The organism is Microbacterium jepli, assembly GCF_047237905.1.
In the GTDB taxonomy this organism is placed as follows: Bacteria; Actinomycetota; Actinomycetes; order Actinomycetales; family Microbacteriaceae; genus Microbacterium.
The window spans coordinates 2,333,106-2,446,276 of sequence record NZ_JBDFLW010000005.1; the positions used below are offsets into that span (position 1 = coordinate 2,333,106).

112 protein-coding genes (2 of these 112 cut by a window edge) are annotated in these 113,171 nt (G+C 71.0%); 29 read left to right on the plus strand and 83 right to left on the minus strand.

Annotation, left to right across the window (positions count from 1 at the left end):
* From pheT to infC, 10 genes are all read right to left on the minus strand, one after another.
* Positions 1-213, minus strand: partial view of a phenylalanine--tRNA ligase subunit beta gene (gene pheT, locus ABC304_RS15290; protein WP_412931935.1) — the 5' end (the start) only. 2,298 nt of this gene lie to the left of the window's left edge; the window shows 213 of its 2,511 coding nt (coding positions 1-213); its start codon is at positions 211-213; its stop codon lies beyond the left edge, outside the window.
* On the minus strand, positions 213-1,262 hold the full coding sequence (pheS, locus tag ABC304_RS15295) for a phenylalanine--tRNA ligase subunit alpha (protein WP_412931936.1): 1,050 nt from the start codon (positions 1,260-1,262) through the stop codon (positions 213-215). Before pheS ends, pheT begins: the two co-directional genes overlap by 1 nt.
* A gap of 44 nt (positions 1,263-1,306) precedes the next feature.
* Positions 1,307-2,209 (minus strand): amino acid ABC transporter permease, encoded by a 903-nt coding sequence (locus ABC304_RS15300; RefSeq protein ID WP_412931937.1) that lies wholly within the window; start codon positions 2,207-2,209, stop codon positions 1,307-1,309.
* Positions 2,206-2,853, minus strand: a complete 648-nt coding sequence (locus ABC304_RS15305; RefSeq protein ID WP_412931939.1) for an amino acid ABC transporter permease — start codon at positions 2,851-2,853, stop codon at positions 2,206-2,208. Before ABC304_RS15305 ends, ABC304_RS15300 begins: the two co-directional genes overlap by 4 nt.
* Positions 2,854-2,963: 110 nt before the next feature.
* Entirely contained in the window at positions 2,964-3,869 is a 906-nt protein-coding gene (locus tag ABC304_RS15310) for a glutamate ABC transporter substrate-binding protein (protein ID WP_412931942.1), read from the minus strand.
* Between the two features lie 74 nt (positions 3,870-3,943).
* Complete coding sequence (locus ABC304_RS15315) at positions 3,944-4,726, minus strand: amino acid ABC transporter ATP-binding protein (RefSeq protein WP_412931945.1); 783 nt, start codon at positions 4,724-4,726, stop codon at positions 3,944-3,946.
* A gap of 85 nt (positions 4,727-4,811) precedes the next feature.
* Positions 4,812-5,612 carry a TrmH family RNA methyltransferase gene (locus tag ABC304_RS15320; protein WP_412931946.1) on the minus strand — a complete coding sequence of 267 codons (801 nt, stop codon included), beginning with the start codon at positions 5,610-5,612 and terminating at the stop codon, positions 4,812-4,814.
* Between the two features lie 89 nt (positions 5,613-5,701).
* Positions 5,702-6,082 carry a 50S ribosomal protein L20 gene (gene rplT, locus ABC304_RS15325; protein ID WP_412931948.1) on the minus strand — a complete coding sequence of 127 codons (381 nt, stop codon included), beginning with the start codon at positions 6,080-6,082 and terminating at the stop codon, positions 5,702-5,704.
* 32 nt (positions 6,083-6,114) lie between these two features.
* Entirely contained in the window at positions 6,115-6,309 is a 195-nt protein-coding gene (gene rpmI, locus ABC304_RS15330; RefSeq protein WP_412931951.1) for a 50S ribosomal protein L35, read from the minus strand.
* 71 nt (positions 6,310-6,380) lie between these two features.
* The gene (gene infC / locus ABC304_RS15335; protein ID WP_412931952.1) at positions 6,381-7,058 is read right to left on the minus strand and encodes a translation initiation factor IF-3; all 678 of its coding nucleotides are present in this window, start codon (positions 7,056-7,058) and stop codon (positions 6,381-6,383) included.
* Positions 7,059-7,294: 236 nt separating this feature from the next.
* Between infC and ABC304_RS15340 the strand changes: the two genes are divergently transcribed.
* On the plus strand, positions 7,295-7,711 hold the full coding sequence (locus tag ABC304_RS15340; protein WP_412931955.1) for a DUF1844 domain-containing protein: 417 nt from the start codon (positions 7,295-7,297) through the stop codon (positions 7,709-7,711).
* Positions 7,712-7,774: 63 nt separating this feature from the next.
* Here the strand turns inward: ABC304_RS15340 and ABC304_RS15345 are convergent, their stop codons facing one another.
* Genes ABC304_RS15345 through ABC304_RS15370 form a run of 6 tightly spaced genes read right to left on the minus strand, consistent with a single transcriptional unit; the run spans position 7,775 to position 12,106 of the window.
* A complete protein-coding gene (locus ABC304_RS15345; RefSeq protein ID WP_412931957.1) occupies positions 7,775-8,581 on the minus strand; it encodes an SseB family protein in 807 nt (268 codons plus the stop codon).
* The gene (priA, locus tag ABC304_RS15350; protein ID WP_412931960.1) at positions 8,565-9,311 is read right to left on the minus strand and encodes a bifunctional 1-(5-phosphoribosyl)-5-((5-phosphoribosylamino)methylideneamino)imidazole-4-carboxamide isomerase/phosphoribosylanthranilate isomerase PriA; all 747 of its coding nucleotides are present in this window, start codon (positions 9,309-9,311) and stop codon (positions 8,565-8,567) included. The genes ABC304_RS15345 and priA overlap by 17 nt, the downstream gene beginning before the upstream one ends.
* A gap of 58 nt (positions 9,312-9,369) precedes the next feature.
* Positions 9,370-10,020 carry an imidazole glycerol phosphate synthase subunit HisH gene (gene hisH, locus ABC304_RS15355; RefSeq protein WP_412931962.1) on the minus strand — a complete coding sequence of 217 codons (651 nt, stop codon included), beginning with the start codon at positions 10,018-10,020 and terminating at the stop codon, positions 9,370-9,372.
* Positions 10,017-10,631: an imidazoleglycerol-phosphate dehydratase HisB gene (gene hisB / locus ABC304_RS15360; RefSeq protein WP_412931964.1), complete on the minus strand. Its 615-nt coding sequence runs from the start codon at positions 10,629-10,631 to the stop codon at positions 10,017-10,019. The genes hisH and hisB overlap by 4 nt, the downstream gene beginning before the upstream one ends.
* Entirely contained in the window at positions 10,628-11,722 is a 1,095-nt protein-coding gene (locus ABC304_RS15365) for a histidinol-phosphate transaminase (RefSeq protein ID WP_412931967.1), read from the minus strand. Before ABC304_RS15365 ends, hisB begins: the two co-directional genes overlap by 4 nt.
* Before the next feature lie 21 nt (positions 11,723-11,743).
* A complete protein-coding gene (locus tag ABC304_RS15370) occupies positions 11,744-12,106 on the minus strand; it encodes a LysM peptidoglycan-binding domain-containing protein (RefSeq protein WP_412931970.1) in 363 nt (120 codons plus the stop codon).
* Positions 12,107-12,363: 257 nt separating this feature from the next.
* On the opposite strand from ABC304_RS15370, the gene lexA reads away from it, so the two are divergent.
* Together lexA and ABC304_RS15380 are read left to right on the plus strand one after the other, a co-directional pair.
* Entirely contained in the window at positions 12,364-13,056 is a 693-nt protein-coding gene (gene lexA / locus ABC304_RS15375; RefSeq protein WP_412931973.1) for a transcriptional repressor LexA, read from the plus strand.
* 55 nt (positions 13,057-13,111) lie between these two features.
* A complete protein-coding gene (locus ABC304_RS15380) occupies positions 13,112-15,073 on the plus strand; it encodes a prolyl oligopeptidase family serine peptidase (protein WP_412931976.1) in 1,962 nt (653 codons plus the stop codon).
* Between the two features lie 95 nt (positions 15,074-15,168).
* Here the strand turns inward: ABC304_RS15380 and hflX are convergent, their stop codons facing one another.
* Entirely contained in the window at positions 15,169-16,686 is a 1,518-nt protein-coding gene (gene hflX / locus ABC304_RS15385; protein WP_412931979.1) for a GTPase HflX, read from the minus strand.
* Between the two features lie 80 nt (positions 16,687-16,766).
* Here hflX and ABC304_RS15390 point away from each other — a divergent pair, with 80 nt between their 5' ends.
* On the plus strand, positions 16,767-17,405 hold the full coding sequence (locus ABC304_RS15390) for a class I SAM-dependent methyltransferase (RefSeq protein ID WP_412931982.1): 639 nt from the start codon (positions 16,767-16,769) through the stop codon (positions 17,403-17,405).
* A 35-nt stretch (positions 17,406-17,440) separates the two neighbouring features.
* On the opposite strand, the gene dapF is transcribed toward ABC304_RS15390, so the two are convergent.
* The 17 genes from dapF to ABC304_RS15475 form a co-directional block, all read right to left on the minus strand.
* Complete coding sequence (gene dapF, locus ABC304_RS15395) at positions 17,441-18,304, minus strand: diaminopimelate epimerase (protein ID WP_412931986.1); 864 nt, start codon at positions 18,302-18,304, stop codon at positions 17,441-17,443.
* A 60-nt stretch (positions 18,305-18,364) separates the two neighbouring features.
* Positions 18,365-18,784 (minus strand): GNAT family acetyltransferase, encoded by a 420-nt coding sequence (locus ABC304_RS15400; RefSeq protein WP_412931988.1) that lies wholly within the window; start codon positions 18,782-18,784, stop codon positions 18,365-18,367.
* On the minus strand, positions 18,781-19,725 hold the full coding sequence (gene miaA, locus ABC304_RS15405; protein WP_412931991.1) for a tRNA (adenosine(37)-N6)-dimethylallyltransferase MiaA: 945 nt from the start codon (positions 19,723-19,725) through the stop codon (positions 18,781-18,783). The genes ABC304_RS15400 and miaA overlap by 4 nt, the downstream gene beginning before the upstream one ends.
* Complete coding sequence (gene miaB / locus ABC304_RS15410) at positions 19,722-21,269, minus strand: tRNA (N6-isopentenyl adenosine(37)-C2)-methylthiotransferase MiaB (RefSeq protein WP_412931993.1); 1,548 nt, start codon at positions 21,267-21,269, stop codon at positions 19,722-19,724. The genes miaA and miaB overlap by 4 nt, the downstream gene beginning before the upstream one ends.
* A 91-nt stretch (positions 21,270-21,360) precedes the next feature.
* Positions 21,361-22,074, minus strand: coding sequence for a regulatory protein RecX (locus ABC304_RS15415; protein WP_412931995.1), 714 nt, complete (start codon positions 22,072-22,074; stop codon positions 21,361-21,363).
* A complete protein-coding gene (gene recA, locus ABC304_RS15420; RefSeq protein ID WP_412931997.1) occupies positions 22,074-23,123 on the minus strand; it encodes a recombinase RecA in 1,050 nt (349 codons plus the stop codon). The genes ABC304_RS15415 and recA overlap by 1 nt, the downstream gene beginning before the upstream one ends.
* Before the next feature lie 249 nt (positions 23,124-23,372).
* On the minus strand, positions 23,373-23,597 hold the full coding sequence (locus tag ABC304_RS15425) for a DUF3046 domain-containing protein (protein ID WP_412931999.1): 225 nt from the start codon (positions 23,595-23,597) through the stop codon (positions 23,373-23,375).
* Between the two features lie 65 nt (positions 23,598-23,662).
* A complete protein-coding gene (locus ABC304_RS15430) occupies positions 23,663-23,971 on the minus strand; it encodes a helix-turn-helix domain-containing protein (RefSeq protein ID WP_127095159.1) in 309 nt (102 codons plus the stop codon).
* A gap of 152 nt (positions 23,972-24,123) precedes the next feature.
* Complete coding sequence (locus ABC304_RS15435; RefSeq protein ID WP_412932001.1) at positions 24,124-24,585, minus strand: CinA family protein; 462 nt, start codon at positions 24,583-24,585, stop codon at positions 24,124-24,126.
* Entirely contained in the window at positions 24,582-25,148 is a 567-nt protein-coding gene (gene pgsA, locus ABC304_RS15440) for a CDP-diacylglycerol--glycerol-3-phosphate 3-phosphatidyltransferase (RefSeq protein WP_412932004.1), read from the minus strand. The genes ABC304_RS15435 and pgsA overlap by 4 nt, the downstream gene beginning before the upstream one ends.
* Complete coding sequence (locus ABC304_RS15445) at positions 25,148-27,838, minus strand: FtsK/SpoIIIE family DNA translocase (protein ID WP_412932007.1); 2,691 nt, start codon at positions 27,836-27,838, stop codon at positions 25,148-25,150. The genes pgsA and ABC304_RS15445 overlap by 1 nt, the downstream gene beginning before the upstream one ends.
* 75 nt (positions 27,839-27,913) lie before the next feature.
* Complete coding sequence (locus tag ABC304_RS15450) at positions 27,914-28,408, minus strand: GNAT family N-acetyltransferase (protein WP_412932011.1); 495 nt, start codon at positions 28,406-28,408, stop codon at positions 27,914-27,916.
* Between the two features lie 44 nt (positions 28,409-28,452).
* Positions 28,453-30,129: a ribonuclease J gene (locus ABC304_RS15455; RefSeq protein ID WP_412932013.1), complete on the minus strand. Its 1,677-nt coding sequence runs from the start codon at positions 30,127-30,129 to the stop codon at positions 28,453-28,455.
* Between the two features lie 55 nt (positions 30,130-30,184).
* On the minus strand, positions 30,185-31,162 hold the full coding sequence (gene dapA, locus ABC304_RS15460) for a 4-hydroxy-tetrahydrodipicolinate synthase (RefSeq protein ID WP_412932015.1): 978 nt from the start codon (positions 31,160-31,162) through the stop codon (positions 30,185-30,187).
* A 181-nt stretch (positions 31,163-31,343) separates the two neighbouring features.
* Complete coding sequence (locus ABC304_RS15465; RefSeq protein WP_412932017.1) at positions 31,344-32,105, minus strand: SDR family NAD(P)-dependent oxidoreductase; 762 nt, start codon at positions 32,103-32,105, stop codon at positions 31,344-31,346.
* On the minus strand, positions 32,105-32,599 hold the full coding sequence (locus tag ABC304_RS15470) for a dihydrofolate reductase (protein ID WP_412932019.1): 495 nt from the start codon (positions 32,597-32,599) through the stop codon (positions 32,105-32,107). The genes ABC304_RS15465 and ABC304_RS15470 overlap by 1 nt, the downstream gene beginning before the upstream one ends.
* A complete protein-coding gene (locus tag ABC304_RS15475; protein WP_412932022.1) occupies positions 32,596-33,399 on the minus strand; it encodes a thymidylate synthase in 804 nt (267 codons plus the stop codon). The genes ABC304_RS15470 and ABC304_RS15475 overlap by 4 nt, the downstream gene beginning before the upstream one ends.
* Before the next feature lie 122 nt (positions 33,400-33,521).
* On the opposite strand from ABC304_RS15475, the gene ABC304_RS15480 reads away from it, so the two are divergent.
* The 4 genes from ABC304_RS15480 (at position 33,522) to ABC304_RS15495 (ending at position 35,986) form a co-directional block, all read left to right on the plus strand.
* Entirely contained in the window at positions 33,522-33,959 is a 438-nt protein-coding gene (locus ABC304_RS15480; protein ID WP_412932024.1) for a TlpA family protein disulfide reductase, read from the plus strand.
* Positions 33,952-34,521 carry a DUF4395 domain-containing protein gene (locus ABC304_RS15485; protein WP_412932027.1) on the plus strand — a complete coding sequence of 190 codons (570 nt, stop codon included), beginning with the start codon at positions 33,952-33,954 and terminating at the stop codon, positions 34,519-34,521. Before ABC304_RS15480 ends, ABC304_RS15485 begins: the two co-directional genes overlap by 8 nt.
* Positions 34,522-34,659: 138 nt before the next feature.
* Complete coding sequence (locus ABC304_RS15490) at positions 34,660-35,085, plus strand: OsmC family protein (protein WP_412932030.1); 426 nt, start codon at positions 34,660-34,662, stop codon at positions 35,083-35,085.
* Complete coding sequence (locus ABC304_RS15495; RefSeq protein ID WP_412932033.1) at positions 35,078-35,986, plus strand: TIGR01777 family oxidoreductase; 909 nt, start codon at positions 35,078-35,080, stop codon at positions 35,984-35,986. Before ABC304_RS15490 ends, ABC304_RS15495 begins: the two co-directional genes overlap by 8 nt.
* 36 nt (positions 35,987-36,022) lie before the next feature.
* Here the strand turns inward: ABC304_RS15495 and ABC304_RS15500 are convergent, their stop codons facing one another.
* The 5 genes from ABC304_RS15500 to ABC304_RS15520 all read right to left on the minus strand — a co-directional run bounded on the left by ABC304_RS15500 (position 36,023) and on the right by ABC304_RS15520 (position 41,672).
* Positions 36,023-36,475, minus strand: coding sequence for a hypothetical protein (locus tag ABC304_RS15500; protein ID WP_412932036.1), 453 nt, complete (start codon positions 36,473-36,475; stop codon positions 36,023-36,025).
* Entirely contained in the window at positions 36,472-37,290 is an 819-nt protein-coding gene (locus ABC304_RS15505) for a 4-hydroxy-tetrahydrodipicolinate reductase (protein WP_412932038.1), read from the minus strand. The genes ABC304_RS15500 and ABC304_RS15505 overlap by 4 nt, the downstream gene beginning before the upstream one ends.
* A gap of 39 nt (positions 37,291-37,329) precedes the next feature.
* Positions 37,330-37,932: a histidine phosphatase family protein gene (locus tag ABC304_RS15510; RefSeq protein ID WP_127095144.1), complete on the minus strand. Its 603-nt coding sequence runs from the start codon at positions 37,930-37,932 to the stop codon at positions 37,330-37,332.
* Between the two features lie 170 nt (positions 37,933-38,102).
* The gene (locus tag ABC304_RS15515; protein WP_412932041.1) at positions 38,103-39,158 is read right to left on the minus strand and encodes an aldo/keto reductase; all 1,056 of its coding nucleotides are present in this window, start codon (positions 39,156-39,158) and stop codon (positions 38,103-38,105) included.
* Between the two features lie 234 nt (positions 39,159-39,392).
* Positions 39,393-41,672 carry a polyribonucleotide nucleotidyltransferase gene (locus ABC304_RS15520; RefSeq protein WP_412932043.1) on the minus strand — a complete coding sequence of 760 codons (2,280 nt, stop codon included), beginning with the start codon at positions 41,670-41,672 and terminating at the stop codon, positions 39,393-39,395.
* A 284-nt stretch (positions 41,673-41,956) separates the two neighbouring features.
* Here ABC304_RS15520 and ABC304_RS15525 point away from each other — a divergent pair, with 284 nt between their 5' ends.
* Positions 41,957-42,142, plus strand: coding sequence for a DUF5302 domain-containing protein (locus ABC304_RS15525; protein WP_412932046.1), 186 nt, complete (start codon positions 41,957-41,959; stop codon positions 42,140-42,142).
* Between the two features lie 72 nt (positions 42,143-42,214).
* On the opposite strand, the gene ABC304_RS15530 is transcribed toward ABC304_RS15525, so the two are convergent.
* Entirely contained in the window at positions 42,215-43,666 is a 1,452-nt protein-coding gene (locus ABC304_RS15530) for a cation:dicarboxylate symporter family transporter (protein ID WP_412932049.1), read from the minus strand.
* Positions 43,667-43,860: 194 nt separating this feature from the next.
* On the opposite strand from ABC304_RS15530, the gene ABC304_RS15535 reads away from it, so the two are divergent.
* The 3 genes from ABC304_RS15535 to ABC304_RS15545 all read left to right on the plus strand — a co-directional run bounded on the left by ABC304_RS15535 (position 43,861) and on the right by ABC304_RS15545 (position 46,077).
* A complete protein-coding gene (locus tag ABC304_RS15535; RefSeq protein WP_412932051.1) occupies positions 43,861-45,138 on the plus strand; it encodes a sensor histidine kinase in 1,278 nt (425 codons plus the stop codon).
* Entirely contained in the window at positions 45,135-45,818 is a 684-nt protein-coding gene (locus tag ABC304_RS15540; protein WP_412932054.1) for a response regulator, read from the plus strand. The genes ABC304_RS15535 and ABC304_RS15540 overlap by 4 nt, the downstream gene beginning before the upstream one ends.
* Positions 45,819-45,915: 97 nt before the next feature.
* Positions 45,916-46,077 carry a hypothetical protein gene (locus ABC304_RS15545; RefSeq protein ID WP_412932057.1) on the plus strand — a complete coding sequence of 54 codons (162 nt, stop codon included), beginning with the start codon at positions 45,916-45,918 and terminating at the stop codon, positions 46,075-46,077.
* Between the two features lie 36 nt (positions 46,078-46,113).
* Here ABC304_RS15545 and ABC304_RS15550 read toward each other — a convergent pair whose 3' ends face one another.
* Positions 46,114-48,108: a glycosyltransferase gene (locus ABC304_RS15550; RefSeq protein ID WP_412932060.1), complete on the minus strand. Its 1,995-nt coding sequence runs from the start codon at positions 48,106-48,108 to the stop codon at positions 46,114-46,116.
* A 137-nt stretch (positions 48,109-48,245) separates the two neighbouring features.
* Between ABC304_RS15550 and ABC304_RS15555 the strand changes: the two genes are divergently transcribed.
* Positions 48,246-49,688 (plus strand): DNA/RNA non-specific endonuclease, encoded by a 1,443-nt coding sequence (locus ABC304_RS15555; RefSeq protein ID WP_412932971.1) that lies wholly within the window; start codon positions 48,246-48,248, stop codon positions 49,686-49,688.
* Between the two features lie 19 nt (positions 49,689-49,707).
* Here the strand turns inward: ABC304_RS15555 and ABC304_RS15560 are convergent, their stop codons facing one another.
* From ABC304_RS15560 to efeU, 5 genes are all read right to left on the minus strand, one after another.
* Positions 49,708-50,355: an FMN reductase gene (locus ABC304_RS15560; RefSeq protein ID WP_412932061.1), complete on the minus strand. Its 648-nt coding sequence runs from the start codon at positions 50,353-50,355 to the stop codon at positions 49,708-49,710.
* Between the two features lies 1 nt (position 50,356).
* Positions 50,357-51,562, minus strand: a complete 1,206-nt coding sequence (locus ABC304_RS15565) for an LLM class flavin-dependent oxidoreductase (protein ID WP_412932972.1) — start codon at positions 51,560-51,562, stop codon at positions 50,357-50,359.
* A 225-nt stretch (positions 51,563-51,787) separates the two neighbouring features.
* The gene (gene efeB / locus ABC304_RS15570; RefSeq protein ID WP_412932063.1) at positions 51,788-53,080 is read right to left on the minus strand and encodes an iron uptake transporter deferrochelatase/peroxidase subunit; all 1,293 of its coding nucleotides are present in this window, start codon (positions 53,078-53,080) and stop codon (positions 51,788-51,790) included.
* A gap of 1 nt (position 53,081) precedes the next feature.
* Entirely contained in the window at positions 53,082-54,335 is a 1,254-nt protein-coding gene (gene efeO / locus ABC304_RS15575) for an iron uptake system protein EfeO (RefSeq protein ID WP_412932064.1), read from the minus strand.
* Positions 54,332-55,363 carry an iron uptake transporter permease EfeU gene (gene efeU, locus ABC304_RS15580; protein WP_412932066.1) on the minus strand — a complete coding sequence of 344 codons (1,032 nt, stop codon included), beginning with the start codon at positions 55,361-55,363 and terminating at the stop codon, positions 54,332-54,334. The genes efeO and efeU overlap by 4 nt, the downstream gene beginning before the upstream one ends.
* Before the next feature lie 176 nt (positions 55,364-55,539).
* Here efeU and ABC304_RS15585 point away from each other — a divergent pair, with 176 nt between their 5' ends.
* Positions 55,540-56,559, plus strand: coding sequence for an isopenicillin N synthase family dioxygenase (locus tag ABC304_RS15585; RefSeq protein ID WP_412932068.1), 1,020 nt, complete (start codon positions 55,540-55,542; stop codon positions 56,557-56,559).
* Positions 56,560-56,626: 67 nt separating this feature from the next.
* On the plus strand, positions 56,627-57,568 hold the full coding sequence (locus ABC304_RS15590) for a linear amide C-N hydrolase (RefSeq protein WP_412932070.1): 942 nt from the start codon (positions 56,627-56,629) through the stop codon (positions 57,566-57,568).
* Between the two features lie 105 nt (positions 57,569-57,673).
* Here ABC304_RS15590 and rpsO read toward each other — a convergent pair whose 3' ends face one another.
* Complete coding sequence (gene rpsO, locus ABC304_RS15595) at positions 57,674-57,943, minus strand: 30S ribosomal protein S15 (RefSeq protein WP_127095130.1); 270 nt, start codon at positions 57,941-57,943, stop codon at positions 57,674-57,676.
* Between the two features lie 180 nt (positions 57,944-58,123).
* Here rpsO and ABC304_RS15600 point away from each other — a divergent pair, with 180 nt between their 5' ends.
* A complete protein-coding gene (locus tag ABC304_RS15600; protein WP_412932072.1) occupies positions 58,124-59,434 on the plus strand; it encodes an MFS transporter in 1,311 nt (436 codons plus the stop codon).
* 120 nt (positions 59,435-59,554) lie between these two features.
* Positions 59,555-60,547, plus strand: a complete 993-nt coding sequence (locus ABC304_RS15605; protein WP_412932074.1) for a DMT family transporter — start codon at positions 59,555-59,557, stop codon at positions 60,545-60,547.
* On the opposite strand, the gene ABC304_RS15610 is transcribed toward ABC304_RS15605, so the two are convergent.
* From ABC304_RS15610 to hisD (ABC304_RS15625), 4 genes are all read right to left on the minus strand, one after another.
* Positions 60,513-61,073, minus strand: coding sequence for a YceI family protein (locus tag ABC304_RS15610; RefSeq protein WP_412932077.1), 561 nt, complete (start codon positions 61,071-61,073; stop codon positions 60,513-60,515). The genes ABC304_RS15605 and ABC304_RS15610 overlap by 35 nt on opposite strands.
* Before the next feature lie 151 nt (positions 61,074-61,224).
* Positions 61,225-61,593 carry an FKBP-type peptidyl-prolyl cis-trans isomerase gene (locus tag ABC304_RS15615; RefSeq protein ID WP_412932080.1) on the minus strand — a complete coding sequence of 123 codons (369 nt, stop codon included), beginning with the start codon at positions 61,591-61,593 and terminating at the stop codon, positions 61,225-61,227.
* A 239-nt stretch (positions 61,594-61,832) separates the two neighbouring features.
* Positions 61,833-63,002, minus strand: a complete 1,170-nt coding sequence (locus ABC304_RS15620) for a PrsW family intramembrane metalloprotease (protein ID WP_412932082.1) — start codon at positions 63,000-63,002, stop codon at positions 61,833-61,835.
* Between the two features lie 90 nt (positions 63,003-63,092).
* On the minus strand, positions 63,093-64,409 hold the full coding sequence (gene hisD, locus ABC304_RS15625) for a histidinol dehydrogenase (protein WP_412932084.1): 1,317 nt from the start codon (positions 64,407-64,409) through the stop codon (positions 63,093-63,095).
* A gap of 78 nt (positions 64,410-64,487) precedes the next feature.
* Here hisD (ABC304_RS15625) and ABC304_RS15630 point away from each other — a divergent pair, with 78 nt between their 5' ends.
* Positions 64,488-65,438, plus strand: coding sequence for a LysR family transcriptional regulator (locus ABC304_RS15630; RefSeq protein WP_412932086.1), 951 nt, complete (start codon positions 64,488-64,490; stop codon positions 65,436-65,438).
* Here ABC304_RS15630 and ABC304_RS15635 read toward each other — a convergent pair.
* The 4 genes from ABC304_RS15635 to ABC304_RS15650 all read right to left on the minus strand — a co-directional run bounded on the left by ABC304_RS15635 (position 65,429) and on the right by ABC304_RS15650 (position 69,543).
* Positions 65,429-66,217: a nitrilase-related carbon-nitrogen hydrolase gene (locus tag ABC304_RS15635; protein ID WP_412932087.1), complete on the minus strand. Its 789-nt coding sequence runs from the start codon at positions 66,215-66,217 to the stop codon at positions 65,429-65,431. The genes ABC304_RS15630 and ABC304_RS15635 overlap by 10 nt on opposite strands.
* A 29-nt stretch (positions 66,218-66,246) precedes the next feature.
* Entirely contained in the window at positions 66,247-67,413 is a 1,167-nt protein-coding gene (locus ABC304_RS15640; RefSeq protein WP_412932089.1) for a hypothetical protein, read from the minus strand.
* A gap of 27 nt (positions 67,414-67,440) precedes the next feature.
* Positions 67,441-68,421 (minus strand): nuclear transport factor 2 family protein, encoded by a 981-nt coding sequence (locus ABC304_RS15645; protein ID WP_412932091.1) that lies wholly within the window; start codon positions 68,419-68,421, stop codon positions 67,441-67,443.
* Positions 68,422-68,541: 120 nt separating this feature from the next.
* Positions 68,542-69,543, minus strand: a complete 1,002-nt coding sequence (locus ABC304_RS15650; RefSeq protein ID WP_412932093.1) for a LacI family DNA-binding transcriptional regulator — start codon at positions 69,541-69,543, stop codon at positions 68,542-68,544.
* Between the two features lie 105 nt (positions 69,544-69,648).
* Here ABC304_RS15650 and hisD (ABC304_RS15655) point away from each other — a divergent pair, with 105 nt between their 5' ends.
* Genes hisD (ABC304_RS15655) through ABC304_RS15665 form a run of 3 tightly spaced genes read left to right on the plus strand, consistent with a single transcriptional unit; the run spans position 69,649 to position 72,478 of the window.
* Positions 69,649-70,980 carry a histidinol dehydrogenase gene (hisD, locus tag ABC304_RS15655; RefSeq protein WP_412932095.1) on the plus strand — a complete coding sequence of 444 codons (1,332 nt, stop codon included), beginning with the start codon at positions 69,649-69,651 and terminating at the stop codon, positions 70,978-70,980.
* Positions 70,977-71,735, plus strand: a complete 759-nt coding sequence (locus ABC304_RS15660) for an SDR family NAD(P)-dependent oxidoreductase (RefSeq protein ID WP_412932097.1) — start codon at positions 70,977-70,979, stop codon at positions 71,733-71,735. Before hisD (ABC304_RS15655) ends, ABC304_RS15660 begins: the two co-directional genes overlap by 4 nt.
* On the plus strand, positions 71,732-72,478 hold the full coding sequence (locus tag ABC304_RS15665; protein WP_412932098.1) for an HpcH/HpaI aldolase family protein: 747 nt from the start codon (positions 71,732-71,734) through the stop codon (positions 72,476-72,478). The genes ABC304_RS15660 and ABC304_RS15665 overlap by 4 nt, the downstream gene beginning before the upstream one ends.
* Before the next feature lie 75 nt (positions 72,479-72,553).
* Here the strand turns inward: ABC304_RS15665 and ABC304_RS15670 are convergent, their stop codons facing one another.
* The 4 genes from ABC304_RS15670 to ABC304_RS15685 form a co-directional block, all read right to left on the minus strand.
* Positions 72,554-73,240: an alpha/beta fold hydrolase gene (locus ABC304_RS15670; RefSeq protein WP_412932099.1), complete on the minus strand. Its 687-nt coding sequence runs from the start codon at positions 73,238-73,240 to the stop codon at positions 72,554-72,556.
* Position 73,241: 1 nt separating this feature from the next.
* Positions 73,242-74,141, minus strand: coding sequence for a carbohydrate ABC transporter permease (locus ABC304_RS15675; protein ID WP_412932100.1), 900 nt, complete (start codon positions 74,139-74,141; stop codon positions 73,242-73,244).
* Complete coding sequence (locus tag ABC304_RS15680) at positions 74,138-75,010, minus strand: carbohydrate ABC transporter permease (protein WP_412932101.1); 873 nt, start codon at positions 75,008-75,010, stop codon at positions 74,138-74,140. The genes ABC304_RS15675 and ABC304_RS15680 overlap by 4 nt, the downstream gene beginning before the upstream one ends.
* Positions 75,011-75,102: 92 nt before the next feature.
* On the minus strand, positions 75,103-76,410 hold the full coding sequence (locus tag ABC304_RS15685) for an ABC transporter substrate-binding protein (RefSeq protein WP_412932102.1): 1,308 nt from the start codon (positions 76,408-76,410) through the stop codon (positions 75,103-75,105).
* A 193-nt stretch (positions 76,411-76,603) separates the two neighbouring features.
* On the opposite strand from ABC304_RS15685, the gene ABC304_RS15690 reads away from it, so the two are divergent.
* Positions 76,604-77,470: a fumarylacetoacetate hydrolase family protein gene (locus ABC304_RS15690; RefSeq protein WP_412932103.1), complete on the plus strand. Its 867-nt coding sequence runs from the start codon at positions 76,604-76,606 to the stop codon at positions 77,468-77,470.
* A 65-nt stretch (positions 77,471-77,535) separates the two neighbouring features.
* Here the strand turns inward: ABC304_RS15690 and ABC304_RS15695 are convergent, their stop codons facing one another.
* From ABC304_RS15695 to ABC304_RS15715, 5 genes are all read right to left on the minus strand, one after another.
* Complete coding sequence (locus ABC304_RS15695; RefSeq protein WP_412932105.1) at positions 77,536-77,982, minus strand: DUF4190 domain-containing protein; 447 nt, start codon at positions 77,980-77,982, stop codon at positions 77,536-77,538.
* Positions 77,983-78,092: 110 nt separating this feature from the next.
* Positions 78,093-79,565: an aspartate ammonia-lyase gene (locus ABC304_RS15700; protein ID WP_412932106.1), complete on the minus strand. Its 1,473-nt coding sequence runs from the start codon at positions 79,563-79,565 to the stop codon at positions 78,093-78,095.
* 142 nt (positions 79,566-79,707) lie between these two features.
* On the minus strand, positions 79,708-80,616 hold the full coding sequence (locus ABC304_RS15705) for a phosphodiesterase (RefSeq protein WP_412932108.1): 909 nt from the start codon (positions 80,614-80,616) through the stop codon (positions 79,708-79,710).
* A 145-nt stretch (positions 80,617-80,761) separates the two neighbouring features.
* Entirely contained in the window at positions 80,762-81,094 is a 333-nt protein-coding gene (locus ABC304_RS15710; RefSeq protein WP_412932109.1) for a peptidase, read from the minus strand.
* Entirely contained in the window at positions 81,091-82,338 is a 1,248-nt protein-coding gene (locus ABC304_RS15715; protein ID WP_412932112.1) for an inorganic phosphate transporter, read from the minus strand. The genes ABC304_RS15710 and ABC304_RS15715 overlap by 4 nt, the downstream gene beginning before the upstream one ends.
* Before the next feature lie 285 nt (positions 82,339-82,623).
* On the opposite strand from ABC304_RS15715, the gene ABC304_RS15720 reads away from it, so the two are divergent.
* The 3 genes from ABC304_RS15720 to ABC304_RS15730 all read left to right on the plus strand — a co-directional run bounded on the left by ABC304_RS15720 (position 82,624) and on the right by ABC304_RS15730 (position 87,519).
* Positions 82,624-84,228 carry a molybdopterin-dependent oxidoreductase gene (locus tag ABC304_RS15720; RefSeq protein WP_412932113.1) on the plus strand — a complete coding sequence of 535 codons (1,605 nt, stop codon included), beginning with the start codon at positions 82,624-82,626 and terminating at the stop codon, positions 84,226-84,228.
* A 53-nt stretch (positions 84,229-84,281) separates the two neighbouring features.
* On the plus strand, positions 84,282-86,390 hold the full coding sequence (locus tag ABC304_RS15725; protein WP_412932115.1) for a S9 family peptidase: 2,109 nt from the start codon (positions 84,282-84,284) through the stop codon (positions 86,388-86,390).
* 334 nt (positions 86,391-86,724) lie between these two features.
* Positions 86,725-87,519: a hypothetical protein gene (locus ABC304_RS15730; protein WP_412932116.1), complete on the plus strand. Its 795-nt coding sequence runs from the start codon at positions 86,725-86,727 to the stop codon at positions 87,517-87,519.
* Positions 87,520-87,757: 238 nt separating this feature from the next.
* Here the strand turns inward: ABC304_RS15730 and ABC304_RS15735 are convergent, their stop codons facing one another.
* The 13 genes from ABC304_RS15735 to ABC304_RS15795 all read right to left on the minus strand — a co-directional run bounded on the left by ABC304_RS15735 (position 87,758) and on the right by ABC304_RS15795 (position 101,627).
* The gene (locus ABC304_RS15735; RefSeq protein WP_412932118.1) at positions 87,758-88,786 is read right to left on the minus strand and encodes a 6-phosphofructokinase; all 1,029 of its coding nucleotides are present in this window, start codon (positions 88,784-88,786) and stop codon (positions 87,758-87,760) included.
* Positions 88,787-88,939: 153 nt separating this feature from the next.
* On the minus strand, positions 88,940-91,102 hold the full coding sequence (locus ABC304_RS15740) for a DEAD/DEAH box helicase (RefSeq protein WP_412932120.1): 2,163 nt from the start codon (positions 91,100-91,102) through the stop codon (positions 88,940-88,942).
* 200 nt (positions 91,103-91,302) lie between these two features.
* Entirely contained in the window at positions 91,303-91,968 is a 666-nt protein-coding gene (locus tag ABC304_RS15745; RefSeq protein ID WP_412932122.1) for a hypothetical protein, read from the minus strand.
* A 99-nt stretch (positions 91,969-92,067) separates the two neighbouring features.
* The gene (locus tag ABC304_RS15750; protein WP_412932124.1) at positions 92,068-94,470 is read right to left on the minus strand and encodes a heavy metal translocating P-type ATPase; all 2,403 of its coding nucleotides are present in this window, start codon (positions 94,468-94,470) and stop codon (positions 92,068-92,070) included.
* Entirely contained in the window at positions 94,467-94,679 is a 213-nt protein-coding gene (locus tag ABC304_RS15755; RefSeq protein ID WP_412932126.1) for a heavy-metal-associated domain-containing protein, read from the minus strand. The genes ABC304_RS15750 and ABC304_RS15755 overlap by 4 nt, the downstream gene beginning before the upstream one ends.
* Before the next feature lie 69 nt (positions 94,680-94,748).
* Entirely contained in the window at positions 94,749-95,609 is an 861-nt protein-coding gene (locus ABC304_RS15760; RefSeq protein ID WP_412932127.1) for an aldehyde dehydrogenase family protein, read from the minus strand.
* Positions 95,606-97,108: an aldehyde dehydrogenase family protein gene (locus tag ABC304_RS15765; protein WP_412932129.1), complete on the minus strand. Its 1,503-nt coding sequence runs from the start codon at positions 97,106-97,108 to the stop codon at positions 95,606-95,608. The genes ABC304_RS15760 and ABC304_RS15765 overlap by 4 nt, the downstream gene beginning before the upstream one ends.
* 34 nt (positions 97,109-97,142) lie before the next feature.
* On the minus strand, positions 97,143-98,150 hold the full coding sequence (gene deoC / locus ABC304_RS15770; protein WP_412932131.1) for a deoxyribose-phosphate aldolase: 1,008 nt from the start codon (positions 98,148-98,150) through the stop codon (positions 97,143-97,145).
* 73 nt (positions 98,151-98,223) lie between these two features.
* Entirely contained in the window at positions 98,224-99,183 is a 960-nt protein-coding gene (locus tag ABC304_RS15775; protein ID WP_412932133.1) for a bifunctional riboflavin kinase/FAD synthetase, read from the minus strand.
* Positions 99,180-99,629 (minus strand): hypothetical protein, encoded by a 450-nt coding sequence (locus ABC304_RS15780; RefSeq protein WP_412932135.1) that lies wholly within the window; start codon positions 99,627-99,629, stop codon positions 99,180-99,182. Before ABC304_RS15780 ends, ABC304_RS15775 begins: the two co-directional genes overlap by 4 nt.
* Positions 99,630-99,676: 47 nt before the next feature.
* A complete protein-coding gene (locus ABC304_RS15785) occupies positions 99,677-100,045 on the minus strand; it encodes a hypothetical protein (RefSeq protein WP_412932137.1) in 369 nt (122 codons plus the stop codon).
* A complete protein-coding gene (truB, locus tag ABC304_RS15790) occupies positions 100,042-100,941 on the minus strand; it encodes a tRNA pseudouridine(55) synthase TruB (protein WP_412932140.1) in 900 nt (299 codons plus the stop codon). The genes ABC304_RS15785 and truB overlap by 4 nt, the downstream gene beginning before the upstream one ends.
* Positions 100,941-101,627: a nucleoside/nucleotide kinase family protein gene (locus tag ABC304_RS15795; RefSeq protein ID WP_412932142.1), complete on the minus strand. Its 687-nt coding sequence runs from the start codon at positions 101,625-101,627 to the stop codon at positions 100,941-100,943. The genes truB and ABC304_RS15795 overlap by 1 nt, the downstream gene beginning before the upstream one ends.
* 72 nt (positions 101,628-101,699) lie before the next feature.
* Here ABC304_RS15795 and ABC304_RS15800 point away from each other — a divergent pair, with 72 nt between their 5' ends.
* Positions 101,700-102,566 carry an HhH-GPD family protein gene (locus tag ABC304_RS15800; protein ID WP_412932145.1) on the plus strand — a complete coding sequence of 289 codons (867 nt, stop codon included), beginning with the start codon at positions 101,700-101,702 and terminating at the stop codon, positions 102,564-102,566.
* An 18-nt stretch (positions 102,567-102,584) separates the two neighbouring features.
* Here the strand turns inward: ABC304_RS15800 and rbfA are convergent, their stop codons facing one another.
* From rbfA to ABC304_RS15825, 5 genes are all read right to left on the minus strand, one after another.
* A complete protein-coding gene (gene rbfA, locus ABC304_RS15805) occupies positions 102,585-103,073 on the minus strand; it encodes a 30S ribosome-binding factor RbfA (protein WP_412932147.1) in 489 nt (162 codons plus the stop codon).
* A gap of 93 nt (positions 103,074-103,166) precedes the next feature.
* Positions 103,167-105,965 (minus strand): translation initiation factor IF-2, encoded by a 2,799-nt coding sequence (gene infB / locus ABC304_RS15810; protein ID WP_412932974.1) that lies wholly within the window; start codon positions 105,963-105,965, stop codon positions 103,167-103,169.
* Between the two features lie 112 nt (positions 105,966-106,077).
* On the minus strand, positions 106,078-106,329 hold the full coding sequence (locus ABC304_RS15815) for a YlxR family protein (protein ID WP_412932148.1): 252 nt from the start codon (positions 106,327-106,329) through the stop codon (positions 106,078-106,080).
* Between the two features lie 100 nt (positions 106,330-106,429).
* Positions 106,430-107,419: a transcription termination factor NusA gene (gene nusA / locus ABC304_RS15820; protein ID WP_127095087.1), complete on the minus strand. Its 990-nt coding sequence runs from the start codon at positions 107,417-107,419 to the stop codon at positions 106,430-106,432.
* Positions 107,420-107,546: 127 nt separating this feature from the next.
* Positions 107,547-109,415 carry a lipase family protein gene (locus tag ABC304_RS15825; RefSeq protein ID WP_412932151.1) on the minus strand — a complete coding sequence of 623 codons (1,869 nt, stop codon included), beginning with the start codon at positions 109,413-109,415 and terminating at the stop codon, positions 107,547-107,549.
* An 80-nt stretch (positions 109,416-109,495) separates the two neighbouring features.
* Between ABC304_RS15825 and ABC304_RS15830 the strand changes: the two genes are divergently transcribed.
* Together ABC304_RS15830 and ABC304_RS15835 are read left to right on the plus strand one after the other, a co-directional pair.
* Entirely contained in the window at positions 109,496-109,999 is a 504-nt protein-coding gene (locus ABC304_RS15830; protein WP_412932153.1) for a pyridoxamine 5'-phosphate oxidase family protein, read from the plus strand.
* Positions 110,000-110,045: 46 nt separating this feature from the next.
* Positions 110,046-110,849 carry an NADH:ubiquinone oxidoreductase subunit 4 (chain M) gene (locus tag ABC304_RS15835; RefSeq protein ID WP_412932154.1) on the plus strand — a complete coding sequence of 268 codons (804 nt, stop codon included), beginning with the start codon at positions 110,046-110,048 and terminating at the stop codon, positions 110,847-110,849.
* Here the strand turns inward: ABC304_RS15835 and ABC304_RS15840 are convergent.
* Complete coding sequence (locus ABC304_RS15840) at positions 110,843-111,904, minus strand: LOG family protein (RefSeq protein WP_412932156.1); 1,062 nt, start codon at positions 111,902-111,904, stop codon at positions 110,843-110,845. The genes ABC304_RS15835 and ABC304_RS15840 overlap by 7 nt on opposite strands.
* 137 nt (positions 111,905-112,041) lie before the next feature.
* Here ABC304_RS15840 and ABC304_RS15845 point away from each other — a divergent pair, with 137 nt between their 5' ends.
* On the plus strand, positions 112,042-113,171 hold the 5' portion of the coding sequence (locus ABC304_RS15845) for an HNH endonuclease signature motif containing protein (protein WP_412932159.1). It continues 199 nt past the right edge of the window; only the first 1,130 of its 1,329 coding nucleotides appear in the window; its start codon is at positions 112,042-112,044; its stop codon lies beyond the right edge, outside the window.

The following is a 113,171-nucleotide window of genomic DNA, read 5'->3' on the forward strand; positions in this document are numbered from 1 at the left end:
GTCCACCTGACACCAGCGGATCGTCTTGCCGTTGGACTGGGGCTCGGCGTCGAAGGACACGACCTCGCCGACGACGATCGGCCCGGTCAGCTCGAAGCGATGGACGTCCTCCTCCTCGAAGCCGACGCGCACGAGATCTGCGAGCACGGCCTCGGGCGTGACGTCCGCCGGGAGGTCGACGAACTCGCGGAGCCAGGACAGCGGAACGCGCATCAGACCACCATCCCGAACTGCTCGCTGAAGCGGACATCGCCCTCGGCCATGTCGCGCATGTCCTGCACGTCGCTGCGGAACATGAGCGTCCGCTCGATCCCCATGCCGAACGCGAAGCCGGAGTACTCCTCCGGGTCGATCCCCGCCGCGCGCAACACGTTCGGGTTGACCATGCCGCAGCCGCCCCACTCGATCCAGCGGGCGCCGCCCTTGAAGGTGGGATGCCACAGGTCGAGCTCGGCGGACGGCTCGGTGAAGGGGAAGTAGTTCGCGCGGAAGCGCGTCTTGGCCTCGGGCCCGAACAGCACGCGCGCGGCGTGGTCGAGGGTGCCCTTGAGGTGCGCCATGGTGATGCCCTTGTCGATGACGAGCCCCTCGAACTGGGTGAAGACGGGCAGGTGCGTGGCGTCGAACTCGTCGGTGCGGTAGACGCGGCCGGGGCAGAGCACGTAGATCGGCAGGTCGCGCTCGAGCATGGAGCGCACCTGCACGGGGCTCGTGTGCGTGCGCATGACGAGGTGCCGCGAGACCGGATCGACGAAGAACGTGTCCTGCATCTGACGCGCCGGGTGGTCGACGTCGAAGTTCAAAGCGTCGAAGTTGTACCACTCGTGCTCGAGCTCCGGCCCCTCGGCGATCTCCCACCCCATGCCGACGAAGATGTCGGCGATCTGCTCCTGGAGGAGGGTCATCGGATGCCGCGCCCCCACCCGCGCGCGGGACGCCAGGGCCGTCACGTCCACCCGCTCGGCGTCGAGCCGGGCGGCCGTCTCGGCCTCGGCGAGCTCGAGCTCGCGGGCGGCGAAGGCCTGGTTGACGCGTCCGCGGGCCTGTCCCACCAGCTTGCCGAACTCGGCCTTCTGCGCCGGGGCGACGTTGCGCAGCTGCGCGTTCAGGCGGGCGAGGGGCGAGCCCTCGGCGCTGTGCGCGGCGCGGGCCGCCTTCAGCTGCGCGGTGTCGGCTGCGGCGGCCACGGCGTCGATGGCGGCCTGGACCGCGGCATCCACCGCCTCCGGCGTGATGGGCGGGTTCTCAGGGGCGTCGGACACGAGAATCGAGTCTACCGACGGCCGCGCGGCCGCCGAGCCCGGCGTCAGGCCTTCAGGTCGGGCGCGTCGCGCTGGGCGACGATGAGGGACGTGTCGGTGATGCCCTCGCGCGTGGGGGCCCCCGCGGTGGGCGCGACCGCCCGCGGAGAGCGACGCAGTCGCTTCTCCACCGTCTGCGCCGCCCAGGACAGCAGCAGGCACAGTCCGATGTAGATGGCGCCGGCGACGATCGCGGAGGGGATGAGCGGCGAGCCGTAGAGCGCGTTCGATCCGAGGGTCTTGGCGAAGTACAGCAGCTCGGGGTAGGTGATGATGAAGCCGAGCGCGGTGTCCTTCAGGGTGACCACGAGCTGGGCGATGATCACGGGGAGCATCGCGCGGATCGCCTGCGGGAGCAGGATCAGCTGCATCACGCCGGCCTTCCGCAGGCCGATGGCGTAGCCCGCCTCCTTCTGCCCGCGCGGCAGCGACTCGATGCCCGCGCGCAGGATCTCAGAGATGACCGCGCCGTTGTAGACGACGAGTGCGATGACGACCGAGAGGTACGAGCCCAGCTTGATGTCGATGACGGGCAGGCCGTAGTAGAGGAACAGCATCAGCACGAGCACGGGGATGGCGCGGAGCACCTCGACGATCGCGGTCGCCGGGATGCGGACCCACGCGTGGTCGGACAGACGGGCGATCGCGAGGACGAAGCCGAGGACGACGGCTCCGACCGCGGCGGACGCGAAGGCCGCCAGCGTGCGCAGGGCGGCGAGGCCGAAGGCCTCCCAGATGGCCGAATACGTGAAGACCGACCACTTCTGGGCGCTGAACTGACCCGTGATGGCGAAGCGCCACACCACGAAGCCCAGGAGGGCGAGCACCACGACGACGGTCGCAGCACCGAGGATGCGGTTGCGGACGATGGCCTTCGGGCCGGGCACGTCGTACAGGACGGAGCTCATCGCGCGACCCTCCACTTGTTCTCGAGGTATCTCTGCACGGCCGCCAGCAGCAGCACCAGGACGACGAAGACGAGCATCACCCACAGGATGACGCCGAAGGCGTTCTCTCCGCGCTCGCTAAGATTGGCGCGGATGGACCCCAGGTTGAGCACCGAGAAGCCGGCGGCGACCGTGGTGTTCTTCAGCAGGGCGATGAGCACGCTCATCATCGGGGGGATGACGGACCGGCCCGCCTGCGGGAGCACGACCAGCGTCATGACCTGGCCGAAGGTGAGGCCGAGCGCCCGGGCCGCCTCTGCCTGGCCGACCGGCACGGTGTTGATGCCGGAGCGGAGCGTCTCCGCCACGTAGGTGGCCGTGTACAGACCGAGCGCGAGGATGCCGAGGATCAGGAAGTTCACGCGGAAGTCGACGAGGAGCGGGGCTCCGAAGGCGAAGAAGAAGAAGATCAGGGTGAGCGGGGTGTTGCGGACGGTGTTGACGTAGAGGGCGCCCACGGTGCGGGCGACCGGGATCGGCGAGACGCGCATGGCGCCGACGATGACCCCGAGCACGAGCGCCAGCGCCCCGCCCGCCAGGAACAGGATGACGGTTCCCCACAGCGCCTCGCCCCACAGGTCGAGGTTGTCGGTGATGATCCCCACAGCGGCCCCTTGTCGCTCTCGTCGATCAGTGTGGTGGGCCTCCGGCCGGCGGGAGCCGGCCGGAGGCGGGTGGCGGCGTCATCCGACACGGGATGACGCCGCCACGGGTCTTACTCGGCCGCGTCGACCTTCGGTTGCGTCGCCTCGACGCCGGAGGCGCCCAGGTTCTTGTCGAAGATCGCGGTCCAGGTGTCGCCGCCGTCGGTCAGCATCGTGTTGACGAACTCCACGAACGCCGTGTCGTCCTTCTGGATGCCGACGCCGTAGCGCTCCTCGCTGAAGACGTCGCCGACGACCTTGAGGTTGTCGGGGTCCTGGGCGGCGTAGCCGATGAGGATGGCCTCGTCGGTGGTCACCGCGTCGACCTGACCGGACTTGAGCTGCTCGACGCACTGCGAGTACGTGTCGAACTCCGTGGTGGTCGCCTCGGGGTGCTCGTCCTTGATCCGCTGGATCGAGGTGGAGCCCGTGGCCGAGCAGACGTTCTTGCCGGACAGGTCGTCGACGCTCGTGATGTCGCTGTCGGCCGCGACCAGCAGGCCCTGGCCGGTGACGAAGTACGGGCCGGCGAAGGAGATCTGGTCCTTGCGCTTGTCGGTGATCGAGTAGGTGCCGACGTAGTAGTCGATGTCGCCGTTGATGATGGCCTGCTCGCGGTTGGCCGAGGGGATCGAGGTGAACTCGATCTTGTCCTCGTCGTAGCCCAGCGACGCCGCGATCCAGCGTGCGATGTCGACGTCGAAGCCGGAGCGCTCGTTGGTGGTCGGGTCGAGGTAGCCGAGACCGGGCTGGTCCTCCTTGACGCCGACCTTGACGCTGCCGCGCTCGGTGATCGCGTCGAAGGTCGGGCTGTCGGCGATCGTGACGTCGGTGGCGACCTCGAACAGGGCGCCGTCGGAGCCGGCGGCGCCGCTCTCCGCCGGGGCGGCCCCGGGCGTTCCGCTGTTGCAGGCCGTGAGCGCGAGCAGCGCGGCGGCGGTGAGTCCGACGCCGGCGATGATGCGGTTGGTGCGCATGTGATGTCCTCCTGGGTTTCGTATGCGTTTTCTTGCTCTCCGCCGACGGTGCATGACGGCGGACGGGTGCGGGCTCAGTGGGTGATGAGCTTGGAGAGGAAGTCCTTGGCGCGATCGGACCGCGGGCTTGTGAAGAACTCTTCGGGCTGGGCGTCCTCGAGGATGCGGCCGTCGGCCATGAAGACGACGCGGTCGGCCGCCTTGCGGGCGAAGCCCATCTCGTGGGTGACGACGATCATCGTCATGCCGTCCTGCGCGAGGCCGACCATCACGTCGAGGACCTCATTGATCATCTCGGGGTCGAGTGCGCTGGTGGGCTCGTCGAAGAGCATCACCTTCGGGTTCATGGCCAGCGCACGGGCGATCGCCACGCGCTGCTGCTGGCCGCCCGAGAGCTGCGCCGGGAGCTTGGAGGCCTGGTGGCCCACGCCGACGCGGTCGAGGAGCACCTGGGCCTCGCGCTCGGCGTCGGCCTTCTTCATCTTGCGGACCTTGATCGGTCCGAGCGTCACGTTCTCGAGGATCGTGAGGTGGGCGAACAGGTTGAAGGACTGGAACACCATCCCCACGTCGGCGCGCAGGTTCGCGAGCCCCTTGCCCTCCTTGGGCAGCTCCTTGCCGTCGATGGTGATCGACCCGGAGGTGATCGTCTCGAGGCGGTTGATGGTGCGGCAGAGCGTCGACTTGCCCGACCCCGACGGGCCGATCACGACGACGACCTCGCCCTTGTGGACGGTCAGATCGACGTCGGTGAGTGCTTGAAAGTCGCCGTAGTGCTTCTGCACGCCGGAGATCACGACGAGGGGCGCACCGGCGGGGGCCGAGGCCTCCGTCGGCGATGAATCGGAGGTCACCATGACCCCAAACTATGTACGGGCTGTGCCGGACGCCAAACGCACGCCGCGACCTTTACCGATCTGTAACAGGGCCGGAACGCGATCGTCAGACGGGGGCGCGCTGCGCGAACGCCGTCTCGTACAGGCAGACGCTGGCCGCAGTGGCCAGATTCAGCGACTCGGCGCTGCCGTAGATGGGCAGACGGAGCGACCGGTCGACCAGCGCGAGGGCCTCGTCGTCGAGGCCGCGTGCTTCGTTGCCGAACACCCACGCGGTCGGTCGGCCGAGGAGCGGACGGGCGGCCAGGAAGTCGCTCCCGCCCACGTCGGCGGCCACCACCTGGAGGCCGGCGCCGCGGGCGAGGTCGACGACGGCGGTGAGCTCGACACCCACCGCCACGGGCAGATGGAAGAGGGAGCCGGTGGTCGCACGCACCACCTTCGGGTTGTACGGGTCCACGGTGCGTCCCGTGAGGACGACCGCGTCGGCGCCGGCCGCGTCGGCGGCGCGGATGATCGTGCCGAGATTGCCCGGGTCGCGGACCTCCTCGCAGACGGCGACGAGGCGCGGCCCCGCGGCGAAGACGTCGCGCACCGACGTCGGCGCCTGCCGCGCCACGCCCACGATGCCCTGCGGGGTGACGGTGTCGGCCATGGCGTCGAGCACCGCCTCGGTGGTGAACTCGATCTCGACCCCGGCGGCGGCCGCGGCATCCCTCACATCGGTGTGCCGCTCCATCGCGGTGGGCGTCGCGAACAGCTCCACCAGCGTCTCGGCACGGTGCGCGAGGAGCTCGCGCGCGGCCTGCGGCCCCTCGAGGAGGAACAGCCCGGTCTCCTCGCGCGCACTGCGCTTGGTCAGCTTCGCCACCGCGCGCACGCGCGGCGAGCGGGGATTCTCCAGCACGGCTTCAGTCTAGGGCGGGCGGCCCGGCCGGACATGACGACGGGGCGCCTCTCCGCAGAGAGACGCCCCGTCGATCAGGATGCCGGTGCTTACGCCTTCTTGGCGTTCACGTCGGTCGGCAGCGCGGCCTTCGCGGTCGCCACCAGCGACGCAAAGGTCGCGGGCTCGTTGACCGCGAGCTCCGCGAGCATGCGACGGTCGACCTGCACGCCCGCGAGACCCAGACCCTGGATCAGACGGTTGTACGTGAGGCCGTTCTGGCGGCTCGCGGCGTTGATGCGCTGGATCCACAGACGACGGAAGTCGCCCTTGCGCTTGCGACGGTCACGGTACGCGTAGACGAGGGAGTGGGTGACCTGCTCCTTCGCCTTGCGGTACAGGCGCGACCGCTGTCCGCGGTAACCCTTGGCGCGCTCGAGGATGACCCGACGCTTCTTGTGGGCGTTTACCGCCCGCTTGACTCTTGCCATGACTTTCTGTTCCTAACGTGCGTCGGTCCGCGTCAGCGGCCGAGGAGCTTCTTCGCGGCCTTGGCGTCGCCCGGGGCCAGGACCTGCTCCTGGTTGAGACGGCGCGTGCGACGCGACGACTTGCCCTCGAGGTTGTGGCGCATGCCGGCCTGCTGCTTCATCAGCTTGCCGCTGCCGGTGACCTTGAAGCGCTTCTTGGCACCCGAGTGGGTCTTCTGCTTCGGCATCTCTTCTTCTTTCGGTTCGGATTCCCGCGGGCGGGAGTCGGTGTCCCGCCGGGGCGGGAGTCTGTGGGGGCTTATTCGGCCGAGGCGGGCGCCGTCGCGGCGGGTGCTGGTGCAGCATCCACCGTCTCGTCGTCCTCGTCGTCGGGTCCACCGGTGCGGGCCGAGCGTGCGGCTTCCTTGTTGGCCGCGCGCTGGGCGTTCTGCTCGGTCTTGACCTCGGACTTGTTCTTGTGCGGAGCCACGACCATCACCATGTTGCGGCCGTCGATGGTGGGGTTGGATTCCACCGTTCCGAACTCCGCGACGTCCTCCGCGAACTTGCGGAGGAGCCGGACGCCCTGCTCGGGGCGCGACTGCTCGCGTCCGCGGAACAGGATCATGGCCTTGACCTTGTCGCCGGACTGGAGGAAGCCCTCGGCGCGCTTGAGCTTGGTTATGTAGTCGTGAGCCTCGATCTTCAGACGGAACCGGACCTCCTTGAGGACGGTGTTCGCCTGATTGCGACGCGCTTCCTTGGCCTTCTGCGCAGCCTCGTACTTGAACTTGCCGTAGTCCATGATCTTGACCACGGGGGGCTTCGAGTTCGGGGCCACCTCGACGAGATCGAGGTCGGCCTCCTGGGCCAGGCGCAGTGCCACCTCGATGCGGACGACGCCGACCTGCTCACCCGCGGGTCCGACGAGGCGGACCTCGGGGACGCGGATGCGGTCGTTGGTGCGGGGATCGCTGATGCGGAACTCCTCTTTCATGCGGGTGATGAGACCGCGACGCGGTCGGCGTCACGGACGCAGGAGGGCATTCCACCCGGCACGACGCGGAGCGCCGGCTCTGCACCCATCACCCGTGAGGGCCTACCTCATCCGGGTGGGACGGGGCGGAGTGCGTGACCCGGTAGCCTGGAACGGCAAGCGCGGGTGGGATGTGATCCTCTTGCGATCCAGGGCGAGAGCCCCGGAGTCCCCTGAAGTTTAGCAGAGAGAACGACGTGCACACGATTCCCGGCAACGACAGCCCGCTCGAGACCCCGGAGGACGCCGCCGACCCGCGTCAGGCCCGGTGGGAGGAGCAGGAGCGCGCCGCCTCGGAGGCGACCCGCGACATCGCCGACGTGCCCGCCGTCGAGGTCATCACGACGGCCGCCGTTCACCTGATGAGCGCCGCCGCCGTCAAGGTCGGCCTCGCGCACGACCCCGACGCGGAGATGGACCTCGACGAGGCGCGCAAGCTCATCAACGCCCTCGCCGGCCTCATCACGGCGGGCGCCCCCGAGATCAGCGACATGCACGCCCGCTCTCTGCGCGACGGGCTCCGGTCGCTGCAGCTGGCCTTCCGCGAGGCCTCCGTCATCCCCGATCCGATCGGCAAGGGGCCCGGCGAGAAGTGGACCGGCCCCGTCAACTGACCGAGGTTCCTCTCGTCAGCCGACCGGCGCCGTCGATCCACGGCCGGTCGTCGGTCGCACGCGTCAGCCGATCGGCGGCTCTGCGGAGCGCACGAGCTTCACGGTGAGCGAGTCCACCAGCACCGCGATGCGGTCATCCGCCGCCCAGCGGCGCGCCAGCCTCGACAGCACGGCATCGAGCTGAGCCTGATCGAGCCCCTCCATGAGCTCGAGGCGGACGACGAGCTCCGGGCCGCGGAGGCGGGCGTCGGGGTCGCCGGGCTGCACGGTCAGGTCGAGCACCGCGAGCTCCCCGGCCACGCTCGCCTGCAGGGCGGAGAAGACGTCGGGCGAGGCGAACGACGGGTCCCACGCCTGCGACTGGGCGATCGCCCACACCGCCGGACGCCGCAGGATGAACTCGGTGTCCGAGCCGGGGTCGATGACGATGAGCTCGCTGTCGTCGTCCGCGGCGGCCAGCGCCGTGCGCACTCCGGGAGCGGGCACGGGGCGAGCCGCGGCATCCCATCGACCCATCGTCTCCACCGATGTGAAGACCGGCAGCACGCGGCGGCCGTCGGGCGCGGCGACGGTGACGATCGACAGCTCCTGGGTCTTGTCGACCGTCAGGCCCGAGGGGGCCACGCCCGTCTCGCCCTTCTGCGCCACGAGTGGGATCAGCAGACGCGCGGAGCGGTAGGCGTCCACGACGTCGGTCTGCGAGCCCTCCCCCGCACGGAAGGCGCGGAGCGCCGCCAGCAGAGCCGGATCGGCGGAGCCGTCGTCACCGGAATGCGGGTTCGACTCGAACGCGCGACCCTCCCACGGCACGCCGGCGGAGTCGCCCGCGTGGTGGCCGTGATCGTGCGGGGGGTCAGCCTCCGGCGACATCGAGCGCCTCGGCCAGGGTGAAGGCTCCGGCGTACAGGGCCTTGCCCACGATCGCACCCTCGACGCCCAGCGGCACGAGCTCGCGCAGGGCGGCGATGTCGTCAAGGCTCGAGATGCCGCCCGAGGCGACCACGGGCTTCGGCGTGCGGCCGGTCATCTCGCGCAGCAGTTCCAGGTTGGGGCCCTGCAGGGTGCCGTCCTTCGTGACGTCGGTGACGACGTAGCGGCTGCAGCCTGCGGACTCCAGGCGGTCCAGCACCGTCCAGAGGTCGCCGCCGTCGCGCGTCCAGCCCCGGGCGGCGAGCGTGGTGCCGCGCACGTCGAGTCCCACGGCGACGGCCTCGCCGTAGCGGGCGATGACGTCGGCGGCCCACTCGGGGTTCTCGAGGGCGGCGGTGCCGAGGTTCACGCGCGTGGCGCCGCTCTCGAGGGCGGCGTCGAGCGACTCGTCGTCGCGGATGCCGCCCGACAGCTCGACGTGCACGCCGCGCACCTGCTTGATCACCTTGCGCAGCACGCCCGCGTTGTTCCCGCGCCCGAAGGCCGCGTCGAGGTCGACGAGGTGGATCCACTGCGCCCCCTGGCGCGCCCACTCGAGGGCGGCGTCGACCGGGTCGCCGTAGCTCGTCTCGCTGCCGGCCTCACCCTGGGTGAGACGGACCGCCTTCCCCTCGGCGACGTCGACGGCCGGGAGGAGGATCAGCTCGGGCGTGGAGGCGAAATCGTTCATGGCTCATTCGTTGCTCGGGGAGACGCCGGACGGGGCGCCCCGGCGTGAGGACACGAGGTCAGAGCGTAGCCGCGCCGAGACCGTCGATCCAATTGGACAGCAGACGGATGCCGGCGGCACCGGACTTCTCGGGGTGGAACTGCGTCGCGGCGAGCGGACCGTTCTCGACGGCGGCCAGGAACGGCGTGCCGTGGGTGGCCCACGTCAGCACCGGAGCCGGGAACGGCGGTTGCACATCGAGGTCCCACTCACGTGCGCCGTAGGAGTGCACGAAGTAGAACCGCTCGTCCTCCAGTCCCCGGAAGAGGCTCGATCCCTCCCCCGCCGACACCGTGTTCCAGCCCATGTGCGGCAGGACGGGCGCGTCGAGGCGGTCGACGGTCCCTGGCCACTCGCCGAGGCCCTCGGTGTCCGTGCCCCGCTCCACGCCGCGTTCGAACATCACCTGCATGCCGACGCAGATGCCGAGCACCGGGCGCCCTCCGGCGAGCCGCCGATCGATGAGCTCGTCGCCGCGACTCGCCCGCAGAGCCGTCATGACCGCTTCGAAGGCGCCGACTCCGGGCACGAGGAGCCCGTCGGCGTCCATCACGAGACCGCGGTCGCTCGTGAGGCGCGCATCGGCTCCCGCCGCGTCGAGCGCCTTGACGGCCGAATGCACGTTGCCGGATCCATAGTCCAGGACCGCGACGAGCGGCCTGCGGGTCACAGGGCGCCCTTGGTGCTCGGTATGCCCGAGACCAGCGGATCGAGGGCCTTGGCCTGCCGGAACGCGCGGGCGAACGCCTTGTACTCGGCTTCGGCGATGTGGTGGGGGTCGCGGCCCGAGAGCACGCGCACGTGCAGGGTCATGGCCGAGTGGAACGCGATGGCCTCGAACGTGTGCCGCACGAGCGAACCGGTGAAGTGTCCGCCGATCAGGTGGAACTCGTAGCCGGCGGGCTCGCCGTCGTGGACGAGGTACGGCCGCCCGCTGAGATCGACGACGGCCTGCGCGAGCGCCTCATCCAGCGGCACGAGGGCGTCGCCGTAGCGCGAGATGCCGGACTTGTCTCCCAGCGCCTCGCGGAGGGCGTCGCCGAGGACGATCGCGACGTCCTCCACCGTGTGGTGGGCGTCGATCTGCGTGTCACCGGAGGCCCGCACCGTCAGGTCGGTCAGCGAGTGCTTCGCGAAGGCTGTCAGCAGGTGGTCGAAGAACGGAACCGTGGTGTCGATGCGCGCGACGCCGGTGCCGTCGAGGTCGAGGCTCAGCTCGACGGTGGATTCGCTGGTGGCACGACGCAGCGACGCCGTCCGGTGCGCGTCGGGACGGGTCATGAGGCCGATCCTACCGAGGCGAGGGCGTCGAGGAACGCGGTGGTCTCCTCCTCGGTGCCGGCCGTCACGCGGAGGTGGTTCGGGATGCCGATGTCGCGGATCAGGATGCCGCGGTCGTAGAGCGCGCGCCAGGTGGCGGCCGGGTCGTCCACTCCCCCGAACAGCACGAAGTTCGCCCAGGACTCGTAGGGCTGGTAGCCCAGGGCCGCGACCGTCGCGGAGATCCGCTCGCGCTGCGCGACGATCTCGTCGACCATCGACAGCATCACCGGGGCGTGACGGAGGGCCGCCGTGGCGGCCGCCTGCGTGAGGGCGCTCAGGTGATACGGCAGACGGACCAGACGGAGCGCGTCGATGAAGGCGGGGTCCGCCGCGAGATAGCCGACGCGGGCACCCGCGAAGGCGAAGGCCTTGCTCATCGTGCGGGAGACCACGAGCCGCTCCCGGTCGGGCAGGAGCGTGACCGCCGAGCGCTCGTCGCGGGGCGCGAACTCCTGATAGGCCTCGTCGACGATCACGATGCCGTCGGTCGCGTCGTAGACCGATTCGATGACGTCGAGTCCCATCGGCGTGCCCGTGGGGTTGTTCGGCGCGCACAGGAACACCACGTCGGGCCGCGCGTCGGCGACCTGACGGGCGGCGTCGTCGGCCGTCACGACGAAGTCGTGTCCGCGGGTGCCCGCGATCCACTCGGCGCCGGTGCCGCGCGTGAGCAGCGGGTACATGGAGTAGGTGGGCGCGAAGCCGAAGGCGGTGCGGCCGGGGCCGCCGAACGCCTGGAGGATGTGCTGGAGCACCTCGTTGGAGCCGTTGCCCGCCCAGATCTGATCGCGCTCGAGACCATGCCCGAGATAGTCGGCGAATCCCTCCCGCAGAGCGCTGAACTCGCGGTCGGGGTAGCGGTTGACCTCACGCAGAGCGAGGGCGATCGCGTCCAGGATGTCGTCGGCGACATCCTGCGGCACCGGGTGGGTGTTCTCGTTGACGTTCAGGGCCACCGAGAGCGGAGCCTGGGGTGCGCCGTAGGGCGTCATTCCGCGGAGATCATCGCGGAGGGGAAGGTCATCGAGACGAACGGTCACCCGTCCCATCGTAGAGCCGTGGGCCTGCCCTCACTCCCCGCGGGCGTACTCGGCGGGAACCGACAGCTTCTGGCCGGCCGTCAGCGTTCCGCTCTCGAGGGCGTTGAGCCGCTCGATCGCCGACACGACGTCACGCGGGTCGGCCGACGGCGCGATCTCCTGGGCGATCGACCACAGCGACTCGCCGGCGCCGACCGTGACCGTCTGGAACGAGCCCGCCGGCATCCCCGCGTCAGGGGTGGCGATGGCGGCGGAGCCGCCCACGACCGCGATGGCCAGGGCGACGGCGGCGGGGAAGGCCGCCGCTGCAGCCAGGACCCGGCGGCCGCGCACGGTGAGGCGCAGGCGCGTCGTGGCGGTCGAGGGGATGGGCGTCGCAGCGATGGTGGTCATGGCTCCTCCTTGGACGGGGAGAGGTTCGCATCCGGCACTCGGCCGGGAGTGCCGGATGCGAATCTCTTTTCCGAAGTTATCTTCGATCTTGTAGGGTGTCAAGCGCATCGATGTCCGCGCATCTTTCGAACACGACACGCGGACGCGTTCAGCGTCGCGGCCCTGGTCTACGGATACGGTTTCGATACGAGTACCCCATCACCAACCTCCGACATTCGAAGACCGATGCGGAGGAGGGCCTCAGACAGGAGACGAAGATGACCGAGCCGGCACAGGCCGACGGAGCGCGCGACAAGCCCCAGACCCGCCGTCGCAAAAGCCTCAGCGACAAGCAGCTCGCCATCCTCGAGGTCATCCAGCGCTCGATCGCCCGTCACGGCTACCCGCCGAGCATGCGCGAGATCGGCGACGCCGTGGGGCTCAAGTCGCTGTCCAGCGTCACCCACCAGCTCAATCAACTCGAGCTGAGCGGCTATCTGCGCCGCGACCCCGGGAAGACGCGCGCGATGGAGGTCCTCATCGACCTGCCCGGCGCCTCCACCGAGAACCCGGCCGACACCGCGCCCGCCGTCGGGGACGCCGCGCTCGTGCCGCTCGTCGGCCGCATCGCCGCGGGCATCCCGATCACCGCCGAGCAGCAGGTCGAGGAGATCTTCCCGCTGCCGCGCCAGCTCGTCGGCAAGGGCGACCTGTTCATGCTGAAGGTCTCGGGCGAGTCGATGATCGACGCGGCCATCTGCGACGGCGACTGGGTCGTCGTCCGCTCCCAGCCCGATGCGGACAACGGCGACATCGTCGCCGCGATGCTCGACGAGGAGGCCACGGTCAAGACCTTCCGCCGCCGCGACGGACACACCTGGCTGCTCCCGCGCAACTCCGCCTTCGAGCCCATCCTCGGCGACGAGGCCACCGTGCTCGGCAAGGTCGTGGCGGTCCTCCGCGCCATCTGAGAAGCCGCCGGGCCGGCCCGCGGGCCGCGCCCGCGCCGCCGCGTACGGTGGACGGGTGACTCAGACACTCCCCTACGGATCCTGGCCGTCGCCGCTCTCCGCCCGTGACGTGGCCGCCGGCTCCCGCCCGGTCGACGCGGGCCGCTACGTGGGCGACGACATCTGGTGGCTCGAGCGTCTCCCCGCCGAGAACGGCCGGTCGGCCGTCCGTCGCCTGACGGCTGATGCCGCGGCGCGCGGCGACGAGCCCGAGACCGTGCTGCCCGCCCCATGGGATGTGCGCAGTCGCGTCCACGAGTACGGCGGCGCGGCATGGACGACGGATGCCACGGGGTCGCTGTTCTTCGTGCACGGGGGCGATCAGCGGGTGTGGCGGGGCGGGGTCGGGGTCGAACCCGTCCCCCTCACGCCCGAGGATCCCCGCGCCCGGTACGCCGACCTGGTGCTCGCGGCCGGACGCCTGCTCGCCGTGCGCGAGGTGCACGCCGGTGCTCCCGTCCCGCGACGCGACATCGTCGCGATCCCGCTCGACGGCTCCGGCGGGACGGACCCGGCCCGTCTCACGTCCGTCGTCGCGGGCAGCGACTTTCTCGCGGCGCCGCGGGTGTCGCCGGACGGGCGGCGCCTCGCCTGGATCGCCTGGGACCACCCCGACATGCCGTGGGATGCCTCGGAGCTACGTGTCGGCGACCTCGATGCGCTCGGCTCCGTCGAATCGTGGCGGACCCTGGCGGGAGGACCGGGCGTTTCCGTGCTGCAGCCGGAGTGGGTCTCCGATCGCGAGATCCTCCACTCCTCGGACCGCACGGGGCGGTGGAACCTCGACCGCACCGACCTCGACGGGCGGTCCGTCGCGGTCGCGCCGGCGGACGCCGACACCGGCGGTCCGCTGTGGAACCTCGGCGCGCGCTGGTTCGCGCCGCTCGCGGACGGGCGCGTGCTGGCCGTCCGCACGGACGGTGCCGATGTCCTGGTCGTCATCGACGGAGACGACCTCCGCGGACTCCCCGCCGACGCCTCCTCGCGCCTTCTCCTGGGCGACGTCCGCGGCACCCGCGTGCTGTTCAGCGGCTCCGGGTCGAGCACCCTCGGCGGCCTCTGGGAGGTGGATCTCGACGATGCCGCACCTGTGCCGCGGCTCGTGCGCGGCACGGTGGACGAGTCACCGGATGCCGCGTGGCTGCCCGTCGCGCAGGAGCTGACCTTCGACGGAGCCCACGGCCCGGTGCACGCCTTCGCCTACCCCCCGACGAATCCCGACGCCGCCGCGCCGGACGGCGAGCTGCCGCCGTATCTGCTCCTGGCCCACGGCGGACCCACGGCGCACGCCTCCGGCGGCGCCGCGATGGACGTGGCGTTCTTCACGAGCCGCGGCATCGGCGTGCTGGACGTCAACTACGGCGGGTCGACCGGCTACGGGCGCGCCTACCGCGAGCGTCTGCGGGGGCAGTGGGGCGTGGTCGACCGCGACGACATGATCGCCGCCGCCGCCGGCATCGCAGCGGCCGGGGTGGCCGACGCCGATCGCCTGGCGATCCGGGGCGGGTCGGCGGGCGGGTGGACGGTGCTCTGCGCACTGACCGCGGGCGACGTCTTCGCCGCAGGCATCAGCCGCTACGGGGTCGCCGATCTGCGCGCCCTCGCCGCCGACACGCACGACTTCGAGGCGCGCTACCTCGACGGTCTCGTCGGCCCCTATCCCGAAGCCGAGGCGGTCTACGTCGAGCGGTCGCCGCTCACGCACCTCGACCGCTTCACGACGCCCATGCTCATCGAGCAGGGCACGGAGGATCCGGTCGTGCCGCCGGCGCAGTCCGAGGCGGTGCGCGACGCCCTGGCCGCGCGCGGCGTCGCCCACGCCTACCTGGCGTTCGAGGGCGAGTCGCACGGCTTCCGCCGGGCGGAGACCATCGTCGCGTCGCTCGAGGCCGAGCTGAGCTTCCTCGGCCAGGTGCTGGACTTCTCGCCCGCCGGCGCGCCCGTCCTCCCTCTGGAGGGCGAGCTCCGCGACCGCTGAGCGGACGCAGTCCGCGACCGCTGAGCGGACGCAGTCCGCGACTGCTGAGCGGGCGCAGCGAGACGGAACGTCCCGCCGCGCCCCGCGCTCGGGCCTCAGACCCGGAAGGGCTCCAGATCGGCGGCCAGCCGCTCCGAGACGTAGGCGTGCAGCGCCGTGCCCGCCTCCTCGTGCTCCTGCGAGAGGATGTGGCCCGACTGATGCGCGGCCGCGACGAGATCGCCCCGGTCGTAGGGCACCATCGCGCGCACCTCCACCGCGGGAAGCGGCAGCGCCTTCTCGATGGCGGCCCGCAGGTCGTCGATGCCCTCGCCCGATCGCGAGGAGGCGAACAGTGCGCGCGGCTCCAGTCCGCGCAGCACCATCCGGGTGCCCTCGTCGACCAGGTCGGCCTTGTTGAAGACGACGAGCTCCGGCACATCGCGCGCCCCGACGTCGCCCATCACATCGCGGACCGTCTGCAGCTGCGCAGCCGGGTCGGGGTGCGCGGCATCGACCACGTGCAGGATGACGTCCGCGTCGGCGACCTCTTCGAGGGTCGAGCGGAACGCCTCCACGAGCTGGTGCGGGAGGTTCCTCACGAAGCCGACCGTGTCGGTCAGCGTGTAGACGCGACCGTCGGACGCGGTGGAGCGCCGGACCGTGGCATCCAGGGTCGCGAACAGTGCGTTCTCGACGAGGACGCCGGCGCTCGTCAGCCGGTTCAGCAGGCTCGACTTGCCGGCATTCGTGTAGCCCGCGATGGCGACGGAGGGGATCGTGTTGCGCTTGCGCTCGGCGCGCTTGGCGTCGCGAGCCGGGGCGAAGTCGCGGATCTGACGGCGCAGCTGCGCCATGCGGGTGCGGATGCGGCGGCGATCGAGTTCGATCTTGGTCTCACCCGGTCCGCGCGAGCCCATGCCCGCGCCGCCCGCACCGACCTGGCCACCGGCCTGTCGGCTCATCGAGTCACCCCAGCCGCGGAGGCGGGGAAGCAGGTACTCGAGTTGCGCGAGCTCCACCTGCGCCTTGCCCTCACGGCTCTTGGCGTGCTGGCTGAAGATGTCGAGGATGACCGTGGTGCGGTCGATTACCTTCACCTTGACGACGTCCTCCAGCGCGCGGCGCTGGCTGGGGGCGAGCTCCGTGTCGGCGATGACAGTGTCGGCGCCGAGCGCGCGCACGAGATCGTGGAGCTCCGCCGCCTTGCCTCGCCCCAGGTACGTCGCCGGGTCGGGGTGCGGCCGCCGCTGCAGCACGGCGTCCAGCACGACGGCACCCGCCGTCTCCGCGAGGGCGGCCAGCTCGCGCAGCGAGTTCTCGGCGTCGGTCTGCTCGCCCTGCGGGTGCACGCCGACGAGGATGACGTTCTCGAGACGGAGCTGCCGGTACTCGACCTCGGTGACGTCCTCGAGCTCGGTGGACAGTCCGACGACGCGACGCAGCGCCGCGCGGTCCTCGCGATCCCACTGGTCGCCGTCCGAATCCGCTCCGACGGTGGTCGCCTCGTCCTGCAGCGCCTGCGCGGCTCCGAAGACGCGGATGCCGGAGCGTCCCTCGGCGCGCGACAGCACACGATCCACCGGGTCCACCATCGTCTCGTCGGTGTTCACTGGTGTCGTGGTGTCTGTCATGGGTTCCTTTCAGGACGTCATCGCGACGTCGTCAGACTCTAGCCTCCCCCGCTGGGGGGCCTCTCCGCTACGCTCGCTGGATGGCGAGCGACCATTACTTCACTGCGACGCCTGCGGGACCCGAGAAGCTCCGACGCATTCGCGTCACCCTGGCCGGTCGGCCGTTCGAGGTGACGACGGCGGGCGGGATCTTCAGTCCCGACCACGTGGACTCCGGCACCGAGGTGCTGCTGTCCAGCACCCCTCCGCCACCGCCGGGGGGTCATCTGCTGGATCTGGGGTGCGGTTGGGGCCCGATCGCCCTGTCGCTGGCGCTCCAGTCCCCTCGCGCCACCGTCTGGGCGGTGGACGTGAACGAACGCGCCTTGGACCTCGTGCGGCGCAACTGCGACGAACTGGGCCTCAGTAATGTCAACGCCGTACTGCCGGCGGATGTTCCCGACGGTGTCTCGTTCCGCACCATCCGCTCGAACCCGCCGATCCGAATCGGCAAGAACGAGCTGCACTCCCTTCTCGAGCGCTGGATCCCGCGCCTGGACGAGCGCAGCGACGCCTGGCTCGTCGTTCAGCGCAACCTGGGCTCGGACTCGCTGCAGCGGTGGCTCGAAGCATCCTTCCCCGACGGCTACACGGTGCAGCGCGCGTCGACCGCTCGCGGCTTCCGGGTGCTCAAGGTGCGCAGACACGGCGTCACCGACGCGGGCTCCGACGCCGGCTGACCCCGGCCGTCCTCGCAGGGGCGACCGCCACATGGTCAGGCCAGCGCGACCTGTCCGCTGAAGACGAGGGATGCCGGTCCCGACAGGAGCACGCGTCCGTCGACCATGCGCACGCTGAGCGTGCCACCCGGCACGTCCACCGTCCAGCGGTCGGGCGCGGCGGCGCCGGCCCAGTGGCGCACGGCGAGGGCGGCCGCCGCGACGCCTGTTCCGCAGCTGAGGGTCTCGCCGACACCGCGCTCGAACACGCGCAGGCGGATGGAGCCCACGCCGTGGTGCACCAGCGGATCGCTCGGCACCACGAACTCGATGTTGGCGCCGTCACGGGGGGCCGGATCGAGGAGGGGCTGGACGGCGAGGTCGAGACTGTCGAGCTCCTCAGGACCCGAGAGAGCGACGACCACGTGGGGATTGCCGACGTCGACGCTCAGTCCCGGGCGGGCGACGGGAAGACCCTTCGCCCGGACGAGCACCTCGTCCTCCTCCGTACGCCACTCCCCGAGATCGACCTCGAGGTGCTCCTCGGGGCGCGACACGCGCTTGACGCCCGCGCGCGTGCCGATCAGGAGCGACCCGTCGGCGGGCAGCTCGGCGAGGCCGGTCTCGAGGAGGTAGCGCACGTAGACGCGGATGCCGTTGCCGCACATCTCCGCCGCGGAGCCGTCGGCGTTACGGTAGTCCATGAACCATTCCGCACCCTCGGACGCTGCCTGGTGTCCCTCGAGGATCGACGGGGTCCGCACGACGCGGAGGATGCCGTCGGCGCCGATGCCGAAGCGGCGGTCGCAGAGCGCGGCCACCTGCGCGTCGGACAGGTCGAGATCGCCGTCGGGATCGGGCAGCAGGATGAAGTCGTTGCCGGTCCCCTGCCCCTTCGTGAAGGCGATCGTCTGAGGCATGCCCTCAGTCTACGGGCGCCGTCGCACGGGACCGTGGCGGGACCGACGTGCGCCGGGGCCTCAGTCGGCGATCAGCCGCTTGCCCGTCGTGGTCGTGGAGAACCGCTCGTAGCCGAGCTTGTCGTAAAGACCCAGCACGTCCTCGTTGCCGGGTCGCACCATGAGCTGCACCTTGGGGCAGCCCATCTCCAGCAGCAGCTCCTCGACGTGGGCCAGCAGGTCCCGTGCGATGCCCTCGCCGCGGCGCTGCGGCGAGGAGGCGAGGTAGTAGATCCAGCCGCGGTGGCCGTCGTAGCCGGCCATCACCGACCCGACGATGTCGCCGCCGTCCTCGGCGACGAGGAACAGCTCGGGCTGCACGCTCAGCTTGCGCCGGATGTCGAGGTGGGGGTTGTTCCAGGACCGGGTGAGGCCGGTCTCCTGCCACAGGTCGATGACGGACTCGGTGTCGCGGACGGCGAACGCGCGGATGTGTGTCATGACTCCAGTATCCGGTCCCCGGCGCCGGGGCGCCCGCCCTCGATCCAGCGCGCGTCGCGATAACGGCGGAACCACGACACCTGTCGGCGGGCGTATCGACGGGTCAGCGCCTGGGTCTGCGCGATCGCCTCGGCGCGCGTGAGGGCGCCCGACAGCTGCTCCAGGGCCTGCGCGTAGCCGATGGCGCGACGAGCTGTCACGCCCTCCTCCAGCCCGTCCGCGCGCAGGGCCTCCACCTCGTCTAGAAGTCCTGCGGCCCACATCTCCTCCACGCGCGCGTCGAGGCGCGGTATCAGCTCGGCACGCGCGACCTCGAGACCCACGATGCGGGTGCGCGGATGCCACGGCACCGGCTCCTCGGGCAGCGCGGCTCCGTGCGTGCTCTCTCCCAGGGCCAGGATCTCCAGCGCCCGCACGACCCGGCGTCCGTTGCGCGGGTCCACCTTCTCCGCGGTGACCGGATCGAGTGTGCGCAGCCGCGCGAACAGCTCTCCGGGACCGACCTGCTCGAGCTCCGCCTCGAGCTCGGCACGGACGGCGGCGTCGCGCGGCGGGAAGGCGAAGTCGAACAGGACGCTCGAGACGTAGAGGCCGGAGCCGCCCACCAGGATGGCGTCGGCACCGCGGCCGTGGATGGCGGAGATGACGTCGCGCGCCTCCTGCTGGTATCGGGCGACGGCCGCATCCTCGCGCACCGAGAGCACATCCCAGAGATGGTGCGGGATGCCGCGGCGTTCGGCCGGTGGCAGCTTGGCCGTGCCGATGTCCATGCCGCGGTACAGCTGCATGGCGTCGGCGTTGACGATCTCGGCAGGACGCCCCCGCCGGGCGAGCGCCTCCGCCAGCTCGAGCGAGGCACCGGTCTTCCCCGTGCCGGTGGCGCCGACGACGGCCCAGAGGCGACTGCCGGCCTCCTCGGGCGATGCGTCGGGTGCGCTCACCCGCCGACGCGGAGCGTCGGCAGCCCCAGCGAGACGGCGCGCGGAGCTGACGCGTCGCCCGGCGCGGGCACGGCGCACGACTCGGCCTGCGAGCGGTCCCACGCGTCGCCGGCGCGGGTGCGCCGCACGCGCAGCGGCGCTCCGGGAACGGCGTCCGCGAGCAGGTGGAACGGCGCGCCGTGCGTGGCCGCGACGGTCACGACGTCTCCCGGACGGGGCACGGCGGAGCCGTCGGGCACCCCGAAGTGCACGAGCCTGTTGTCCTGGGCGCGTCCGGTCAGACGCCGGGTCGCGGCATCCTTCTTCCCCTCCCCGGTGGAGACCAGCACCTCGAGCTCCCTACCCACCTGGGCCTGGTTCTCCTCGAGGCTGATCCGCTCCTGCAGAGCGATCAGACGGTTGTAGCGCTCCTGCACGATCTCCTTCGGCACCTGCTCGGCCATGGTGGCGGCAGGAGTGCCCTCGCGGACGGAGTACTGGAAGGTGAAGGCCGTCGCGAATCGCGCCTGCTCGACGACGCGCAGCGTGTCCTGGAAGTCCTCCTCGGTCTCTCCGGGGAAGCCGACGATGATGTCCGTCGAGATCGCGGCGTGCGGCATCCGCGCGCGGACGCGGTCGAGGATGCCGAGGAACCGCTCGCTCCGGTAGGACCGGCGCATGGCCTTCAGGATGCGGTCGCTGCCCGACTGGAGCGGCATGTGCAGCTGCGGCATGACGGCGCGCGTCTCGGCCATGGCGTCGATGACGTCATCGGTGAACGCGGCCGGGTGCGGGCTGGTGAAGCGGATGCGCTCCAGTCCCTCGATCTCCCCCGCTGCGCGCAGGAGCTTGCCGAACGCCTGGCGATCGCCGAACTCGACGCCGTAGGAGTTGACGTTCTGCCCGAGCAGCGTGACCTCGATCGCCCCGTCGTCCACGAGCAGGCGGATCTCGTTGAGGATGTCGCCGGGACGGCGGTCCTTCTCCTTGCCCCGGAGGCTCGGCACGATGCAGAACGTGCAGGTGTTGTTGCAGCCGACGGAGATCGACACCCAGCCGCTGTGGACGGCGTCGCGGCGGGTCGGCAGAGTGGACGGGAAGATCTCGAGCGCCTCGAGGATCTCCAGCTCCGCCTCCCCGTTGTGCCGGGCGCGCTCGAGCAGGCTCGGGAGCGACCCCATGTTGTGCGTGCCGAAGACGACGTCGACCCAGGGCGCCTTCTGCTGCACGACGTCCTTGTCCATCTGGGCGAGGCATCCGCCGACGGCGATCTGCATGCCGTCGCGCTTGTCCTTGACGGACTTGAGGTGGCCGAGCGTGCCGTAGAGCTTGCCTGCGGCGTTGTCGCGGACGGCGCACGTGTTGATCACGACGACATCGGCCTCGGCACCGGCCTCGGCGCGCACGTAGCCCGCGCTCTCGAGGGATCCGGAGAGCCGCTCGGAGTCGTGGACGTTCATCTGACAGCCGAAGGTCCTCACCTCGTAGGTGCGGACCCGGCCGTCGTCGGATCGTGCGGCGACCGAAGGCGCGATGAGCGTCGGAGTGCTGAGCGGGGAGGTCATGATGTCGGCCATTCTACGATCCGGCGCCGGACGGGACGCCGCTCGCCGATGCGCCGGGCGGGGCTCCCTGAAGAAGCCCGCGCCCTGCACCTCAGCGGAAGCGGACGTTCGAGCCGCCGACGCCGGTCTCGTCGAGAGCGGTGCGCGCGGCCGTCATGGCCATCGATCCCCCGTAGCCGCGGCGCGCGAGCTGCCCCGTCAGCCGCCGCAGGGCGGTGTCGCGGTCGAGCGACCGCATCGACCCCGCCTTCGACCGCGCGAACTCGAGAGCGCGCTCGGCATCGTCGTCGGGCAGAGCCGACAGCGCCGCGTCGGCGACCTCCCGCGCGACACCGCGCTTGCTCAGCGTCTGCGCGATCGCGGTGCGGCCCTGTCCCTTCCGGTCGGACCCCGCGTGGATGAGCTGCTCTGCCAGCTGAGCGTCGTCGAGGTAGCCCAGCCGCTCCAGGTGCTCGATGATGTCGTCCGCGTCTTCGCGGGCCAGGTCGAACCCGGTCAGCGCGGTACGCGCCTCGCGGATCGACAGCGACCGCGTGCGCAGCTTGCGCAGCAGGGCCTTCTCCGCGAGGTCGCGCGGCGACTCATCCGGCTCTGCGGCACGACCCCGTCGCTCCGGCCGAGAGGGACCCCCGTCAGCGGACTGCGCACCCTCTCGGGAAGCGAAGCCGCGGGAGAACCCGCTGCCGCCCGCGCCGTCGCCCTCCCGCGTCCGACGGCCCGCTGAGGACGCGGGGCCGCCGAACAGCGGGATGACGGGTGCGAGCTCGTCGGCGGACTCGTCGCCGCTGTCGACGAAATGGACCATCAGGCCGGGCGGCGGGCGGCCAGCTCGTCGGCGACCTCAGCTGTGCCCTTGGGCACACCCACGCCGAGCTTGGTCTTGATCTTCGTCTCGATCTCCGCCGCGATGTCGGGGTTCTTGAGCAGGAAGTTGCGCGCGTTCTCCTTGCCCTGGCCGAGCTGCTCGCCCTCGTACGTGTACCAGGCGCCCGACTTCTTCACGATCATGTGCTCGACGCCGAAGTCGATGAGGCTGCCCTCGCGGGAGATGCCCACGCCGTACAGGATGTCGAACTCGGCCTGCTTGAAGGGCGGGGCCATCTTGTTCTTGACCACCTTGACGCGGGTGCGGTTTCCGACCGCCTCCGTGCCGTCCTTCAGCGTCTCGATGCGACGGATGTCGAGTCGGACCGACGCGTAGAACTTGAGCGCCTTGCCACCGGCGGTGGTCTCGGGCGAGCCGAAGAACACGCCGATCTTCTCGCGCAGCTGGTTGATGAAGATCATCGTGGTGTTTGTCTGGTTGAGACCACCGGTCAGCTTGCGCAGCGCCTGCGACATGAGGCGAGCCTGGAGACCGACGTGGGTGTCGCCCATCTCGCCCTCGATCTCGGCCTTCGGCACCAGCGCGGCCACCGAGTCGATGACGACGAGGTCGATCGCGCCGGAGCGCACCAGCATGTCGGCGATCTCGAGCGCCTGCTCACCCGTGTCGGGCTGCGACACCAGGAGCTGGTCGATGTCGACACCGAGCTTCTGGGCGTAGTCGGGGTCGAGCGCGTGCTCGGCGTCGATGAACGCCGCGATGCCGCCGGCGCGCTGGACGTTCGCGATCGCGTGCAGGGTCAGCGTGGTCTTACCCGAGGACTCCGGGCCGTAGATCTCGATGATGCGCCCCCGGGGCAGACCACCCACGCCCAGAGCCACGTCGAGGGCGATGGACCCGGTGGGGATGACCTCCACGGGAGCACGGTCGTCGCTGCCCAGCCGCATGACCGAGCCCTTTCCGAACTGCCGGTCGATCTGGGCGAGGGCCGAGTCGAGGGCCTTCTCGCGGTCGGCGGGTGATGGCATGTCGTGCTCCTTCTGCGGGGGTCGGTCGCCTGTAGGCTGCCGCGCTCCGCTTCGGCTGAAGCGGATGCTGCGGCAAGGCATGTGGTGTCGTTCGACATTCCTCACGCTAGGAGGGGGCTCCGACATCCGGACCTGCACCCCCCGCCATCGTGGATGGACGGGCGCTCGACACCAGCTGTGCAGGAGCCTACGCTCGCGTCGAACACATCTTCGACGACACGCCGCACCGGCGGAGCGGGGATGCGGAGATCAGTGCCCGCGCGGCTCCAGGCGCCCGACGCCGTGCCGGCGCTCGAGCGGAACGTCGACGTCGACGCACAGAGCGAGCCAGATGTCGCGCGGCGGCACCCCGGCGTCGAGGGCCTGCGCGGCGGTGCGACCGCCGACGGCGCTCAGCACGAGGTCGTGGAGGAGTGACGTCGCACGCCCGCCAAACTCGTCGTGGACCGCGCGCAGGAACTCACTGCGGCGCATCAGCAACTCCGCAGAAGCGATACGCGCGCACGACGAATGATGCCGTCATCGGGAGCACGCGGGATTCAGCGCAGCGAGAGCTCGGCGTCGACCGAGGCCACCAGGTCGTCGGGCACCACATCGGGGAAGGTCTGCAGACCTTCGAGCACCGAGATGCGGTCACCGACCTCGCGCATGATCGTGGAGATGGGGACGTCGAGCGCCTCCGCCACCGAGGCGAGGATCTCGCTCGAGGCCTCCTTCTGACCACGCTCGACCTCACTCAGGTAGCCCAGCGCGACGCTTGCGCGGCTGGCGACCTGTCGGAGGGTGCGGCCCTTCTGCTGACGGAAATCGCGGAGAACGTCGCCGATCTCTTGACGTACCAGAATCATGGGGTCCCCTCCTCACTGCTGATTCCTGCTGTCGTCCGGGTGGACCACAGTACAACACCGACAGGTGCCAATCTAACCCCGTGCGCTGGGGGAAGGGTGGGAATCGCCGGATGTAACGCGATGGAAACGCAGGCATTCCCGACCCGTCGGATTCACAGCGCGTGCAGGGCCTCCGTGAGCGCCTGAGATGTCGTCGCGGCCCGTATCGCGGCGCGGTCGCCGTCGAAGTGGAACGTCTGGATCGTCTCGCCGCCCGGCGTGCGCACGGCGATGCACACCGTCCCCACGTCCTTCCCGTCCTGCGGATCCGGGCCGGCGACGCCGGTCGTGGCGATGCCCACGTCGGCGCGCAGCAGCGCGGCGACGCCCGCCGCCATCTGCCGGGCCACCTCCGGGTGGACGGCACCCTCCGCGGCGAGGAGACCGGCATCCACCCCGAGCACGTCGCGCTTGACGTCGGTGGCGTACGCCACCACTCCCCCGCGGACCGCGGCGGAGGCACCCGGCACGTCCACGAGCGCGGCGACGACCTGTCCCCCGGTGAGCGACTCGGCGACGGCGACAGTCCATCCGCGCTCGTGCAGGATGTCGAGGAGCGCCGACGCGTCGCTCACGCGCGCTTCCGGCGGGCCGCCCGCACCTCGGTGATGACGTAGTCGATGCCGCTGGCGATCGTGAGGATGACCGCGATCGCCATGGTGACGCCGTTCACCCACCAGATCCACTCGCCCACGACCGTCCACAGCGGGAACAGCGCGAGCGACAGGGCGACGGCCTGGGCGACGGTCTTGAGCTTGCCCATCCAGGCAGCGGCGAGCACGTGGTCGCTGACGACCACGAAGCGGTACACGGTGATGCCGACCTCGCGGATGAGGACCACGATGGTGATCCACCACGGCAGCTCGCCGAGGATCGACAGCCCCACGAACGCGAGACCCGTCAGCACCTTGTCGGCGATCGGGTCCAGCAGCTTGCCGAGGTCGGAGACGATGTCGTACCTGCGGGCGATCCACCCGTCGATGCCGTCCGTCGCGATCGCCACGACGAACAGCGCGGCGGCCCACCAGCGCAGCGCGCCGTCGGCACCGGCATCCGCGATCAGCATCCACAGGAAGACCGGTGCGCAGAGGATGCGCACGATGGTGATCGCGTTGGGGAGCTGGCGGGGGACGGCCATCAGTCGCGTCCCGTCAGGCCCCAGGCGTCTTCGTCGTCATCCGCCTCGACAACCGGGTAGCCGTCGAACTGGGCGTCGACCGGGTCGGGCGGCCGGGGCGGCACGCCGGAGGGCCCTGCGGATGCCGCGCCTCCCACGCTCGGGGCGTCCTCCCCGCGCAGCCGCGCCATCACACCCGGCAGCTGCTCCGCCGTCACCATGACGTCGCGCGCCTTGGATCCCTCGGAGGGTCCGACGATCTCGCGCGACTCCAGCAGGTCCATCAGGCGGCCCGCCTTCGCGAAGCCGACGCGCAGCTTGCGCTGCAGCATCGACGTCGAGCCGAACTGCGTGGAGACGACCAGCTCCGCGGCGGCGAGGAGCAGCTCGAGGTCGTCTCCGATGTCGGCGTCGACCTCCTTCTTCTGCACCTCGGCGGCGACGTCGTCGCGGTAGTCCGGCCGCGCCTGCGCGGTGACGTGCTTGACGACCTTCTCGATCTCGGACTCGCTCACCCAGGCGCCCTGGACGCGCAGCGACTTCGACGTGCCCATCGGGAGGAAGAGCGCGTCGCCCTGGCCGATCAGGCGGTCGGCGCCCGGCTGGTCGAGGATGACGCGGCTGTCGGTGACGCTCGTGACCGCGAAGGCCAGCCGCGAGGGCACGTTGGCTTTGATGAGGCCCGTGACCACGTCGACGGACGGCCGCTGCGTGGCCAGCACCAGGTGGATGCCGCTCGCGCGGGCCAGCTGCGTGATGCGCACGATCGAGTCCTCGACGTCGCGGGGCGCGACCATCATCAGGTCGGCGAGCTCGTCTACGACGACCAGCAGGTACGGGTAGGGCTTCAGCACCCGCTCGCTGCCGACCGGCACGTCGACCTCGCCGGCGACGACCGCCCGGTTGAAGTCGTCGATGTGACGGAAGCCGAACGACGCGAGGTCGTCGTAGCGCATGTCCATCTCCTTCACGACCCACTGGAGCGCCTCGGCGGCCTTCTTGGGGTTCGTGATGATGGGCGTGATGAGGTGCGGCACCCCGGCGTAGGAGGTGAGCTCGACGCGCTTCGGGTCGATGAGCACCATGCGCACGTCGGACGGCTTCGCGCGCATGAGCAGGCTGGTGATCATGGAGTTCACGAAGCTCGACTTGCCCGAGCCCGTGGATCCGGCCACAAGGAGGTGGGGCATCTTGGCGAGGTTCGCGACGACGTAGCCGCCGCCGACGTCCTTGCCGACGCCGATGGTCATGGGATGGGTGGACTTCGCCGCCGCCTCGGAGCGCAGCACGTCGCCGAGCGTCACGATCTCGCGATCGCTGTTGGGGATCTCGACGCCGATCGCGCTCTTGCCGGGGATCGGCGCGAGGATGCGGACCTCATTGGATGCCACGGCGTAGGCGATGTTGTTGGTGAGGGCGGTGATGCGCTCGACCTTGACGCCCGGCCCGACCTCGATCTCGTACTGCGTGACGGTCGGGCCGCGCGAGAAGCCGGTGACGCGCGCGTCGACCGAGAACTGGTCGAGCACGCTCGTGATGGCGCGGACGACCTCGTCGTTGGCCGCGGAGCGCGACTTGTGCGGCGTTCCGGCGGCCAGGGCGGTGACAGCCGGCAGGCGGTAGTTGACCGCCGAGGGGACGCCCTCGGCGTCGGTGCCGATGCCCGACAGTCCAGGCAGCACCTCGCCGGTGTCGGGGCTGTCGTCGCGGAGGGAGGTGTCGGGCGCCGTCGCGCGGCCGGAGGCGCCGAGCGGCGCGATGATCTCGGTGAGCGCGTCGGCGGGGACGGGCGGCGGCGGGGGCGGGGTCGCGATGGCGGCCTTCTCGAAGCCTCCTTCGCTCGTGCCCGGCGTCAGCAGCTCGGTGAGGTCCTGCGAGCCGATGCCGTCGTCGGGGTCCTGCTCGCGACCGGTCTTGTTGCGACGCCACCAGGGCAGGGCGGGATCGGTGGCCGCAGCATCCTTCTCGCCCTCGTCGAAGGCGACGCCCTCGGGACGCGGCGCCGGGCGCTCGGCGTCGAACATCCACGCGTACAGGTCGCCGAGGCGCCGGCCGATGCGGTTCGGCGGGGTCTTGGTGAGGATGAGGATGCTGAGGACCGTGAGCAGGCCGAGGACGATGCACGCGCCGACGCCCGTGAGTCCGAGGACCAGCGGCTCGCCGATCATCCAGCCGAAGAGACCGCCGGCCTCGCTGAGCGCGGGCAGGCCGTCCTTCGGGGCCGGGCGTCCGCCCAGCACGTGGCAGAAGCCCGCGATGAGGATGACGAAAAGGAGGAAGCCGATCCCGATCCGGCCGTTGTCGGTGACCGAGGGCGGGTGGCGGAACAGCCAGCCGGCGAGCAGCAGCAGCAGAACGGGCATGAAGAACGCCAGCCGACCGACGAGGCCGCCGACGGAGTAGGCGCTGACGGCGGCGGAGACCTCAGTGCCGACGAGGAACCACTCCACGATGGCGCCGATGACGGCGAGTAGCACGATGAGGAAGGGCAGGCCGTCGCGGCGCTGGTCCTTCTCTAGCGTCTCAGGGCCGAAGGCGCGGAACAGCCCGCCCACGGCGTGGGCGAGCCCCAGCCAGCCGCGCACCGCGACGGGCGGCCGGTCGACGTCGTCGACGTAGCGCTTGGGGGCGGGTTCGGGCTTGCGCGCGCGCGACGACGTGCCCTTCGCGGACGCGCGACCACTCGTGGTCGGACTGGGACTCCTGGCCATGCCCCCACGCTACGTGCCTCCACCCCCAACGGCGTGGATCGACGCGGCCCCCGAGGGCGGAGCGGATGCTGCGGCTCAGCGCAGCCGCTTGACCATCGTGTCGCGGCCGAAGCCCGCCTGGGTGACGGCGAACCCCTCGCTCCGGTACAGCGTCGCGGCGAAGTTGCCGCGCTCGACGCTCAGGCTCAGACGTGCGAAGCCCTCCGCGCGGGCGTGGTCCGCGAGCTGCTGGAGGAGCGCCCGCCCGACGCCGTGCGCACGCCAGATGGGGCGCACGCCAATGATGAGCTCGGGCACGCCCGTGCCGACGTATGCGAACCCCGGATCGGTGCGCGGGAACATCCGGTACCAGGCCGCGCCGATCGGGGTCTCCTGCGCGTCGACGGCCACGTACCCCGCGTCGCCGGGGCGCATCCATCCGCCGATGAAGCGGCTGTAGACCGGCGACGCGATGATCTCGTGACGCGGCCGGGGGTCGCCGGCGCGCCAGTTGGCCGCCTCCACGGCCATGTCGGCGAGGAAGGCGCCGTCGGAGGCGACGGCCGGGCGCACGGTGAACGAGACCGGCACGTCGACTACTCCTCGAACCCCGGATCCGGCATCGTGTCCTCCGGTCAGGCCTCGATGACGAGCGGCACGATCATCGGACGGCGACGCAGCGACTGGTTGACCCAGCGGCCGATCGTGCGGCGCACGACCTGCGACAGCGCGTGCGTGTCGCGCACGCCGGAGTTCGCCGCCTCGGCGAGGGCCGCGGCGATCTTGGGCTTGACGTTGTTGAATACCGCGTCGTCCTCCGCGAAGCCGCGGGCGTGGATCTCGGGACCGGTGATGATCTTGCCGGTGGCCGAGTCGACCACGACGATGACGGAGATGAACCCCTCCTCGCCGAGCGTCCTGCGGTCCTTGAGGTCGGCGTCGGTGATCTCGCCGACGGTGGAGCCGTCGACGTAGACGAAGCCGATGTCCAGCTGACCGGTGACGGTGGCCACGCCGCCGGCGAGGTCGATGACCGTGCCGTTCTCACCGAGGATGGTGCGCTCGGCGGGCACGCCGCTGTCCTGGGCGAGTCGGGCGTTGGCCATCAGGTGACGGAACTCGCCGTGGATCGGCAGCACGTTGCGCGGGGTGAGGATGTTGTAGCAGTAGAGCAGTTCCCCCGCCGCGGCGTGGCCGGACACGTGGACCTTGGCGTTGCCCTTGTGCACGACGTTCGCGCCCAGCTTCGTCAGGCCGTCGATGACGCGGTACACCGCATTCTCGTTGCCCGGGATGAGGCTGGAGGCGAGGATCACGGTGTCGCCGGGGCCAGGCTGGATCTCGTGGTCGAGGTTGGCCATGCGGCTGAGGACGGCCATCGGCTCGCCCTGCGAGCCCGTGGACATGTAGACGATCTTGTCGTCGGGCAGGTCGCGGGCCTTCTTGTAGTCGATGAGGACGCCCTGCGGCACGTTGAGGTAGCCGAGGTCTTCGGCGATGCCCATGTTGCGCACCATGCTGCGGCCGAGGAGCGCGACCCTGCGGCCATGGGCGGCTGCAGCATCCAACACCTGCTGCACACGGTGCACGTGGCTCGAGAAGCTCGCGATGATCACCCGCCGCGGGGCGCGGCCGATGACCTGGTCGAGCACCGGTCCGATCTCGCGCTCGAGGGGGGTGAAGCCCGGGACGTCGGCGTTGGTCGAATCCACGAGGAAGAGGTCGACGCCCTCCTCGCCGAGCCGGGCGAAGGAGCGGAGGTCGGTGAGGCGGCCGTCGAGGGGCAGCTGGTCCATCTTGAAGTCGCCGGTGGCCAGCACGAGACCCGCGGGCGTGCGGATCGCGACGGCGAGCGCATCGGGGATGGAGTGGTTGACCGCGATGAACTCGAGGTCGAAGGGCCCGAGCTTCTCATGGTCGCCCTCCTTCACCGTCAGCGTGTACGGCTTGATGCGGTGCTCCTTGAGCTTCGCCTCCACCAGCGCCAGGGTCAGACCGGAGCCGATGAGGGGGATGTCGCCCTTGAGCTTGAGGAGGTAGGGCACCGCGCCGATGTGGTCCTCGTGGCCGTGCGTGAGCACGACGCCGACGATGTCGTTGAGCCGCTTCTTGATGGGCTCGAAGTCGGGGAGGATCAGGTCCACCCCGGGCTGGTGCTCCTCGGGGAAGAGCACGCCGCAGTCGACGACGAGGAGCTTGCCCTCGTACTCGAAGACGGTCATGTTCCGGCCGACCTCGCCGAGGCCGCCGAGCGGGATGACGCGCAGCGTCCCCGGGGCGAGTGCGGGCGGGTCGTAGACGTCAGTGGGCATGAAGTGCCTCCTCGCGATGCCGGGTCGCGGCATCCGTTCGTTCAGAGTCGGTTCGTCACCGGGTGGTGCCCGAGACCTTGGGCAGTGCGCCGCCGGCGGCGGCGTTGCGGTCGGGGCGGAAGTTGGAGAAGTCGGCGCCGGTCACGTCGGTGACGAGGGCGAGCTCGTCCTCGATCTTGGCGGCCTCCCACTCCTCCGGCCCGACCAGGGGAAGTCGCACGCGCGGGCTGCCGATGCGGCCGAGGCCGTGCAGCACGTACTTGGCGGCCACCGTCCCCGGGACGTGCGTCATGATCGCGCGGACGAGCGGCTCGAGACGGCGGTGCGCCGCGGTGGCGGTGGCGAGGTCGCCCGCGTTCACCGCGTCGACGATGGTGCGGTACGGGGCGGCGGCGATGTTGGCGGTCACCCCGATGAGCCCGGACGCGCCGATCGAGAGGTGCGGCAGCACGTTGGCGTCGTCGCCCGAGAAGTAGAGCAGGTCGGTCTGGTTGAGCACCCGGCTGACCTCGCTGAAGTCGCCCTTCGCGTCCTTGATGGCCAGGATGTTCGGATGCTTCGCCAGGCGCAGGATCGTCTCGTACCTGATTGGCACGCCGGTGCGTCCGGGGATGTCGTAGAGGATGACGGGCAGGTCGGTCGCGTCGGCGACGAGCCGGAAGTGCGTGAGGATGCCCGCCTGCGTCGGCTTGTTGTAGTACGGCGTCACGATCATGATGCCGTCGGCGCCGGCCTTCTCGCTCGCCTTGTAGAGCTCGATGGCGTGCGCGGTCTCGTTCGAGCCGCCGCCGGTGATGATCTTGGCGCGACCCGCGGCGACGTCCTTGCCGACCTCGACGAGCCGGATCTTCTCCGGGTCGGTGAGGGTGCTGGTCTCGCCGGTGGTGCCGGTGACGACGATGCCGTCGGCTCCGGCCGTGACGACGTCGTCGATGTGCTTCTCGGTGGCCGGCCAGTCGACCTCGCCGTCGGCGGTCATCGGAGTGACCAGCGCGACGAGCACCTGCCCGAAGGGGTTGCCCGAGTGCGTCATGACTCCAGGCTATCGGTTCGCCCGCGCGCGCCGCTTCGGGGTGCGCGGCGGGTGCAGCGGTGGGTCATGCCCGCTCGATGTCCCACTTTCTGCAGACGGCGTCGGCGTGTTGTGCAGAAAGTGGGACACCAACGGTCAGGGACCGCGACATCTCGGCCCGCTGACGGCGGGGCGGGCCGGATCAGCGACCGCGCATGCCCATTCGCGCGGCGAGGCGGTCGGGGAGGAGCGGCACGAGGCGGGTCAGCGCCTTCCAGCGGATGGACGGCACCGAGACCGAGCGGCCGCGCGCGGCATCCCGCAACGCCTCGGCGACCACGTCGGGGGCGTTCAGCCACATCCAGGAGGCGATGCCCTCCTCGCCGGGCGGGAGTCCGAGGCGCTCGTGGAACTCCGTGTGCACGTACCCCGGGCAGACGGCGGTGACGGTCACCCCGCGCGGGGCGTAGACCGCGTTCGCCCAGCGGCTGAAGCTCACCATCCAGGCCTTCACCGCGCCGTAGGTCGAGCGCGGGATGAACGCCGCGACGGAGGCGACGTTGATGATGCGGCCGCTCCCCCGCGCCAGCATCGGGCCGAGGGCGGCGTGCATCAGCCGCATCGTCGCCTCGTCGTGCACCCTCAGGTGGCGCACCTCGTCGTCGATGTCGTTGCTCTCGAAGGCGAGGGGCAGGCCGTACCCGGCGTTGTTGACGAGCACGTCGATCGGGCGTTCGGTGCTCGCGAGACGCGCGACGGCCGCGCCGATCTGCTCGGGGTCCGACAGATCGGCGACGATGATGTCGCAGTGCACGCCGTAGCGCTCCCCCGCCTCGGCGGCGACGCGCTCGAGAGCCGAGCGCGTGCGGGCGACCAGCACCAGGTCCGCCCCGCGGGCGGCGAGCTGTCGGGCGAACTCGGCGCCGAGTCCGGAGCTCGCGCCGGTGATGAGGGCGACGGGCATCAGCGCTCCAGTCTGAGGAAGCGATAGCGGATGCCGCGGCGCGACGTGTGCCACCCATCGGCCGGGTCGGCGACGACGACCCGCCAGCCGTCGCGCGGCGGGGCGAAGGTGTCGCCCTCGACCTCGAGATCGAGCTCGGTGACCTCCAGCAGGTCGGCGCTGCCGATGGCCTCGCGGAACAGGCCCGCACCGCCGATCACCCACATCCGCTCGGGATCGCCGACGGCCTCCAGCGCCTCGTGGAGCGAGCCGGCGCGCTGCGCGCCCTCGGACGCCCACTGCGCCGACCGTGTGACCACGATGTTCGCCCGTCCCGGCAGCGGCCGGAACCCCTCGGGCAGGGACTCCCACGTGCGTCGGCCCATGACGACCGGATGCTGCGCCGTGACGTCCTTGAAGTGGGCGAGGTCCTCGGGCACGTACCAGGGCATGCCGCCGTCGGCGCCGATGACGCCGCCGGCCGCTTCGGCCCAGACCAGGCCGATGCGCGTCATACCGCAACCGCTCCACGGATGGCGGGGTGGTGCTGGTAGTCCTCGATGACGAAGTCCTCGTAGCGATAGTCGAAGATCGACTCCGGCGTGCGGGTGATGCGCAGGGTCGGCAGCGGGTACGGCTCGCGGGTGAGCTGCTCGCGCACCTGCTCGAGGTGGTTGTCGTAGATGTGGCAGTCCCCGCCCGTCCACACGAAATCGCCCGGCTCGAGGCCGGTCTGCTGCGCGATCATCATCGTCAGCAGCGCGTAGGAGGCGATGTTGAAGGGGACGCCCAGGAACAGGTCGGCGCTGCGCTGGTACAGCTGGCACGACAGCCTGCCGTCGGCGACGTAGAACTGGAACAGCGCGTGGCACGGCGCGAGGGCCATGTCGGGGATGTCTGCGGGGTTCCACGCCGACACGATGAGGCGACGCGAGTCCGGATCGGCGCGGATGCGATCGATCACCTGGGAGATCTGGTCGATGCCCTCGCCGTCGCGGTCGGGCCACGACCGCCACTGCACGCCGTAGACCGGGCCGAGCTCGCCCTGGGCGTCGGCCCATTCGTCCCAGATCGTGACGCCGTTCTCCTGCAGCCACCGCACGTTCGACTCCCCGCGCAGGAACCAGAGCAGCTCGTACGCGATCGACTTGAAGTGCACGCGCTTCGTGGTGATGAGGGGGAAGCCCTCCGACAGGTCGAAGCGGATCTGACGCCCGAACGAGCTGGTCGTGCCCGTCCCGGTGCGGTCGTCCTTGTGCGTGCCGTTCTCGAGCACATCGCGCAGCAGATTCTCGTACGGGGTGGGGGTCGTCACGCCGTCCACGATACCGGCGCCCGCGACCGGCACGCCGGTGCGCCGGGCCGCCGCGGGTCATGCTCCGTCACACGGGACCGTCTCCGGATCCATTCAGCGGAAAGCAGATAGCCTTGTCGGCTGTGACCCTGATCAACGCGCTCGTGGTGCTGGCCGTGCTGCTGGTCGTGACCGTGGCGATCGGCGCCTACCTGCAGTGGCGTCAGCGCACTCCGCAGCGTCACCTGCCCCACGAGGTCGTCGACGCGCAGCGTCTGGGTGCCGACGGGCTCGGCGAGACCGCCACGCTCCTGCAGTTCAGCACGGAGATCTGCGCGCGGTGCCCGGGCGTGCACCGCCAGCTGGCGGCCGTCGCGGCCGCGCACGACGGCGTCCGTCACCTCGACGTCGACCTCACGCACCGCCCCGACCTCGCGCGGCACTTCCACGTGATGCAGACGCCCACCACCCTGATCCTCGATCGCCACGGCGTCATCCGCACCCGCTTCGGCGGCGTGCCCAACCCCGACGTCATCGAGCTCGAGCTCGCCGGCCTCGACGGGAGCAGGAGCGATGTCTGAGCGGCCGGCGGGCATCGATCCGCGCGGACCGCGGTTCGCGGCATCCATCACCGCCGTCCTCCTCGCGATCACCGTGCTCGTCTCGCTGACGGGCATGTCGACGTCGCGCACGTTCGGGTGGTTCGCCTACCAGCCGCTGGCATCGGAGATGTTCCTCCCCGACACTTGGGCGGTCCGCGCCGCCTCGCTGGGCGAGCGCGCGCTCGATCCCGGCTTCCTGCTGCTCCTCGTTGTCGCCCTCCTCTTCGCCTGGTCGGTCGTGGCGCCGCGGACGGCGCCGTGGGGCGTGCTGTTCCGCCGGCTGATCCGCCCGCGGCTGCGCCCGCCGACCGATCTCGAAGACCCGCGTCCACCGCGGTTCGCGCAGGGCGTCGGCCTCTTCGTGAGCGCGGCCGGACTGGTGCTGCACCTCGCCGGCGTGCCGTGGGCGCTGCCGATCGCCGCGGCGATGGCGTTCGTCGCGGCCTTCCTCAATGCGGTGTTCGGGGTGTGCCTCGGCTGCATGCTGTACCTCGCCCTCCAGCGCACCGGCCTCGTCGGCCGCCGGCGCTCCGCAGCCTGACCCGATCGGCGGTCCGCAGCGCGAGCCGATCGGCGGGTCACTGAGGCGGTGTCAAGCCGTCGCACGCGCGAAGACGCCTGATTAGGCTGGCCGCGATGCGCCCGATCCGCGCGGCGCACCCATCGTCAGGAGGCTGCCATGACCGTCACCAGTGAAGCGACCACCCACTGGAAGGGCTCGCTGATGGACGGCTCAGGGACCGTGTCCCTCGACTCGTCCGGCGTCGGCACGTTCGACGTCAACTGGAAGGCCCGCAGCGAGGGGTCGACGTCGGTCACCACCCCCGAGGAGCTCATCGCCGCCGCCCACGCGGCCTGCTTCAGCATGGCCTTCTCGCACGCCCTCGCCGAGAACGGCACTCCCCCGGAGTCGGTGGACACGACCGCCTCGGTCACCTTCAAGCCGGGCACGGGCATCACCGGCAGCCACCTCAACGTCAACGCCGTCGTCCCGGGGCTCTCGCAGGAGGACTTCGACCGCATCGCGGCGGACGCCAAGGCGAACTGCCCGGTGTCGCAGGCGCTGTCGGGCATCGAGATCACGCTCGAGGCCACGCTTGCCTGAGTCCGGTCGCGTCGTCCTGGCCGGCGCGTCCGGTCTGATCGGCGAGGCCCTGATCGAGAGCCTCCGCGCCGACGGCATCGGCGTGACGACGCTCGTGCGTCGCCCGCCGCGCACCGCCGACGAGCACGAATGGCTCACCGACGACCGCCCGCTCGATCCGTCCGTGCTCGCCGGCGCCCGTGCGGTGATCGGCTTGAACGGTGCGAGCATCGGGCGCTTCCCCTGGACGCGCAGCTACAAGAGCACCCTCGTGTGGTCGCGCATCACGCCGACCCGCGCTCTCGCGCGCGCCGTGCGCGAGCTGAAGACGGATGCTCCGCCCCTCGTGTCCGCGTCCGCCGTCGGCTACTACGGCTCCGTGCCGGGCGTGCGGCTGACGGAGACGTCGCCCCGGGGCGACACGTTCCTGGCCGACCTGTGCGGCGAGTGGGAGGCTGCGGCCGCCGCAGCAGGACCGCATGCCCGGGTGTCGATGCTGCGGACCGCCCCGGTGGTGCACCGCCGGGGCGTCCTCAAGCCGTTGATCCTGCTCACGCGCCTGGGTGTCTCGGGGCCGATCGGCCGGGGTACGCAGGTGTGGCCGTGGATCTCGCTCGAGGACGAGGTGCGCGCGATCCGCCATGTGGTGGATGCGCAGCTGGACGGCCCGGTCAACCTCACCGGTCCCACGCGCGCGACGGCCAACGACCTCGGCTTCGCCCTCGCGACGCAGATGAACCGGCCGTTCCTGCTGCGCGCACCGGAGTGGGCGCTGAAGCTGGGTCTGGGGAAGGATGCCACGGAGGCTCTCCTGACCACCGACGCCGACGTCGCACCCGACGTGCTGCAGGGGTCGGGGTTCGAGTTCCGGCACCCGACGGTCGAGTCCGCCGTCGCCGCCGCGCTGGCCGACCCGGCCTGAGCGGCGCGGCCCCCTCGGCGGCCGCGCCGGCTCCGGTCAGCGCTCCCGGCGGGACGCGCCTTCGAGCGAGATCGACCGCCGCGCGGCGGCCCGCGCACGTCGACGATCGCCGGCGGCGTCGTAGGCGAGCGCGAGCCGGAACCAGGCCTGCCACGACTCCGGGGACGCCTCGACCTCGGCCTGGTACACCGGGAAGACGGCGTCGCCGTCCTCGCGCCGGACGCGTCCGCTCGGCCGGACGGCCACATCGTCGGTCGGGAGTCCGCCCTCCGCCTCGAGGCGGCGCGCCACCTGCTCCGCGCGCACGCCGAACCAGAGCTCCCGTCCGATCGCCCACGTCGCGATCGCCGGCAGCACGACGAGCGCTACTCCCATCGCCACCGCGATGGGCTCCCGCGCCGTCAGCAGCAGCCACGCCCGCTGGCCGACCAGCCCGATGTACAGCGCCAGGACGACCGCCATGACGGCGACGCCGATGCGTGCGCTCATGCGCCGGTGACGCGGGCCACCTGGCCGGGCACGTCGCCCTCGTCCGTCGGCGCACTCTTCGCAGCCGCCGGCCGCGGTGCGCGGATGCCGATGTCGAGGAAGCTGTCGAGGCCCACCACCACGCCGCGCACGTCGACGGCCGCGGCCAGCGCGATGCGGATGCCCGGAGCGTAGGCGGCGGCCGGGTCCACCGTGTCGTGCACGATCGAGAGCGCCTCCCCCGCACCGGAGAGGATGGTCTCCTGCCGCGCGACCACGCCGGGGCGGCGGAGCGAGTGGATCGGCACGCTCGCCACCTGCTGACCCCGGGCGCGCTGGTCGACGTGCGGCGACTCGACGGGTCCGACCGAGGAGCGCGCCGCGGCGATGAGCTCGGCGGTGCGCACGGCGGTGCCGCTGGGCGAGTCGATCTTCGTCTCACGGTGTGCTTCGACGATCTCCACCGAGGGGAAGAACGGCGCCGCGGCGGCCGCCAGCGCGGAGCCCAGCACCGAGCCCAGCGAGAAGTTCGGGACGAACAGAGCACCGCTGCCCGCAGCATCCACCAGCGGCCTGATCAGTGCGATGCGCTCGGCGGACCACCCGGAGGTTCCCACGAGCACGGGGATGCCGCGCTGCACGGCCGCGCGGACGACGTCGATGGAGACGGACGGGACGCTGGCATCGACGACCAGGTCGGCGCCGTCGATCTCGTCGAGGTCGGACCGCGACGACAGCACGGCCGCCACCTCGAAGCCGTCCTCCTGCTCGACGACGTCGCGGATGATGCCGCCGAGCCTGCCGGTGCCGCCCACCAGGGCCACGCGTGTCGTCATGCCGCCCAGCCTACGGGCCCGTGCGGGCGCACCGCCGCGTCAGACCGGAAGGTTCTCCGGAAGGCCCGTGCGCAGCTCGACCGGCAGGTGGGCGAGGTCGTTGTGGGTCACGAGCGTCCAGGGGCGACCCTGCTTCTGGCTGATCACCGTCAGTCCGCAGTGGGCCTGGTTGAGCGTCATCCAGCGCCAGTCGGGAGCCTGCAGCACCTCGCGGACGAACCACGCGATGACGAAGTTGTGGGTGATGAGCAGCTCGTGGACGTCGCCGGGCTTGCGCACGAGGAACTCGCTGACCGCGTCGGCCATCTGCGCCCCGCCGGCGTCGATCTCGGCCTCGGTGACGCTGCCGAAGAACGGCTCGAACGTGGACGGCGTCTCGGGGGTCATGCCCGTCGGGACGCAGTCGAACAGCAGCGCGGAGGGCTGCGGCGAGACGGACGGCAGTCGGTCGGCGACGGCTCGCGCGGTCTCGCTCGCCCGCTCCAGCGGCGAATGCCACACGGCGTCCAGCGGCACCCCCGACAGGCGGTCGGCGAGCAGGGAGGCCTGGCGTCGACCGCGCGGGGAGAGCGGTCCGTCGACGAGTCCGTGCTCGGCGTTCTGGTGCTCGCCGTGTCGCACCAGGTAGATGAAGTGCGTCACAGCTGCTCACTTCGTCGGGGACGTTTGTGGGTGACTTCCACCCTACGACACCCTCCTCGCGACCCCTCCGACCCTTGCGCGCCGGGCGCGCCGCCTGCCAGGGGCAGGCATCTCGCAGCGCGCCACCTCGCAGCCGCGGGCGATCACGCGGGTCGCCGGATCGTGCGCGCCTACTCGGAGGCGCGGGCGATGTCGCTGAGCTGGGAGCGGCTGAGTCGCACGCCGACCCCCTGCACGAGCTCCTCGACCTGCTGCGGGGCGAAGGCGTTCACGATCGGCGCCGTCACCAGTCGCTGGGCGAGCAGCCACGCCACGGCGACAGCCGCATCGGGCACGCCGAGCTCGGTGCCGATGGCGTCGAGGGCTCGCAGCGTGCGGCCGCCGCGGCGGTTCAGGTTGGCCGCCAGCTGCGCGCCGCGCGCCGACAGGGTGCTGCGTGTGCGGGTGCGGTGGCGACCGGACAGGAAGCCGTGCTCGAGGGCGTGCGAGGCGGTGACGGCCATGCTCTGCGCCCCCGCGACGAGGCGGAGGTCGGAGTCGAAGTCCTGCCGGCGGAGGATGTTGAAGGGCACGTCGAGCACCGAGATGCGCGGGAAGCCGGCGGACGCCAGGATGCGCGCCTCGACGAGCTGCGCGGCGGTGTAGCCGGTGGCGGCCAGAGATCGCACCTTGCCGGTCTCCACCAGCCACTCCGCGGTGGCGAGCGTGTCTTCGAGCGGCGTGGCCGAGTCGGTGCGCGCATCGAGGAACAGCACGTCGATGCGATCGGTGCGCAGGCGGGTCAGGGATGCCTCGACCGCGCGCACCAGGTTGACCGAGCCGAGTCCGGGGTTGTCGGGGTGACCGCCGACCCGGACGCCGAGGACCATGTCGTCGCGTACGCCGCGGGAGTGCAGCCACCGGCCGAGGATGTGCTCGCTGCGCCCGGCGGAGAAGCTGTCGGAGGTGTGGAGGGCGTTGCCGCCGAGGCCGACGTAGGTGTCGAGGATTCCCTGGCTCGCGTCGACGTCGACGTTCCAGCCGAATTCAGCTGCGCCGAGCATCAGCGGGAAGATGCGGAAGCCGGTCTCGCCCAGCGCGGTGCGGACGCCCTCGCCGAGGGGCCGACCCTGCACGGGGATAGGCGCAGACGGATGCGGAGCGCCTCCGCTCGGGTCACCGGCGACGGCGGACGCGGCGATGGGACCGGTCGGCGCGACCGTCGCTCGAACGTCGGAGTCCGTCATCCATCACCTCCTCGACAGGCGTCGCGTCGGAGAGGTGACGTCCAGGCGTCCGTGCCCCCCGACACGTACTGACAGGTTAGGGCCCCGCCGTCTCCGCGCCGTTCACCCCGGCGGACGAATGGTGAATATTCGATAACGCTTGCATCACGAGTTGCCCGACCGCGGCGTCACGGGCCGGAGACGACGGATGCCCGCCCCTCGGAAGGGACGGGCATCCGCGGTGCGGGTGGAGGATCAGCCTTCGGCGGGGGCCTCCGGGCCCGCGCTGGCCGCGGCGCGACCATCCTGGTCGGCGGCCTCTTCGACCACCGGCTCGAGCGACAGCTTGCCGCGGTCGTCGATCTTGGTGATCTTCACCAGGATCTTCTGACCGACGCCGAGCACGTCTTCGACGTTCTCGACGCGCTTGCCGCCGGCGAGCTTGCGCACCTCGCTGATGTGCAGGAGGCCGTCCTTGCCCGGCAGCAGCGAGACGAATGCGCCGAAGGCGGCGATCTTCACGACGGTGCCGAGGAACTGCTCCCCCACCTCCGGGTTGGTCGGGTTGGCGATCGCGTTCACCTGGGCGCGGGCGGCCTCGGCCGACGGGCCGTCGACGGCGCCGATGTAGACGGTGCCGTTCTCCTCGATGGAGATGTCGGCGCCGGTCTCGTCCTGGATCGCGTTGATCGTCTTGCCCTTGGGCCCGATGAGCTCGCCGATCTTGTCGACCGGGATCTGCACGCTGATGACGCGGGGCGCGGTCGGCGCCATCTCGTCGGGCGCGTCGATCGCGGCGTTCAGGACGTTGAGGATCGTGAGGCGTGCCTCACGGGCCTGGGTGAGCGCGGCGGCCAGGACCGACGACGGGATGCCGTCGAGCTTGGTGTCGAGCTGGATGGCCGTGACGAACTCGCTCGTGCCGGCGACCTTGAAGTCCATGTCGCCGAGCGCGTCCTCCGCGCCGAGGATGTCGGTCAGCGCCGCGTAGCGGGTCTGGCCGTCGACCTGGTCGGTGACGAGGCCCATGGCGATACCGGCGACGGGGGCCCGGAGGGGCACACCGGCGTTCAGCAGCGACAGGGTCGAGGCGCAGACGGAGCCCATCGACGTCGAGCCGTTGGAGCCGAGTGCCTCGGACACCTGACGGATCGCGTAGGGGAACTCCTCGCGGCTGGGCAGCACGGGCACGAGCGCGCGCTCGGCCAGGAAGCCGTGCCCGATCTCGCGGCGCTTGGGGCTTCCCACACGGCCGGTCTCACCGGTGGAGTACGGCGGGAAGTTGTAGTGGTGCATGTAGCGCTTGCGCGTCACCGGCGAGAGGGAGTCGATCTGCTGCTCCATCTTGAGCATGTTCAGCGTGGTGACACCCAGGATCTGGGTCTCGCCGCGCTGGAAGATCGCCGACCCGTGCACGCGAGGGATGACCTGCACCTCGGCGTCCAGCGGACGGATGTCGGCGAGCCCGCGGCCGTCCATGCGCACACCCTCGGAGAGGATGCGTCCGCGGACGATCAGCTTGGTGACCGACTTGTACGCGGCCGAGAACTCCAGCGTCGCGACGCCGGGCAGTTCGCCCGCCTCGACGGCGGCCAGGAGCTCCGCCTTGACGGCGTCCTTCAGCTGGTCGTCGGCGTCCTGACGCTGCTGCTTGTCGGCGATCTGGTAGATCGGGACGAGCTTGTCGTAGGCGCGACCGGCGACGAAGTCGTAGGTCTGCTGGCTGTAGGGCAGGAAGACCGGGAAGTCCTTGACGGGCTTCGAGGCCGTCGTGGCGACGGAGTTCTGCGCGTCGACGAGCTGCTTGATGAAGGGCTTCGAGGCCTCGAGCCCTTCTGCCACGACCTGCTCGTTGGGCTTGACGGCGCCCGACTTGATCAGGTTCCAGCTTCCCTCGGTGGCCTCGGCCTCGACCATCATGATCGCGACCTCTCCGTCGTCGAGCACGCGGCCGGCGACGATCAGGTCGAAGACGGCGTCCTCGAGCTGCGACACGGTCGGGAACGCGATCCACTGGTCGGCGTGCTCGCCGTGACCGGGGATGAGCGCGAGGCGCACACCGGCGATCGGGCCGGAGAACGGCAGACCGGAGATCTGCGTCGACAGGGACGCCGCGTTGATGGCCAGCGCGTCGTAGAACTCGCCGGGCGCGATCGACAGCACGGTGACGACGATCTGCACCTCGTTGCGGAGGCCCTCGACGAACGACGGGCGCAGCGGGCGGTCGATGAGGCGGCACACGAGGATCGCCTCGGTGGACGGGCGTCCCTCGCGGCGGAAGAACGAGCCGGGGATCTTGCCGGCGGCGTAGGAGCGCTCCTCGACGTCGACGGTCAGCGGGAAGAAGTCGAAGCCTTCGCGCGGGTGCTTCCCTGCGCTGGTGGCCGACAGGAGCATCGTCTCCTCGTCGAGGTAGGCGGCGACTGCTCCCTGGGACTGCTGGGCGAGCCGGCCGGTCTCGAACCGGACGGTGCGGGTGCCGAAGCGTCCGTTGTCGAGGACGGCTTCGGCGGCGGTGATTTCAGGACCTTCCAAGAGGTCTCTCCTTCTTTTTTTAGACTCGCGTGCCCGAATGGCGCACGAGTGCTTCGAAGGAGCAGGAACAGGCAGTTATCGGCGCGCGGCATGACCGCGTTCGCTGGCACTGGCCACCGGTCGAAATCCACCATGCTGCGCGAGAATGGGAGACCACCACTGGGGACCAGCTTCCTGCCGGCCTGCTCCGTGAGTTGCTCGATGTGTAATTGAGCGGGTGCCACGAGGGCAACCCTCCCGAGCCTACCAGTCCCGTCTCCCGCACGGATGTCTAGGCTGGGCGCATGAGTACCGATGACAAGGCGGACGCCGCCGCCTCCTCCGCTGACATGAAGCGCAAGTTCAGAGAGGCGCTCGACAAGAAGAACGCCACGCACCGCGAGGGCCAGGCGCACCTGGACGGGGATTCCTCCGTCCACGGAACGCACGGGGCCGTGACCAAGCGCGAGTTCCGCCGCAAGAGCGGCTGAGCGCCGCCCGGCGAGACATGACGATGGCCCGGACCGCGCTCTGCGCAGTCCGGGCCATCGTGTTCTCCGGGATCAGGCGCGCGGTGCGCTGCCCGCCACCGCCCTCTGGCGGTCGGCCTCGGCACTGACCGCGGCCTCCTCCAGGCCCTGCGTGCCGACGGCGTCCGGCGCGGCGGACATGCCGTCGTGGTCGTGTCCGGTCAGCGATGCCTCGTCGAACGGCAGGTCGCCTGCCAGCACCGAGCGTGCCCGGCTGCGGTCGAACTCGCGGGTCCAGGTGCCGATGAGGACGGTCGCGACGGCGTTGCCCGTGAAGTTGGTGACCGCGCGGCCCTCGGACATGAAGCGGTCGATGCCGACGATGACGCCGACGCCGTTGACCAGGTCGGGGCGGAAGGCCTGCAGACCGCCGGCGAGGGTGGCGAGGCCCGCACCGGTGACGCCGGCGGCACCCTTGGAGGCGATGACCATGAACAGCAGGAGCCCGATCTGCTCCGGGATCGACATGGGCGTGCCCATGCCGGCGGCGATGAACAGCGAGGCCATCGTCAGGTAGATGGCGGTTCCGTCCAGGTTGAAGGAGTAGCCCGTGGGCACCGTGATGCCGACGACGGGCTTGGAGACACCCAGGTGCTCCATCTTGGCGATGAGGCGCGGCAGGGCGGACTCGGAGGAGCTGGTGCCGATGATCAGCAGGTACTCGCGGCCCAGGTACTTCATCAGGCTGAACAGGTTGATGCGGGCGACGGCGTAGAGCAGGGTGCCGAGGATGCCGATGATGAACACGGCGCAGGTGATGTAGAAGGCGATGAGCAGGATGCCGAGGCTCACGATCGCGGCGACGCCCGTCTTTCCGACGACCGCGGCGATGGCGCCGAAGGCGCCCAGAGGGGCGAGCCACAGGATCATTCCGAGGATGCGGAACACGAGCACCTGCAGCTGCTTGACGGCGAACATGATGGGCTCGCCGCGCTTGCCGAGGCCCTGGAGGGCGAAGCCGACCAGCAGGGCGAGGAACAGCACCTGCAGGACGCTCGTGCCGGTGAAGGCGCTGAAGAACGTCGTCGGGATGATGCCGAGGAGGAATTCCTGCGTGGTCTTCGCCTCGACGTTCGAGGTGTCGTAGGTGGACGAGCTCATGTCGAGGCCGTCGCCCGGGTGGATGATGTTGCCGACGACCAGGCCGATCGCCAGGGCGAAGGTGGTCATGATCATGAAGTAGACCAGCGCCAGTCCGCCGATCTTGCCGACGGTCGCGGCCTTGGCGATGGAGCCGACACCGACGACGATCGTGCAGAAGATGATCGGCGCGATCATCATCTTGATCAGGTTGACGAACGCCTTGCCGATGGGCTCCAGGCCCACGGCGAAGGCGGGCCAGAGCAGTCCGACGACCGCGCCCAGGACGACGGCGATGATGACCGAGACGTAGAGCCAGGTGTGGCGGTCCCAGCTGCGCTTGCCGCGGCGCCAGTTGAAGCCGGGGAGTCGGAGAGTGGTGGTCTGGGGTATGCGGGAAGACATCGTCGCCTCCATCGATCGGGACTGCTTCGTCCAGGTTGTGGGCCGGAGGGAACCGGCTGATGCACTCACGATGCGCCCGCGCGCACCGCGCCGCGATTTGTGGTCGTATTGGTCGCGAACACGGACGCCGCGCGCCCTGGGCATGGCGTGGCCGAGCATGTGAGGATCGCGAAGAGGCGAACAGGAGGACGGGCGTGGCCGCTCGCACCAGGAGGTCACGGGAAGTCGGCAGCGCGGCATCCCGGGTGTTCCTCGCGCTCTGCGTGGCCGGCGTGCTCATCGCCGGCGCCATGACCGCCCTGCTGCTGTTCGAGTCGCAGCGCGCGGTGCGCGCCGAGGCGGAGCGGGTGACGGCGGCGGTGGCGTCCGCGCTGGCGGCGTCTCCCGACGTGGCCGGCGAGCTCGCGGACGATCCGGATCCCACCGCCGTGCTGCAGCCGGTCGCCGTGCGCGTGATCGCGGAGTCGCGCGTCGACTTCGTCACCATCATGACCGTGGACGGCATCCGCGTCACCCATCGCGATCCCGCGCAGATCGGGCTCCCCTACATCGGCACGATCCCCTCCTCCCCCGTCGCGCTCACCGAGGAGTTCACCGGCACGCTCGGCCCCTCCGTGCGCACGATCGTCCCGGTGCGGGCGGACGGCCGCCAGGTGGGGTGGGTCGCGGTCGGGGTCACGATCGGCAGCATCTCGTCCGCCTTCCTCGCCCGGCTCCCCATCGCCCTCGTCATCGCCGTGGCGGTGGTCACGGCGGGCGTCGCGGGGGCGCTGCTCGCCCGCCGGGTCACCCGCCGCGTCACCGGCGACCTCCCGGCCGGGGCGGTGCGGGACGCGCTGTCGTCGTACGAGTCGCTCCGCACCCTCGGCGAGGCCCTGCGCGCGCAGACCCACGAGCACGGCAACCGCGCCCACACGGCCGTCGCGCTGATCGAGCTGGGGCGCACCGACGAGGCCGTACAGATCCTCACGGCGACATCGCGCCGCAGCCAGGAGCTCATCGATCAGGTGAACGCCCGCCGCGCCGGCGATCCGACGGTGGGGGCGCTCCTGCTCGGCAAGGCGTCGCAAGCCGCCGAGCGCGGCATCGACTGGACGGCCGACATCTCCCCCGACGCGCCGAGCTCGGTGCTCGCCCCGATCGACCAGGTCGCGGTGGTCGGCAACCTGATCGACAACGCTCTGGATGCCGCGGCCGCCGGCCCTCTCCCGCGCTGGGTGCGCGTCGGCATCGCCCCCGGTCCCCTGGGCATCGCGCTCACGGTCTCCGACAGCGGCGACGGCGTCCCCGACGAGCTGCGCGAGAAGGTGTTCGAGCACGGCTTCTCCACGAAGCCGGCGGGCGCCGAGGGGCGCGGCGTCGGGCTGGCGCTCGTGCGCTCGCTGGTGGAGGACGCGGGCGGCACCCTCGAGCTCAGCACCACCGCCCCCACGACCTTCCACGCCGACCTGCCCGCCCGGAGCATGTCGTGATCTCCGTGCTGCTGGTGGACGACGAGCCGCTGACCCTGGAGCTGCACCGGCACTACGTCGCACGGCTGGACGGCTTCGAGGTGGTGGCCGAGGCCACCGGCGCCCGTGCCGCCATCAGCGCCGTGCTCGACCGGCCGCCCGCGGGCGGCATCGACCTCGTGCTGCTGGACATGAACATGCCCGACGGCACCGGACTCGACGTGCTCCGCCACATCAGGGCGCGGGGCGCCTCGGTCGACGTCATCGCGATCACCTCGGTCCGCGACGCGGACGTGGTGCGCCAGACCGTCGGCCTGGGCGTGGTGCACTACCTCGTCAAGCCGTTCGACTTCGCGACGTTCCGCGAGCGGCTGCAGCAGTACCAGGACTACCGGCGCCGCGCGTCCGACGCGGCGGGCGACGCGACTCAGGCCGAGATCGACGGGATGCTGGGCGCCCTCCGGCCGGCCGTGGCCGCTGCGACCCCGAAGGGCCTGTCGGCCGATTCGCTGGAGCGGGTCGCCGCCGAGCTGCGCGCGCACGGACCGCTCTCGGCGAGCGAGGCGGCGGAGAGGCTCGGGATGTCCCGTGTCGCCGTGCGCCGCTACCTCGAGCACCTGGCGGACGTCGCCCGCGTGCAGCGTGCGCCGCGCTACGGATCGCCGGGGCGCCCGGAGACCGAGTACTCCTGGCGCAGCTGAGTCGTGGGACCGTCGGCGCAACCCGCTGGCGGGTGGGGGGACCTCCGCCTACGGTGGTCGGGTCGGCACAGCGCCGGCGCGAGCGAAGGAGTGCGACATGGACCGCGACACCACACCCGTGCCCAGTGACGACCCGGAGATCAGCTCCGACGCCGCGCCCGACGAGCAGGAGCTGACGATCTCGGCCGCCGAGGAGGCCGAGATGCGGCGCGAGGTCGCCCTCGAGCTGGAGAACTTCGAGGGCGGCATCCAGGGCTGAGGCGGCTCACGCCTCCGCGCGCCGCGACGAGGCGGCTCACGCCTCCGCGCGCCGCGACGACGACCGTGGCCGCAGCTCGACGTAGCCGTCGTGCTTGGCCGTGACGCCGTCGCCGGCCATCCTGCCGGCCATGCGCCGCAGCATCCAGGGGATCGCGTGCAGGCGCAGCCACACGCGCGACGGCAGGCTCGGCACCGGCGCGTCCTCGTCGGCGTGCAGTGCGGCGTCCAGCTCGCCGAGCGCCTCGGCGTCGGGCACGCCCAGCACCTCCGCCGCGCGGTAGGCGAGAAACCGGTGGCCGACGGCCTGCAGGTGGACGCGGTCCTCCGCCCACATGCCGAGTCCGCCCATCTCGGGGACGGCGTCGACGTCGAGGAGGAGGGAGCCGGTGTCGCGGGCGATGCGGCGCAGCTCCGAGGCGAAGCGGGCGAAGCGGCCGGCCAGCACGCGCGCGGTCGCGCGGTGCGGCAGGAAGGGCGTCACGAGCAGCACGTCGCATCCCGCGACGCGGAGGGTGCGGATGCCGCGCTCGAGCTCCGCGGCGAGCGCCACCGGATCGGCGCCGACCCGGACGAGGTCGTTGGCACCGACGAGCACCGACACCAGCTGCGGTCGCAGGGCCAGGGCGGCGGGGATCTGCTCCTGCAGGACATCCTGGATGCGGCGGCTGCGCACGGCGAGGTTCGCATAGCGGAAGCGGGTGGAGCCGGTGCGCGCGTGCGCGAGGAGCAGGGCGAGCCGGTCGGCCCAGCCCCGGTACTCCCCCTCCGGCATGCGGGAGCCGTCGCACAAACCCTCCGTGATCGAGTCGCCGAGGGCCACGTACCGCGCCCAGCGCGGCGCCGCGGGCGCGCCGTCCCCCCGGGGCGCGGGCGGGCCGGACGTGCGGGTCGCGGCACGCACGATCGTCGCTTCGTCGAGCCGGCGCAGCATCCGGGCGTCCTCGTAGTGTCCGAGGAGCTGGCGGCCCAGGGCCTCCCAGGTGCGCTCGCGCACGGCGTCGCGGGCGGCGAGCCCGAACGACCGGCGCTTCGCCGCATCTCCGGCGAGGTCGCCCACCCGCGCCCGCAGGTCGGCGAGATCGCCGGGCCGGTAGAGCCAGCCGTCGATGCTGCTGCGGACGAGGTCGACCGGGCCGCCGCGCCCCGTGGCGACCACGGGCACGCCGCTGGCGTGCGCCTCCTGCACGGTCTGGCAGAACGTCTCGCTCTCGCCCGGATGCACGAACACGTCAAGGCTGGCGAGGGCCGTCGCCAGCGCGTCGCCGCCGAGGAAGCCGGTGAAGACGGCCCCGGGAAGCAGCGTCTCCAGGCGTGAGCGGGCCGGGCCGTCGCCGATGACCACCAAGCGCACACCCTCGATGCCGGCGAGCGCGGCGAGGTCCTCGACCTGCTTCTCCGGCGCGAGCCGGCCGACGTAGCCCACGAGCACCTCGCCGGGGGCCCCGTGCGCGCGGCGCCATGCCTCGCTGCGGCGCGACGGGTGGAAGCGCTCCGCGTCCACGCCCCGCCCCCAGGTGCGCAGGCGGTCCACGCCGAGCCCCTCGAGCTGCGCCGCGGCCGCCGACGACGGCGCGAGGGTAAGGGTCGCACGCCGATGCAGCTTCGCGACGTGCCGCGCGGCGAGCGGTGCCATGCCGGGCACCCCGTACTTCTCCGCGTAGGCGATGACGTCGGTCTGGTAGACCGCCACGCTCGGCACGCGCAGCACGTCGGCGGCCACCACGCCCTGTCCGCCGAGCACGAACGGCGACGCGAGGTGCACGACGTCGGGCGAGAACGCGCGCAGCAGCCGGGTGAGCCGGGCGCTGCGGGCGAACGCCACGCGCACCTCGGGATAGGACGGCAGCGGCACCGACCTCAGGAGCGCGGTGCGGGCTCCGTGCAGGGGCGCGTCGGGCTCTCCCGCACCGGGCGCGATCACCAGTGCGTCGTGCCCTTCGCGCTCGAGGTGACGCAGCACCTGGAGCACCGACCCGGTGACGCCGTTCATGTGCGGAAGGAGGGATTCGGCCAGCAGCGCGACTCTCACACGTCCAGGGTGGCCCTCGCCGCGGCATCCGACCGGCGTTCCGACGCCCGCGCACGCGACGTTCACCGGATGCTCGACGGGCGGCCACCGGGCGTCTGCCGACCCGTTCCCGGGCGCGGGGGACGCTGGCCTCGGTGATGATCGACGATGCGCTGAGGGGGCTGGCGGACAGCCCCGCCGTTCTGCCTCTGCTGTTCGCGCTGGTGCTCGGCGACGCGTTCCTCGTGATCCTTCCCGGCGAGGCCGCGGTGACGGCGCTGGCGGCGCTCGCGGTGTCGCAGGGGGCGCCGTCCCTCGCCGGGGTGGTGCTGGTCGCGGCGTCGGCGGCGCTCTGCGGTGACGTGCTCTGCTACACCGTCGGACGCCGCGTGGGGCTCGACCGCTGGACCTGGATGCGGCGGCCGCGGGTGACGGCGGCCTTCGCCTGGGCCCGTGATCGCCTCGACCGCCGGACCGCGTCCGTGCTCTTCACGGCGCGCTTCATCCCGTTCGCCCGGCTCGCGGTGAACCTCACCGCGGGCGCGGGCCGTATGCCGGTGCGGCGTCACCTGCCGTTCGCCGCCGGCGCCGCCCTGGTCTGGGCGCTCTACCAGGCGTTCGTCGGCGCGTTGGTGGGCCAGCTGCTTCCCGGAGCGCCCGTGCCGGCCGTCGTCGTGTCCGTCGTCGTCGCGCTGGCCCTCGGCGCGCTGCTCGACGCGGTCCTCACGCGCCTCGCGCGCACGCGCGGCGCTGTCCGCTCCCCGTGGAAGGGTGTTCCCATGACCGAGACGTACGGACCGGGCTACGACCCCGGCTTCCTTGGGTCACCGCTGCCCCTCCCGATGCCCGCCGCGGACGTGCCCGTCGAGGTGCTGCCCTACCTGCACTTCTCGGTGGTGCTGCAGACCGCGCGACGGCTGGCCTGCGCGACGGGCGTCAACATCGACGGCGCGTCCCTCGAAGACCTCCCGCGCACGGGTGACTGGGAGTACGACCCGCGGGTGGATGCAGACGCGCAGTGCGGACCCGAGGTGTACGCGCGCAACGATCTCGACCGGGGGCACCTCGTGCGCCGACGCGACCCCGGCTGGGGCGACGAGTCCACCGCTCGCGAGGCGACGGAGCAGACCTTCTTCTTCACCAACGCCGCGCCTCAGGCGTCGGGCTTCAACCAGTCGCCCGACCTGTGGCTGGGCCTCGAAGATCACGTGCTCGCCTACGCCGGCGCGAACCGCCTGCGCGTCTCCGTCTTCACCGCGCCGATGCTCGAGGACGACGATCCGCTCTACCGCGGCGTCCGCCTCCCCCGTCGGTTCTGGAAGATCGCGGCCTGGGCCACCGACGGACCGGGATCGCCGCTGGCGGCCGCCGGCTTCGTGCTCGACCAGTCGCGGCTCATCGACACCGGCGAGGAGCGTGCGGTGGCCCCCCTCGCCGGCTTCCGCACCTTCCAGGCGCCCATCACCGACATCGCTGCAGAGGCGGGGATCGATGTCGGCCTGCTGGCCGAGGCCGACGTGCTGGCACTCGTGCCCGCATCCCGCCCCGGTGCGTCGTGGCGCGAGCTCGACGACCCCGCCGACATCCGCCTCTCCCGCTGACGGGAGGGGCGGACGCGGATCACTCCCCCGCCAGGCCTCCGAGCAGGTGGCCGAACGAGCGGCCCTCCCCGAGGTAGGTCGACGGATCGAAGGGATCCTCGGATGCCGCGGGCTCCCGCCGCGCGATGGCGTCGGCCAGCTCGCGCGCGGCGCGGTCGACGCGGTTCCCCAGCGGTGCGACCTGGTCGGCGCTTCCGCCCCAGTCGCTGGAGGCGGCGAAGACGCCGGTGGGCACCGGCTCGGCGTGCAGATAGGTGAACAGCGGGCGGATGGCGTAATCGATCGCGAGCGAGTGACGCGCCGTGCCGGCGTTCGCGCCGATGAGCACCGGCGTGCCCGAGAGTGCGTCGGGGTCGAGGATGTCGATGAACGACTTGAAGAGCCCCGAGTAGCTCGTCGAGAAGATCGGCGTCACGGCGATGAGGGCGTCGGCCGAGACGACGGCGTTGACCATCGTCTCGAGTGCGGCCGGCGCGAAGCCCGTCAGGAGGTTGTTCATGATGTCGTGCGCGTAGTCGCGCAGTTCGAACACGTCGACCTCCGCCTCGATGCCCTGCTCCCGCAGGTCCCGCACGACGGCGGCGGAGAGCCGGTCGGCGAGGAGCCGGGTCGAGGAGGGGTTGGAGAGGCCGGCGGAGACGACCGCGATGCGGCGCGAGGCGGTCATCTCACGCCACCGATCGCGTCGCCGCGGCGCCGAACGCGGAGCCCTGGCGTACCGGGGTGTCCTGGTAGGGCGAGCTTCCCGTGACGTTGTCGCCGCGGTTGGCGTTCGGGCGGGCCTCACGGGGTGCGCCGTCGGCATAGGCCTTGGCGACGAGGGCCGCGTGCGTGGGCGCGTCGGGCACCTCGGCCGGACGGTTCTTCGCGAGTTCACGACGCAGCACCGGGACGACCTCGCCGCCCAGGATGTCGAGCTGCTCGAGGACGGTCTTCAGCGGAAGGCCGGCGTGGTCGATGAGGAACAGCTGGCGCTGGTAGTCGCCGTAGATGTCGCGCATGCCGGCGTAGCGGTCGATGACCTGCTGGGGCGATCCCACCGTGAGCGGCGTCATCTCGGCGAAGTCCTCCATCGACGGACCGTGTCCATAGACGGGCGCGTTGTCGAAGTAGGGGCGGAACTGGCGGACGGCGTCCTGCGAGTTCTTGGCCATGAACGCCTGACCGCCGAGGCCGACGATCGCCTGCTCGGGCGTGCCGTGTCCGTAGTGCGCGAAGCGCTGGCGGTACAGCGCGATGAGACGCTGGTAGTGCTCGGCGGGCCAGAAGATGTTGTTGGCGAAGAAGCCGTCACCGTAGTACGCGGCCTGCTCGGCGATCTCGGGCGTGCGGATGGAGCCGTGCCAGACGAACGGGGCGACGCCGTCGAGCGGCCGCGGCGTGGACGTGAATCCCTGCAGGGGCGAGCGGAACTTGCCCTCCCAGTCCACGACGTCCTCGCGCCACAGCTTGTGGAGCAGGGCGTAATTCTCGATGGCGAGGGGCAGGCCCTGACGGATGTCCTTGCCAAACCAGGGGTAGACCGGGCCGGTGTTGCCGCGGCCGAGCATGAGGTCGGTGCGACCGCCGGAGACGTGCTGCAGCATCGCGAAGTCCTCGGCGATCTTCACCGGGTCGTTCGTCGTGATGAGCGTGGTCGCCGTGGAGAGCACGAGACGCTCGGTCTGCGCGGCGATGAAGGCGAGCGTGGTGGTCGGCGACGACGACCAGAACGGGGGGTTGTGGTGCTCGCCGAGGGCGAAGACGTCGAGCCCGACCTCTTCGGCGTGCTTCGCGAGCGTGATGGTGTCGCGGATCTTCTCCGCCTCGCTCGGGGTCCGGCCGGTGGTCGGGTCCTCGGTGATGTCGCTCACGGTGAAGATGCCGAACTGCATCTGGGGTGTCGTGTCGTTCACGATCGATCTCCGATCCGGGATGCCGTGGCATCCGCTTCTATTCATCTGAATGTATCTGATGAAACAGCGTCACGTCGAATCTATTCCCTGACGCGCGGGAAGGCCCCGACACGTGTCGAGGGCCTCCCGTCTCCGGCCGCTCAACGCGCCCGCTCCGCATAGATCGGGGAGCGGGCGACGGGTGGGCAACGCGCGCCGATCGGGTCAGCTGAACAGGCCGGCGCCCACGTACGACCCCTCGGACGCGCCGGGCGGGACGGCCCAGATGCCGGTGCCCACGTGCCGGATGTACTCGTTCATGGCATCGGTCGACAGCGAGCGCTGCAGCGTGACGAACTGCGCGGGCGACCGCTGGAACGACAGGAAGAACAGGCCGGCGTCGAGTCGTCCGAGGTCGTTGTTGCCGTCGACGAAGTTGTAGCCGCGGCGGAGGATCTGCACGCCGCCGTTGGAGTCGGAATGAGCGAGCCGCACGTGGCTGCGCGCCGGGATGGCGGCGGCACCCGCGGCATCCGTCTTCTCGAGATCCGGACGCGAGAACTCGTCGCCGCCCGACAGGGGCGCGCCGGCCGCCTTGTCGCGGCCCACGATGTTCTGCTGCTCCGACAGGCGCACGCGGTCCCACGACTCGATGAGCATGGCGATCTTGCGCGCGACGAGGTAGCTGCCACCCGACATCCACGACGGCTGGTCGGCGGCCGACACCCACACCGAGGAGTCGAGCGCCGCGGCGTCGTCGGCGAGGATGTTCGCCGACCCGTCCTTGAAGCCGAAGAGGTTGCGCGGCGTCGCCTGCGCGGACGTCGTCTTGGACGTGCGCCCGAAGCCGAGCTGCGACCAGCGGATCCGTGCGCGTCCGAAGGCGATGCGGCTGAGGTTGCGGATCGCGTGCACGGCGACCTGCGGGTCATCGGCGCAGGCCTGGATGCACAGATCGCCGCCGCTCGCGTCGGGGTCGAGGTCCTCGCCGAGGAACGGCGGCAGGCGCTCGAGCTCCGGCGGACGTCGTGCGGCGATCCCGTAGCGGTCGCCCGCATCGCCGTCGAACAGCGTGGGTCCGAAGCCGAAGGTGATGGTGAGCGAGGCGGCCGGCAGCCCGAGGGCCTCGCCGGTGTCGTCGGGCGGGGCCTCGGGCGATCCGCCGACGGCACCGCTCGCGCTGACGTCGAGGCCCTGGGTCATCCGCGAGGCGGCGTACGACCAGTCCTGCAGCAGCGAGATGAGGTCTTCGCGGGTCGTGCGGGCCATCATGTCGAACGACGCGAAGTGCAGATGATCCTGCACGGGCGTCGTGATGCCCGACTGGTGCTCACCGAAGAACGGATGGACGGATGCCGCATCGGCTGTCGTCGCGGAGGCGGAGCGGGCGGCGACCACGCCCCCGGCGACCCCCGCGCCGGCACCGACGACCGCTCCGGCCGCGCCCACGAGGCCGAGCATGCCGCGACGGCTGAGGCCGCCGCGATGCTCGGGCTCGGGGATGGCGGGATCGGTCATGTCAGTCGAGCACCGTCGTGGTGAGGCGCGAGAGCGGCTCGGCCAGGGCGTTGATGAGGTCGGTGAGCTCGCGCTTGTCGGCGTCGGTGAGGGTGCGGTAGCCGACGAACCCGTCGGCGAGCGAGCCGTGCGCGGCGAGCGCCGCCTCGAGGTCGCTGTAGCCGGCGTCGATGCGCGAGACGAGGCTCGTGCCGTCCTGGCCCTTGCTGTCGGCGAAGTCGCGCACGAGGGAGAACGCCATTTTGGAGCCCTCGACGTTGGCGGCGAAGTCGTAGAGGTCGGTGCCCGACCACCAGTCCTCCTCGCCGGTGATCTTGCCCGTGGCGACCTCGTCGAGGAGCGCGATCGCGCCGTTGCTCAGACCGGCAACGCCCTGCGCGTCGAGCGACTGCTGGAACTCCGGCCCGTGCACGTAGTCGTACAGCTCCTGCACGTCCGCGACCAGTCCATCGCCGTAGGCGGCGCGCTCCTCCGGCGTGGAGGGCGCCCAGCCCTGCCAGGCGGGCGTCTCGCCGTCGGAGTTGAGCGCATCCTGCGCGGGGACCCACAGATCCTTCTCGATGCGGTGGAACCCGGTCCAGTCCAGGCCCTCCGCGACGGCGTCGACCTCGCGGTAGTCGATGCGCGGATCGAGGTCGCCGAGCGCCTCGGCGACCGGCTCGATGCGCTCGTAGTACGCCCGCACCTGCGGGAACGCGGCCTGCGCCGCCGCATCGTCGCCGGCCTCGTACGCGTCGGCGAGCTGCTGCACGGCAGGCAGCAGCTGGGCGACCTGGTCCTTGACGAAGGCGGCGTAGAGATCGACGGCCTGCTGCTTGAGCTCGCCGTCGGGCCCGTCGACCGTGACCGCGTCGCCGCTGACGGTGAAGTCGGCGCGGCCGACGCCGTCGCCGACCATCCCGGGCTTGCAGACGGTGAAGTACGAGCCGGGCTGCGCCACCACGGTGAGGCTGCGGCTGGCGCCCGGGGCGACGTTCTCGACCTCGCCGACGATGCGCAGGCCGTCTTCGGCGAGCAGGTAGAACTCCGTCACCTGGCTGCCGCCGTTGGTCACGTCGAACGCGAGGGTGCCGCTCTGCGCGGTGGATCCCGACACCTGGCAGGCGTCGTCCGTCGACGTGACGGTGAGGCCGGCGGAGGAGCCGGCCGCGGCCGTGTCGGCCTTGGCGACGCAGCCGCTCAGCGCGAGTGCGGAGACGGCGACGACAACGGCGGCGGTCAGCGCGCGACCGGCGGTGGGACGGAGGGTTCTCATGCTGCTCCAGAAGGGGACGCCGACGCGGCGGAGAGCGCGTCGGGGAAGACGGGGGCGGAAGGGGAAGCGGATGCTGCGGCCGGGCCCGCCGCGGTGGGGATCGAGGCGGCGGCGACGGCGGTGGAGCCCGCCGCGACGGCCTCGGCACGGCGCGGACGGCCGCGGCGGACGTTGCGCAGGAAGAACGCGCCGACGATCGCGACGTAGAGGGCCCAAGCGATCACCTGCAGCCAGGTCATGGCGGGCATGAAGCCGACCGTCGCCTGCAGGAGCGCCGCGGGGGCGTCGCCCGGGCGGACGGTCTGGCTGACGTCGAAGGCCCAGCCGAAAGGGAACCCCGACCATCCGACGGCGACCGCGCCGGTGGCGGGGTCGCGCGGGGCGGCGTCGGTGAAGGGACCCGGCAGGGCGCCGGCCTCCTGCAGGTCGTGCAGCGCATAGGCGAGCACCCCTGCCGCGACGACGACGAGGAAGCCGCCTGTCCAGGTGAAAAACCGTCGGAGGTCGAGCCGCAGCATCCCGCGCGCGAGAAGCCAGCCGAGCACGACCGCCGTCAGCAGACCGAGCAGGGCGCCCAGCAGCGCCGACGGCGCATCGCCGAACGACTGCACCATCGACCACAGCAGCAGGGTCGTCTCGATGCCCTCGCGGGCCACCGACACGAAGCCGATGAGCACCATCCCCCACAGCGTGCCCTGAGCCAGTGCCCGGTCGATGCCGCCCTCGATCGTCGCCTTCAGCGACCGCGCGGCCTTCTGCATCCAGAAGATCATCCAGGTCACCATGGCGACCGCCACCAGCGACAGGGATCCGCCGATGAGCTCCTGGGCCTGGAAGGTGAGGCTGTAGGCGCCGAACGTGAGCACCGCTCCGATGCCGACGGCGAGGACCACCGCCAGCGCGATGCCGGCCCACAGGCGGGGCAGCACGTCGCGGCGACGGAGGCGCGTCAGATAGGCGACGAGGATGCCGACCACCAGTGCGGCTTCGAGGCCTTCACGGAGGCCGATGAGGAAGGTGGCGAGCACGGCGAACGGACTTTCACTGAGAGGGGAGGACCGGGCCGCCTCAGCAGGTAAGGCGAGCCTCAGTAAGTCTCACCTTACCTCCGCCGGCACGCGCCGCAAATCGCAGCGATCCGGCGGCGGCGGTAACGGGAGGCAACATTGGGCCGTCCGCGTCGAAGCCGATCTAGCCTCGATCCATGTCCGAGCTGACCCTGCCCATCCTCGATCTGTCCCGCCTCGACGACGGCCCCGAGGCCGCCGCGCGATTCCGCGACGATCTCCGCGCGGCGACCCACGACGTGGGGTTCTTCTACCTGACGGGAACGGGCGTCTCCCCCGCGCTCGAGCAGCGCCTGCACGAGGCCGCCCGCGCGTTCTTCGCGCTTCCGGAGGCCGAGAAGCTCGCCATCGAGAACATCACCAGCCCCCACTTCCGCGGCTACACGAGGGTAGGCGGCGAGCGCACGCAGGGCGCCGTCGACTGGCGCGAGCAGATCGACATCGGGCCGGAGCGCGCGGCCGTCGACGACCCCGACGCGCCCGACTTCGCCCGGCTGATCGGACCGAACCTCTGGCCGGCCGCGCAGCCCGAGCTGCAGGAGGTCGTCTCGGAGTGGCACGACCACCTCTCCGGCGTGGCGCGCAAGCTGCTCCGCGCCTGGGCCCTGTCACTCGGCGCCCCGGAGGGCTACTTCGACGACCACTTCGGCGAGCCCTCCACCCTCATCAAGATCGTCCGCTACCCCGGCACCGACGCCCCCGAGCCGCAGCAGGGCGTAGGCGCGCACAAGGACTCCGGCGTCCTGACGCTCCTGTGGGTGGAACCCGGCAAGGGCGGTCTCCAGGTGGAGCGCGGCGGCGAGTGGGTCGACGCCCCCTCCGTGCCCGGCGCGTTCGTCGTCAACATCGGCGAGCTGCTGGAGTACGCCACGCAGGGCTATCTGACGGCGACGAACCACCGCGTGATCTCGCCTCGACTCCCGGACGACCGCATCTCGGTCCCCTTCTTCTTCAACCCCGCACTCGATCAGCGCCTGCCGCTGCTCGACCTGCCGGCGGAGCTGGCCGCCGAGGCCCGCGGCGTGACGCAGGACCCGAGCAACCCGATCCACGCCCTGTACGGCGAGAACGCGCTCAAGTCCCGTCTGCGCGCCCACCCGGATGTCGCCGAGCGCTGGCACGGCGACCTCGTGAAGGCGCGCGCCGCGACATCCTGACGGCACTTCCGCGACCGCGGCGGCGTCGAACCCGTTCCGGCCGCGTCCGGCGGCTACGCTCGCGCTCGTGTGCACCCGCATCTTCTGGAATGACAACGCCGTGGCCAAGACGGTCAGCCGCTGCATGGACTGGGCCGTCAGCGACGAGCCCGAGCTCTGGTTCGTGCCCCGCGGCACCGAACGCCGCGGCGGTCCGGAGGAGGAGGCGCTGCGCTGGACGTCGCGATACAGCAGCCTCGTCACCAGCATGTGGGGTGTGGGCACGGTCGACGGGATGAACGAGCGGGGGCTCGCCGCCCACGCGCTCTACCTCGACCCGGAGGACGTGTCCTTCCCCGAGCCCGACGGCCGCCCGACGCTGGCGAACGCCTTGTGGACCCAGTACCTGCTCGACTCCTACGCCACGGTCGCCGAGGCCGTCGCCGACCTCGACCGGGTGCGCATCACCTCGCCTCTGTTCCGCGGACTGGAGATGGGCGTGCACATCGCCCTGGAGGACGCGAGCGGCGACGCGGCCGTCATAGAGCCGATCGACGGCGTGCTCGTGGTGCACCACGGGCCGGAGTACACGGTGATGGCCAACTCCCCCGCGCTCGACGAGCAGCTCGCGAACCTGGCGCGCTACCGCCCGTTCGGCGGCGAACTGCCTCCCCCGGGCGACATCACCTCGCTCGATCGCTTCGTGCGGGCCGCCTACTTCCTGCACTACCTGCCGGAGCCGGAGAACGAGGAGCAGGCCGTGGCAGGCGTGTTCCAGCTCATCGCGAACGTGTCGGTGCCGTTCGGGGCGCCGTACTCCACCGGCGACGTCTACCCGACGTGGTGGCGCGCGGGCGCCGACCTGACCAATCGGGTCTACTACTTCGGCGCCACCCGCAGCCCGAACATCTTCTGGGTCTGCCTCGACGACCTCGCCGAGACCACCGAGGTGCGCCGCCTCGACCCGACACAGCTCTCGCTGGTGGGTGATCAGACGAGCGGCCTCGAGCCGGCGACGCTCAGCTACTGAGCGGCGTGCGGGCGGGCGCTCCGTCTCCCGGACGCCCGCCGGACAGCACGAAGGCCGCCCCACACCGTGGGACGGCCTTCGGAAGGCGATATACGCGGATGCGACTCAGCGGCGAAGCCCCAGGCGCTCGATCAGCGACCGGTAACGGGCGATGTCGATGTCCTGGAGGTAGCCGAGCAGACGGCGACGCTGACCGACCATCAGGAACAGACCACGACGCGAGTGGTGGTCGTGCTTGTGCTCCTTCAGGTGCTCGGTGAGGTCCTTGATGCGCTGCGACAGCATCGCAACCTGCACCTCGGGGGATCCGGTGTCACCGGGGTGCGTGGCGTACTGGTCGATGATCGCCTTCTTGGCGTCAGAATCGAGCGGCATAGATGGGATCCCCTTTCTCTCACTGCGCGGCGCCCGGCACACGATGTGCGAGCTCTCTTTATCCGCGGCCGATCAAACGGCAACCTTGGGAGTCTATCAGGGATGGGAGGGATGCCGCGTCCCGGGGCTCCGGGCACGCGTTAGGGTCGGAGACGTGGTGGGCGCCGTCGGAATGAACAGGTGAAGACGCGCCTGCGCCGCGAGCACTTCCTCGACCTGCGCCCCTTCTCCGCCAGCCCCGCGTTCGCGCGGCTCTGGGTCGGCTCGACCCTCGCCGGACTCGGCGGACAGCTGACGATCGTCGCGGTCATGCTGCACGTCTACGAGCTCACGCAGGACACCTTCGCCGTCTCGATGATCGCCGTCGCCGGACTCGTGCCCATGGTGCTCGCCGGCCTCTACGGAGGGATGCTCGCCGACGCGTTCGACCGCAAGACGGTGGCGCTGATCGCCGCATCCGTCACCTGGGTCTCCACCGCCGTGCTCGCGGGACTCGCGTGGGGCCACCTGGAGACGGTGTGGTGGCTCTACCTCCTCAGCGTCGTCAACGCCGCGGCGAACTCCATCGTGATGGCCACGAAGTCCGCGATCACGCCGCGCCTCCTCCCCCGCGACCTGCTGCCGGCCGCCGCTGCGCTCAACGGCATCACCGTCGGCGTCATGGTCATGGCGGGGCCGGCGCTCGCGGGCGTCCTCGTCGCGGTCGCCGGCTACCAGTGGACCTACACGATCGACGTCGTGCTGATGCTCTCCCTGTTCCTCGGCCTGTTCACGCTGCCGAGCATCCGTCCCGAGGGGGTCGTCGTCAAGCCGGGACTCGAGTCGCTGAAGGACGGGTGGGCGTTCCTGCGGCGGGCGACCAATATCCGCCTGCAGTACATCCTCGACATCACGGCGATGACCTTCGGGCAGCCGCTGGCGCTGTTCCCGGCGATCGGCGCCCTGCTGCTGGGCGGTGGCCCGATCACGACTGGGGTGCTGACGGCGGCGTTCGCGGCGGGGGCGTTCCTCTCGAGCCTGTTCTCCGGCCCGATCGGCCGGGTGCGCCACCACGGCATCGGCATCCAGCGGTCCATCCAGGTCTACGGGCTCGCGATCCTCGCGTTCGGCGCGGTGCTGCTCGCCGCAGCGTTGGGCGTCTTCGCGCCCGCCGACGTCGGAGAGCAGTCCGCGAACCTCGCACTCATCGCCGTCGCGTTCCTGTTCCTCGCGGTGGCCGGCGCGGCCGACAACGTCAGCGCGATCTACCGCTCGACGATGATGCAGTCCGCCGTGCCCGACGCGATTCGCGGGCGCCTTCAGGGCATCTTCGTGGTGGTCGTGGCGGGCGGGCCCCGCGTCGGCGCGCTCTACGCCGGCACCCTGGCGACGCTCACCACCCTGTGGTTCCCGCCGCTCATCGGCGGCCTGGTGATCGTGACGCTCGTGTGGCTGCTCGTGCGCGCCAACCCGCGCTTCCGCGACTACGACGCCCTGCATCCCGAGCCCTGAGCCGCGCGCCGGAGCCGACCGCTCCCCCGGCACGGCGCCGGACTGCCAGGTGTCGGCGGGTTTCGGACGCAGCTGTCCGCTCCCGCACGCCGCGTCGGAGGCCGGCGCTAGGTTCGCAGGGTGACCGACGCCGCGCGCACCCCGACTTCCGCCACCGTGACGGTGCAGTTCGTGCTGTGCGGCATCGTCTGGGGGTCGAGCTTCCTCTTCATGAAGGTCGGGCTGGAAGGACTGAGCCCCGCCCAGGTGGCCTGGTCGCGGCTGGTGCTCGGCGCGATCACCCTCGGTGCGTTCGTGACCATCCGTCGCGAACGGCTCCCCCGCAGCATCCGTGTCTGGGGCCACATGCTCGTGCTCGGCATCAGCTTCTGCGTGCTGCCGTTCCTGCTGTTCTCATGGGCGCAGCAGCACGTCACCTCCGGCCTCGCGAGCATCTACAACGCGACGACGCCGATCATGACGGCGGTCATGGCGGGGCTGCTCTTCCGCGTCGAGAAGCTGCGACCCGTCCAGCTGGCGGGCATCCTGATCGGGATGCTGGGGGTCGGCGTCATCATCGCGCCCTGGCAGGGGCTGGACCTCGCCCAGAGCATCCCCGCCCAGCTCGCCATGCTCGGAGCGACGGCCTGCTACGGCTTCAGCCTCGCGTACATGCGGCGCTTCGTGCCGCGCACGGGGATGAGTGCGCTCACCTTCTCGTTCCTCAACATCGGGCTGGGCGCCGCCGTCATGGTCGTGCTGACCCCGGCCATCGCACTCGGCCCGGTCTCGCTCACTCCGCCGGTCGTGCTGTCGATGATCGCGCTCGGCTGCCTCGGCACCGGAGTGGTCTACATCTGGAACCAGAACACGCTGCGCGCCTGGGGCCCGACCCGCGCCTCGACGGTGACCTACATCACGCCGATCGTGGGCGTGGCCCTGGGCATGACGATCCTGGGCGAGCCGCTCACCTGGAACGAGCCGGTCGGCGCCCTCGTCGTGTTCGCGGGCATCGTGCTGGCGCAAAACCGCCTGCGCTCCCTGGGACGACGAAGGGACCGCATCGCCGAGGCGAGCGGTCCCTCCGGAGCAGAGGCGATCAGGCCTGGTGGGCGCCCTGCAGGTCGAGCGTGATGGTGACGTCCTTGCCGACGAGCACGCCGCCGGTCTCGAGCGCGGCGTTCCACGTGAGGCCGAAGTCCTCGCGGTTGATGACGGCCTTGGCCGTCGCGCCGGCCTTGGAGTTGCCCCACGGGTCGGTGCCGAAGCCGCCGAACTCGAACTCGAAGGTGACGGGCTTGGTCACGCCGTGCATGGTCAGGTCGCCGTCGACGAGCATCTCGCCGTCCTCGACGCGGACGCCGGTCGAGACGAAGTCGATCGACGGGTAGGTCTCGACGTCGAAGAAGTCGGCGGAGCGGAGGTGCTGGTCGCGACCCTCGTCCTTGGTGTCGAGCGATGCGGCGTCGACGTGCGCGGTGACGGAGGCCTCGAGCGGGTTCTCCGGGGCGATGAAGGTGGCGCTCTTGATGCCGAAGGAGCCGCGCACCTTCGAGATCATCATGTGACGCACGGTGAAGCCGACCTCGCTGTGCGAGGGGTCGAGCTCCCACGTGCCGGGCTTGTATCCGGGGATGTCGATGGTGTTCGTGGTGGTCATGATGTCGGTCCTCCAAGACGGGCCGGTGATCCGGCGTTACGACAGATGGAACGCGGGACGCGCAGATCTATTCCCTTGAATATATCAGGCGTCGGAGACGACGAAGGAGCGGATGCCGCGGCACCCGCTCCTCCGGTCTCGCTCAGCGGGATCAGCCGACGGCGAGCAGATCGATGATGAAGATGAGGGTCTTGCCGCCGAGGAAGTGTCCGCCGGCGGGGCCGTAGGCCAGGTGCGGCGGGATGACGAGCTCGCGGCGTCCGCCGACCTTCATGCCCGGGATGCCGTCCTGCCACCCCTGAATGAGGCCGCGGAGCGGGAACTGGATGCTCTCGCCCCGGCCCCAGGAGGAGTCGAACTCCTCGCCGGACTCGTACTCGACGCCGGCGTAGTGCACGGTGACCGTGTCGCCGGGCTTGGCCTCCGCGCCGTCGCCCACCTCGATGTCGCGGATGACGAGGTCGGTGGGGGCGGGTGCCTGGGGAGCGTCGAATTCGGGCTTGGTGCGTTCGTTGGTCATGGGTCCATCCAACCCGAGCCGCGCGGACGGGTCAAAGCGCCCGGCCGTGATGCACACCCCGTACACAGACTCAGCGCCCGGTGCCGCGGCGATGCCTGCGTGTCAACCGAGCGCTGAGTTGGTCTTCCTCAATGGTGCCCAGAGCGTGCGGGGCTGTCAAGGGCGCCGGCCGCCCGCGGCCGCGCAACTGCGCTCCGGCGGCCCGCACGCGGCACGCTGTCAGCGGGTGCCGGGTGCCGTCACCGGGCGAACAGCGCCGCGCGCGCGGCGACCGAGCGCTGCAGCAGCACGTGCTCGTCCTGCGCGGCCGCGGCGTCGCGGCCCGACAGCGCGCGCTGGCGTGCCGCGGCGAGCGCCGTCGCCTCGGCGATGAAGGTCTTCATCGTGCGGGCGCGGTCGCCGGGCAGGCTGCGGGCCCACGCGATCCCCGCCCGGCGTCCCGCCGGCGTCGCCAGCATGTCGACCTCCTGAGCGGTGAACCACCCGACCGCCGCGTACTCCCCCAGTCGTGCGCGGGTGAGCCGCGCCTCCTCCCGGCGGAGCGCCAGCACGCCCAGCACGAAGAGGACGAACAGCGGCACCTGCAGCGTGGCGTAGAGCGCGAAGAAGTCGAAGAAGGCCGCGGAGCCGTTCCACAGCGCGTGCAGCACGGCAGCACCCGCCATGCCCGCCACCCAGAGTCCGAGCGCCTGCCCGGGGCGGAGCCCGCGTCGCGCGGCGAGTCCGAGGGCGAAGCCCGTGACCGCGGTGAACATGACGTGCGCGAACGGCGAGAGCACGCCGCGCAGGAAGAACGTGACCGTCGCCTGAGTCGCGCCGCCCTCGATGAGGCTGACGGCGAAGTACTGGATGTTCTCGGTGAAGGCGAAGCCGGCGCCCACGAGCGCGCCGTACACGACGCCGTCCACCGGACCGTCGAATGCGCGACGGGCCGTCGCGAAGATGAGGAAGACGCCCAGGCCTTTGGCGAACTCCTCCACGAGCGGCGCCTGGACGACGGAGCCGAACGCCTCCGCGGCAGGCGTGTCAGCCCGGCCGAGCACGAGGGTCAGCAGCAGGTCGACCCCCAGCGCGATCGCCACGGCCACCACGGCGCCCCAGGCCACGGCGAGGATCACCAGGCTGCGCGGCTCCGGCTCCCACCGGTCGATGAGGCGGACGGCGAACAGCACCCCCGCGAGCGGGATGAGCGCGAGGACCATTCCGGCGATGGATGCCGCGGCCCCGAGCGCCGCGAGGAAGTAGCCCGCGACGGCCAGCAGCACCACGACGACGACGGCGATGAGCCAGATCGACGCGCTGCGTCCCCTGCGGGGGACGACGGGCAGCACCGGAGGGGATGCCGGCGGCGGGACGATGCGCGCCGGCGTCCCCCCGTGCGGGCGGGACAGCGGGGACGGAGAGGTCATGGCGCACAGCCTATGAGTCGCGCCGGAAGTGGACCTCCCGCTTGCGCCCGCCCGGTCGATGGGCGATCGGAGCGGGACGAGATGCGGCGTTCAGGTGTAGGTGGCCAGGCGCATGGTGGCCGTGGCGCTGTGCGCGGCCATCCCCTCGGAGTCGGAGATGACCTGGACGGCGTTCGCGAGCTCCGGCGTCGCCTCGCGCACGATGCGCTGGTAGGTGAGCGGCTTCAGGAAGCGCGACACCGACAGCCCCGCGCTGTGCTTGGCGCCGCCCGCGGTCGGGAGGACGTGGTTGGTGCCCGCCATCCCCTTGTCGGAGTAGGCGACGGTGCTCCACGGTCCGAGGAAGATCGAGCCGTAGTTGCGCAGCCGGTCGTGATACCAGTGGTCGTCGGCCGAGATGACCTCGAGGTGCTCCGGCGCCAGGTCGTCCATGAGCGCCGCCGCCGTCTCGCGGTCGTCGGCGACCGTCACCGACCCGTAGTCGCGCCAGGCGGGCCCGGCGATGGGCTCCGTCGCGAGTCCGGCGAGCTGACGGTCGACGGCGGCGATGACGGCGCGACCGTGCTCCTCCGACGTCGTCACGAGCGCGGCGGGCGAGTTCGGGCCGTGCTCGGCCTGACCGAGGAGGTCCGCCGCCACGATCTCGGGATCGGCGGTCTCGTCGGAGATGACCGCGACCTCGGACGGCCCGGCGAGCAGGTCGATGGCGACGGCGCCGAACAGCTGCCGCTTCGCCTCGGCGACGAAGGCGTTGCCCGCCCCGACGAGCATGTCGACGGGCAGCTCGCCCAGGAGTCCGTAGGCCATCGCCGCCAGCGCCTGCACGCCGCCGAGGACGAACACGCGGTCCACGCCCGACAGGTGCGCCGCGTAGACGACCGCCTCGTTCGCGCCGCCGTCCGGCTGGGGCGGCGTGCACGCGATGACCGTCGGCACGCCGGCCTCCTTGGCCACCCCCACCGTCATGAACGCGCTCGCGGTCAGGGGGAAGCGGCCGGCGGGCAGGTACGCCCCGACGCGGGAGACCGGGACGTAGCGCACCCCGGTGACGAGCCCCGGCACGAGTTCCGTCTCGAAGCCGGTCAGGTGCGAGCGCTGCTCGACCGCGAACGCGCGGGTGCGCTGCGATCCGAGCTCGATCGCCGCGCGGAGGTCGGCGGGCAGCCGGTCGCCGCTCGAGGCGATCCTGTCGGCGGAGAGCTCGACGTCTCCCCCGCCGTACCCGTCGAGCGACCGCGCGTAGTCGAGCACGGCGTCCATCCCGCGGCGCTGGATGTCCAGCAGCATGCGGGAGACCGTCTCGATCACTGCGGGATCGCGCTGTGCGGCCGGCGCGTCGACCAGCGGTGTCTTGAGGTGATGGAACGAGCCCTGAAGGCTCTCGAGGACGGCGGGAGTGAAGCGCATGCCCTCACGCTAGAGCGGCGTCTGATCCCCCACAAGGCCAGTGGTTCCGATGCGCGGCACAGGGTTTACCATTGGCACGTGACCATCGTGCAGCTGCGGGCGTTCCTGGCGGCGATGGACCTCGGATCGTTCACCGCCGCCGCCGACGAGCTCGACATCACGCAGGCCTCCGTGTCGGAGCTCATCGCCCGGCTCGAGCGCGAACTGGGTGCCGCGCTGTTCATGCGCGGCGGCCGTCGGCTCGCGCCGACCGAGGCCGCGCACGCGCTGCGGGCGCACGCCGACCAGGCGGTCGGCGCGATCGACAACGGTGTGGAATCGGTGCGCGCCCTCCGGTCGCTCGAGGGGGGCACGTGCACGTTCGGCGTGCTGCGCAACGCCGCCTATTACGACCTCGGCGATCTCGTCCAGACCTTCCACCGCCGGCATCCGCTCGTCAAGGTCCGCCTAGTGGGTCTCAACTCCGCGCTCGTGGCCAGCTCGATCGCGGCCGGCGAATTGGAGGCGGGCGTCGTCGTGCTCCCGGTCGAGGAGGCCGGTCTGCGCATCACGCCGCTGTTCCGTGACGAGGTGCTCTTCGCGTCTTCCGAGCGGAGTCCGGACGACGGCCCGCTGACCATCGCCGAGGTGACCGAGCGGAAGCTGGTGCTCTACGACGCCTACGCGGGCTGGAGCGATCCGACCCGGCGGCAGCTGCGCGCCCGCGCGCGACTGGAGGGTCTCACGCTGGATGCGGCGATCGAGGTCGAGCATGTCGAGACGGCGCTGAGCGTCGTGGCGTCCGGCGCGGCCGACACCGTCGTGTCGCGCACCATCGCCGAGGCGCCGGGCTTCCCCGACGGCATCCTGCTCACGCCGTTCGCGGAGCCGCTGTACGACACGGTCGCGCTGGTGCAGCGGGAGGGTGCGACCCTCTCGCCCGCCACGCAACGCTTGGCGGACCTCGCCCAGGAGATGCTCCGGGAGCGCGTGACCCGCCATGCCGGTCGCATCGCCGCCGCCGCGGCACCGGGGAGCGCTCAGGAGTAGAGGTCGGGTCGCCGATCGGCGAAGAGGTCGTTGTGCGGCGGCAGGCTCTTGTCTCCGGCGGGCCGGAGCGACAGCGTCGCGAACGCGGTCTCCGCGCCGGCCCCCTCGGCCGCAGGCCAGCCGTCCTCGTCGATGACGCTCGTCCCACCCGTCCAGGCGACCCCCCGCTCACTGCCGCGACGGTCCGCGATGACGGTCGCGAGCCGCGACGACCGCGCGGCCGCCATGGCCTGGATGACCTCCGGCGGGCGCTCGCCGGCGGGTCGGGGCACCAGGGGCCAGTTGACCGGCAGGGCGAGGAGGTCCGCTCCGGCGAGGGCGAGGCGGCGCGGCACCTCCGGGAACTCGTTGTCGTAGCAGATGGCCACGGCCAGCCGTCCGATCGGGGTGTCGTAGACCTCGCCCGCCCGCTCGCCCGGCGTGAAGAGCGCCGCTTCGCCGCCCCACAGGTGCGCCTTCCGGTAGTCGCCGATACGCGCGTCGCGCGTGAGCACCGCGGCCGTGTTGTAGACGGCGGTCCCATCGCGCTCGGCGTAGCCCACGACGGCGACGGCCCCCGCGGGCAGCGTGGCCGAGAGCTCGCGCCACAGCGGGTCGTCGCGGGTGACCGCGGCGGCTGCGACCTCCGCGGCGTCGTGGAAGACGTAGCCGCTGGTCGCGAGCTCGGGCAGCACGATGAGTCGCGCGCCGTCGGACCCCGCGCCGGCGAGCGCGTCGGCGATCCGCGCGACGTTGGCCGCGACCTCGCCCAGCCGGATGTCGGGCGAGATCGCGGCCACGCGCAGCGTGCGGGGCGCGCTCCGGTCGTTCAGTCGTCCTCCGTCGCGGTGACCATCACGCCGACCGGCGCCAGGTAGCCGTTCGTGTCGATCATCCAGTCGGCGTCGCGCGCGGCATCCACGACCTCGGGAGCCCACTCGAGGTAGACGCGGTCGTCGCCGCCGTTGACGACCAGGAGCTCGCCCGCGCCGTCCTCGCCGGCTTCGATGCACCGGAAGGCCCTCCAGGCGTCCACCGGCACCGAGAAGGAGTCCGAGGGTCCGAGCTCGACGGTCGCCGACGGGTCGCCGTTGAGCGTGACTTCCCAGCGGCCCGACTTGACCAGCAGTGCCTGCGTCCGGTTGTGCCGGTGCCGCAGCATCCCCTCGTCCTCCGCCGCGCGCACCCACGCCATGTTGAAGGAGTGCGGCTCGTGGATGTTCGGCACCTGCCGGCGGTCCTCGCTCATGCCGTAGCCGATCGCGAGTGCGAGCTCGGCGGCACCGCCCGGGAGGGCGGCGCACAGCAGCGCGTGACGGCTGTAGACGCGATCGGCGGGCTGGATGACGCGTCCGCGCATCTGCTCCACCGAGTAGGTCGTCAGCTCGTCGATGTACTTCTGCTGGATGGGCTTGATCAGCGCGACGTCCTCCGGCAGCACGTCGCCGGCGACGGTGTCGATGAGCTGGTTGTCGGCCGTCAGGTGCAGGCCGTACGACTCCGCCTCCTTGAGCACCGACGGCCCCCAGATGATGCCGCCGGTGACGTCGCGTCCGAGCACGGTCCAGAGGATGCCGTCGTCCGGGCCCTCGTTGGTGAATCCGCGGAAGATCCAGGTCGGGATGGAGATGATGTCTCCGTCGGTGCTGACGTATTCGCCTTGCGTGCCGTCGATGCCCCAGCGCAGGCGGAACTCGCCGCCCAGGTTGACGAACACCTCGGCGGTGAAGTGCAGGTGCAGGTTGTTCGAGATGCCGTTCGGCATTCCGGCGGCACCCGTGTTGAAGCCGTGCTCCTCGGTCAGGTTGATGACCTGACCGGCGTTCTGGGAGACCCCGCCGCCGATGAAGGCGTAGTTCTCCTTGCGGTCGGAACCGGGCGTGCGGCAGTCGATGAAGGCGGCGCGGTGCGGCGCCCAGTCCGACTTGAGGATGGTCCGCCGCTGGATTTCGGCCGCGTCGACGGTCACGTCGTGGCTGAGGTGATCGGTGCTCATGATGTGCTCTTCTTTCTTCGGTGACGCTCAGTAGATGTTCGAGAAGCCGACGGGCTCGTCGCCGCGCATGCCCGCGATCTGGGCGCGCAGGGCGATGTCGTCCCAGAGACGCACCTCCTTGACGAGCGCGCCGTTGTGGAAGGTGAACTGCGAGATGCCCAGCAGGTCGATGGGCCGTCCGGTCAGCGGCCCGTAGTTCGGCACCCCGATGTAGTCGCCCACGAACTTCCACGTGACGGCCACGCGGAGGCCCGCGTATCTGACGTCGTAGTTGGTCTGGATGTCGCGGATCTCGAACTGTCCGGCGGGGAAGGACTCGAGGAAGCGCAGCAGGGCGCGACGGTAGCCCTCCGGCCGGATCACGAGACGGTCGCCCACGGTCTGGAGCACCAGGTCGCGCAGGAAGAACTTCTCGACCTTCTGCAGGTCGCGGTCGTTCCACACGGTCTGGATCATGTCGATGACGGTCTCGACCTCGGAGCGGTGGTCGTCAGGCCGCGGACCCGAGTCGCCGCGGGCGATCGGGTCGGCGGGTGCCGGCTCGGTCCACGAACCGGTGTAGCCGCGGAAGGCCTGCGCCCGGGCGAGCTCGTCGAGATCCTCCCTACGGCGCAGTGCACCCGCGAGCGAGTCGCGCACGACCCACTCCTCGACCATGCGTCCGCGGCGATACAGGCAGTTGGCGATGGTGCGGCTGTGGTCGCCGCTGTGCAGGTCGGAGGACAGCACCAGGTGCGAACTCAGGAACGCGTCGTCTCCTCGCGCCTCCCAGATGACGTCCTCGGCCTGGCCGACGCGGTCGGGCGTCGCCGAGATGCGCATCAGCGATCCCTCGATGACCTCGTCGCGGGTGGTGGAGGTGCCGTAGGCGCCGTGGACGATGGAGTCCGGCTCGTAGTTCTCGCGGATGTAGCTGATCGACCGGTCCACCCAGATCAGATCGGTCACCTCGCGGATGAAGTCATCGGGGTCCGCGTACGGCTGGTAGGCAACCGGGTCGAGAGGCACTCGTTCGCTCCTAGTGTTCCGCGCCGCCGTTCCGACGACGCTGGGGATGTCGTGCCGTCAGTGTATGCGTATGCACAACTGCGATGCAAGAGATCGGCAGACCGCGGCCGCCGAAGTCACTCAGCGCGACGCGGCGGCGGCGAGCGTGCGGCGCTCGACGAAGGACGTCTCGTACTCGACGTGGGCGAGCGGAGCCCCGGGCTCCTCGATGCGCCGCGCCATCAGGCGAGCGGCCTCCCGGGCCATCCCGGACAGGTCGTAGGCGACCGTGGTGAGCTCGATGATCGGCCAGGCGGCCGGCGGCAGGTCGTCGAATCCGACGACGGACACATCTCGGGGGACGTCGAATCCTGCGCGCCGGGCCGCGTTCAGCGCCCCGTACGCGACGACGTCGTTTCCGCAGAAGATGAGGGTCGGCGGCGCGGGTGTCGCCAGCAGCTCGGTTGTCGCCGCATCGCCGGACGCCGTGTCATATGGCCCTCGCCGCACGTTCTCGGGCTCGAGCACGAGACCGTGCTCCGCGAGCGCCGCACGGAGCGCAAGCTCCCGGGACTGTGCCGTGCTGGTGTTGCTGGGGCCGAGTACGGCACCGATGCGCCGGTGACCGAGCTCGACGGCGCGCGCCACCGCTTCGCCCAGACCGCGCGCGGGCGCGACGACGGTGGCGTCGGCGTCGACGTAGGCCGCCGTGCGGTTGAAGTAGACGAAGGGCAGGCTGCGGTCGCGCAGGCGCAGGGGCGCGACGGAGTCCACCGTAGTGGTGGCCAGGATCACGCCGTCCAGACCGTTCGCGATGAGGCGTTCGGCCACCGTCTCGTTGTCGGCCGTCTCGGTGTGGAGCATCAGCTGATAGCCCATGCCCTCGAGCTCGTCGTGGACCGGCGCGATGATGTTCGAGTAGAACTGGTTCTTCAGATCCGTCACCAGCAGCCCGATGCGGCGGGTGCGGCCGGAGGACAGGGCGCGGCCCGCCTCGCTGGGCACGTAGCCCAGCAGCACGGCCGCATCGCGCACGCGCTTCTTGGTGTCCTCCGACACCCGCGGATCATCGCGCAGCGCGCGCGACACCGTGGGCTGCGACACCCCCGCGAGCCGCGCGACGTCTCTGCTGGTGACAGCCATCGCACCCCCTCGGCCCACTCCGTCAGGCGAAGTCTAGCGGACGGGTTGCTCTGGCATGCATACGAAGTCATAATGTCTACATACGTATGTACGAAAGGGACACTGATGCCTCGATTCCTCAAGAGCGCGCCGACGAAATCGTTCACCGACACCACCCAGGCCGACGTCGCCACACGGGTCGGCGCGATCATCTCGGACATCCGGTCGAACGGCGATGACGCCGTGCGCCGCTACGCCGAGGAGTTCGACCGCTGGACCGAGCCGTTCCGGCTCGACGACGCGCGGGTCGCGGAGATCATGGCGACGCTCGACCAGCAGGTGATCGACGACATCGTGTTCGTTCAGGAGCAGGTCCGCCGCTTCGCCCAGGCCCAGCGCGACTCGCTGGTCGACATCGAGGTCGAGACCCTGCCCGGCGTCCACCTCGGACAGAAGCACGTTCCCGTGCAGGCCGCCGGCGCGTACATCCCGGGCGGGAAGTACCCACTGACGGCCTCCGCGCACATGACGATCATCACCGCCAAGGTGGCCGGTGTGCCCCGAGTCGTCGCCTGCACCCCGCCCATCCGCGGCGAGATCCCCGCGGCGACCGTGGCGGCGATGAAGCTCGCGGGAGCGGACGAGATCTACATCCTCGGCGGCGTGCAGGCCGTGACCGCCATGGCCGTCGGCACCGAGACCATCGCGCCGGTGAACATGATCGCCGGTCCCGGCAACGCGTACGTCGCGGAGGCCAAGCGCCAGCTCTTCGGCGAGGTCGGCATCGATCTGTTCGCCGGACCGACCGAGATCCTCATCGTGGCCGACGACGACGCCGACCCGTTCCTCACCGCCGTCGACCTGCTGTCGCAGGCCGAGCACGGCCCGGAGTCGCCCGCCGTGCTCATCACCACGTCGGAGGCGCTGGGCCACCGGGTCATGCAGCACATCGAGCAGCTGCTGCCGGGCATGTCCACCCGCGACTACGCGGGGCCGGCCTGGCGCGACTGGGGTCAGGTGATCGTGGTGGAAGACCTCGACGAGGCCTACGCGCTCGCCGACGACTTCGCGTTCGAGCACGTGCAGATCTTCACCGCCGAGCCGCGCGCCGCGCTGAAGAAGATGCACGACTACGGCGCGCTCTTCCTCGGCGAGAACACCTGCGTCTCCTACGGCGACAAGGTCATCGGTACCAACCACGTGCTGCCGACGCTGGGCGCCGCCCGCTACACGGGCGGCCTCTGGGTCGGGAAGTATCTCCGCACCGTCACCTACCAGGAGATCACCGACACGGCCTCGTCCGCCATGCTCGGCGAGGTGTGCGGCCGGGCCGCACGGGTGGAGCTGTTCGAGGGTCACGCCCGTTCGGGCGATGTGCGGTCGTGGCGGCATGGCGGGACGCAGCACGACTGGATCGCGCAGAGCGAGGGCGCCGGCGCCGGAACGCCGTCGCGGTGAGCGACCTCGGCGGTCGCGTCGCCCTCGTCACCGGCGGCGGCAGCGGACTGGGTGCGGCGATCGCGACCGCGCTCCATGCCGCAGGCGCGGACGTCGTGGTGGTCGGGCGCGACGCATCGAAGCTCGCCGGCATCGTCGAGCGGCTGGGGCACCGTGCGCGTGCGGCGGCGTGCGACGTCTCCGACCCGTCGTCGGTCGATCGGCTCCGCAAGGAGCTCGAGGGCACCGAGGTGTCGATCCTGGTGAACAACGCGGGGATCGCGGGACCGGTCGCCGCCCTCACCGACATCTCGGTCGAGGAGTGGGACGAGGTCTTCGACATCAACGTGCGCGGCACGTTCCTCATGTGCCGCGCCTTCCTCCCCGGCATGACGGCGCGGGGATCCGGCGACGTCATCAACATCGCCTCGGTGTCGGGCAAGCGCCCGCTCGCCCATCGCACGCCGTACACCGCCTCCAAGATGGCGGTGATCGGGCTGACCTCGACCCTCGCGTTCGAGGTCGGGCCGTCGGGGGTCACCGTGAACACCCTCTCCCCCGGTCCCGTGTCGGGGCCGCGGATGGAGCGCAACTTCCGGCTGGAGGCGGAGCGCTCGGGCGGCTCGGTGGCCGACGCGGAGGAGGCGTTCGTCTCGCGATCCGCCCTCCGGCGCATGGTCACGGAGGAGGAGGTGGGCGCGGCGGTCGTCGCGATGCTGGCGATGCCCGGCATGTGCGGGGCCGACGTCGACCTGTCGGCCGGGATGATCGCGTGACGCGCCCGTCTCTCCGCTCCCGCGCCCTCGCCGGTGAGCGCCTGGTGGGTGTCCTGCTGCGGATGCCGGCCGAGGAACTCGTCGAGATGGCCGCCGTCGCGGGCTTCGACTTCGTGCTGGTGGACTGCGAGCACGGCCCCGCCGATCTGATCCCCCTGCGCCAGCACATCGCCGCCGCGGCCCTGCACGAGGTGCCGGTGATCGTGCGGATCGGCGAGGGCGACACCGGCATGATCCTCCGGGCGCTCGACCAGGGAGCGGAGGGCATCCTCGCGCCTCACCTCGACGATGCGGCACAGGCCGCCGCCCTCGTCTCCGCGGCGCACTACCCGCCCGTCGGCACCCGCGGATTCGCGACCTACAGCCGAGCGGGCCGCTTCGGCCAGGTGCCGGCATCCGAGCATCGCGAGCGCTTCCTCGCCGACACCCTCGTGCTGGGCATGATCGAATCGCCCGCCGGCGCGGCGAACGCCGCCGCCATCATCGGCACCCCCGGTCTCGACGGCATCATGATCGGCCCCGCGGATCTGGCTGCCTCCTCGGGCCCGGACGATCCGTCGCCCGCCGAGTCCACCGCCCGCGTCAACGCGGCACTGGCGGACGCCGGACGGCTGCGCATGGACATCGTCGGCACGCCCGACGCCGCACGTGCGGCCTTCGATGACGGCGCCGGACTCGTCGTCTACAACCTCGCCCACTCGCTGATGGAGCACTTCCGCGCGCTGCGCGGCGCGCGGGAGTGAGTGCGACGCGCGAGAGTGCGCGCTTCGCGCGGACCTGAGCGCAACGCGCCGGATCAGCGCGCCCGTCCGTCGAGGTCAGCCCAGCCGGGCGCGGAACGCGCTGACGAGCGCCCCGACCTCGCCGGGGCGCTCGAGCGGGAGGAGGTGGCCGGCGTCCACTGCCACGACACGGGCGCCGGGAAGCTCGGCGGCGATCTCCGTGTGGAACGTCGGCAGGCAGATCGCGTCCGCCGTGCCCGAGACGACGAGCGCCGGCACGGCGACGCTCGGCAGCCGCGCGAGGAGGTCGCGACGGGTGGACTGCAGGAGGAGCTGTGCGCGCAGCATCCGCTCGCCCGTCTCCTCCCCCATCGCCAGCGCTCTCGTCACGAGGTCAGGGCGAGCGAGCCCCTCGGCGGACAGCAGCGCCGGCAGGATCGACCGCTGGAGCTCCTCCGCCGTCGCTCCGTCGTCGAGCCGCTGCCGCCACTCCCGCCATCCCGCCTGCTGGGCATCCGTCGGCGCCTTGGCGTTGGTGGAGACGAGGCACAGCCCGGCGACGCGCTCCGGAGCGCGGACCGCGAGCTCCATCGCGACGATCGCCCCGAGCGACAGCCCGCCCAGGACGAAGCGCTCGGGCAGGGTGTCGCTGAGATGCGCGACCTGCTCGTCCATCGTCGGCCGGTCGAGCACCGGCGTGAGGGCGTCGTCGAGCCCGCATCCGGTCCACAGGTCGGCGGTGCAGTTCATCCCCGCCAGCAGGACGAGCGGGAGTCCTCTCACGTCAGCCCTTGACGGCGCCGTCGCTGAGGCCCGCCACGAGGTACTTCTGCGCGATGAAGGCGATGAGGATCACGGGGATCGTGAGGAGCATGGATGCTGCGCCGGCCTGCTGCAGCATCGGCAGCGTCTGCCCGAGCTGCGTGGCGATGAAGACCGGCACGGTCTTGGACGACGTGTCGGTGAGGACGAGGGCCGTCAGGTACTCCTGGAACGCGAACAGGAACACGAAGATGCCGGCGGTGAGAATGCCCGGACCCATGAGCGGGATCATGACGCGGCGCAGCATCCCGATGCGGGTGCAGCCGTCGATCATCGCCGCCTCGTCCAGCTCACGCGGGATCTCGGCGAAGAAGTTGCGCAGCAGCCAGATGGTGAACGGCTGGTTGATCGCGACCAGGGCGATCGCCAGCGCGAAGGTGGTGTCGTAGATGCCCAGCGCGCGGCTGATGTCGTACATCGGGAGCACGACGGCGAAGCGCGGGAGAGCGCGGAAGACGAGCGCCAGCACCAGCAGGAGGGCCGAGATGTAGCTCGGGAACCGGGAGAGGGCGTAGGCCGCCGGGATGCCGATCACCAGGGCGATCACGGTGGAGATCACTGCGACGGCGAGCGTGTTGACGAGGTAGTCGGCGAAGTACGTGGTCTGCCACAGGTCGACGAACGCCTTGAAGGTCGGCTCGTAGCCGAAGAGCACCGGCGGGTTCGCGAAGGCGACGTCGGTGGGCTTCGTCACCGAGAGCGTCATCCAGATGAACGGGCTGAGCATGAGCACGCACAGCAGTCCGAGGAGGGTGCCGGTGAGGGCCCGCACACCGCGTCCGGCCCGGGGGCGACGGTTCTTCCCCTTGAGGTCGCCCGTGGTGATGGCCCGCGTCGACAGGGTCTCGGTGGTGAGGGTCATCGCGCGGCCTTCGCTTCCTTGAAGATCCCTCGGATGAAGGGGATGAGCATGACGAGGATGAGCAGGATGGTCAGGACGTTGATCGCGCTGCCGAGGCCGAGCTCGTTCGCCCCGTTGGCGAAGGCCACCGAGTAGACGTAGAGCATGATCGACTCGTTGCCGATCGTCTCCGCCTGCGGCGACAGGGGTATCAGGACGTCGAAGAGGCGCAGCACGTCCATGATCGAGATGAGCGTGACGAAGCCGAGCACTCCGCGGATGGTCGGGATGATCACGCTGAGATGCGTCTGGAAGGCGTTCGCCCCATCGATGCGGGCCGCCTCGCGCAGCTCGACCGGCACGCCCTGCAGCCCCGCGAGGATGATGAGCATCGCGAACGGGAGCATCTGCCAGACCGTGTTGGCGATGACGAGGATGGCGTTGGGGACCTGGTCGGTGAACCACAGCACCTGGGTGCCGCCGAGGAGTCCGATGAAGCGGTTCACGACGCCGCCGAAGTTGTCGTCGAACAGCCAGGAGAAGGCGACGGCCCCGACGAGGTTCGGCAGCACGTACGACACGAGCATGATGCCGAGCACCAGCGGCCGTGTGAGCCGGAGAGTGTTGACCGCGGTGGCGATGAGATAGCCGAAGACGATGAGGATGGCGGTGGTGACCACCGTGACAGCCACCGTGAAGATCACGGCCCGGTGGAACCGGGGGTCGGTGAGGGCGTCGGTGAAGTTCGCCAGCCCGACGAACGTGCCGGGCGTGCCGTACCGGACGTTCTCGAAGCTCCACTGGACGGTGCGCGCCAGGGGGAGGATGAGCAGGGCGCTCATGATCAGCAGGCTGGGGGAAAACAGCAGCCAGAATTCGCGTGCCTTCATCGGAGCGATTCCCTTCGATCGACGACTGCGGCCTGTGCCGGACGGCACAGGCCGCAGTCGTTCGGTTCACCGGTGGGTGGATGGGGTGGGCGTCAGCCCGCGACCTTCTCCGCGGCGGCCTGCATCTGCGCCAGACCGTCGTCGACCGTCAGGTTGCCCGCCAGGACCTGCGCCAGGATCGGCGTGATCTCGTTGCTGACCGGGGCCAGTACCGGCGACACGACCGGAGGCATGGTGCCGGCGATCGAGTCGTTGGCCGCCTGCCCGTAGGGCGAGTTCTCCGGGGTCATCATGCCCTCCCGGGCCGGGTAGGCCGCCGGTACGGATGCCTTCGACGCGTCCTCGCTGACCGCCGAGGCCATCATCACGAAGAGCATGTCGGGATCCAGCTTCGTGTTGAAGGGGATCGACCATCCGTCGATGGAGAGGCGGTTGTACAGGTACTCCGCGTCGGACGAGACCTTCGGCGGCGCCGCGAAGGCGAACGAGTCCGAGAGCTTGCTGTTCGCGGCATCCGTCAGGTCGCTCATGCGGCCGGAGAACATGATCGACATCGCCGCGGTGTTGTTGTACATCTGCTGCTGCACCTTGGGCTGGTCGAACGTCGTGACCTGCGGGTCCATGTAGGGCTGCAGGCTCTGCATGGCCTCGAGCGCCTGCTTGCCCTGCGGGGTGTCGAGGGTGACCTCGCCGTCGGAGGTGGTGAAGTCGGCGCCGAGGGAGTTCATGACGGCCTGGAAGCTGGTGGCGACGTCGGATGTGGCGAGCCACGGCAGGGCGATCGGGTACTCCATCTTGCCCGCGGCCTTGATGGCCTCGGCGGCGGTGATCATGTCGTCGAAGGTCTTCGGCACCTCGAGCCCCAGCTCGTCGAAGATGTCGGACCGGTAGGCCATGATGAACATCTGCGCCTGCATCGGCAGGGCGTAGAGCTTCCCGTCGTACGACATGCCCGTGCGCATCGACTCGCTGATGTCGTCGAGTTTGTAGTCCGCCGCGTACTTGGCGAAGAGGTCGTCCAGCGGCATCAGCTTCTGGTCGTTCGCGAGGCTCGGGATGACGTAGCCGTACGTCTCGACGATGTCGTAGCTGCCGGTGTCGCCGGCCAGGGTCGCCGTCGTCTTGGTGACCTGGCCGCCGAAGTCGATCGGGTCGTGCTTGACGGTGACGTCGCCCTTCGTGCAGCTCGACACCATCGTGTCGGTGAAGGGGTCGATCGCGGAGGAGTTGTAGGCGAGCACGTTGACGGTGGTCGCGGATTCGGGTGCGGTGTAGTCGCAGGTGACGGAGGTGGCATTCTCGTTGCCGGTGCGGCTGCCGGCGCCGCAGGCGGTGAGAGCGAATGCACCCACGGCCGCCATGGCGACAAGGGAGATGACGCGCTTCTTGGTAGATGACATGGCCACAGAGTATACGTATGCATTCGGGTTAGGGAAGCCTAAAAACGGGCGAAAATATCGTTACATCCCCGCAACATGAATACGTATAGGGTTGACGCGTCAGCGGGTGTGCCGTGAGGATTCGCACCGGATGCTGCGACCCCTCCGCCCCGGAATGACGCGGCCGCCCGGCCCCGCCGGGTAGCGTGGAGGCATGCGCTTCGCCCATGTGTTCCTCGACGGAGCGGACGATCCGCGCCTCGTCACCATCATCGATGACGACGCGGTCGTCGTCGAGGACCTCTTCGACGGAGCCCCGCGTGTCCTCGAGGAGCTGATCGCCGGCGGCGACGAGCTGCTCGCGCGCGTGCGCGACGCGGCGGGCGACGCGGGCCCGCGGCATCCGGTCTCCGGTCTTCGCTTCGCCTCTGCCGTGCTGGCTCCCCCGGTGGTGCTCGCGATCGGTCTGAACTACGCCGCGCATTCCAGCGAGCTCGGGCTCAAGACCGACACCGCGCCCACCGTCTTCACCCTGTGGCCCAACTCGCTGACGGCGCACGAGGCCACCACCTCGTGGCCGCGCTCGCTGAGCGAGTCGGTGGACTACGAGGCGGAGCTGGGCGTCCTCATCGGCCGGCCGGCGCACGACGTCTCCGCCGCCGACGCCCTCTCCCACGTCTGGGGCTACACCGTCGTCAACGACATCACGGCCCGCGACATCCAGTTCTCCGAGGCGCAGTGGTCGCGTTGCAAGTCGTTCGACGGTTTCACGCCCACCGGACCCTTCGTCGTCACGGCCGACGAGATCCCCGACCCGCAGGACCTCCACATCTGGGCGATCGTCGACGGGCACACGGTGCAGGACGCCTCGACCGACCAGATGGTGCGCAGCGTCGCCACGCTCGTCGCGCACCTGTCGCAGTCGGCGACGCTGCTGCCGGGCACCCTCATCTCGACGGGCAGCCCCGGCGGCGCCGGCTACTCCCGCGACCCGCAGATCTTCCTCCGCGACCGCTCGACGGTGAGCGTCGGCGTCGACGGGATCGGGTCGCTCACCACGCACTGCCGCATCCTCGACTGACGCGCCGGGCGCGGAACGCGAGAAGGCCCCGCCGCGCATGCGCGACGGGGCCTTCAACGTCGAGATCAGCGCGAGATGCTCGAGCAGTCGATTTCCACGCCCTGGACGGTGACGGTCCCGGTGTAGCCGGCCGCCTCGCAGGCCTGGAGCGCGTCGTTCGCGATGCCGGTGGCGGCGCCGATCGCTCCGACGATGAGCACCGCGACGATGATGCCGACGACCGTCAGGATCGCGCCGATGATGATGGCCGCGACGGCGGGACCGTTCTTGCGGCCGGCCTTGCGGCTCTGCACGAGCGCGACGATGCCGAGGATGAGGCCGATCAGGTTGAAGAAGATCGCGACGACGACGGCCACGATGCCGAGCGTCTTGCCCGGATAGGTCGTCGAGGCGGCACCGTACTCGCCCGAGCCGACGGGCGGCGCGGCGTTGTACGGCGCGGGCTCGCCGGGTGCGGGCGGCGGCGAGTAGGCGGGGGGCTGAGAGTTGGCGGGTCCGTTGGGGTCAGTCATCGTGGCTCCTCGTGAGACGGGCACGCATGGGTGCGTGTCGGTCACAAGGTAGCGGTTCCTGGACGTTCGCCGACAGCTCCCCCGCCGCGGACGGCGCGTATGGTATGCGGTCAGTCCTTCTCGACCGCCACCAGGTCCTCGGCCGCCTGCACGATCGGGATCGCCGCGGTGATGGTCTCCAGCCCCGACAGACGGGCCGGGGACAGCTGCTTCTGCACCTCTTCGCGCGACATCAGCCCCGCCTCGACGACCAGGTCGGCGACATTGCGATTCGTGAGCAGCGCGGTCTTTGCGAGGGCCGCCGACGCGGCGTAGCCGATGAAGGGGGTGAGCGCGGTGACGACGCCGACGGAGGAACCCACCATCGCGCCCAGGCGCTCGCGATTGGCCGTGATGCCCTCGACGCAGTTGACGCGCAGCGTCCACATGGCCTGCCGCATCCAGGTGATCGACTGGAAGATCGAGTGCGCGATGACCGGCTCGAACGCGTTCAGCTGCAGCTGACCGCCCTCCACGGCCATGGTCACGGTCATGTCGGCGCCGACGACCGAGAAGGCGACCTGGTTGACGACCTCCGGGATCACCGGGTTGACCTTACCGGGCATGATGCTGGATCCCGCCTGCCGCGCCGGCAGGTTGATCTCGCCGAGGCCCGCCTGCGGACCGCTGGAGAGCAGGCGCAGGTCGTTGCAGATCTTCGAGAGCTTGACCGCGTTGCGCTTGAGGGAGGCGGAGAAGGACATGAAGGCGCCGGTGTCGCTCGTGGACTCGACGAGGTCGACCGCGGTCTCGAGGTCGAGCTCGGTGATGCGGCGCAGCTGGTGCAGCACGGCCGAGGAATAGCCCGAGTGGGCGGTGATGCCGGTGCCGATGGCCGTCGCGCCCATGTTGATCTCGTAGAGCAGGTACGCGTTCTCCTTGAGCCGGTTGTAGTCCTCCCCCAGCGTCGTGGCGAAGCCGTGGAACTCCTGGCCCAGCGTCATCGGCACCGCGTCCTGGAGCTGCGTGCGACCGACCTTGAGCACGTCGTGGAACTCGACCGCCTTGTCGAGGAACGCCTGGCGCAGGAGGCTCAGCTCGTCGAGCAGGCTCTGGAGCGTGAGCGCGAGGCCGATCTTGATGGCCGTCGGGTAGACGTCGTTCGTCGACTGGCTGCGGTTCGTGTGGTCGATCGGCGACAGGAAGGCGTAGTCGCCCTTCTGGCGACCGGCGAGCTCGAGCGCGATGTTGGTGATGACCTCGTTCGCGTTCATGTTGGTCGAGGTTCCCGCCCCGCCCTGGATGACGCCGACGACGAACTGCTCGTGGTACTGGCCGTCGATCACCAGCTGTGCCGCGCGGTCGATCAGGTCGGCCTTCTCGGCGTCCAGGTCGCCGATCTCGGCGTTGGCGCGGGCGGACGCCTGCTTGACCATCGCCAGGGCGACCACGAGGTCGGGGTAGACGGAGATCGGCCGCTTCGCGATGGGGAAGTTCTCCAGCGCCCGGGCGGTGTGGATGCCCCAGTAGGCGTCCTCCGGGATCTCGAGCGAGCCGAGCGAATCGGTCTCGGTGCGGGTGCGCGTCATTGCGTCCAGTGCCATGTGAGCAGTCCTTGTGGGTCACGGAGCGAGATGGGGGATGCTCCGAGCGTACTCGGCGACCTGCGAGCCCCACCTGTACGCCGCGTACAGGTGTCGTGGATCGCGTCTCCGTCGTGTCGAGAAGACCGTCGGATGCTGCGGCTCAGCGTCGCTTCCGCGAGAACTGCTCCAGCCGCTCCTCCGGGCTGAGCGCGGCCATGCGCTCGACCCACTCCTCCGAGAAGAAGTCGCCGGTGGGCGCGTCGAGGACCGGGACGACGGCGTGGGTGATGGTGTCGTCGTAGACGTGCACGAGGTGGAAGGACTGCCCGGCATCCATGCCGTTCACCTCCGCCGGCGGCCGCTGCAGGTTCATCGTGTAGCAGGTGGCCGCCGAGACGTTCACCGGGATGCCGGCGAAGGTGCCGCTGGTGGAGTAGTGCAGATGACCGGCCAGGATGCCGCGCACGTCCGTGCCGGCGAGCACCTCGGCCAGCAGCGGCTGGTCGCGCAGCTCCAGGATGTCGAAGAGCGGGATGTGGCTGGGCAGCGGAGGGTGGTGGAGGGCGAGGAGCGTCCCCAGCGGCGCCGGCGTCGCCAGCTCCGCCGCGAGCCACTCCCGCTGTGCGGCATCCACCTCTCCGTGGTGCCAGCCGGGCACGCTGCTGTCGAGTGCGATGACACGAAGCCCGCCGAGGTCCCAGACCCCGGTGACCGGGTCCTCACTCGCCGCCCCGTCGAGCAGCTCGCGCCGCATGGCCGGTCGCTCGTCGTGGTTGCCGGCCACCCAGATGACGGGAGCTCCGAGCTCGGCGGCGACCGGTTCGACCAGCGCGCGGAGCGCCCGGTAGGCCTCCGGCTCGCCGACGTCCGTGAGATCGCCGGTGAACACGAGCGCGTCGGGCGCGATGCCGAGACGGGTGATCGCCTCCATCGTCCGGGTCAGGTGACCAGCCGTGTCGTAGACCCCGCCGAGCAGGCGGTCTCCGCCGAGCAGGTGGGTGTCGCTGAGGTGCACGATGGTGCGCCGAGCGGGCGGGTGCTGCCCGAGGGAGAAGGATGCCGCGACCATGCCGTCAGCCTACGGCGGGGCCCCGACGGCCAGGCCACCGACGACGCCGGCTCGTCGCTGCGCCGCCGCGCGTCGCTGCGCTAGCGCCGTGTCGCTGCGCCACCGCCTTGTCGGCCGGTTTCTTCGCCGCCGCCCGGTCGGCCGGTCAGCCGAGGACGATGAGCAGCAGCCCCGCGAGGACCGCGGCCGCGCACAGCGCAAAGCTCGCGTACGCGCTGAATCGTGCGACGCGCTTCTGGCCCTCCGACAGCGGGTTCTTGCGGGCCGCCTTCTCGGCGCGGTGTGCGGCGCGCTGCGCGTGCTTGGGCGAGATGACCGAGATCGCGTCGGTGAACTCGGCCGGCGCGACCACCGGCACGCGGCCGGCGCGCACGAGCAGCCGGAGTCCGAGCGCGTAGAACCCGACGACGAGCACGGCGCCGGCCAGCGCCGCGCCGAAGACCTGCAGGAAGGCGAGCCAGTTGATGTCGATGCTCATCGGCCGGTCCGCTCGTCGGAGTCGGCGCCCGCCCTGCTCTTCTCGGCGGCGCGCTTCTGCGTGCGGCGGCGGCGCGTGGGCGGCGGGTGCCGGGTCACCTTCACGGCGCGACCGGACTCGGCCACCTCGCTCATCGCGTTGCCCGCGTCGACGCGGTTGCGGCGCGAGCGCCAGAACAGGAACAGGATGATCGCGACCGCCAGGACGGCGTCGACGACGATGCCCGCCTCGCCCCACCAGACCACGAACAGCGCGGCGATCGCGCCGACGGCCGCCGACGCGGGGAGGGTGAGGAGCCAGCCGACGGCGATGCGCCCGACCGTGCCCCAGCGCACCACGGAGCCGCGCCGGCCGAGGCCCGATCCGATCACGGAGCCGGAGGCCACCTGCGTGGTCGACAGCGCGAAGCCGAGGGCGCTGGAGGCGAGGATCGTCGCCGCGGTCGAGGTCTCCGCCGAGAAGCCCTGCGCGGGCTTGACGTCGGTGAGTCCCTTGCCGAGGGTGCGGATGATGCGCCAGCCGCCCATGTAGGTGCCGAGGGCGATCGTGAAGGCGCAGGCGAGGATGACCCACAGCTGCGGGTCGGCGTGCTCCGAGCTCTGCCATCCGACCGTGATCAGCGCCAGGGTGATCACGCCCATCGTCTTCTGGGCGTCGTTGGTGCCGTGGGCGAGGGCGACGAGCGAGGACGTGAAGATCTGCCCCCACCGGAAGCCGTCGCGTCCGTCGGGCTTCGAGTCGCTCCTGCGAGTGATGGCGTAGGCCATGCGCGTGACGAGGAAGGCGATGACGCCCGCCGTGAAGGGGGCGATGAGCGCCGGCAGGATCACCTTGCTCAGCACCGTGCCGAAGTTGATCGCGGCGAAGCCGACGCCGACGATCGTGGCGCCGATCAGGCCGCCGAACAGCGCGTGGGAGGAGCTCGACGGCAGCCCCAGCAGCCAGGTGAGCATGTTCCACGTCACGGCGCCGATCAAGCCCGCGAAGATCAGCGCGGGGAAGATCGACGCCGATATCTCGTCTTCCCGGATGATGCCGTGCGAGATGGTCCGCGACACCTCCGTCGACAGGAACGCGCCGACGAGGTTGAGCACGGCCGCCAGCAGCACGGCCACCTTGGGCTTGAGCGCCCCCGTGGCGATGGGGGTGGCCATCGCGTTGGCGGTGTCGTGGAACCCGTTCGTGAAGTCGAAGAACAGTGCCAGGGCGATGACCAGGACGATGATCAGTGCAGCGGTGTCCACCGTGGGCCTTCCAGGGGGAGGGAGTAGGAGGGGGGCCGAGCACATCGGCACGGTGAACGAAGAGTTCACCTGGACTTCGCGGCGCGTTCACCGGCCATCGAATCCTCGCACATCGCGGCGCGATTCACCGAGGCGGCCGCCGCCGGCGGCGCGACGGAGGACGACCCTCGCCGATCCCGCACGCGACACCGGGCGCATGACGCAATCCGATCCCCCTCCCGGGGCGAATATGCAGGACACGCACCCACAGCAGGCGTGCGCGCAGCACAGCAGAAGGGCGGACTCATGTCCCGCAGCAGATCGGCCCGGTTCGTCGCCTGGGCGGCCGTCTCCGGAGTGGTCTCCGCGGGCGGGTTCCTCGCCGTCGCCGAGGCGGTGGCGCTCCTCGTCGACCGCTCCGCGAGCCCGATCCTGGCCGTCGGCTCGTTCGTCATCGACATCGTCCCGCGGCCGCTGAAGGAATTCGCGATCACGACCTTCGGCGACTTCGACAAGCCCGCGCTGCTCATCGGCCTCGGCATCGCGGTCGTCGTGGCGGCCGCCGTCGCCGGCATCCTGCAGTACGTCCGGCCGCCGCTGGGCGTGATCGCCATGATCATCGCCGGCGTGCTGTCCACCGCGGCCATCGTCACCCGCACCGGTGCGACCTTCCTGTCCGCGATCCCGCCGGTCGTCGGCACGATCGCCGGTGCGGTCCTCATCCTCCTGCTCGTGCGCCGGTTGAAGGCGTGGCGCGACTCCGTGAGCGACGGACGACCGGATGCCGCGGCATCCGCTTCTCCCGTCATCGAGGCGGGCGCAGGCTCGCCCAAGACGGCCGCCCCCTCGCGTCGCGGATTCCTCGTGATGACGGGCATCTCGGCCGTCGCAGCCCTGGCCGTCGGCGCCGGCGCCCGGGTGGTGTCCGCTGCGACCTCCTCGGTGGAGAAGCTGCGCGAGGCGCTCAACATCCCCGCGCCGCGGACGACCGTGACGATCCCGGCGGGCGCCGAGCTCGACATCCCGGGGATCTCCCCGCTCATCACCCCGAACGCCGACTTCTACCGTGTGGACACCGCGCTGACGGTGCCTTCGATCGATCCGTCCACCTGGAAGCTCACCGTCGAGGGCATGGTCGACCGCACGGTCGAGCTGAGCTTCGACGACCTCGTCGGCATGGGTCTGGACGAGTACGCCATCACCCTCACCTGCGTCTCGAACGAGGTCGGCGGCGGTCTCGTCGGCAACGCGACCTGGTGGGGCGTGCCGGTGCGCGAGGTGCTGAAGATGGCGGGCGTGCAGTCCGGCGCCGACATGGTGCTCTCCGAGAGCGTCGACGGCTACACCGCGAGCACGCCGCTGAGCGCGCTCACCGATGACAACCGCGACGCCATCCTGGCCGTCGCCATGAACGGCGAGGCCCTCCCCCTGGAGCACGGCTTCCCCGTGCGCATGGTCGTCCCCGGCCTGTACGGGTACGTGTCGGCCACCAAGTGGCTGACCTCGCTGAAGGTCACGACCTTCGCGCAGGACGAGGCGTACTGGACCCCCCGCGGCTACAGCGCCGAGGCGCCGATCAAGCTCTCCTCGCGCATCGACACGCCGCGCGTCGACGCCCCGGTGGACGCGGGCGCCGTGAAGATCGCCGGCATGGCGTGGGCTCAGACCGTGGGCATCGGGAAGGTGGAGGTCTCGATCGACAACGGCGACTGGGTGCCCGCGACCCTCTCGACGCCGATCAACGACGACACCTGGGTGCAGTGGTATCTCGACTGGGACGCCACCCCCGGAACGCACTACCTCGCCGTGCGGGCCACCGACTCCGCCGGCAACCTCCAGATCCAGGAGCGCGCGCCGATCGCACCCAACGGCTCGTCCGGCTGGCAGAAGAACCTGGTGACGGTGCGCTGACCCGCGTGTTCCGAGGGCGCCCCAACCGGGGCGCCCTCGGCTAGCGTGTTGTGGTGACCGACACCACCGATGCCCCCGTCGCCCGCCGCGTCCCCACCATCCGCACGCACCACGGCGACACCGTCGAGGACTCCTACGAGTGGCTGCGCGACAAGGACGATGCCGGCGTCATCGCGCACCTCGAGGCGGAGAACGCCTACACGAAGGAGCGCACGGCGCACCTGGCGGGGCTCCGCGAGAGCATCTTCGCCGAGATCAAGGGCCGCACGCTCGAGACCGACCTGTCGGTCCCGTCGCGCCGGGGCGACTGGTGGTACTACGGCCGCACCGTCGAGGGCCAGCAGTACGGCATCCAGTGCCGCGCGCCGATCTCGGCGCCCGACGACTGGACCCCGCCGGAGCTGTCGCCCGAGGTGGCGGTGCCGGGCGAGCAGGTGCTGTTCGACGGCAATGCCGAGGCGAAGGGCCTGGAATTCTTCTCGCTGGGCGCGTTCGACGTGACCGACGACGGCCGCCTCATGCTGTGGGGCGTCGACGCCACGGGCGACGAGCGCTACACGGTGCGCGTGCGGAGCCTCGAGACCGGTGAGACGTTCGCCGACGAGCTGACGGGCATCGCGGCCGGTGCGCAGTTCTCGCCCGACGGCCGACACATCGTCTACTCCACGGTCGACGACAAGTGGCGCCCCGACACCGTCTGGGCGCACGCGGTGGGGACGGATGCCGCTGCCGACGTCACGCTGTTCCACGAGCCCGACGAGCGCTTCTGGCTCGGCGCCGGCTTCACCCGGAGCGACAAGTACCTCGTCATCGGGATGGGGTCGTCCATCACGTCCGAGGACTGGCTGGTGCCGGCATCCGATCTCACCGCCGCCCCGACCGTCGTCTGGCCGCGCCGCGAGGGTGTGGAGTACTCCGTCGACCACGCGGTCCTCGACGGCGAGGACGTCCTGCTCATCCTGCACAACGAGGACGCCCTCGACTTCGAGCTGGTGCGGGTCGCGGCATCCGATCCCACGGGCGAGCGCACCGTGCTGCTCCCCCACACCCCCGGCACCCGGCTGATCGACGTGGACTGCTTCCGCGACTTCGCCACCATCGAGTACCGCCGCGACGGCCTCGCTCGCGTCGGTCTCCTCGACTACGCGACCGGGGCCGTCGACGAGCTCGCCTTCGATGAGCCGCTCTTCGCCGCCGGCTTCGGCGGCAACCGGGAATGGGCGCCGCCCCTCCTGCGCCTCGGCTACGACTCCTTCGTCACGCCGTCGACCGTGTACGACTACGACCCGGCCGCGCGGGAGCTCATCCTGCGCAAGCGCCAGCCCGTGCTGGGCGACTACGACGCCGCCGACTACGCGCAGGCGCGCGTGTGGGCTCCGGCCGCCGACGGCACCCAGGTGCCCGTCTCGCTCGTGTGGAAGCGTTCGTTCGGCGAGGCCGGAGCGGAGCCGCGTCCGTTGCACCTGTACGGCTACGGCTCGTACGAGCACTCGATCGACCCGCGCTTCTCGATCGCGCGCCTGTCGGAGCTCGACCGCGGCGTCGTCTTCGCGGTCGCGCACGTCCGCGGCGGCGGCGAGATGGGCCGCCAGTGGTACGAGGACGGCAAGCTGCTGTACAAGCGCAACACCTTCACCGACTTCGTCGACAGCGCCCGCCACCTCGTCGACAGCGGCTACACCACCCCGGAACGCCTGGTGGCCGAAGGTGGGTCCGCCGGTGGCCTGCTGATGGGCGCCGTGGCCAACCTCGCGCCGGAGCTCTTCGCCGGGATCGTCGCCGACGTGCCCTTCGTCGACGCGCTGACGTCGATCCTCGACGAGGATCTGCCGCTGACCGTGATCGAGTGGGACGAGTGGGGCGACCCGCTGCACGACGCCGACGTCTACGCGTACATGAAGTCGTACACGCCCTACGAGAACGTGCGCTCGGGGGCGACCTACCCGCGGATCCTCGCGGTCACCTCGCTCAACGACACGCGCGTCCTCTACGTCGAGCCCGCGAAGTGGGTGGCCCGCCTCCGCGAAGTCGGCGCCGACGCGCTGCTCAAGTGCGAGATGGTCGCCGGCCACGGCGGCGTCACCGGTCGCTACAACGCCTGGCGCGAGCGCGCCTTCGAGCTGGCCTGGCTGCTCGACGTGCTCGGCCTCGCGGAGGCCTGACCCGCAGCATCCGCCTCTCCCTGTCCTGGGCCGGCCCGTCGTTCGGCTGTTCGTGTTCGTGTCCCACTTTCTGCACAACTCGACGGCGAGTTGTGCAGAAAGTGGGACACGCTCGGGCGGGGCGGTCCTCCCCAGGTGCGGTGAGCGGGGTGCGCTGCACCGGTTGGGGTTCGGCGGGGCTGGGGCGACGCCGGCGACGTCACGATGATGGATGCCTCGTCCCCGACCATTACCCGCCGGTCTGGCCCATTCGTTCTCGATCTCAGAGGCTGTCGCGCTCGGTCATTCCGCGCACGCACTGCGGCGACCTTAGCTGTGGCAGCCGTACCCCGGTGTGCGCACCTTCGAGTTCGCGGAGGAGGATGACCTGCGCGCGCGGTGCGCTCAGTACCTCCCTCGGTTGAGGGGCTGGCAGTTCTTCAGCCACGAGACGGCGCTGGCTCTGCACGGCGCACCTCTCCCTCCGTGGCCGTACCGGCCGGCCATCCACGTGTCCGCGCATCGGCCGGCTCGCGAACCGCGAGTCGCCGGCATCGTCGGACATCGGCTGCAGACGCGGGACACGCTCGCCGTCGTCGACGCCGACGGCCTCCGCATCGAGCATCCGGTCCGAGCCTGGCGACAGGCGGGCACCCGCTGGGGCATCGACGATCTCGTCGCGGCCGCGGATCACCTCGTTTCCGGCGACCACCCGCTCGCCTCGGTGGCGGAGCTGCGAGAAGAGGTCGCGACCATGAAGGACACGCCGGGCCAGGTCCTGCACCGGGCGCTGAGGGAGGTCCGGGTCGGGGTGAGGTCGCCGCGCGAGACCAAGCTGCGGCTCGTGCTCACGCGCGCCGGCCTTCCGGAACCCGAGATCAACTGGGTGCTGCGCGACGCCCACGGTCGCTTCGTGGCGGAGCTCGATCTCGCGTACCCGAGGTGGCGCGTCGCCCCGGAGTACGACGGCCGCGTGCACGCCGACGATCAGCGCCAGTTCGAGAAGGACGGCGACCGCTGGGACCGCATCCGCTCAGCCGACTGGGACCACGTGCGCATCCTCAACCACCACATCCGCGGGGACGGCCGTGCGGCGGTGGAGAAGGTGCGCTCGGCGCTCCGACGCGCCGGCTGGTCGGGCGGTCGGTGACCCCTGAGCCGGCGCGCCTGGTGGCCGGCTGACCGGGCGGTCGGTGACCCCCCGAGCCGGCGCATCTGACTTGGTGTCCCACTTTCTGCACAGCCAACCGGCGTGTTGTGCAAAAAGTGGGACACCACCGCGGAACGGGCGGGCAACCAGGGCGGGTCCGAACGACAGAGACGGCCCAGACGGACCGGCCCGGCACCGCTCCCCGGCACCGTTCCCCGGCACCGCTCCCCGCCACCGCTCAGCCGAAGAGCGCGGCGGCCTCCTCGTAGCGGTAGAGCGGCACGGTGTTGAGCTCGCCCAGGGCGTCGCCGAAGGGCACGCGCACGATGTCGGTGCCGCGCATCGCGACCATCTGCCCCCAGGCCTCCTCGCGGAGCGCGTCGGCGGCGTGGAGGCCCAGGCGGGTCGCGAGCACGCGGTCGAAGGCCGAGGGCGAACCGCCTCGCTGGATGTGGCCGAGCACGGTGGAGCGCGTCTCGATGCCGGTGATGCGCTCGATCTCGGGAGCGAGGATCTCGCTGATGCCGCCGAGGCGCGGGCGATTGAAGGCATCGAGGCCCTTGTCGCTGAACGCCTCCTCCATGCCCTTGAGCTTGAAGCCCTCCGACACGACGACGAGCGGCGCACGCCCGCGGTCGTGCGCGCGGGTGACCTGGTCGACGATCTCGTCGAGCGAGAGCGGCACCTCGGGGATGCAGATGACGTGGGCGCCGGCGGCGATGCCGGCGTGCAGCGCGATCCAGCCGACGTGACGCCCCATCACCTCGGCGACCATGCACCGCTGGTGCGAGTCGCCGGTCGTGCGGAGGCGGTCCATCGCGTCGGTCGCGATGTTCACGGCGGTGTCGAAGCCGAAGGAGTAGTCGGTCGCGCGCAGGTCGTTGTCGATCGTCTTGGGGACGCCGACGACATTGATGCCGTCCTTCGACAGGCGGTCGGCCGCCGCGAGCGTGCCCTCCCCGCCGATCGCGAGGATGCCGTCGATGCGGTGTCCGTACAGCGTTTTGGAGATGTTCTCGGCACCGCCGCGCGACCCCTCGTACGGGTTGGTGCGGCTCGTGCCGAGGATTGTTCCGCCGACCTTCGACAGGCCCTTCACCTCGTGGCGCGTGAGGGGGAAGAAGTCCGCGTCGACCACGCCGCGCCATCCGTCGCGGATGCCGACGAACTCGATGTCGTAGTTCGTCGTGCCCTTCAGCACCACGCCGCGGATCACCGCGTTGAGGCCGGGGCAGTCTCCACCGCTCGTCAGGATGCCGATCTTCATGCTGTGGTCCTCGCTTGTCGGGATGATCGAGTCGGCGACGCTGCCTCTCCGACACTAGCGCCGGATGCCGCGGGCCTGCCACACCGCGGAAACGCGGGCGGCGGCGCACTCCCGGAAGAGTGCGCCGCCGTCACCGACGACCGTCGACAGGCCTCAGACCGCGCCGAGCGCCTGACGGGTGAGGTGCATGAGCGCCGAGAGCTGCACGGAGTCGCTGGACTGCGGATCGGTGACGATGCCGTCCAGTGCGCGCAGCGCGAGCCCCTGCTTGGAGTCGATGAGCTCGGCGATCTTCGTGTCGATCGTGTGCGCGGCGATGATGCGCCAGGCGGTCACGGGCTCGTCCTGACCGATGCGGTGCACCCGGTCGATGGCCTGCGTCTGCTCGGCCGCCGTCCACGACAGCTCCGCCAGAACCACGTTGGAGGCGGCCTGCAGGTTGAGGCCGACGCCGGCGGCGGTCAGCGAGCAGACCGCGATGCCCACGCCCGGGTCCTCGTTGAAGGCGTCGATCCCGGCCTGGCGCGCGGTGGACGTCTGGTCTCCCCGGATCGAGATCGTGCGCAGCCCGGCGGCGGCGAAGTGCTTCTCCGCGGCATCCATCACGTCGATGTGCTTCGCGAAGAAGACGACCTTGCCCACGGAGCGCTGGAGTTGCACGGCGTAGTCCGCCGCCAGCAGCGCCTTGGCCTGACCGATGCGGCGGACCATCGTGAAGACGTTCTCCGACCCGGAGCCGGCCGACTTCGACTCGTCCAGCTCGTTCTGCGCGACGAGCCGCACGATGTCCTCGTCCACCTCGCCGATCGCGAGTCCGCGGTCGCCGCGGGCCTCGATGATGCGGCGGTAGTGCGCACCCAGACGCTGCCCGAGCTCGCGCTCGGCGTGACGGATGGAGCGGCCGTACTCGTCGTCGAGCTCGACGGGGAGGTCGGCGATGAGCTTGTCGGGGAGGTCGGCGGCGACGTCCTTCTTCTTGCGCCGCACGATGCCCATTGAGATGACCGCTTCCCGGGCCTCGGGATAGAACGCCTTGTCGGCCGGGGTCAGCCCCGTGGCGTCGAGGCGCTCCATGAGCTCCGGACCGGGCTTCTCACCATTGGTCCAGCCGAGGAAGCGCCAGATGGCGTCGAAGTCCTCGACGTCGTTGATCAGCGGCGTACCGGTCAGCGCCAGCATCAGCGGGTTGCGCACGCGCTCCCGGATGCGGCCGGCGAGCGCCAGCACGTTCTGCGACCGCTGCGAGCTGAGGTTCTTGATGAAGTGCGCCTCGTCAACGACCATGCCCTTCAGCCCGATCGAGCTGAGCCAGGCGAGGTGACGGTCGAGGATCTCGTAGTTGACGATGAAGACGTCGGCGAACGCGTCGATGTTCTCGCCGTCGCCCTGCACGACCGTGGCACGACGCTGCGGCGTCCAGCGCTCGACCTCGCGCACCCAGTTCATCTTGACGACGTTGGGCACGACGGCCAGCAGCGGGTAGGCGGACGCGACCGAGGCGGCGAGCACCGACTCCGCGGTCTTGCCGAGGCCGGGCTCGTCGGCGAGCAGGAACGAGCGGTGGCCCTCGCGGACCGCCTCGAGGAACCGCGACTGGTGCGGCATGATCTCGAGGCCCTTGGGCGACAGTCGATCGAACTCGGGGACGTCGGGCAGGGCCATGGATGCCGCGGTGCCGCCCGCTCCGGATTCGAACGCCTTGTACAGCGGGCCCATGAGCTCCCAGCCGTCGAGGCGGCGCCGGGGCTGCTCGCGCACGACGGGGGCGCTCAGGTCGGGCGGCAGGAACGGATTCGCCATCTGACGCGACTCGATCGCGACCGGCACCACCTGGCGCTGGGCGAGGGCGGGCGGCACGACCGGCGCGGAGGCGGGCGCGGCATCCGTGATGATCAGCTCGTCGGGGGCGAGCTCCGCGCCCGACTCGAGGAGCCAGTCGCGGCGCATGCGCCGGGCGACCGGCGAGGCCGCGTGGTCGACCTCGAGCAGCTGGATGAGCGACGTGTCGCGCGCGGCGGTCTTCGCGAGGATCGTCGCGACGCCGTCGAGGCGCTTGAGCAGCTCCGCGCGCGCGCCGTCGGTGATCTCGGTGTCGGCCTTGACCCGGGCGCGCTCTTCGCGCACCAGGAAGGCGATGACCTGGAACTTGACCCGGTTGGTGGGGCCGAGCTTGCCCCGTTGGGCCTTCGCCTCGACCTCGCGCACCTTCCGGGCGAGGATCGGGATGACGGGGGCCTCGTCGTCGCGACGAGACGATGACCTGCGGCGGTTCGCCGAGGTCTGCGCAGATCTGTGCGCCGGTGCCGTGGTCGGCATGCTCCTCCTGAGCGTGAGTGCGGAAGCGCCTTCCTGATCCGATCCGGAGGCCGGAGAGGCGGGCGCGCACCGCGTCGACTCCAGAAGGTGGCGGCGACGCGGGTCGGAGCTCAGTCGTGACGACCCGCAGGACCCCGCTTCAGCGAGATGCGGAGACGACGACGTGTTCCCCTGGCGCTATTCTACGCCATCGGCGGGAGTCAGCCCCAGAGCGTCGACACGATGTCGGGCGTGTACCCCTCGGGGTCGATGGAGATCCACGAGGTCGACACCCAGCCGTTGCCGCGGAGGAAGTGCGTCTCGCCGCGGGTCACCAGCACGTTGTCGAGGGTGAGGGACTGGGTGGATGCTGCGCACAGCGTTCCGCCGAGGGTCGACTCGCAGCCGATCCCGGCGTTGGCCAGGCCCGTCTGCACGGCGGCGGCCTGCGCCGCGTCGACGATCGTCACGTTGGTGGCGAGGCCGGATTCCGACGGCGTGCCCCAGGAGCAGCGGATGGTGGGAGCCGCATCCAGCACCTCCAGAGCCTCGCTGATCTGCGTCGACAGGAGCGTCACCCCCGGATCGTTCAGAGGCGGCGTGGTCTCGTTCAGCGTCGCGAGCATGCCCGCGGAGTAGATCTGCTCGCACGAGGACGGCAGCGAGATGTCCCCGGCCGCCGCGGTCGGGGACGGGGTGGCAGAGGGACTCGGCGCCGCGCTGGAGGTCGACGGCGAGGCGCTCGGCGAGGCGCCGGTGGTCGTCGTCGGCGCGGCCGACCCGGACGGGCCCGGCTCGGGGACGCACGCGGTGACGGTGAGGACAAGCGCGGCCGCCGCGAGCGCAGCGGCCCACGCGCGGGTGGCGTGACGCGGTGTCGTGGGCATGCCGGCTCCGTTCGCAGGGGTCCTCCGACAGTACCGACGGATGCCGCGGCCACCGCGGAGCCCGCCGGGCCGCGTCGCGAACCGGCGGGCTTCCGGGCGTCAGAGCGCGCGGCGCAGCCGCAGGCTGTTGAGCACGACGAACACGCTCGAGAACGCCATCGCCGCTCCGGCGATCATCGGGTTCAGCAGTCCGAGCGCGGCGAGCGGAAGGGCCGCCACGTTGTACGCGAAGGCCCAGAAGAGGTTGCCGCGGATGACGCGCATGGTGCGGCGGCTGAGCCGGATCGCGTCGACGGCCGCCGACAGCTCCGAGCGCACGAGCGTGATGTCGCTGGCATGCCTGGCGGCATCCGTCCCCCCGCCCATGGCGACGCCGAGGTCGCTGACGGCGAGCGCGGCGGCGTCGTTGACCCCGTCGCCGACCATGACGACGCGGCGTCCGGCCGCCTGCAGGCGCTCGATCTCGGAGACCTTGCCCTCGGGGAGGACGCCGGCGACCACTGTGCGGATGCCGACCTGATCGGCCACCGCGTGCGCGGCACCCGGGTTGTCGCCGGTGAGGAGCACGACCTCCAGCCCGAGCGCGTGCAGTGCCGCGACGGCCGCGGCGCTGTCGGCGCGCACGGTGTCGGCGACCTCCAGGACGGCGCGTGCCTGCCCGTCCCAGCCCACGACGACCGCCGTGGACCGCTGCTCGATGTCCGCGACGGCGGCGGTCAGCTCCGACGGCAGCGCTGCGCCCCGCTCCTCCGCGAAGCCGGGGCGTCCCGCGAAGACGACGCGACCCTCGACGGTGCCGGTGACGCCGTGACCGGCGTGGCTGACGAAGTCCGTGACGGACGGGATGAGCACTCCGCCGTCGGCCGCGCGGACGACGGCCGCGGCCAGCGGGTGCTCCGAGGCTGATTCGACGGCCGCCGCCAGGCGCAGGGCATCCGCCTCGTTCGTTCCGGGCGCCGTCACGACCGACCGCACGGACATGCGACCCTCGGTCACCGTGCCGGTCTTGTCGAGCACGACCGTGTCGACGCGGTCGGCGTTTTCGAGCGCCTCCGGCCCCGTGACCAGGATGCCGCGCTGCGCGCCGCGGCCGGTGCCGACCAGCACGGCGATCGGCGTGGCGAGGCCGAGCGCGCAGGGGCACGCGATGATGAGCACCGCGACGCCCGCGATGAAGCCGGACGCGAGGGGCTGTCCGGCGATCACCCAGGCGAGCACGGTGAGGACCGCGAGCACGATCACGATCGGCACGAACACCGCGGAGATGCGGTCGGCGAGCCGCTGCACACGGCTCTTGCCGGCCTGCGCGTCTTCGACGAGGCGCGCCATGTGCGCCAGACGGGTGTCCTCGCCGACCGAGGTGGCGCGCACCAGGATGCGGCCGCCGACGACGAGGGTGCCGCCGGTCACCCTGCCGCCCGGGGCGACATCGACAGGGACGGACTCGCCGGTGAGCATGCTCTGGTCGATCGACGCGGAGCCGTCCTCGACGATGCCGTCGGCGGCCACCGTGGCGCCCGGGCGCACCGCGAAGACCTCCCCGACGTGGAGCTGCCCGATCGGCACGCGCCGGCCGTCTGCGAGCTCGACGTCCTTGGCACCCAGGTCCATCAGGGAGCGCAGCGCAGCGCCGGCGCGCCGCTTCGAGCGCTGCTCGATGAGCCGGCCGAGGAGCAGGAAGGAGGTGACGGCGGCCGCGACCTCGAAGTACACGTGCGAACCGGCGTCCTCCGGCCGCCCGAAGAGCGTGAAGCCCTCGGTCATGCCCATGCCTCCGGCGCCGCCGAAGACGAGCGCCCACACGCTCCACAGGAGCGCGGCCATCGTGCCGAGGGTGATGAGCGTGTCCATCGTCGCGGCGCCGTGGCGGGCGTTGCGGAGAGTCGCGCGGTGGAACGGCCAGCCGCCCCACAGCACGATGGGCGCCGTGAGCACCAGCGAGACCCACTGCCAGCCGGTGAACTGGAGCGGCTCGATCATGCCGAGCGCGACGACCGGCACCGACAGGGCGGCGCTGACCGCGAACCGGGTGCGCAGGGTGGTCTTCCCCGGCTCGTCGTCCGCACCGTGATCGTGCGCGCCGCTGGCGTGGTCGGTCGCTCCGGCGGGGCGGTCAGCGGGATCGGGAGCATGGTCCGCGCCAGCAGTGTGATCCTGCGCGCCGCTGGCGTGGTCGGAGGCATCGGGGGCCTTGTCCGCGCCGGCCGCGTCGTCGAGCACGCGACTCTCGACCGCCGGCCCGACGGGCGCCGGCGACACCGCAGCGCTGCGGCGCACGGTCGCGTCGTAGCCCGCGCGACGGACGGCCGCGAGGAGGTCGTCCTCGCCGACGCCCGAGGGGAACGACACCTTGGCCGACTCCGTGGCGAGGTTCACGGAGGCGATGACGCCGTCGACGCCCTGCAGGCGCTTCTCAACGCGCGCCACACAGCTCGCGCAGGTCATGCCCTCGACGGCGAGGGTGGCCTCGCGGCGCTCCCCGTCGACCACGGGCGTGCTCATGACCGGCCGGCGAGCGTGTAGCCGGCCTCCGACACGGCGGCCTCGAGCTCGGTCGCCGAGGGCTCGGTCGCGGCGGTCACGCGCACGGTTCCGGCCGCGACATCGACGTCGACTCTGTCGACGCCCGGCAGTGACGAGACCTCCGTGGTCACGGCAGCGGCGCAGTGCACGCAGGTCATGCCCTCGACGAGGTACGTGTAGCTCTCCATGACTGACTCCTTTGATCGTCGCCGGAGTCAACAGGATACCCCCGGGGGGTATTCCCCGGGGGTTCTGCGTCAGATCAGGCTCTTGGTGTGCCACACCGTCTTGATCTCGGTGAACGCGGTGATGCGCTCGAGACTCGGGGCCGCGGCATCCGGTCCCTCCTCGGGCGGCAGCACACGGGTCAGCGTGTCTGCTGCCGTGATCTGCAGGTCGACCCAGTCGAGGGCGCTCGCGCCGACGAGGTCGAGCGCGTTGACGTCCGCGTGCGCGGCCAGCCACGGCGCGATCTCGGCGGGCGAGCCGGTGAGCACGTTGACGACTCCCCCGGGCACGTCGCTGGTGGCGAGCACCTCGGCGAGCGAGATCGCCGACAGCGGGTAGCGCTCGCTCGCGACCACGACGACGGTGTTGCCGGTGACGAGCGGAGGCGCGACGGCCGAGACCAGCCCCAGGAGCGACGAGTCCTGCGGCGCGATGACGGCCACCACGCCCGTGGGCTCGGGCACCGAGATGTTGAAGTACGGACCGGCCACGGGGTTCGCGTTGCCGGCGACCTGCGCGTGCTTGTCGGTCCAGCCGGCGTACCAGACCCAGCGATCGATGGCCTCGTCGACCTGCGCGGCAGCGGCCTCGGCCGAAACGCCCTCGACCTGCACGATCTCGTCGATGAACTGCGCACGCCGGCCCTCGAGGAGCTCGGCGATGCGGTACAGCACCTGTCCCCGGTTGTACGCGGTGGCGCTCGACCAGCCCTTCACCGCCGCGCGCGCGGCCACGACGGCGTCGCGGGCGTCCTTGCGCGAGGCCTGTGCGGCATTGGCCAGGAACGATCCGTCGGCCGCGCGGATCTCGTAGGTGCGCCCCGACTCGCTGCGCGGGAACGAGCCGCCGATGTAGAGCTTGTAGGTCTTGGGCACGGACAGGCGCGTCATCTCGCGGCCGCCTTTCTCGCGGAGCGCTTCTGTTTCGCCGGCGCCGCCTCCAGAGCGGTGGCGGATGCTGCGGGGGCGAGGTATGCGGCGAGGCCCTGGCGTCCGCCCTCACGACCGTAACCGGACTCCTTGTAGCCGCCGAAGGGCGATGCGGGGTCGAACTTGTTGAAGGTGTTCGCCCACACCACGCCCGCGCGGAGCTTGTCGGCCACGGCGAGGATGCGGCTGCCCTTGTCGGACCAGATACCCGCCGACAGTCCGTACGGGGTGTTGTTCGCCTTGGCGATGGCCTCGGCCGGGGTGCGGAAGGACAGCACCGACAGCACAGGCCCGAAGATCTCCTCGCGCGCGATGCGGTGGCTGGTCTCGACGCCGGTGAAGATCGTCGGCGCGAACCAGAAGCCGTTGTCGGGCAGCACGCAGTCGGGGCTCCAGCGCTCGGCGCCCTCCTCCTCGCCCGCCGCGGTGAGCGTGCGGATGCGTTCGAGCTGCTCGGCGGAGTTGATGGCGCCGATGTCGGTGTTCTTGTCGAGCGGGTCGCCGAGGCGCAGCGTCGACAGGCGCTCCTTGAGGCGGGCGACGACCTCGTCGTGGATCGACTCCTGCACCAGCAGGCGGCTTCCCGCGCAGCAGACGTGCCCCTGGTTGAAGAAGATGCCGTTGACGACGCCCTCGATGGCCTGGTCGATGGGGGCATCGTCGAAGACGATGTTCGCCGCCTTGCCGCCGAGCTCGAGCGTCAGCTTCTTGCCGGTGCCCGCGACCTGCTTGGCGATGGCACGGCCGACGCCGGTCGACCCGGTGAAGGCGACCTTGTCGATGTCGGCCGCGACGAGCGCAGCGCCGGTGGCGCCCGCGCCGGTGACGATGTTGACCACGCCCGGCGGCAGGTCGGCCTGCTGCAGGATCTCGGCGAAGATCAGCGCCGACAGCGGCGTGGTCTCGGCGGGCTTGAGCACGACGGTGTTGCCGGCGGCGAGCGCCGGGGCGATCTTCCACGCCAGCATCAGCAGCGGGAAGTTCCACGGGATGATCTGACCGGCGACGCCGAGCGCGCGCGGGTTCGCGCCGAGCCCGGCGTAGTCGAGCTTGTCGGCCCATCCGGCGTAGGAGAAGAACCACGCGGCCACGAGCGGCACGTCGACGTCGCGGCTCTCCTTGATCGGCTTACCGTTGTCGAGGCTCTCGGCGACGGCGAGCTCACGGGCGCGCTCCTGCACGAGGCGGGCGATGCGGTAGAGGTACTTCCCCCGGTCACGGCCGCTCATCGTCGACCACACCGTGTCGTAGGCGCGGCGCGCGGCGGCGACGGCGTCGGCGACGTCGGCCTCGTCGGCCTGGGCGATCATCGCGATGTGCGACTCGTCTGCCGGCGAGATCGTCGCGAACGGCTCGCCGCGGCCGGCGCGGAACGCGCCGTCGATGAAGAGCCCGTAGTCCTCACGGAGCCGCAGGACGGAGCGCGACTCGGGCGCGGGGGCGTATTCCAGGAAGCTCATCCCTGACCTTTCGATTGCGGTGCGCAGACCGGCATCAGTCGATCGTCACGTAGTCGGCGCCGGAGTAGTTCCCGGAGCGCATCTTCTGGCGCTGGAGCAGCACGTCGTTGAGCAGGCTCGAGGCGCCGTAGCGGAACAGGTGCGGCTGGAGCCACTCCTCGCCCACGGTCTCGGCGACCGTCACGAGGTACTTGATGGCGTCCTTCGAGGTGCGGATGCCGCCGGCGGGCTTGACCCCGACCTTCTCGCCCGTGGCGCGGTGCCAGTCGCGGACGACCTCGAGCATCAGCAGCGTGGTGGGCAGCGTCGCCGCCGGCTGCACCTTGCCCGTGGACGTCTTGATGAAATCGCCCCCCGCGAGGATCGCGAGCCAGGATGCGCGCTTGATGTTGTCGTAAGTGGTGAGCTCGCCGGTCTCGAGGATGACCTTGAGCGAGGCGGCGGTGCCGTCCGCGCGACGGCACGCCTCCTTGACGCGCGCGATCTGCTCGAACACGAGTCCGTAGCGTCCGGAGAGGAAGGCGCCGCGATCGATGACCATGTCGATCTCGTCGGCGCCGGCGGCCACAGCCTCCGCCGTGTCGCGCAGCTTGACCTCGAGCGAGGCGCGCCCGCTCGGGAACGCCGTGGCGACGGCCGCGACGCCGATGAGCCCGTCGTCGGGGTCGCCGTGGGCGGCACCGAGTGCGGCGACGGCGTCGGGCACCATGTCGCCGTAGACGCAGACGGCCGCCACCCGTGGGCATGTCGGGTCTGAAGCATCCGGTCGCAGCGCCTTGGCCACGAGCGAGCGCACCTTGCCCGGGGTGTCGGAGCCCTCGAGGGTCGTGAGGTCGATCAGCTGGATGATGCGCTCGAGCGCCCACAGCTTCGACGACGTCTTGATCGAACGCGTGCTCAGTGCCGCGGCGCGCTGCTCGAGGCCGACGGCGTCGACGCCGGGCAGCCCGTGGAGGTAGCGGCCGAGGGTGGCGTCGTCGGGCTGACCGCCCAAGAGGTCGAGGGCACGCTCGGGCAGCGTCTGCAGATCGGTGCGGCTCATGCGCGACTCCTGGGTGGTGGGGATGGGAACGATCGTAGGACGGTGCTCGATCGGGATCTACGGATGCCGCGGCTCATCTGAGCGCGGCGCGGACGTGGGTGACGTCGTCGCCCATCTGCGCGATGAGGCGGTCGATGCCGTCGAAGGCGACCATGCCGCGGATGCGCGCGGTGAACTGCACCTCGACGTGGTGGCCGTAGAGATCGAGGTCGGTCTCGTCGAGCACATAGGCCTCGACCTGGCGCACGGGCACGTCGTCGAAGGTCGGATTCGTGCCGATGCTGATGGCCGCGGGGTAGCGCACCTGTCTCCGGGTGCCGCCCTGGACGCCCTCGTCGATGAGCCAGCCGGCGTAGACGCCGTCGGCGGGCACGAAGCCCTCGAGGTCGGACGAGAGGTTCGCCGTCGGGTAGCCGAGCTCGCGGCCTCGCTTGAGGCCGTGCACGACCTCGCCCCACACGGCATGGGGGCGGCCGAGAAGCCGCCCGGCGCCCTCGACGTCGCCCTCAGCGAGCAGCTCGCGGATCCACGTCGAGGAGACCCGGCGGTCGCGATCGACAGAGCGGATGTCGTCGACGACCTCCACCCGGAACCCGAGGTCGCCGCCCATCTCCGCGAGCAGCTCCGGATCGCCGGCCCCGCCGCGGCCGAAGCGGAAGTCCTCGCCCACGAGGACGGTACGGACGGCGAGCGAGCCCACCAGCACGTGCTCCACGAACTCGCGGGCGGTGAGGTTCGCCAGCGCCTCGTCGAAGGTCAGCAGCAGCGTCGCGTCGACGCCGGTCTCGGCGAGGAAGGTGAGCTTCTGCGTCACGCCGATAAGACTCTCCGGGCACTTGTCCGGACGCAGGAGGCTCAGCGGGTTGCGGTCGAACGTGACGGCGACGAGGCGCGCACCGGTGGCCGCGGCATCCACCCTCGCCTTGTTGATCACGGCGCGATGACCGGCGTGGACCCCGTCGAATTTTCCGATGGCGACGATCGAGGGACCGAAGTCGGCGGGGACCTCGGACGGATCGCGGAAGACGATCATCGCCGGGATGCCGCGGCGACGGGACGACGGTCGGCGGACCGTCCGCGGCGGTGGGCGACGAGCCACCAGAGTCCGAAGAACGGCAGCACCAGCGGGATGAACAGGTACCCCAGCCCGAACCACGACCACACCGTGGGGTGGGCGAACAGCTCTGGCAGCACGAGGGAGAGGGTGCCGATCACCAGCACGCCGACGAGCTCGAAGACGATCGCGACCCACGCGATGCGGTACCAGGCGTCGGAGCGGGCGAAGACGAGCCCGAGCGTCGCGATGATGTAGACGACGGCGGAGGCGGCCGACAGCGTGTACGCCACCGGCGCCTCGTCGAACTTCTCGGCGATCTGGACGAACGAGCGCCCGGTGGCGGCGAGCGCCATGATCGCGTAGACGACGACGAGGACCCGGCTGATCCCGGTCATGCGGCGGGAGGTGGGAGCGGAGGACATGTCGTCCTCCAGCTTAGTTGCCGCGGGATGACCGACGTCCGGCGGGCTCACGCGGCCTGGATGGTCCAGATCGCGTACATGCGCCACACCATGACGGCCACGGCCAGAGCGGCGACGCCCATGATGACGGTGCTCCAGCGGCTGCGCTCGAGGAGCGCCCAGAAGACCGCGGCGGGCGGCAGAAGCACCGCGGAGACGAGGTAGACCCAGAACTCCAGCAGGCTGCCGGTCGGCGGGTTCCCGGCGAGCGGGGCCGCGATCGAGGTCACGACCTGCACGACGAGGTACAGCTCGACGAGCGCGAGCGAGCCGACCGACAGGTCGCTCGGCCGGCGGCCCGCCAGTCCCAGCACGACGCACAGGAGCCCGGCGAGGACGGCGAGCCCCACCCCCACGAGGGTCAGCCACAGGATCACGCGCTCTCCTCCCCCGGCAGGTTCATGACGCTCTTCACGTCCGGCCCGCGGCGCTCCACGATCCCCACGAGCACGCCCGCCGGATCGACCGCCGCGCTCGGGAAGCTGTCGACGCGCTCGGCGGCGCCCGCGATCCGCTTTCCGTGGCGGAGGTCGCGGGCCTCGTCACCCGACACCGGCAGGGCGCCGAGGACGGCGGTCGCGACCGCGGCCGGCGCGAGCAGACGGTCCGGCGCGATGGCGTCGACCGCGCTCGCCTCGTCGACCTCGAACGGTCCGATACGGGTGCGACGCAGGGCCGTGAGATGTCCGCCGACACCCAGCGCCTCGCCCAGATCGCGGGCGAGCGCCCGGATGTAGGTGCCGCTCGTGCAGTCGACCGCGACGTCGAGGTCCAGGCCCTCCGGCCTGGAGCGGCGGGCGCGCACCTCGAACCGGCTGACGGTGACCGCGCGGGCCTTGAGCTGCACGTCCTCTCCGGCGCGGGCGAGGTCGTAGGCGCGACGCCCGTCGACCTTGATCGCCGAGACGGTGCTGGGCACCTGCGAGATCTCGCCGGTGAGCGCGGCGATGCCGGCGTCGACGGCGTCATCGGTCAGCGCGGCGATCGCCGCGGCATCCGCTGTCGCGAGGGTCTCCCCCTCGCGGTCGTCGGTCGACGTCGACGAGCCGAGGCGGATGGTCGCCTCGTAGGTCTTGTCGAGGCCCACGATGTAGGTCAGCAGCCGCGTGGCGTGGCCGACGCCCAGCATGAGAAGGCCGGTGGCCATCGGATCGAGGGTGCCGGCGTGTCCGACCTTGCGGGTGTCGAGGGCCTTGCGGGTGCGCGAGACGGCGTCGTGGCTCGTGATGCCGCCCGGCTTGTCGACGAGCAGGATGCCGGTGGGTCCGGCCATCAGCAGTAGTCCCCGAAGATGCGGACCGGATGCGCGAGGTCGCTGTTCTCGACGATCGCGGTCGCGGCGGCGCTGGGCCGCGCCTCCCGGCGGTACAGCTCCTGCCCGCCGCGGTAGCGCGCGTTCGCGGGCGCATCGGGATCGGGGTCGGATCCGTCGCGCAGGGCGAGACGCGCGAAGGACACGGCGTAGGGCACCTCGAGCCACAGCGACCAGTTCCAGAGGCCGCGCAGCTCGGGTCGATTGAGGAAGATGCCGTCGACAATGAGCACGGCGTCGCGCGGGGCGGTCACCCACGCCGCCTCGACCGGCGCATCACGGGTGACGTCGAAGGCGGAGAGCTGGAATCCGGTGGAGCCGCCGGTCTGCGCGCCCTCGCGGAACGGGTCGAGAAGCACGCGGCGGAACGTCGCGTAGTCGTAGGAGTCGCGGTAGAACCCCTCCGCCGAGTCGCGCCCGCGCGCGTAGCGCTCGGACCGGGGCCGGTGGAAGCCGTCGATGCTCGCGCGGTAGACCGCGGAACCCGCCTCGGAGAAGGCCTCGGCCAGACCGTCGGCGAACGTGGTCTTGCCCGCGCCGTCCACCCCGTCGACGGCGAGCACGACGCGCCCGGCCGGATAGTTGTGCCGCACCTCGTCACGCAGATCGCGCCAGAGGGAGGTCACCGGGGTCGTGGGCAGTCGCACCCTCCCAGCCTACGGCGGGCCGGTGGCCGGGGTGCGGGCCGGGGCCCGCCGGTGCGGCTTAGGGTGAGAGCCGTGCCCGACCTCGCGACGCCCCTCATCGCCTGGTACGCGGAGCACAAGCGCGACCTGCCGTGGCGGCGCGAGGGCTTCGACGCGTGGGGCGTGCTGGTGAGCGAGTTCATGCTGCAGCAGACGCCGGTGACGCGCGTCATCCCGCACCTCGAGGCGTGGCTGGAGCGCTGGCCGCGACCGTCCGACCTCGCCGCCGACGCCCCGGCGGAGGCCGTGCGGCAGTGGGCGAACCTCGGCTACCCCCGCCGCGCCATCTGGCTGCACCGGGCCGCGGGCGAGATCGCCGAGCGCCACGGCGACGTGGTGCCGCGCGACATCGAGGCGCTCCTCGCCCTCACCGGCATCGGCGACTACACCGCGCGGGCGGTGGCCGTGTTCTCCTACGGCGACCGGCACCCGGTCGTCGACACGAACACGCGGCGCGTGCTCGCCCGCGCGGTCGACGGGCGCTCCCAGCCCGGACCGCCCGCGAAGCGCGACCTCGCCGCGATGGAGGCGGTGCTGCCCGCCGACGGCGCCGCCGCCGCGATCGTCAACGCGGCGGCCATGGAGCTGGGAGCCGTCGTCTGCACCGCCCGCGCCCCGCGCTGCGGTGCCTGCCCGCTCGCGGATCGCTGCGCCTGGCGGGCGGCGGGCTACCCCGACACCGGCGACGAGCGCCGGCGGCAGGCGCGCTACGAGGGCAGCGACCGGCAGGCACGCGGTGCGGTCCTCAAGGCGCTGCGGGATGCCGCGCCCGACCCGGTGCCGCTGACAGCGGTGCTGGCCGACTGGCCGGACGCCCATCAGCGCGACCGCGCGATCGACTCGCTGATCGCGGACGGGCTCGCCGAAGCATCCGATTCCTCCCTGCGCCTGCCGGCCTGAGCCACCGCGGCGATCGGGTCAGACCTTCGCGTCGTCCTCGGACGCGTCGTCCTCGGACGCGTCGTCGTCTGCGATCGCGTCGTCGTCCGCATCGCGCGGCTTGACGTACGGGTCGGCGTCGCCGGCGTACGTCGCCGTCGACGCAAGACCCGCCACAGCGGCGTCGCGCTCGCGCGCCTCACGCAGCAGGGCTGCGATGTGGTCGGCGTTCTCGGGGATCGCGTCGAGGAAGAACTCGAGCGAGGGGGTGAGCCGCGTGTTGAGGTGCTTGCCGACCTCGGTGCGCAGCATGCCGCTCGCCGACTTGAGGGCCGCGGCGGTGTCGGCGCGCAGCGCCTCGTCGCCCATGACGGTGTAGAACACGGAGGCGTGCTGGAGGTCGCCGGTCACCTTCACGTCGGTGATGGTCACGAATCCGAGACGCGGGTCGCGGAGGCCCTTCTCGAGCCGCTCGGCCAGCACCACGCGGATCCTGTCGGCCACTCGTGCCTGTCGTTCGCCTGCCATGATCTCTCCCTCTGTGCGAACCCGCCGCGACGGCGGGTGAATGACAGGATGCCCCGCCCCGTGAAGGGCGGGGCATCCTGACGGTCTCGGAGCTCAGCTCCGGGGCTTCTCCACCATCTCGGTGGTCTCGATCTCGTCGCCGACCTGGATGTCGTTGAACTTGCCGAGGCCGATACCGGCCTCGAAGTCCGTGCGCACCTCGGTGACGTCGTCCTTGAAGCGACGCAGCGACTCGATGGCCAGGCCGTCGGCGAGCACGATGCCGTCGCGGATGACGCGCGCCTTGGCGTTGCGCGTGATCGTTCCCGACCGCACGATGACACCGGCGATGTTGCCGAACTTCGAGGAGCGGAACACCTCGCGGATCTCGGCGACACCCGACTGCACCTCTTCGAACTCCGGCTTGAGCATGCCCGTGAGGGACTGCTCGACGTCGTCGATCGCGTTGTAGATGACCGAGTAGAAGCGGATGTCCACGCCTTCGCGCGACGCCCGCTCGCGGGCCTTCGGGTCGGGGCGGACGTTGAAGCCGATGATGATCGCGTTGTCGATCGTCGCCAGGTTCACATCCGACTCGGTGATGGCACCGACGCCGCGGTGGATGATCCGCAGCTGCACGGAGTCGTCGACCTCGATCTTGAGGAGCGACTCCTCGAGCGCCTCGACGGCACCCGACACGTCGCCCTTGATGATGAGGTTGAGCGACTCGACCTTGCCCTCCTGGAGAGCGCGGGTGAAGTCCTCGAGCGAGATGCGCTTGCGGGCCTTGGCCAGCTGGGCGTTGCGCTCGGCAGCCTCGCGCTTCTCGGCGATCTGACGGGCGAGACGGTCTTCCTCGGTGACGATGAAGGTGTCGCCGGCGCGGGGCACGGAGTTCAGACCCTGCACCTGCACCGGACGCGACGGCCATGCCTCGAGGACGGCGTCGCCGTTCTCGTCTGCCATGGCACGCACGCGGCCGTAGGCGGTGCCCGCCACGATCGCGTCGCCGACCCGGAGCGTTCCGGACTGGATGAGCACGGTGGCCACGGAGCCGCGACCCTTGTCGAGCTTCGCCTCGATCGCCACGCCGCGCGCCGCCTTGTTCGGGTTCGCCGTGAGGTCGAGCCCGGCGTCGGCGGTGAGCAGCACCGCGTCCAGGAGGTCCTGGATGCCGATGTTGTTGCGCGCCGAGACGTCGATGAACATGACGTCTCCGCCGTACTCCTCGGCGACCAGGCCGTACTCGGTGAGCTGCTGGCGCACCTTGCCGGGGTTGGCGTCGGGCTTGTCGATCTTGTTGACCGCGACCACGATCGGCACGTTGGCCGCCTGGGCGTGGTTCAGGGCCTCCACCGTCTGCGGCATGATGCCGTCGTCGGCGGCGACCACGAGGATCGCGAGGTCGGTCACCTGCGCACCACGGGCACGCATGGCGGTGAACGCCTCGTGACCCGGGGTGTCGATGAAGGTGATCGCGCGGTCGATGCCCTCGTGCTCGGTCCAGACCTGGTACGCGCCGATGTGCTGCGTGATGCCGCCGGCCTCGCCCGCGACCACGTTGGTCTGGCGGATGGCGTCGAGCAGTCGGGTCTTACCGTGGTCGACGTGACCCATGACGGTCACGACGGGAGGCCGGATCTCGAGGTCGTCCTCGTCCTCCGCCTCCAGCTCGGCCTCGAGGTCGAGACCGAAGCCCTCGAGGAGCTCCTTGTCCTCGTCCTCGGGCGAGACCATCTGGATCTTGTAGCCGAGCTCCTCGCCGAGCACCTCGAAGGTGGCCTCGTCGAGCGACTCGGTGGCCGTGGCCATCTCACCCAGGTTGAACAGGATGGTGACGAGCGTGCCGGGCTGCACGGTGTAGCCGCGCAGTGCCTCGAGCTTGTCGGCGAAGTCGGCGATCGACGCGCCGCGACGCAGACGGATGATCTCGCCGTTGCCCTTCGAGACGTTGACGCCACCGACGACCGGGGCGGACCGCATCTCGAATTCCTGGCGCTTGGCCCGACGCGACTTGCGCTGCTTGGACTTGCCGCCACCCTTTCCGAATGCACCGGCCGTGCCGCCGCCGGGGCCGCGGCCACGACCGCCACCACCACCGGGACGACCGGCAAAGCCGCCGCCGGGCGCGCCACCGGGAGCACCGGGACGCTGGAAGCCGCCGCCGGCGCCGCCGGGACGACCGGGACCGCCGGGACGCTGCTGGAAGGGCGCGCCGGGACGGCCTGCGCCGCCGGGACGACCTGCGCCACCCGGACGCGGAGCGCCGGGACGGGGAGCGCCGGGGCGCGGGGCCTGCGGACGCGGGATGTTGCCGGGCGACGGGCGCTGGCCCATGCCCTGCGCCGACGCGAACGGGTTGTTGCCCGGGCGCGGGCCGGCGGGACGCTGGCCCATGCCCTGCGCCGAGGCGAACGGGTTGTTGCCCGGACGCGGTGCGCCACCCGGACGCGGAGCCGCCGGAGCGGAGCCGCCGGGGGTGGGAGCGGATGCCGCAGGTGCGGCCGGCGCGGCGGGCGTGGCCGACGGAGCCGGGGCGGGTGCGGCCGACGCGGCGGCGGGTGCCGGCGCGGCGGGCTGCGGTGCGGACGGCTGCGGTGCCGACGGAGCGGCGGGCGCCGCCGCAGCGGGAGCGGCTGGGGCTGCCGGAGCGGGCGTTGCGGGTCCGGGGGTCGGGCCGCCCGCGGGGCGGACGGGACCGGGACGACCGGCGGGACGCGGGCTCGTGGCCGCGGCAGGCTTCGAGGGGGCGGCGCCGGCGGCGCCTCCCTCGGCCTGGAGGGCAGCGCGGAGCTTGCGGGCCACGGGGGGCTCGATGGTGGACGACGGGCTCTTGACGAACTCGCCCAGTTCTTTCAGCTTGGCCAGAGCGACCTTGCTGTCGACTCCGAGCTCGGAGGCGATTTCATGCACGCGGGGTTTGGCGTTAGCCACAATTCTCCTGTCTGGGGTCCACCCAGGCAGGGCAGACCGTTAGTCGCGGACGGGACTCATTTCGAGCCGTTCACTTTTTTTCCATAGCCGTTCAGCCGTTTCGCTGGAGGTGGTCGATCAAGGTCTGCGCATCGGGCGAACCCGACACACGCAATGCACGCACGAAGGCGCGGCGCCGGATGGCGGTCTCCGCACAGTCGAGAGTCGGGTGGACCCACGCGCCCCTCCCGGGCATCGCAGCACGTTCATCGGGGATGAGCGTGGAATCGATGGCCACCACCCTGAGCAGGGAGGACCGGGAAGCACGAGCGCGACAACCGACGCACGTTCGTACAGGTTTCATTCTACACCGGGGGACGGCCCCCGAACTCCCTTCTCCCCACCTCGGGCTCAGCCCGCCGACCCCTCGGTGCGCCGCGCTTCTCCGGAGACCGGGGTCCGCGTCACGCGTCCTCGAGGATGCTGTCGGGCTGGATGTCGATCTTCGCGCCGGTCAGCTTGGCGGCGAGGCGGGCGTTCTGGCCCTCCTTGCCGATGGCCAGCGACAGCTGATAGTCCGGCACCAGCGCGCGGACGGCCTTGGACGAGGCATCCAGGATGAAGCTGGAGGTCACCTTCGCCGGCGACAGCGCGTTCGCCACGAACTTCGCGAGCTCCGGGTCGTAGTCGACGATGTCGATCTTCTCGCCGCCGAGCTCCTCGGTGACGGCGCGGACCCGACGGCCGAGTTCGCCGATGCAGGCGCCCTTGGCGTTGATCGACGGGTCGTTCGCCTTGACCGCGACCTTGCTGCGGTGGCCGGCCTCCCGGGCGAGCGAGACGATCTCGACGAGGCCGGCGGCGATCTCGGGCACCTCGAGCGAGAAGAGCTTCCGCACGAGACCGGGGTGCGTGCGCGACACGGTGATCTGAGGGCCCTTGAGTCCCTTCGAGACCGACGTCACGTAGACGCGCAGGCGCGATCCGTGCGTGTACTGCTCGCCGGGGACCTGCTCCTCCGGGGGGAGGATCGCCTCGACCGTGCCGAGGTCGACGTGCACCATGCGCGGGTTCGGACCCTGCTGCACGACACCGGCGACGATGTCGCCCTCCTTGCCGCGGAACTCGCCGAGCACCGCGTCGTCCGCGATGTCGCGGAGGCGCTGGCTGATGACCTGCTTGGCGGCGAAGGCGGCGATACGGCCGAAGTCGTCGGGCACCTGCTCCTCTTCGCCGACGATCGCACCCTCATCATCGAGGACGGGTGCGTAGATGGCGACGTGACCGGTCTTGCGGTCGAGCTCCGACCGCGCGCCGGCGGGGATCTCGCCGGACTCGGAGACGTGACGGCCGTAGGCGGTGAGGATCGCCTGCTCGATGATGCGCGCAAGCTCGTCGAAGGGGATGTCCTTCTCCCGCTCGATCGTCCTCAGCAGTCCGAGATCGATGTCCACAGTGCCCTCCATATTCAGCTCTCACCGGGGACGTGCGCGCCCCGCGGCATCCTTCATACGATACCGGATGCTGCGCCCAACCTCCTCGGAGGGCCCAGCACGCGACGGCGTCGAGCGCCGGAAACGCTCATCCCCCGCACCCGGCTGCAGACGTCCTCCCATCGAACCGCGCCGCCGTCCAGCGCATGAGGGTCGGAAGGAAGCGGGAGCCCGGCGTGATCGGCTCGACGTGCGAGAGACCGGCCAGGACAGCGCTCTCGATCGTGGCGCCGGCGTCGCAGCGGCTGCGGACCCACTCATCCTGCAGTCGTGGGGGAACGACCTCGTCGGCACTCCCCCACACGGCCAGCACCGGACTCGGGAACGGACCGGTCGCAGCGTTCTGGGCCAAGCGCTCCCCCAGCGCACCGCCGATGAGGCCCGCGGAGTAGATCGGGCGATCCTCGGACACGCCCAAGGCACTGATGAGCGAGACGACCACCCCGGGCTCCAGCAGACACCGTTGCGTCATCTCCCGGACGATCGAGCGCGCCGCCGGGGTGACGTAGGTGTTGAGCGAGACGTCGGAGTAGGTCTGGCTGTAGGGGACCAGCACCCAGGCGGTGAGGACCGAGAGCTCGGCTCCGGCGCCGCCTCGCGTGAGCTCGCGGGCGAGGGCCTTCGGATCTGCGACGGGAGCGGCGACCGCCGTTCCGACGATGGTGAGCTGGGGCGTGTAATCGCCGGCCATCTGGGCAGTCCACAGCGCCGCGTGTCCTCCCTGCGAATGACCCCACACGGCGACGTCCGTTCCGAGCTCGACGAAGCCCGTCGTGGAACGCGCCTGCGCCTCGCGCGCCGCGAGGACCGCGTCGAGCGACGACCGGGCCTCGCCCGCCCCGATCAGGTAAGGGAAGACCCCCGGCGCACCCTGACCCGAGTAGTCGGAGGCGACCACCACCCACCCTCGCGCCATCGCCTCGTCGACGGCCGGCACCGCCCAGTCGATCGCCGAGTCCTCCCGGAGGCTCGGCGCACAGCTGCGCGCGACGCCCGTCGTGCCGTGATTCCAGCTGACCACGGGCCGCGGTCCCGGCGGAGGGTCCAGCGGAATGATGACGAGGGCGCTCGCGACGGCGGCCCTGCCGAGCGCATCCTGAGTCGTGTAGAGGATACGCTGCACCTCTCCTCCGGTCGGCGGCCACCCCACGTACCCGTCTGCGCGGATGAGCCGTCCGTGCTCGGAAGGCACATCGTCCGGCGGGTCGTAGAACGCGTCGAGAACGGGCGCGCCGTCGGCGAGCCAGTCGTTGAGCCCCCAGCCGGCGGTGGTCGCCGCAATCAGCACCGCGGCGAGTGCGTACCGTGCTCCTGCCACCCACGCGCGGCCGCTTCGCTGTCGAGCCGGCGAGCGCGCCCACTGCCCAGCATCCGCTGAATCCGGCTGCTCGGGACGCCGGGCGAGCTCGCGAATGCCGCCGAGCACGGACACCGCGCCGAAGACGATCGTGCGTGCGCCGAACACCACCGCGACGACGAGCAGGGTGACGTCGGGCCAGGTCAGGGAGAGGATGCCGAATGCCAGCTGCGCGCCACCCCAGGCGACCGCCAGCACGCGTTCGCTGACCCGGCCGCCGAGAACGGCGTCGCCCAGCGCGGCCAGGCCGCCGAGCATCAGCAGGATGGCCAGGGCCACGGGGAGCACCTCGAAGCTGCGACCCAGCCAGATCAGCACCGTGGCACCGCCCAGCAGCCAGAGCACCGCGATCACCCGGGTCCACCACTGCGGCGAGCTGCGGTGCACGAGCAGGGTGAAGAGCCCGGAGACGATCGCGCTGCCTCCGACGTAGAGGGAGAGCAACAGGAGGGACGTCAGAGGACGGAAGACGATCAACACACCGAGGACGACGAGGGCCAGTCCGGCGATCGACCGGACGCCGGGCGGCGTGCGCGCCAGCAGCGTGGGAAGCGCATTCAGCCGCACTTTCCACACGCCGTGACGGGGGTGATCGGCCATCGGGCCATCGTAGGTCGGGGCGAGAGCCGGTCGATGTCAAGACCTTGTCGGCGCCCCTCGCCGAGCGAGACCATCACGGCATGACGGAATTGACAGGCAGAGAAGCACGCGATCGCGTGAAGGAACTCGTCGAGGACATCGACTTCACCATGCTCACCACCCAGGACGATGCGGGGCACCTCGTCAGTCGTCCGATGAGCACCCGGCAGATGGATGAGAACGGCGACATCTGGTTCTTCACCTCCGAGGACAGCAAGAAGGTCGATGAGGCCAAGGCGGACCATGACGTCAACCTCGCCTACTGCGATGCGAAGGGGATGCGATACGTCTCCGTCGCCGGCCGTGCGAGCGTCGTGCACGACCGGGCGAAGATGGAGGAGCTGTACTCCCCGTCGCTCGACATCTGGTTCGAGGACGGTCTGGACACTCCGGGCATCACCCTCCTGAAGGTCACTCCCGCCGAGACCGAGTTCTGGGAGCCGGCGAAGAACAAGGTCGCCATGGCCGCGGTGATGCTGAAATCGCTCGTCACGCGCGACACCCCCGACGACGACATCACCAACCACGGGCGCATCGTCGGCTGACGAACGCTGCGGCGGGTCTGAGATCCGCTGATCGCCGAGGCGGCGCATGACCTACTCTGAGGTCGTGCGCCGCCTCGCCGTCTCCCTCGCCGCCGCCGTCATGGTCGGCGCCGTGCTCGCCGGCTGCACGATTCCGACGGAGAAGTGGACGGATCCGCTTCCCTACGGCGAGTTCGAGGACGACGCGCTCGATGCGGTGAACATCTACCGGGTGTCCGACGGGGTGCTCGAGCCGGAGCCGAGCGTGCGCGCCCAGGAGGTGTGGGACGCGTTCCGGGAGGTCGCAGGAGAGCGGGCGCACGAGGTGCGCGAGTTCCGCGCGGGCGACTCGAAGGACGTCGACACACTCGCCTACGTCTCGCACGACAGCGATCCCCGGTTCTGGGTGCTGGCGGCCAATCTGGCCTTCTCCCGCGAAGGCGGGCTCACCGAGACCCTGGTGCACGAGTACGCGCACAGCCTGTCGCTGTCGTCGGATCAGCTCGATCTGGGCCGCCACGCCGCGTGCGCGACCTTCGAAATCGCCGACGGCTGCGCGAGGGCTGCGTCCTACATCGTCGCTTTCGACGACGCCTTCTGGCAGGGGTACGCGTCGTCCGCCCCGGGACCGGACAGCCAGGACGCGAATGCCGCGGCGGCTCTCTACGCCGAGCACGAGGCGGATTTCGTCACCGGGTACGCTGCGACGAACGTCGGAGAGGACTTCGCGGAAAGCTTCAGCGTGTTCGTCGCCGAGCCCACGCCCACCGGCCAGGACGACTCCCCCATCGCCGACAAGCTGCGGTTCTTCTACGGCTACCCGGACCTGGTCGCCGAGCGCGACCGGATCCGCAGCGCCGTCGGCTACTGAATCGCAGTCTCGGCCGGGGCGGACGGCAGCGCGTTCAGCGCCCGGATGAGGCGGTGCAGCTCGCCGACGCGCCACTGGTTCAAACGCAGCACCAGGCGCGGAAGTTCAGGTTTGTCGTCGTCCTCGCGCTCGACGCGCAGCGCCTCCGTGCGCTCGATGCGGCCCTCGGCCAGCAGGGCGGGGAATCGCTCGTTGAGCTCCTCGATCTCGGCGTCCGTCGGAGCGGCCTTGAGCCGCAGCACCAGCCGTCCGCCGACCCACCGCATCGAGTCGTAGTTCCGCCAGAAGCCCATGATCTCGGCGGTCGCCTCCTCGACGGAATCAGTGACGACGACCCGATCGAAGTCATGCGGCGAGATCACGCCGGCGGTTTCGAGGTGCTCGTGGACGAACGTCTCCAGCCCCTTCCAGAACGTGCCGCCGGGCTCGTCGAGCAGCACCACGGGAGTGGGCTCGGCCTTGCCCGTCTGCTGCAGGGTGAGCAGCTCGAACATCTCGTCCAGAGTTCCGAAGCCGCCCGGCACGCAGACGAATCCGCTCGACTCCTTCACGAGCATCAGCTTGCGCGTGAAGAAGTACTTCATGGCGACGTTGTGCGCGTTGGCCTCGACGATCGCGTTCGGACGCTGCTCGAACGGGAGGCGGATGGACACACCGAGGGAGTTGTCGGGCCCGGCACCCTCGGCGGCCGCCTGCATGATCCCCGGCCCCGCGCCCGTGACCACCATCCACCCGTGGCCGGCGAGCGCCGCCGCCACGTCCGACGCCTGGCGGTAGGCCGCGTCGTCGGGCTTCGTGCGCGCCGATCCGAAGATGGTGACCTTCGGCACGTCGGAGAAGGGTGCGAAGAGCCGGAAGGCGGCACGCATCTCGGACAGTGCCGCGGTCGTGATCTTGAGATCGAGACGATCGGTGCGGTCCAGCCCCATGCCGATGCCGGTCGCGAGGATGCGCGCCACGAGATCGGCGTTGTCGGAGATTCCCGCGGTCTCGATCGTGCGGCGGAGGTCTTCCGTGACCTCGGGGGCAATCGGGTTGGTCGATCCGGTCTCCATGACTCCACCCTGTCATGCGGCGGCGGCGGCGGCGGCGGACGGGCCAGGGCCTCCACTCTCGCTGCTGTGGAGAAGTCGGCCTCCACGGATGCCCCGCATCACCGTCATTATTCGCACTTTTGTTCTAAACTGAAACCATGAGCGAGGACGACGACCCCGAGCCCTACCCGGGCTACTGGGACGAGGTGACGGAGCGCGCCGCCGCCTTCACGCCGCGCGATGCCGTCGGCCAGGTCACCGACATCGCGGCTGTGCTGACCATCCAGACGGCGGAGCAGTACGCCTCGGTGGCCGCTCTGCGCAGGGAGACGATGACGGATGCCGGCTCCTCCGCCGTCGCGGACGAGATGATCGACCGCTCGCTCCGCCTGGAGCTTGCCGCCGCCCTGCGGCTCACCGAGTACGCGGTCGGCGACCTGCTGGCCCGCTCCACTGCCCTCGTCGAACGCTACCCGGCCGCGCTCGACGCGATGATGCACGCGCGGATCACCGATCAGCACGCGCGCTATCTCGTCGACCTGCTCGATGCGGCGGATGCCGAGACCGCTGTCCGGCTGACACGCGTGGCCGTCGCACTCGCAGAGGAGCTCCCCGCGGGATCGTTCCGCCGGCGGCTGCGCCGTCTGATCGAGACGGAGGAGGCGGTGACGCTCGCAGAGCGTCACGCGCGAGCCGTCGCCGAACGGTGCGTGACGATCGAAGCGGCTGACGACGGCATGATGCGCGTGACCGCCTACCTCCCGGCAGTCGAGGCCCACGCGGCCTTCGATCGTCTGACGCGCATGGCGAAGGCGATGACGGGGCGCGGGCGCGGCGACGCCCGCCCGTTCGCGGAAAGCGCGGGCGGTCGATCGCTCGACCAGGCTCGCGCCGACATCCTGTGCGACCTGCTCATCGACGGCGTCTGCGCGGACCACGACGCCGCGGTACGGGGTATCCGCCCGACCGTGCTGGTCACCGTGCCGGCGCTCTCCCTCCTCGACCCGGAGCACGCGAGATCCCACCCGGCCGAGGTGGAGGGCATCGGCCCCATCGGCATCGACCGGGCCCGGAAGCTGTGCGGCGCCGCCGCCTCCTGGGTGCGCATCCTCACTCACCCTGAAACCGGAATCGCCCTGTCCGTCGGACGCACACGCTATGACCCGCCACCCGAACTCAGGCGGCTGGTGCGGTGGCGGGCCGAGCGATGTCTCGCTCCCGGATGCACGATGCCGGCGTCACGCTGCGAGATCGACCACACGCGGGCCTGGGTCGACGGCGGCGAGAC

Coding starts and splice junctions, on each gene's coding strand:
- ABC304_RS15640 (WP_412932089.1), bottom strand. CDS start 67,413: ATGAGCACCGATCACCTCAGCCACGACGTGACCGTCGACGCGGCCGAA.
- ABC304_RS15705 (WP_412932108.1), bottom strand. CDS start 80,616: ATGGTCGCGGCATCCTTCTCCCTCGGGCAGCACCCGCCCGCTCGGCGC.
- ABC304_RS15825 (WP_412932151.1), bottom strand. CDS start 109,415: ATGGCCGATCACCCCCGTCACGGCGTGTGGAAAGTGCGGCTGAATGCG.
- rpmI (WP_412931951.1), bottom strand. CDS start 6,309: ATGCCGAAGCAGAAGACCCACTCGGGTGCCAAGAAGCGCTTCAAGGTC.
- ABC304_RS15735 (WP_412932118.1), bottom strand. CDS start 88,786: ATGAAGATCGGCATCCTGACGAGCGGTGGAGACTGCCCCGGCCTCAAC.
- hisD (WP_412932095.1), top strand. CDS start 69,649: ATGCCTCGATTCCTCAAGAGCGCGCCGACGAAATCGTTCACCGACACC.
- ABC304_RS15400 (WP_412931988.1), bottom strand. CDS start 18,784: ATGACACACATCCGCGCGTTCGCCGTCCGCGACACCGAGTCCGTCATC.
- ABC304_RS15490 (WP_412932030.1), top strand. CDS start 34,660: ATGACCGTCACCAGTGAAGCGACCACCCACTGGAAGGGCTCGCTGATG.
- dapF (WP_412931986.1), bottom strand. CDS start 18,304: ATGCCTCAGACGATCGCCTTCACGAAGGGGCAGGGGACCGGCAACGAC.
- efeB (WP_412932063.1), bottom strand. CDS start 53,080: ATGACCGATCCCGCCATCCCCGAGCCCGAGCATCGCGGCGGCCTCAGC.
- ABC304_RS15560 (WP_412932061.1), bottom strand. CDS start 50,355: ATGACCGCCTCGCGCCGCATCGCGGTCGTCTCCGCCGGCCTCTCCAAC.
- ABC304_RS15530 (WP_412932049.1), bottom strand. CDS start 43,666: ATGTCTTCCCGCATACCCCAGACCACCACTCTCCGACTCCCCGGCTTC.
- ABC304_RS15425 (WP_412931999.1), bottom strand. CDS start 23,597: ATGCGCCGCAGTGAGTTCCTGCGCGCGGTCCACGACGAGTTTGGCGGG.
- infC (WP_412931952.1), bottom strand. CDS start 7,058: ATGAAAGAGGAGTTCCGCATCAGCGATCCCCGCACCAACGACCGCATC.
- ABC304_RS15465 (WP_412932017.1), bottom strand. CDS start 32,105: ATGCCCGTCGCCCTCATCACCGGCGCGAGCTCCGGACTCGGCGCCGAG.
- hflX (WP_412931979.1), bottom strand. CDS start 16,686: ATGACAGACACCACGACACCAGTGAACACCGACGAGACGATGGTGGAC.
- ABC304_RS15765 (WP_412932129.1), bottom strand. CDS start 97,108: ATGAGCTTCCTGGAATACGCCCCCGCGCCCGAGTCGCGCTCCGTCCTG.
- rplT (WP_412931948.1), bottom strand. CDS start 6,082: ATGGCAAGAGTCAAGCGGGCGGTAAACGCCCACAAGAAGCGTCGGGTC.
- hisD (WP_412932084.1), bottom strand. CDS start 64,409: ATGCGCTTCACTCCCGCCGTCCTCGAGAGCCTTCAGGGCTCGTTCCAT.
- ABC304_RS15565 (WP_412932972.1), bottom strand. CDS start 51,562: ATGCAGTTCGGCATCTTCACCGTGAGCGACATCACCGAGGACCCGACC.
- ABC304_RS15555 (WP_412932971.1), top strand. CDS start 48,246: ATGATCGACGATGCGCTGAGGGGGCTGGCGGACAGCCCCGCCGTTCTG.
- ABC304_RS15300 (WP_412931937.1), bottom strand. CDS start 2,209: ATGAGCTCCGTCCTGTACGACGTGCCCGGCCCGAAGGCCATCGTCCGC.
- ABC304_RS15365 (WP_412931967.1), bottom strand. CDS start 11,722: ATGGGACGGGTGACCGTTCGTCTCGATGACCTTCCCCTCCGCGATGAT.
- ABC304_RS15650 (WP_412932093.1), bottom strand. CDS start 69,543: ATGGCTGTCACCAGCAGAGACGTCGCGCGGCTCGCGGGGGTGTCGCAG.
- ABC304_RS15675 (WP_412932100.1), bottom strand. CDS start 74,141: ATGACCCTCACCACCGAGACCCTGTCGACGCGGGCCATCACCACGGGC.
- ABC304_RS15700 (WP_412932106.1), bottom strand. CDS start 79,565: ATGGCACTGGACGCAATGACGCGCACCCGCACCGAGACCGATTCGCTC.
- ABC304_RS15755 (WP_412932126.1), bottom strand. CDS start 94,679: ATGGAGAGCTACACGTACCTCGTCGAGGGCATGACCTGCGTGCACTGC.
- ABC304_RS15430 (WP_127095159.1), bottom strand. CDS start 23,971: ATGATTCTGGTACGTCAAGAGATCGGCGACGTTCTCCGCGATTTCCGT.
- ABC304_RS15710 (WP_412932109.1), bottom strand. CDS start 81,094: ATGAGCATCGACATCAACTGGCTCGCCTTCCTGCAGGTCTTCGGCGCG.
- ABC304_RS15740 (WP_412932120.1), bottom strand. CDS start 91,102: ATGCCGACCACGGCACCGGCGCACAGATCTGCGCAGACCTCGGCGAAC.
- ABC304_RS15685 (WP_412932102.1), bottom strand. CDS start 76,410: ATGTCATCTACCAAGAAGCGCGTCATCTCCCTTGTCGCCATGGCGGCC.
- ABC304_RS15775 (WP_412932133.1), bottom strand. CDS start 99,183: ATGATCGTCTTCCGCGATCCGTCCGAGGTCCCCGCCGACTTCGGTCCC.
- miaB (WP_412931993.1), bottom strand. CDS start 21,269: ATGACCTCCCCGCTCAGCACTCCGACGCTCATCGCGCCTTCGGTCGCC.
- efeO (WP_412932064.1), bottom strand. CDS start 54,335: ATGAGAACCCTCCGTCCCACCGCCGGTCGCGCGCTGACCGCCGCCGTT.
- ABC304_RS15720 (WP_412932113.1), top strand. CDS start 82,624: ATGTCCCGCAGCAGATCGGCCCGGTTCGTCGCCTGGGCGGCCGTCTCC.
- ABC304_RS15760 (WP_412932127.1), bottom strand. CDS start 95,609: ATGACGCGCCTGTCCGTGCCCAAGACCTACAAGCTCTACATCGGCGGC.
- ABC304_RS15780 (WP_412932135.1), bottom strand. CDS start 99,629: ATGTCCTCCGCTCCCACCTCCCGCCGCATGACCGGGATCAGCCGGGTC.
- ABC304_RS15310 (WP_412931942.1), bottom strand. CDS start 3,869: ATGCGCACCAACCGCATCATCGCCGGCGTCGGACTCACCGCCGCCGCG.
- deoC (WP_412932131.1), bottom strand. CDS start 98,150: ATGAGCCGCACCGATCTGCAGACGCTGCCCGAGCGTGCCCTCGACCTC.
- truB (WP_412932140.1), bottom strand. CDS start 100,941: ATGGCCGGACCCACCGGCATCCTGCTCGTCGACAAGCCGGGCGGCATC.
- ABC304_RS15505 (WP_412932038.1), bottom strand. CDS start 37,290: ATGACGACACGCGTGGCCCTGGTGGGCGGCACCGGCAGGCTCGGCGGC.
- ABC304_RS15525 (WP_412932046.1), top strand. CDS start 41,957: ATGAGTACCGATGACAAGGCGGACGCCGCCGCCTCCTCCGCTGACATG.
- ABC304_RS15500 (WP_412932036.1), bottom strand. CDS start 36,475: ATGAGCGCACGCATCGGCGTCGCCGTCATGGCGGTCGTCCTGGCGCTG.
- ABC304_RS15485 (WP_412932027.1), top strand. CDS start 33,952: ATGTCTGAGCGGCCGGCGGGCATCGATCCGCGCGGACCGCGGTTCGCG.
- ABC304_RS15585 (WP_412932068.1), top strand. CDS start 55,540: ATGTCCGAGCTGACCCTGCCCATCCTCGATCTGTCCCGCCTCGACGAC.
- ABC304_RS15750 (WP_412932124.1), bottom strand. CDS start 94,470: ATGAGCACGCCCGTGGTCGACGGGGAGCGCCGCGAGGCCACCCTCGCC.
- ABC304_RS15390 (WP_412931982.1), top strand. CDS start 16,767: ATGGCGAGCGACCATTACTTCACTGCGACGCCTGCGGGACCCGAGAAG.
- pgsA (WP_412932004.1), bottom strand. CDS start 25,148: ATGGCCGTCCCCCGCCAGCTCCCCAACGCGATCACCATCGTGCGCATC.
- ABC304_RS15370 (WP_412931970.1), bottom strand. CDS start 12,106: ATGACCACCATCGCTGCGACGCCCATCCCCTCGACCGCCACGACGCGC.
- ABC304_RS15610 (WP_412932077.1), bottom strand. CDS start 61,073: ATGACCACCACGAACACCATCGACATCCCCGGATACAAGCCCGGCACG.
- ABC304_RS15615 (WP_412932080.1), bottom strand. CDS start 61,593: ATGACCAACGAACGCACCAAGCCCGAATTCGACGCTCCCCAGGCACCC.
- priA (WP_412931960.1), bottom strand. CDS start 9,311: ATGAACGATTTCGCCTCCACGCCCGAGCTGATCCTCCTCCCGGCCGTC.
- ABC304_RS15690 (WP_412932103.1), top strand. CDS start 76,604: ATGCGCTTCGCCCATGTGTTCCTCGACGGAGCGGACGATCCGCGCCTC.
- recA (WP_412931997.1), bottom strand. CDS start 23,123: ATGCCATCACCCGCCGACCGCGAGAAGGCCCTCGACTCGGCCCTCGCC.
- ABC304_RS15745 (WP_412932122.1), bottom strand. CDS start 91,968: ATGCCCACGACACCGCGTCACGCCACCCGCGCGTGGGCCGCTGCGCTC.
- ABC304_RS15835 (WP_412932154.1), top strand. CDS start 110,046: ATGACCTACTCTGAGGTCGTGCGCCGCCTCGCCGTCTCCCTCGCCGCC.
- ABC304_RS15680 (WP_412932101.1), bottom strand. CDS start 75,010: ATGAAGGCACGCGAATTCTGGCTGCTGTTTTCCCCCAGCCTGCTGATC.
- hisB (WP_412931964.1), bottom strand. CDS start 10,631: ATGACCCGTCCCGACGCGCACCGGACGGCGTCGCTGCGTCGTGCCACC.
- lexA (WP_412931973.1), top strand. CDS start 12,364: ATGACCGAGCCGGCACAGGCCGACGGAGCGCGCGACAAGCCCCAGACC.
- ABC304_RS15830 (WP_412932153.1), top strand. CDS start 109,496: ATGACGGAATTGACAGGCAGAGAAGCACGCGATCGCGTGAAGGAACTC.
- ABC304_RS15345 (WP_412931957.1), bottom strand. CDS start 8,581: ATGTCGCCGGAGGCTGACCCCCCGCACGATCACGGCCACCACGCGGGC.
- rbfA (WP_412932147.1), bottom strand. CDS start 103,073: ATGGCAGGCGAACGACAGGCACGAGTGGCCGACAGGATCCGCGTGGTG.
- ABC304_RS15455 (WP_412932013.1), bottom strand. CDS start 30,129: ATGCCCACTGACGTCTACGACCCGCCCGCACTCGCCCCGGGGACGCTG.
- rpsO (WP_127095130.1), bottom strand. CDS start 57,943: ATGCCGCTCGATTCTGACGCCAAGAAGGCGATCATCGACCAGTACGCC.
- ABC304_RS15445 (WP_412932007.1), bottom strand. CDS start 27,838: ATGGCCAGGAGTCCCAGTCCGACCACGAGTGGTCGCGCGTCCGCGAAG.
- ABC304_RS15415 (WP_412931995.1), bottom strand. CDS start 22,074: ATGGTCCATTTCGTCGACAGCGGCGACGAGTCCGCCGACGAGCTCGCA.
- ABC304_RS15545 (WP_412932057.1), top strand. CDS start 45,916: ATGGACCGCGACACCACACCCGTGCCCAGTGACGACCCGGAGATCAGC.
- ABC304_RS15815 (WP_412932148.1), bottom strand. CDS start 106,329: ATGAAACCTGTACGAACGTGCGTCGGTTGTCGCGCTCGTGCTTCCCGG.
- ABC304_RS15470 (WP_412932019.1), bottom strand. CDS start 32,599: ATGACGCGCATCGGCCTGGTCTGGGCCGAAGCGGCCGGCGGCGTCATC.
- ABC304_RS15315 (WP_412931945.1), bottom strand. CDS start 4,726: ATGGTGACCTCCGATTCATCGCCGACGGAGGCCTCGGCCCCCGCCGGT.
- dapA (WP_412932015.1), bottom strand. CDS start 31,162: ATGACGCACTCGGGCAACCCCTTCGGGCAGGTGCTCGTCGCGCTGGTC.
- ABC304_RS15840 (WP_412932156.1), bottom strand. CDS start 111,904: ATGGAGACCGGATCGACCAACCCGATTGCCCCCGAGGTCACGGAAGAC.
- ABC304_RS15695 (WP_412932105.1), bottom strand. CDS start 77,982: ATGACTGACCCCAACGGACCCGCCAACTCTCAGCCCCCCGCCTACTCG.
- ABC304_RS15515 (WP_412932041.1), bottom strand. CDS start 39,158: ATGACGGACTCCGACGTTCGAGCGACGGTCGCGCCGACCGGTCCCATC.
- ABC304_RS15620 (WP_412932082.1), bottom strand. CDS start 63,002: ATGACCTCTCCGTCCCCGCTGTCCCGCCCGCACGGGGGGACGCCGGCG.